General features: G+C 64.5%; 82 protein-coding genes. 28 read left to right on the top strand and 54 right to left on the bottom strand.

The window, feature by feature from the left end:
* On the bottom strand, window positions 1-1,255 hold a 1,255-nt coding region (locus tag P0D89_RS22050), incomplete at its 3' end, for a nitrite/sulfite reductase (protein WP_408365990.1).
* A 321-nt stretch (window positions 1,256-1,576) separates the two neighbouring features.
* On the opposite strand from P0D89_RS22050, the gene P0D89_RS22045 reads away from it, so the two are divergent.
* Window positions 1,577-2,995, top strand: coding sequence for an aminotransferase-like domain-containing protein (locus P0D89_RS22045; RefSeq protein ID WP_408365992.1), 1,419 nt, complete (start codon window positions 1,577-1,579; stop codon window positions 2,993-2,995).
* A 95-nt stretch (window positions 2,996-3,090) separates the two neighbouring features.
* Here P0D89_RS22045 and P0D89_RS22040 read toward each other — a convergent pair whose 3' ends face one another.
* The gene (locus P0D89_RS22040; protein ID WP_171928221.1) at window positions 3,091-3,294 is read right to left on the bottom strand and encodes a DUF2970 domain-containing protein; all 204 of its coding nucleotides are present in this window, start codon (window positions 3,292-3,294) and stop codon (window positions 3,091-3,093) included.
* A 341-nt stretch (window positions 3,295-3,635) separates the two neighbouring features.
* Here P0D89_RS22040 and P0D89_RS22035 point away from each other — a divergent pair, with 341 nt between their 5' ends.
* The gene (locus tag P0D89_RS22035) at window positions 3,636-3,854 is read left to right on the top strand and encodes a hypothetical protein (RefSeq protein ID WP_408365995.1); all 219 of its coding nucleotides are present in this window, start codon (window positions 3,636-3,638) and stop codon (window positions 3,852-3,854) included.
* Between the two features lie 294 nt (window positions 3,855-4,148).
* Here P0D89_RS22035 and P0D89_RS22030 read toward each other — a convergent pair whose 3' ends face one another.
* The 3 genes from P0D89_RS22030 to P0D89_RS22020 all read right to left on the bottom strand — a co-directional run bounded on the left by P0D89_RS22030 (window position 4,149) and on the right by P0D89_RS22020 (window position 5,138).
* Window positions 4,149-4,310: a DUF2934 domain-containing protein gene (locus P0D89_RS22030; protein WP_408377201.1), complete on the bottom strand. Its 162-nt coding sequence runs from the start codon at window positions 4,308-4,310 to the stop codon at window positions 4,149-4,151.
* Between the two features lie 149 nt (window positions 4,311-4,459).
* Window positions 4,460-4,819 (bottom strand): superinfection immunity protein, encoded by a 360-nt coding sequence (locus P0D89_RS22025; protein ID WP_408365999.1) that lies wholly within the window; start codon window positions 4,817-4,819, stop codon window positions 4,460-4,462.
* A 43-nt stretch (window positions 4,820-4,862) separates the two neighbouring features.
* Complete coding sequence (locus P0D89_RS22020) at window positions 4,863-5,138, bottom strand: hypothetical protein (protein ID WP_408366001.1); 276 nt, start codon at window positions 5,136-5,138, stop codon at window positions 4,863-4,865.
* Window positions 5,139-5,397: 259 nt separating this feature from the next.
* Between P0D89_RS22020 and P0D89_RS22015 the strand changes: the two genes are divergently transcribed.
* Entirely contained in the window at window positions 5,398-6,273 is an 876-nt protein-coding gene (locus P0D89_RS22015) for an SDR family oxidoreductase (protein WP_408366003.1), read from the top strand.
* 54 nt (window positions 6,274-6,327) lie between these two features.
* On the opposite strand, the gene P0D89_RS22010 is transcribed toward P0D89_RS22015, so the two are convergent.
* From P0D89_RS22010 to P0D89_RS22000, 3 genes are all read right to left on the bottom strand, one after another.
* Window positions 6,328-6,660: a hypothetical protein gene (locus tag P0D89_RS22010; protein WP_408366047.1), complete on the bottom strand. Its 333-nt coding sequence runs from the start codon at window positions 6,658-6,660 to the stop codon at window positions 6,328-6,330.
* On the bottom strand, window positions 6,632-7,060 hold the full coding sequence (locus tag P0D89_RS22005) for an SWIM zinc finger family protein (RefSeq protein ID WP_408366005.1): 429 nt from the start codon (window positions 7,058-7,060) through the stop codon (window positions 6,632-6,634). The genes P0D89_RS22010 and P0D89_RS22005 overlap by 29 nt, the downstream gene beginning before the upstream one ends.
* A 374-nt stretch (window positions 7,061-7,434) precedes the next feature.
* Window positions 7,435-7,569 carry a hypothetical protein gene (locus tag P0D89_RS22000; protein WP_408366007.1) on the bottom strand — a complete coding sequence of 45 codons (135 nt, stop codon included), beginning with the start codon at window positions 7,567-7,569 and terminating at the stop codon, window positions 7,435-7,437.
* 587 nt (window positions 7,570-8,156) lie between these two features.
* On the opposite strand from P0D89_RS22000, the gene P0D89_RS21995 reads away from it, so the two are divergent.
* The 7 genes from P0D89_RS21995 (at window position 8,157) to P0D89_RS21965 (ending at window position 19,599) form a co-directional block, all read left to right on the top strand.
* On the top strand, window positions 8,157-9,479 hold the full coding sequence (locus P0D89_RS21995; RefSeq protein WP_408366009.1) for a TIGR00366 family protein: 1,323 nt from the start codon (window positions 8,157-8,159) through the stop codon (window positions 9,477-9,479).
* Between the two features lie 48 nt (window positions 9,480-9,527).
* Window positions 9,528-9,872, top strand: coding sequence for a hypothetical protein (locus P0D89_RS21990; RefSeq protein WP_408377195.1), 345 nt, complete (start codon window positions 9,528-9,530; stop codon window positions 9,870-9,872).
* A 45-nt stretch (window positions 9,873-9,917) separates the two neighbouring features.
* Window positions 9,918-10,112: a hypothetical protein gene (locus tag P0D89_RS21985; protein ID WP_408366013.1), complete on the top strand. Its 195-nt coding sequence runs from the start codon at window positions 9,918-9,920 to the stop codon at window positions 10,110-10,112.
* A 395-nt stretch (window positions 10,113-10,507) separates the two neighbouring features.
* A complete protein-coding gene (locus P0D89_RS21980; RefSeq protein ID WP_408366015.1) occupies window positions 10,508-11,344 on the top strand; it encodes an IclR family transcriptional regulator in 837 nt (278 codons plus the stop codon).
* Between the two features lie 365 nt (window positions 11,345-11,709).
* Entirely contained in the window at window positions 11,710-13,128 is a 1,419-nt protein-coding gene (locus P0D89_RS21975; RefSeq protein WP_408366017.1) for an MdtA/MuxA family multidrug efflux RND transporter periplasmic adaptor subunit, read from the top strand.
* Window positions 13,129-13,146: 18 nt separating this feature from the next.
* A complete protein-coding gene (locus P0D89_RS21970) occupies window positions 13,147-16,272 on the top strand; it encodes an MdtB/MuxB family multidrug efflux RND transporter permease subunit (RefSeq protein WP_408366019.1) in 3,126 nt (1,041 codons plus the stop codon).
* Between the two features lie 3 nt (window positions 16,273-16,275).
* The gene (locus P0D89_RS21965) at window positions 16,276-19,599 is read left to right on the top strand and encodes an efflux RND transporter permease subunit (RefSeq protein ID WP_408366021.1); all 3,324 of its coding nucleotides are present in this window, start codon (window positions 16,276-16,278) and stop codon (window positions 19,597-19,599) included.
* 83 nt (window positions 19,600-19,682) lie between these two features.
* Here P0D89_RS21965 and P0D89_RS21960 read toward each other — a convergent pair whose 3' ends face one another.
* The 3 genes from P0D89_RS21960 to P0D89_RS21950 form a co-directional block, all read right to left on the bottom strand.
* Entirely contained in the window at window positions 19,683-20,147 is a 465-nt protein-coding gene (locus tag P0D89_RS21960) for a hypothetical protein (RefSeq protein WP_408366023.1), read from the bottom strand.
* Window positions 20,148-20,259: 112 nt separating this feature from the next.
* On the bottom strand, window positions 20,260-20,817 hold the full coding sequence (locus P0D89_RS21955) for a peroxiredoxin (RefSeq protein ID WP_408366025.1): 558 nt from the start codon (window positions 20,815-20,817) through the stop codon (window positions 20,260-20,262).
* Between the two features lie 167 nt (window positions 20,818-20,984).
* Entirely contained in the window at window positions 20,985-22,322 is a 1,338-nt protein-coding gene (locus P0D89_RS21950) for an EAL and HDOD domain-containing protein (RefSeq protein ID WP_408377193.1), read from the bottom strand.
* Between the two features lie 314 nt (window positions 22,323-22,636).
* Between P0D89_RS21950 and P0D89_RS21945 the strand changes: the two genes are divergently transcribed.
* Together P0D89_RS21945 and P0D89_RS21940 are read left to right on the top strand one after the other, a co-directional pair.
* Window positions 22,637-24,451: a putative bifunctional diguanylate cyclase/phosphodiesterase gene (locus P0D89_RS21945; protein WP_408366029.1), complete on the top strand. Its 1,815-nt coding sequence runs from the start codon at window positions 22,637-22,639 to the stop codon at window positions 24,449-24,451.
* Between the two features lie 91 nt (window positions 24,452-24,542).
* The gene (locus P0D89_RS21940) at window positions 24,543-26,000 is read left to right on the top strand and encodes an HDOD domain-containing protein (RefSeq protein ID WP_408366031.1); all 1,458 of its coding nucleotides are present in this window, start codon (window positions 24,543-24,545) and stop codon (window positions 25,998-26,000) included.
* A 177-nt stretch (window positions 26,001-26,177) separates the two neighbouring features.
* On the opposite strand, the gene P0D89_RS21935 is transcribed toward P0D89_RS21940, so the two are convergent.
* Complete coding sequence (locus P0D89_RS21935) at window positions 26,178-27,536, bottom strand: EAL and HDOD domain-containing protein (RefSeq protein ID WP_408377190.1); 1,359 nt, start codon at window positions 27,534-27,536, stop codon at window positions 26,178-26,180.
* A 289-nt stretch (window positions 27,537-27,825) separates the two neighbouring features.
* Between P0D89_RS21935 and P0D89_RS21930 the strand changes: the two genes are divergently transcribed.
* On the top strand, window positions 27,826-28,584 hold the full coding sequence (locus tag P0D89_RS21930) for an acetoacetate decarboxylase (RefSeq protein ID WP_408366035.1): 759 nt from the start codon (window positions 27,826-27,828) through the stop codon (window positions 28,582-28,584).
* A 162-nt stretch (window positions 28,585-28,746) separates the two neighbouring features.
* On the opposite strand, the gene P0D89_RS21925 is transcribed toward P0D89_RS21930, so the two are convergent.
* From P0D89_RS21925 to P0D89_RS21855, 15 genes are all read right to left on the bottom strand, one after another.
* Window positions 28,747-29,541: an ABC transporter substrate-binding protein gene (locus P0D89_RS21925; RefSeq protein WP_408366037.1), complete on the bottom strand. Its 795-nt coding sequence runs from the start codon at window positions 29,539-29,541 to the stop codon at window positions 28,747-28,749.
* A 162-nt stretch (window positions 29,542-29,703) separates the two neighbouring features.
* Window positions 29,704-30,774: a succinylglutamate desuccinylase gene (gene astE, locus P0D89_RS21920; protein ID WP_408377188.1), complete on the bottom strand. Its 1,071-nt coding sequence runs from the start codon at window positions 30,772-30,774 to the stop codon at window positions 29,704-29,706.
* Entirely contained in the window at window positions 30,758-32,098 is a 1,341-nt protein-coding gene (astB, locus tag P0D89_RS21915) for an N-succinylarginine dihydrolase (RefSeq protein WP_408366039.1), read from the bottom strand. The genes astE and astB overlap by 17 nt, the downstream gene beginning before the upstream one ends.
* A 9-nt stretch (window positions 32,099-32,107) precedes the next feature.
* The gene (astD, locus tag P0D89_RS21910) at window positions 32,108-33,571 is read right to left on the bottom strand and encodes a succinylglutamate-semialdehyde dehydrogenase (protein ID WP_408366041.1); all 1,464 of its coding nucleotides are present in this window, start codon (window positions 33,569-33,571) and stop codon (window positions 32,108-32,110) included.
* A gap of 2 nt (window positions 33,572-33,573) precedes the next feature.
* On the bottom strand, window positions 33,574-34,611 hold the full coding sequence (gene astA, locus P0D89_RS21905; protein ID WP_408366043.1) for an arginine N-succinyltransferase: 1,038 nt from the start codon (window positions 34,609-34,611) through the stop codon (window positions 33,574-33,576).
* On the bottom strand, window positions 34,608-35,663 hold the full coding sequence (aruF, locus tag P0D89_RS21900; RefSeq protein ID WP_408377199.1) for an arginine/ornithine succinyltransferase subunit alpha: 1,056 nt from the start codon (window positions 35,661-35,663) through the stop codon (window positions 34,608-34,610). Before aruF ends, astA begins: the two co-directional genes overlap by 4 nt.
* 67 nt (window positions 35,664-35,730) lie before the next feature.
* The gene (locus P0D89_RS21895; RefSeq protein ID WP_408362918.1) at window positions 35,731-36,966 is read right to left on the bottom strand and encodes an aspartate aminotransferase family protein; all 1,236 of its coding nucleotides are present in this window, start codon (window positions 36,964-36,966) and stop codon (window positions 35,731-35,733) included.
* Between the two features lie 151 nt (window positions 36,967-37,117).
* The gene (locus P0D89_RS21890) at window positions 37,118-38,167 is read right to left on the bottom strand and encodes a GlxA family transcriptional regulator (RefSeq protein WP_408362915.1); all 1,050 of its coding nucleotides are present in this window, start codon (window positions 38,165-38,167) and stop codon (window positions 37,118-37,120) included.
* A 36-nt stretch (window positions 38,168-38,203) separates the two neighbouring features.
* Window positions 38,204-38,995, bottom strand: coding sequence for an ABC transporter ATP-binding protein (locus tag P0D89_RS21885; RefSeq protein ID WP_408362913.1), 792 nt, complete (start codon window positions 38,993-38,995; stop codon window positions 38,204-38,206).
* A 78-nt stretch (window positions 38,996-39,073) separates the two neighbouring features.
* Window positions 39,074-39,787 carry an ABC transporter permease gene (locus P0D89_RS21880; RefSeq protein ID WP_408362911.1) on the bottom strand — a complete coding sequence of 238 codons (714 nt, stop codon included), beginning with the start codon at window positions 39,785-39,787 and terminating at the stop codon, window positions 39,074-39,076.
* A gap of 6 nt (window positions 39,788-39,793) precedes the next feature.
* Window positions 39,794-40,483 (bottom strand): ABC transporter permease, encoded by a 690-nt coding sequence (locus P0D89_RS21875; protein WP_408362909.1) that lies wholly within the window; start codon window positions 40,481-40,483, stop codon window positions 39,794-39,796.
* Between the two features lie 463 nt (window positions 40,484-40,946).
* Window positions 40,947-41,900 (bottom strand): patatin-like phospholipase family protein, encoded by a 954-nt coding sequence (locus tag P0D89_RS21870; protein ID WP_408362907.1) that lies wholly within the window; start codon window positions 41,898-41,900, stop codon window positions 40,947-40,949.
* A gap of 31 nt (window positions 41,901-41,931) precedes the next feature.
* Window positions 41,932-42,483, bottom strand: coding sequence for a hypothetical protein (locus tag P0D89_RS21865; RefSeq protein WP_408362905.1), 552 nt, complete (start codon window positions 42,481-42,483; stop codon window positions 41,932-41,934).
* Window positions 42,484-43,382: 899 nt separating this feature from the next.
* Window positions 43,383-44,369 carry an ABC transporter substrate-binding protein gene (locus P0D89_RS21860; RefSeq protein ID WP_408362903.1) on the bottom strand — a complete coding sequence of 329 codons (987 nt, stop codon included), beginning with the start codon at window positions 44,367-44,369 and terminating at the stop codon, window positions 43,383-43,385.
* Between the two features lie 183 nt (window positions 44,370-44,552).
* The gene (locus tag P0D89_RS21855; RefSeq protein WP_408377186.1) at window positions 44,553-46,154 is read right to left on the bottom strand and encodes a rhodanese homology domain-containing protein; all 1,602 of its coding nucleotides are present in this window, start codon (window positions 46,152-46,154) and stop codon (window positions 44,553-44,555) included.
* Window positions 46,155-46,706: 552 nt separating this feature from the next.
* On the opposite strand from P0D89_RS21855, the gene P0D89_RS21850 reads away from it, so the two are divergent.
* Complete coding sequence (locus tag P0D89_RS21850; RefSeq protein ID WP_408362901.1) at window positions 46,707-47,705, top strand: LLM class flavin-dependent oxidoreductase; 999 nt, start codon at window positions 46,707-46,709, stop codon at window positions 47,703-47,705.
* Between the two features lie 98 nt (window positions 47,706-47,803).
* Here P0D89_RS21850 and P0D89_RS21845 read toward each other — a convergent pair whose 3' ends face one another.
* A complete protein-coding gene (locus tag P0D89_RS21845) occupies window positions 47,804-48,091 on the bottom strand; it encodes a hypothetical protein (protein WP_408362899.1) in 288 nt (95 codons plus the stop codon).
* Window positions 48,092-49,029: 938 nt separating this feature from the next.
* On the opposite strand from P0D89_RS21845, the gene P0D89_RS21840 reads away from it, so the two are divergent.
* Window positions 49,030-50,100 carry a hypothetical protein gene (locus tag P0D89_RS21840; RefSeq protein ID WP_408362897.1) on the top strand — a complete coding sequence of 357 codons (1,071 nt, stop codon included), beginning with the start codon at window positions 49,030-49,032 and terminating at the stop codon, window positions 50,098-50,100.
* 321 nt (window positions 50,101-50,421) lie between these two features.
* Here P0D89_RS21840 and P0D89_RS21835 read toward each other — a convergent pair whose 3' ends face one another.
* On the bottom strand, window positions 50,422-51,552 hold the full coding sequence (locus tag P0D89_RS21835; protein WP_408377184.1) for an alpha/beta fold hydrolase: 1,131 nt from the start codon (window positions 51,550-51,552) through the stop codon (window positions 50,422-50,424).
* A gap of 58 nt (window positions 51,553-51,610) precedes the next feature.
* The gene (locus tag P0D89_RS21830) at window positions 51,611-51,811 is read right to left on the bottom strand and encodes a hypothetical protein (RefSeq protein ID WP_408377182.1); all 201 of its coding nucleotides are present in this window, start codon (window positions 51,809-51,811) and stop codon (window positions 51,611-51,613) included.
* A 252-nt stretch (window positions 51,812-52,063) separates the two neighbouring features.
* Between P0D89_RS21830 and glgC the strand changes: the two genes are divergently transcribed.
* The 3 genes from glgC (at window position 52,064) to pdxY (ending at window position 56,095) form a co-directional block, all read left to right on the top strand.
* The gene (gene glgC, locus P0D89_RS21825) at window positions 52,064-53,335 is read left to right on the top strand and encodes a glucose-1-phosphate adenylyltransferase (RefSeq protein ID WP_408377180.1); all 1,272 of its coding nucleotides are present in this window, start codon (window positions 52,064-52,066) and stop codon (window positions 53,333-53,335) included.
* A 187-nt stretch (window positions 53,336-53,522) separates the two neighbouring features.
* Window positions 53,523-54,983 (top strand): glycogen synthase GlgA, encoded by a 1,461-nt coding sequence (gene glgA / locus P0D89_RS21820; RefSeq protein ID WP_408362891.1) that lies wholly within the window; start codon window positions 53,523-53,525, stop codon window positions 54,981-54,983.
* A gap of 245 nt (window positions 54,984-55,228) precedes the next feature.
* Window positions 55,229-56,095 (top strand): pyridoxal kinase PdxY, encoded by an 867-nt coding sequence (gene pdxY / locus P0D89_RS21815; protein ID WP_408362889.1) that lies wholly within the window; start codon window positions 55,229-55,231, stop codon window positions 56,093-56,095.
* Here the strand turns inward: pdxY and P0D89_RS21810 are convergent.
* Window positions 56,092-56,289, bottom strand: a complete 198-nt coding sequence (locus P0D89_RS21810; protein ID WP_408362887.1) for a DUF4148 domain-containing protein — start codon at window positions 56,287-56,289, stop codon at window positions 56,092-56,094. The two genes, pdxY and P0D89_RS21810, sit on opposite strands and share 4 nt — an antisense overlap.
* Before the next feature lie 243 nt (window positions 56,290-56,532).
* On the opposite strand from P0D89_RS21810, the gene P0D89_RS21805 reads away from it, so the two are divergent.
* Together P0D89_RS21805 and P0D89_RS21800 are read left to right on the top strand one after the other, a co-directional pair.
* On the top strand, window positions 56,533-56,994 hold the full coding sequence (locus P0D89_RS21805) for a hypothetical protein (RefSeq protein ID WP_149672765.1): 462 nt from the start codon (window positions 56,533-56,535) through the stop codon (window positions 56,992-56,994).
* A 493-nt stretch (window positions 56,995-57,487) separates the two neighbouring features.
* The gene (locus P0D89_RS21800; protein ID WP_408362885.1) at window positions 57,488-58,639 is read left to right on the top strand and encodes a branched-chain amino acid ABC transporter substrate-binding protein; all 1,152 of its coding nucleotides are present in this window, start codon (window positions 57,488-57,490) and stop codon (window positions 58,637-58,639) included.
* A gap of 49 nt (window positions 58,640-58,688) precedes the next feature.
* Here the strand turns inward: P0D89_RS21800 and P0D89_RS21795 are convergent, their stop codons facing one another.
* Complete coding sequence (locus P0D89_RS21795; protein ID WP_408362883.1) at window positions 58,689-60,590, bottom strand: DUF3857 domain-containing transglutaminase family protein; 1,902 nt, start codon at window positions 60,588-60,590, stop codon at window positions 58,689-58,691.
* A complete protein-coding gene (locus P0D89_RS21790; protein WP_408362881.1) occupies window positions 60,587-61,507 on the bottom strand; it encodes a helix-turn-helix transcriptional regulator in 921 nt (306 codons plus the stop codon). The genes P0D89_RS21795 and P0D89_RS21790 overlap by 4 nt, the downstream gene beginning before the upstream one ends.
* A 108-nt stretch (window positions 61,508-61,615) precedes the next feature.
* Here P0D89_RS21790 and P0D89_RS21785 point away from each other — a divergent pair, with 108 nt between their 5' ends.
* On the top strand, window positions 61,616-62,173 hold the full coding sequence (locus P0D89_RS21785; protein ID WP_408362879.1) for a hypothetical protein: 558 nt from the start codon (window positions 61,616-61,618) through the stop codon (window positions 62,171-62,173).
* A 168-nt stretch (window positions 62,174-62,341) separates the two neighbouring features.
* Here the strand turns inward: P0D89_RS21785 and P0D89_RS21780 are convergent, their stop codons facing one another.
* The gene (locus tag P0D89_RS21780) at window positions 62,342-63,007 is read right to left on the bottom strand and encodes a hypothetical protein (protein ID WP_408362877.1); all 666 of its coding nucleotides are present in this window, start codon (window positions 63,005-63,007) and stop codon (window positions 62,342-62,344) included.
* Window positions 63,008-63,329: 322 nt separating this feature from the next.
* Between P0D89_RS21780 and P0D89_RS21775 the strand changes: the two genes are divergently transcribed.
* The gene (locus P0D89_RS21775) at window positions 63,330-63,464 is read left to right on the top strand and encodes a hypothetical protein (RefSeq protein ID WP_408230919.1); all 135 of its coding nucleotides are present in this window, start codon (window positions 63,330-63,332) and stop codon (window positions 63,462-63,464) included.
* A 334-nt stretch (window positions 63,465-63,798) separates the two neighbouring features.
* Here the strand turns inward: P0D89_RS21775 and hutG are convergent, their stop codons facing one another.
* The 8 genes from hutG to P0D89_RS21735 all read right to left on the bottom strand — a co-directional run bounded on the left by hutG (window position 63,799) and on the right by P0D89_RS21735 (window position 73,339).
* Window positions 63,799-64,611, bottom strand: a complete 813-nt coding sequence (gene hutG / locus P0D89_RS21770; RefSeq protein WP_408362875.1) for an N-formylglutamate deformylase — start codon at window positions 64,609-64,611, stop codon at window positions 63,799-63,801.
* 52 nt (window positions 64,612-64,663) lie between these two features.
* On the bottom strand, window positions 64,664-66,061 hold the full coding sequence (locus P0D89_RS21765) for a formimidoylglutamate deiminase (protein ID WP_408362873.1): 1,398 nt from the start codon (window positions 66,059-66,061) through the stop codon (window positions 64,664-64,666).
* 22 nt (window positions 66,062-66,083) lie between these two features.
* Window positions 66,084-67,319 (bottom strand): imidazolonepropionase, encoded by a 1,236-nt coding sequence (gene hutI / locus P0D89_RS21760; protein WP_408377178.1) that lies wholly within the window; start codon window positions 67,317-67,319, stop codon window positions 66,084-66,086.
* 89 nt (window positions 67,320-67,408) lie between these two features.
* Entirely contained in the window at window positions 67,409-68,047 is a 639-nt protein-coding gene (locus P0D89_RS21755; RefSeq protein WP_408362869.1) for a HutD/Ves family protein, read from the bottom strand.
* 20 nt (window positions 68,048-68,067) lie between these two features.
* On the bottom strand, window positions 68,068-69,756 hold the full coding sequence (gene hutU, locus P0D89_RS21750; RefSeq protein ID WP_408362867.1) for a urocanate hydratase: 1,689 nt from the start codon (window positions 69,754-69,756) through the stop codon (window positions 68,068-68,070).
* A 65-nt stretch (window positions 69,757-69,821) separates the two neighbouring features.
* Window positions 69,822-70,517 carry a histidine utilization transcriptional repressor HutC gene (hutC, locus tag P0D89_RS21745; RefSeq protein WP_408362865.1) on the bottom strand — a complete coding sequence of 232 codons (696 nt, stop codon included), beginning with the start codon at window positions 70,515-70,517 and terminating at the stop codon, window positions 69,822-69,824.
* A gap of 24 nt (window positions 70,518-70,541) precedes the next feature.
* On the bottom strand, window positions 70,542-72,062 hold the full coding sequence (gene hutH, locus P0D89_RS21740) for a histidine ammonia-lyase (protein ID WP_408362863.1): 1,521 nt from the start codon (window positions 72,060-72,062) through the stop codon (window positions 70,542-70,544).
* 380 nt (window positions 72,063-72,442) lie between these two features.
* Window positions 72,443-73,339 carry a LysR substrate-binding domain-containing protein gene (locus P0D89_RS21735; protein ID WP_408362861.1) on the bottom strand — a complete coding sequence of 299 codons (897 nt, stop codon included), beginning with the start codon at window positions 73,337-73,339 and terminating at the stop codon, window positions 72,443-72,445.
* A gap of 214 nt (window positions 73,340-73,553) precedes the next feature.
* On the opposite strand from P0D89_RS21735, the gene P0D89_RS21730 reads away from it, so the two are divergent.
* A complete protein-coding gene (locus P0D89_RS21730; protein ID WP_408362859.1) occupies window positions 73,554-74,531 on the top strand; it encodes an NAD-dependent epimerase/dehydratase family protein in 978 nt (325 codons plus the stop codon).
* Window positions 74,532-74,639: 108 nt separating this feature from the next.
* Complete coding sequence (locus P0D89_RS21725) at window positions 74,640-74,822, top strand: hypothetical protein (protein WP_149672812.1); 183 nt, start codon at window positions 74,640-74,642, stop codon at window positions 74,820-74,822.
* 89 nt (window positions 74,823-74,911) lie between these two features.
* Here the strand turns inward: P0D89_RS21725 and P0D89_RS21720 are convergent, their stop codons facing one another.
* From P0D89_RS21720 to P0D89_RS21710, 3 genes are all read right to left on the bottom strand, one after another.
* Entirely contained in the window at window positions 74,912-75,649 is a 738-nt protein-coding gene (locus P0D89_RS21720; protein ID WP_408362857.1) for a DUF899 domain-containing protein, read from the bottom strand.
* A 196-nt stretch (window positions 75,650-75,845) separates the two neighbouring features.
* On the bottom strand, window positions 75,846-76,271 hold the full coding sequence (locus P0D89_RS21715; RefSeq protein WP_408362855.1) for an ArsR/SmtB family transcription factor: 426 nt from the start codon (window positions 76,269-76,271) through the stop codon (window positions 75,846-75,848).
* Window positions 76,272-76,414: 143 nt separating this feature from the next.
* Window positions 76,415-77,797 (bottom strand): NCS2 family permease, encoded by a 1,383-nt coding sequence (locus P0D89_RS21710; protein ID WP_408362853.1) that lies wholly within the window; start codon window positions 77,795-77,797, stop codon window positions 76,415-76,417.
* A gap of 483 nt (window positions 77,798-78,280) precedes the next feature.
* Between P0D89_RS21710 and P0D89_RS21705 the strand changes: the two genes are divergently transcribed.
* Window positions 78,281-79,264 carry a PRC-barrel domain containing protein gene (locus P0D89_RS21705; RefSeq protein ID WP_408362851.1) on the top strand — a complete coding sequence of 328 codons (984 nt, stop codon included), beginning with the start codon at window positions 78,281-78,283 and terminating at the stop codon, window positions 79,262-79,264.
* Window positions 79,261-80,517 (top strand): MFS transporter, encoded by a 1,257-nt coding sequence (locus tag P0D89_RS21700; RefSeq protein WP_408362849.1) that lies wholly within the window; start codon window positions 79,261-79,263, stop codon window positions 80,515-80,517. Before P0D89_RS21705 ends, P0D89_RS21700 begins: the two co-directional genes overlap by 4 nt.
* Before the next feature lie 151 nt (window positions 80,518-80,668).
* Here the strand turns inward: P0D89_RS21700 and P0D89_RS21695 are convergent, their stop codons facing one another.
* A complete protein-coding gene (locus tag P0D89_RS21695; RefSeq protein WP_408362847.1) occupies window positions 80,669-82,042 on the bottom strand; it encodes an MFS transporter in 1,374 nt (457 codons plus the stop codon).
* A gap of 84 nt (window positions 82,043-82,126) precedes the next feature.
* Entirely contained in the window at window positions 82,127-83,299 is a 1,173-nt protein-coding gene (locus P0D89_RS21690) for a M20 aminoacylase family protein (protein ID WP_408362845.1), read from the bottom strand.
* Between the two features lie 117 nt (window positions 83,300-83,416).
* Between P0D89_RS21690 and P0D89_RS21685 the strand changes: the two genes are divergently transcribed.
* Entirely contained in the window at window positions 83,417-84,367 is a 951-nt protein-coding gene (locus P0D89_RS21685; RefSeq protein WP_408362843.1) for a LysR substrate-binding domain-containing protein, read from the top strand.
* A 48-nt stretch (window positions 84,368-84,415) separates the two neighbouring features.
* On the opposite strand, the gene P0D89_RS21680 is transcribed toward P0D89_RS21685, so the two are convergent.
* Window positions 84,416-85,309 (bottom strand): LysR family transcriptional regulator ArgP, encoded by an 894-nt coding sequence (locus P0D89_RS21680; RefSeq protein ID WP_408362841.1) that lies wholly within the window; start codon window positions 85,307-85,309, stop codon window positions 84,416-84,418.
* A gap of 97 nt (window positions 85,310-85,406) precedes the next feature.
* Between P0D89_RS21680 and P0D89_RS21675 the strand changes: the two genes are divergently transcribed.
* On the top strand, window positions 85,407-86,024 hold the full coding sequence (locus P0D89_RS21675; protein WP_408362839.1) for a LysE/ArgO family amino acid transporter: 618 nt from the start codon (window positions 85,407-85,409) through the stop codon (window positions 86,022-86,024).
* Between the two features lie 75 nt (window positions 86,025-86,099).
* Here P0D89_RS21675 and P0D89_RS21670 read toward each other — a convergent pair whose 3' ends face one another.
* The 6 genes from P0D89_RS21670 to bcsE form a co-directional block, all read right to left on the bottom strand.
* Window positions 86,100-86,444 (bottom strand): hypothetical protein, encoded by a 345-nt coding sequence (locus tag P0D89_RS21670; protein WP_408362837.1) that lies wholly within the window; start codon window positions 86,442-86,444, stop codon window positions 86,100-86,102.
* The gene (bcsG, locus tag P0D89_RS21665) at window positions 86,441-87,997 is read right to left on the bottom strand and encodes a cellulose biosynthesis protein BcsG (RefSeq protein ID WP_408377176.1); all 1,557 of its coding nucleotides are present in this window, start codon (window positions 87,995-87,997) and stop codon (window positions 86,441-86,443) included. The genes P0D89_RS21670 and bcsG overlap by 4 nt, the downstream gene beginning before the upstream one ends.
* 42 nt (window positions 87,998-88,039) lie before the next feature.
* A complete protein-coding gene (gene bcsA, locus P0D89_RS21660) occupies window positions 88,040-90,535 on the bottom strand; it encodes a UDP-forming cellulose synthase catalytic subunit (RefSeq protein WP_408377197.1) in 2,496 nt (831 codons plus the stop codon).
* A 182-nt stretch (window positions 90,536-90,717) separates the two neighbouring features.
* A complete protein-coding gene (gene bcsQ / locus P0D89_RS21655) occupies window positions 90,718-91,506 on the bottom strand; it encodes a cellulose biosynthesis protein BcsQ (protein WP_408362833.1) in 789 nt (262 codons plus the stop codon).
* Entirely contained in the window at window positions 91,503-91,709 is a 207-nt protein-coding gene (locus tag P0D89_RS21650) for a hypothetical protein (RefSeq protein ID WP_408362831.1), read from the bottom strand. The genes bcsQ and P0D89_RS21650 overlap by 4 nt, the downstream gene beginning before the upstream one ends.
* Window positions 91,709-92,811 (bottom strand): cellulose biosynthesis protein BcsE (bcsE, locus tag P0D89_RS21645; protein ID WP_408377174.1); only part of this gene is annotated, 1,103 nt, incomplete at its 5' end. The genes bcsE and P0D89_RS21650, both read right to left, overlap by 1 nt.

Raw genomic sequence — 92,811 nt, 5'->3', positions numbered from 1 at the left:
CCCACAAGGCAAAGAGGTTGTCTGCAGCCACCCAGGGAAGGACGACATTCTGAGTATGCGTCACGCGTGCCTCGCCCACTGAGAAGCGGTCCGCCAGATCGGCAAGCCTCTCCAACTGCCCGGCTGATGCATCTCCGGGTGCTTGTCCGAGACGCTTGAATGACAGCGTGACGATACGTAGTGCCGGGTCCTTATGGAGCGCCACGTTTCGCTGCATCCACCGCATGAAAACCGGATTGTCAGTTGGCGCATCCTTCCTCGCAGCGTGCTTTGACTCGCAACGGGTCACCGCTGGTGGCACGAACGAGGCGGTCACGCGCTCAAGTTCCGCCGGCGGAATCGTATGCGGACCTCCATCCTGCTCGACGATCTCTCGAAACTCGTCCTCAACATCGTCGATGTAGCGCTGCCCCTCGGCCTTAACCAGAATCTTGATGCGAGCCTTGTACTTGTTGTCGCGCCTACCGTAGCGGTTGTACACGCGCATGACCGCTTCAATGTAGTTCATGATCTGATTCCAGGGCAAAAACTCACGAAGCACGGAGCCGACCATTGGCGTGCGCCCCATGCCTCCGCCGACCGTTACTCGAAAACCCAGTTCACCCAGTTCATTGCGCAAGAGTCGGAGGCCGACATCATGCCAATCAGTTGCGGCACGGTCCTCTGCGGCTCCTGTTACCGCAATCTTGAATTTACGCGGCAGGAATGCGAACTCGGGGTGCAGGGTCGTCCATTGCCGCATGAGTTCGGCGAAAGGCCGTGGGTCGGCAATTTCATCAGGGGCGACACCTGCGCGCTCGTCGCAAGAGATGTTGCGGATGCAGTTACCGCTGGTTTGAATGCCATGCATGTCGACGGACGCCAGAAGGTCCATCACATCAGCGGCCTTGCTCAAGGGAATCCAGTTGAACTGCACGTTGGTTCGTGTCGTGAAGTGCGCTGAATTTGTCGGTAAATGGGTCGTACCCAGCCTGCCCTGGGCGTCAGCAGCCTTTAGATAGACCTCAGGCTCGGGTGCGTCGAACTCTCGCGCAATGCGGGCCAAGACGCGGAGCTGGGCGCTCGACAATTCGCCATATGGCACGGCGACGCGCAACATTGGCGCGTGGCGCTGTACATACCAGCCGTTCTGCAGGCGCAGCGGACGAAAGTCGTCTTCACTCAACCGACCGCTTTCCCAGCGTTCCAGTTGGTCCCGAAACTGCGCCGCGCGGCTCTTGACAAATGCTTTGTCGAATTCGTTGTACTGGTACATGAGTAGGGAGCGTCTCGCGTCGCGGTATTACGCGACGTAATTGAAGGCAAGGGATCCTGGAGGCAACCCTCCGAAAGGCGTCAGAGGCTACGATAGGCGCCTTGCCCTCCGGCGAAAAGAAGCAGAAGCCGCTGATGTTTGCGTAGCAGGCAAGTTCGGTTGGTAGCGCCCGCTCAATCGTTGCTGCCCCCCAAGGTCGTTACTGGCTCATCAACGGAAGCGGTAGTATTGCGGCACCGATTCTCGGTAGACGCGCCGGGAATCACGGGAGAAAACGTGCGCTGCGAGTTCGGTTACTGAAGAACACCGTAAGGGCAATCAATGAATCGCTACGAGACTATTGCGAAGAATCTGGCAACGCAAATCCGGGAAGGCCTTCTTCCAGCCGGAGCCAAGCTTCCGTCGCTTCGCCACCTGATCGTGCAGTACGGCGTGAGCCAGTCGACGGTATTTCGCGCCTACTCGCTCCTTGAGCAGTGGGGTCTCGTGCGTGCCGAGGAGCGTGCCGGGTATTTCGTCACTCAGGGCGCCACGGTGAACGAGACGGTTCGGGCAGAAGGACTCGCAACGGAACCAAGGAAGGTAGACATCAGCGACTTGGTGTTCTCCGTGCTCGAATCCGCCCGGCATGCGGACATTGTGCCGTTGGGTTCAGCGTTCCCCTCGCCACAACTCTTTCCAACTGCGCGGCTTCTGAAGTCACTGGTCTCCGGCACGCGGTCGCTCACCCCATGGAACACGGTGGAAGACCTGCCGCCCGGCAACGACCATCTCCGCCAGCAAATCAGTCTTCGCTACGTTGGAACGGGCATGTCCGTGTCGCCGAACGAGATTCTCATTACAAATGGCGCCCTCGAAGCGTTGAATCTATGTTTGATGGCTGTCACCCGGCCTGGAGACCTCGTAGCAGTGGAGTCCCCGGGTTTCTACGCCGCCCTGCAAGCTATTGAACGGCTCGACCTTCGAGCTGTAGAGATACCGGTCGACCCGGTGACCGGCCTTGACCTCGAAGCGTTACAAAGTGCGCTTGACCAGCATCCCATTCGAGCGTGCTGGTTCATGCCCAACTTCCAGAATCCGACCGGCACCTCCTTGTCGGCCGAGAAGAAGCGCGCTCTGGTCGAATTACTGCGTGGACGCGAAGTACCGCTCATCGAAGACGACGTCTATCAGGAGCTTCATTTCAGCCGTGACCGTCCGCTGCCGGCCAAAGCGTTCGATACGCAGGGGCTTGTCATGCACTGCAGTTCATTTTCAAAAACACTCGCGCCCGGCTACCGAATCGGGTGGACGGCGCCTGGCCGATTCGCTGACAAAGTCCGACGGTTGAAGCTGATGACCACACTTTCTGCGTGCATTCCCGCGCAAGCAGGCATTGCCGACTATCTGCAGCACGGAGGATACGACAAACACTTGCGCTCACTGCGTTCGTCGCTTCAGTCGCAGCTCGAGCAAATGGAGACGGCACTGCATAAGTGGCTGCCAAGTACCGTTAGGTGGGTGCGTCCGACTGGTGGCTACCTGCTGTGGCTACAGCTCCCGCAGTCCGTCAAAGCCATGGAGCTTCATGGGTTGGCCAGCGCGCGCGGTATCAGCATCGCTCCGGGGCCGATTTTTTCAGCTACGCACGGGTTCCAGGACTGTATCCGGCTCAATTTCGGCCATCCTTGGGACAATCGCTTCGAAAACGCGGTTCGCGCACTCGCCCAGATCCTCGACGACCCTTCTATTCACGGCTAGTGCCACCAGTGCAGCTTCAACCGTCGAGTCTGCGTCACGAAGCGCTCTGCGGCACTTTTGCCTTATCCAATCCGCCTGCACGAACGCGCTTGCAATCAGAATCCTTGTGCCGAACTTGTGACGTCGGCAATCAGATGTACGGCTCCAAAGATGAGCAAGCCAATCATCAGGGCGAGCGCGACTGCGACAAACGGCAGCAGCACCATGTTGACATTCGCCAGATCCGCCTCATGAGCAGCGCGTTTGCGCACTCCAAAAAAGCTGGCCAACACCATGCAAACCATGCGGAAAAGTTCCACGATTTCTCTCCCAGAAATCCATCTCATGCTTAATAGTCTCGTATCTCTCCCGGCACTAGAAGAAGCAGTTCTCGCCAATTTGAGGTAAGCAGGAGTTGAGGGTGCAGTGGAAATGTGAACAGAATTGGACTTGCGTTGCTGACGGCGACGCTCGCGCCGGCTGCTATCGCGGCTGGCAGCTATTCCCAGGGTTTGGAATTCGCCTGAGGCGAGTGCGGTCGCCCACATCCCGGAAGCCGTTCCGGCGAATGAGCCAGATATACCGGAAATTCCGCGGGAAATACCGAGGGCAATGTGCTTCGCGTTGACTTGCGCAACGCGACTGTCGAGATGGCCTGCTGATGGAGTCTGAGAGCTACAACGGCTCTAACACGTCGGGACATGCAATCCGTGCGCATGCCGATATTCTGCAACCGGAGCGATATGCTGGCAGCGGAACAATCACAAAAAGCATGAGATTCGCAGAAGCCTCAAGCGTTCTTGGGTACTTTGAGTCTGACAAAGATGCCCACGTCGCTGGCCTTGCTTCGGCACGCGCGTGGATTGACGGCCACGAATAATCAGAACCGAATCGGCTAACGCTCCGGCTACCTGGCGGTTTCCTAACGCCGGCATCTTTGACGCGTATCGCTTCATGCTGACGAGTGCGCACGAAAGACCTCTACCGATGCGGAGACTTCATGCAAAAGAGTCCCTTTGAACTTATGGTTTTATCTGTCTAACAGACTCCTCGATTGAAGAAGAAGTTAGAGACATATCTATCTAATGGCATTAGTCAGGTTGGAATCTAAAATTTCCCAAGAGCCGAATAGCTCTTCGGATTTTTGTGCGGGATCTTCTTTTAGGAACTCTAGTCACACCAAGCTAGATTCCGAATCCGATTCTGCTAGCGAGCCATCCGCGCCTAACCGCTGCCGCGCCCTCTCCCAATATTCCTGGGAACGTCCGTCCGGACTTCCATCTTTCTCCCAAAGATAAAACGCGAGAGTACGAATTTGCTCCTCGGTAGCTGGCATTTCCATTTCAACCTCCAGAAAAACTCTTCAATTGGCTAGAGCTTTGCCGCTACGGCCAATCAGGTAAACAAATCTGAAAGCGGGACTTGGTACGGCGTCCGGCTCTCGAATGTCAAGTCCGTCCATTCACGCTTGGCCCGCAGCACCGACTAACCTCTTTTTTGGTAACGACTGCTTGCTGCAATGCGCGCGACTAACGGCACCAAGCGCGGGTTGAACGCAGGGATTGAGCTAGCACGACTTTCCGCTCGCGCAATGATTCCATCAATCGTGACTCGTGCAACCGCGCGCTGTGCCCGCCTCGCGAAGTGCCTCATACGGCGGTCGCTAACGGGATGCCGCGCCCACACCAGCGCGGCGAACCAACCGATGACCGTCCATCCGAGCAAGATATTTACCATGGTCACCGCAAAGGCGTCTTCGCGTTCTCTGGCGTCCGCGATGATTGAGGGCGCCAGATAGAGCATTAGCGCACCCAGGAACACAGCACCTTCAACAATCTTCAGCATTTCGACACCTCGCGACAACCTCGGTCAGCGAATGACCTTCAGATTAGTGGCCTGCGTACAGACGCCCAGCGGACTCGGCAGGTTGACGGCTACCAGATTCCGAAGACGACGCAACTACGCCACCGTACGATTCCTTAACGGAGCCGACCGCGTCGTTGCGTGCCGCTGCGACTGTTTGCGCGCTCTGGCCGCGTTGCGACGCAGGGGCACCCACCGACGGGCGATAGAAAGGTGCGGGGCCGTAGCCGCTGGCAAACGCAGGTGCAGCGATAGAGGCGGTAGCTGCGATGAGCAGGGCTGCAAGAAGTTTGTTTTTCACGATGACTCTCCAATCCGATTTTAAGAGCCGCGCAAATCGAGCAAGACTCGCGCCGCTGACAAAAGCTAGTTTAGGTGGCGCCTATCTTTTATCTAGGCCGATAGGGTGAAATCACAATTGCAAAAGGCCAAACAATGGCGCTCCCTACCGCGCATCGCGGGTTCGCGGGTATCCCGATGCTGGAGGAGGTTTGCGCACTGTTCCCAGCGCACCAATGACGGCAGAAGCGTATGCTGCTGTACATCATCAGGAGACGACCATGAGCCTTGCTGGCAAGACACTATTCATGTCCGGCGGCAGTCGCGGCATCGGACTCGCGATTGCACTCAGAGCCGCACGCGACGGCGCGAATGTCGTGATTGCCGCAAAGACCGCCGACCCAGACCCGCGTCTCGAGGGTACGATTCATACGGCGGCTGCAGCGGTTGAAGCGGCTGGCGGCAAGGCGCTCCCGCTTGTTGTGGATATCCGCGACGAAGAACGCGTGAAAGCGGCAGTTGCCGAGACCGTTGGTGTGTTCGGTGGCATCGATATCCTCGTGAACAACGCCAGCGCCATTCGACTGACTGGCACGCTTGACACACCCGTCAAACGGTACGACCTGATGCATGGGGTCAACGGCAGAGGCACGTTTGTGTGCGCGCAGGCGTGCCTGCCTCACCTCCTCAATTCGTCGAACCCGCACATCCTCACTCTGTCACCGCCACTGGTGTGCGACCCGAAGTGGTTTAAGGATTTTCCGGCGTACACCATCGCAAAATACACGATGAGCCTATTCACGCTGGCTCTTGCCGGCGAGTTTAAAGACCGTGGTATCGCCGTCAATTCATTATGGCCCCGAACAGCTATCGCGACCGCCGCTGTACGAAATGAGATTGGCGGAAAGGAAATGATTGCAGCGTGTCGCAAGCCTGAGATAGTCGCCGACGCGGCCCACTATATCCTGACGCGGCCAGCCAGGGAGTGTTCGGGAAACTTCTTCCTCGACGACGAGGTTCTGCTGGCAGCCGGTGTCCGCGACTTTGCGCAGTACGACGTGCAGGCTGGGGCTGCATTGCAAGCAGATTTCTTTGTAGAGGCGTTGCCGGGCATGCTGCCGGCGGACAATATGGCGAAGCCTGCCAAGGCGCCGTGAGATTTGCTGACCACAGTGGAACTCCTACGTGCTATCGCCTGTCACGACGTATCGCTAACCCAGCGCTGCCAACAATTTCATAAAGTTGCGCTTGGCGCGATACGTCTGGCGAATGGTCTCGAGCTCATCAACGAACTGTGCGTGCTCCTTCAGCCCTGCCCGCAACGTTCCGATTGTCCGCACTATGCCGAACGCTTCGTCATATCGGGCATTGCGCGTTCCGATTTCGGCCGCAATCGGCAGCAGTCGGTGATACAGCGCAATCGCATCGCGCGGATGCGTCTTGCCTCGAACTGCCGCCACCGTCGCCCACATGCTTGTCGCCACTGGACCTCCGCAGAACGCATCCCATGCGGCCTCACTTTCCCGCTCGGCGAGCCCCTCCATCGCCCGCTCCAGCCGCATCCGCAGCGCGGATTTGCTCTTCGTACGTCTTTCGCTTCTTGCGCGGCATTGCGGGCTCCGCTTCGTCAACATGAAACACTTCCTCACCCGAGTTTTCGAGCCATGAAAGCGCGACCGCAACGACATGCTTGCAGAAGATGCCGTCGTCGCCGACGGGGCAGTTGCATTCGTACGTCAGTTCTCCGCCGTCGCCTACGCCAAGTTCGACGCTGTACCGATGCGTGCCGCGCACACTGGTGCGAAGCACACCGTCATGCTCCTCAAGGCGCGACAGCACGCCGTCGTGGAAATAGGCTTTGCCCCGAGCAAAGGTCTTCGGGTCCGCCAGCGACTGGACCTCGGCGAGAGTAATGACGTCTGAAAGGGAGGTTGAGCGAGGCATCAGTATGTAGAGACGATTCGAGCAATGCCGCAAATCAAGGCTAGCGGAGACAATGCTACGGGACCGATGAATTGCCTGGTCGGACTGCCGGCGAATTTACATGTCACACCACATGTTGATGTGCGGCCAACACTGGCTCGCTTCGCTGAAGTCGTCTCCGGCAATGAACCGGCCACGATTGCATATGGCCACGCTTTCCCCTGTTGGTCCCACATCCTGGTTATTGCCAGGCACAGCGGGGTGACAGTTATCACGACTCTCACCAATGCTACACGCGTGCGTCGCCGTAGGCGCAGTCTAGCGCCTCATCGCGTCGGCAGATGAAAGCGCAGCGAAGTGTCATCGCCGGTTCGCTCGGCTACAAGTCGTTCATGTCAACTTTGACCGCACGAATAACTGATTTCAAGCGCGTCCGGGATGATCTGCTCGTTGTAGTCGCGCGGCAACCCCCTCACGCCGATGTCCTCGTCCGTGCCGCGCAGTACATTTGTATGTCGACAGACCATCACGAATACTCTCCGGTTTTTCAAAGACAGGCTATTGCGGACTATAGGGGAGGCCATCACATCCGCATCGTGCGCGACGACGAAGATGCCGGTATCAGTGGCGTAACCCTGCGGGAGCGGCCAGCGCGCTCATACAGTTGTTTTGGATGTCGATAGTCCAGAGCGGAAGTTCACGACCGTGCTCGTGTACGACGTCATCCCGGTACGCCCGGCCTTCGACGAACCAAACGTCTGCAAATCCGGCAATTCACAGCGCGGTTATCAGAAGTGAGTCAATGAGTTTGCTCTGAGTCGCCGCTGATAGTGACGATCGGGACGACGCCGTCGCGTCTGCGAGGCGTACTCGCCTGCGCGAGCTCGGCTTGTCCTGGTCGTTGCTTCGACGGTTCACGATTACCCCGTCTGCCTGTCCAAAACACGAATTCCGCCGAGGGCAGCCCTATCAATCAATCCTGTCTTTACCCACTGCAAAGTCGTGGCGCTCGTCGCTGCAGGATTTCTCGTTGTGTGCAAGAATCGCCGCCGCGCGGCTTACCGCCCATAACAATGACCGTAGGTCGGTTTCATCTTTGGTGACGAGGAGTAGACAGTTGATTCAGCGCATTTCCGCCTTTTTTACTCAGGTGGTGCACCGGATTTTGCCGGACCCCCTGATTTTTGCCATCCTCCTGACCGTCGTGACCTTCGCGCTCGCGCTTGGCTTGACGCCGAAGCCTCCAGCCGACCTCGTGATGCTATGGGGCTCTGGCTTCTGGAACCTGCTCGCATTCTCGATGCAGATGGCGATGATTCTTGTGACCGGTCACGCGTTGGCGAGTTCGGGCCCGGTCAAGCGAATGCTGGTTGCTTTGGCGAGCTCCGCGCGTACACCTGGCCAAGGCGTGATGCTGGTGGCGTTCGTAGGCGGGGTTGCCTGCGCCATCAACTGGGGATTCGGTCTGGTCCTTGGTGCGATGCTTGCTCGTGAGGTCGCTCGACGCGTTCCGGGAACGGACTACCGCCTCCTCGTCGCAAGCGCCTACATGGGGTTCCTGACGTGGCACGGTGGCTTGTCCGGGTCGGTCCCGCTCGTGGCGGCTACCAAGGGCAATCCCATGGAGAAGACAGTCGGGCTGATTCCGGTTTCCCACACAATTTTCACTGGCTACAACGCGTTTATTACCATCGGCCTCATCATTCTTTTGCCAATTCTGGCGAGACTCATGATGCCGAAACCTGAGGATGTCGTCACAGTTGACCCCGCCCTTTTGCAGGACCCACCGAGCGTCGAACGCAAGCTTTCTCCTAACGCAACGATGGCCGAGCGGATGGAGGAAAGCCGTGTATTAGCGTTCCTCGTGGCCGCACTGTGCGCCGCGTTTCTGGTAATCCGTTTCGTCAAGAAAGGCTTCGTACTTGATATCGATACCGTCAACCTCGTGTTTCTCGCGGCAGGTATCGTGCTTCACAAGACGCCGATGGCATACGCGCGCGCTGTAGCTGGCGCGGCGAAGGGCGCGTCCTCCATCATGATTCAGTTCCCCTTCTACGCGGGTATTCAGGCCCTCATGGACCATTCGGGACTGGCCGGCGTAATCACGAAGTGGTTTGTCGACATCGCGAACGTCCACACATTTCCGCTTCTAGCGTTCCTGAGCTCGGCACTAATCAATTTCGCAGTGCCATCAGGCGGCGGTCATTGGGTAGTGCAGGGACCGTTCGTCATGCCGGCGGCGCAAGCGCTCGGCGCGGACCTCGGCAAGTCCGCGATGGCAATTGCTTATGGCGAAGCGTGGACGAATATGGCGCAGCCGTTCTGGGCGCTGCCTGCGCTTGCTATCGCCGGTTTGGGCGTTCGGGACATCATGGGCTACTGCGTAACGGCGCTTCTGTTTTCAGGCGTGATTTTTGTGGCTGGTATGTACCTGTTCTGAGAAGGTCGCCGGTGCGCCGCAAACGAGGTGGCCATCCAGGAAGGCAGGTTGCAAAGCTTCATGTCCTTCCTCCTTCCGTATGAAGTACATCAGGCCGTTGCTGGTCGCCGACTGGGCACCAGATTCCTTGACCGAATTGATTTCGTAGCGATTGGGTCAAGTTTTTCTACGGACTTCGTCGAACGACCGCTTGGCGACTCAGCAGCGCAAAATCTGAAACGACTTCGGCTTCGGCTTCGGCTTAGCCTGACCCAAGAACAAGCTGCAATCCCGGCCGTTCTCGGGCCCGTCTATGTTTTCAAGATTGAAAGCAAGACGGTCACCGCAACGCTCGACACTCTGGACGCACTGGCGCGCGTGGTCGGCGTTGAAACCTGGCAACTGCTGGTTTGATGCCAGCAAGAAAGTCCGCCAAGGATTAAATCAAGTAAATTCTGAATGGGGAATCCCGCCCGGGTGGGCGGTCTGCGCATCGATCTCGACGGTGACATCGCAGCCCCGGAATCACTGCGGCGCACCAGCAAAAAGACGAAACCTGCAGACTTTGTTGCACGCAAGGGGGCGTTTAATGAATGCCGCAGACTTTTGTTGTGCGCCCATACGGGCGAAAAAAAAGGCGTCACGTTGCCGTGACGCCTTAAAAAGTTCTAGCCATTCCGAGGGCCGTGCTAGAACCTGAGAGACGATATTCGAAAGTTGGGCCGCTGCTGCGATGCCCGATGCGAGCTGACGATGAACGGTGAGAAGACGCTGGGCCGGACACTGCGCGAATCGCGGCGAGTTCAGAACTGGAAATGCGCCGTCTGAAATCGGCTTTCGAAATAGGATTCCATTTTTTATGGTTATGCTGACTAAGTCAAGCAAAATCTAAAGAGGCTTCATTCGGCGCGGCACAATCTCCCGATACAATTGAGTGTTCTATGAAAGTTTCAATGCACAGCCGGTCGGGGGGCCTCCGACGCCTTCCCGCGACTCGGTTGTTTAGCAGGTTGCGAACGCATAAATTGAAATAAAGTTCCAAGAAAAACATGAACCGATTCTCACCCTCCAGAACCGCCGCCGAGCCGGTCAAAGACAAAGACGGCTCGGGCGATGAAGTCACTGCGCTTGCGCGCGGCCTGACCGTGCTGCGCTCGGTTGCGGCCGCCGACTCGCCGCTCAGCAATCGCGAACTCACCGAACTGACCGGCATTCCCAAGCCGACCGTCTCGCGCATCACCGCCACGCTGGTCGGCGCCGGCTTCCTGCTCCGCCTGCCTGACAGCGAGCGCTTCGTGCTGACCTCATCGGTGCTGGAGTTGAGCAACGGCTTTCTGCGCAATTTCGACATCCGCGCGCGCGCCCGGCCGTTTCTGATCGAACTCGCCGAGCGCACCGCGCTGTCCGTGCATCTGGCCGTGCGCGACCGTCTCGACATGGTGGTGATCGACGCGATCCGGCCGCGCTCGGCAGTGCTGGTGTCGCGCCTCGAAATCGGCTCGCGGATGAATCTGAGCCGCACCGCGGTGGGCCGCGCGTACCTCGCGGCGCTCACGCAGCCGGAGCGCGACAAGCTGCTGGTCGGCTTGCAGGTGGCCGAAGGCGACGACTGGGGCCACATCGGCAGCCGCCTCGATAGCGCACTGCAGGAGACTGTCGAGCGCGGTTTCGCGATCGCCACCGGCGAGTGGCACGACGGCCTGAACGCGATCGCGCTGGGTTTCGTCGGCCCGTCGGGCGAGCGCTATGCAGTCAACTGCGGCGGCTCGGCAGACCAGTGCCCGCGCGACTGGCTGATCTCGCGCGCAGCGCCCGCGCTGCTCGAGTGCATCGGCAAGATCGTCGTCGAGATCGGCGGCACGCCGGGGCGCCGCCTCGACACCTGAGGCGGCAGCGGCACGCCGCGAGCCGGACAGCGCCATTTCCCGGAACGCCTGTAACCTTCGTAATCAAAAGAAAAATACGCGGGTGGACTGTTACAGACCCCGCAACGTAGGATCATGCATTCCCGCCGCGGGGCGCTCGCCCGGCGAGTCGTATTCGGCATCGAAAGCGGCTCGGCAAAACAATGATGATGCCGGATTGCGTTAACATCTCTGCCCTGCGCCCTGGGTAGCATCGCGCTGAACAAGCACGGCGCACCCGCTGTCGAAACCGCCTGTCATGCCGCGCGCGCGCAGGTCCGCCGAATTTTCGTAACGGCGCGACCGCGCGAGCAGCTCACATCCAAGCCAGCCACCTGACCGAACCGATGGACGAACAACAAAATCATCCGGAATCCCAACGCCCTGCCGCTCCGGCTTCACAACCGTCCTCCGGCGGCGCCCCGACGGGCGCGCCAGACCATGCCCCCGGCGTGGTCAAGCGGCACCGCGGCCGCAATATCGCACTGATCGTCGCGGCGCTGGTGATTCTCGGGGTCGTGCTGTGGCGCTGGCATCCGTGGGGCGGGCCCGGCGGCGGCGCCAGTGGCGCGAGCGGAGCCAGCGGCGCGTCGGGCGCCCGCAGCGGCGGCCGGGGCGGGCGCGGCGGCATGGCCAACATGCCGCAACCGGTCCATGTGGCAACTGCCACGCAAGGTGAGATGCCGGTGGTGCTGACCGCGCTAGGCACGGTCACCCCCCTCGCCACGGTCACTGTGCTGCCGCAGTTGAGCGGCGTGTTGCAAGACGTGTATTTCAAGGAAGGCCAGATGGTCAAGAAGGGCGACGTGCTGGCCCAGATCGACCCGCGCCCATACCAGATCTCGCTGGAGAACGCGCAAGGCACGCTGGTGCGCGACGAGGCGCTGCTGCAAACCGCCCGCCTCGACCTGAAGCGCTATCAGACGCTGCTCGCGCAGGACTCGATCGCGAGCCAGCAGGTCGATACGCAGGCGTCGCTCGTGCGCCAATACGAAGGCACCGTGAAGTCCGACAAGGCGAACGTCGACAGCTTCAAGCTCGACCTCGTCTACGCGCGCATCACCGCGCCGGTGTCGGGCCGCGTCGGGCTGCGCCAGGTCGACCCCGGCAACTACGTGACGTCGAGCCTCTCCACGGGCATCGTCGTGATCACGCAGTTGCAGCCGATCAGCGTGATCTTCACCACCTCGGAAGACAACCTGCAGCAGATCATCCAGCACACGCAGAACGGCGAGCAACTGTCGGCCACCGCGTACGACCGCAGCAACACCCGGTCGCTCGAAGCCGGCACGCTGAAGACGATGGACAACCAGATCGACACGACCACCGGCACGGTCCGGCTGCGCGCGCTCTTCCAGAACAACGACAACAAGCTGTTCCCGAATCAGTTCGTGAATACGCGCCTCCTCGTCGACACCATCAAGGACGCGGTGATCGTACCGACCACGGCCGTGCTCAACGGCTCGATGGGCCAGTTCGTGTACGTCGTGAAGGCGGACAACACGGTGACGGTGCGCCCGGTCAAGACCGGCCCGGTGGACGGCGAGCGTACCAGCATCAAATCGGGCCTGCAGGTCGGAGAGCGCGTCGTGACCGACGGTTCGGACCGGCTGCGCGAAGGCGCGAAAATCACGATTCCGGCCGACCGCCCGCGCGCCGCCTCCGGCGCGCATGGCGCGAGCGGCGCGGCCGCCGCGTCGGGAGCATCAGGCGCAGCGGGCGCCCGCGCGCATCACGGCAGACACGCGTCGCAAGCTTCGCAATAAAGGCACGGCACTTATCGCATGAATCCATCCCGCGCTTTTATCCTGCGTCCTGTCGGCACCGCGCTGCTGATGGCGGCGATCATGCTGGTCGGCCTCGTCGCGCTGCGCTTCCTGCCGCTGTCCGCGCTGCCCCAGGTCGACTATCCGACGATCCAGGTGCAGACCTTTTATCCGGGCGCGAGCCCGGAAGTGATGACCTCGTCCGTGACCGCGCCGCTCGAGCGGCAGTTCGGACAGATGCCGTCGTTGAATCAGATGTCGTCGCAAAGCTCGGCCGGCTCCTCGATCATCACGCTGCAATTCAGCCTCGATCTGCCGCTCGACATCGCCGAGCAGGAAGTCCAGGCCGCGATCAACGCGGCGGGCAATCTGCTGCCGTCCGACCTGCCCGCGCCGCCGATCTACGCGAAGGTCAACCCGGCCGACGCGCCGATCATCACGCTCGCGATCACCTCGAAGACGCTGCCGATGACCCAGGTGCAGGACATGGCCGACACGCGTCTCGCGCAGAAAATCTCGCAGGTCGCGGGCGTGGGTCTGGTGAGCGTGTCGGGCGGCCAGCGCCCGGCGGTGCGGATTCAGGCGAACCCGCGCGCGCTCGCCGCGTACGGGCTGAATCTGGACGACCTGCGCACCACCATCTCGAACCTGAACGTCAATACGCCGAAGGGCAACTTCGACGGTCCGACGCGCAACTACACGATCAACTCGAACGACCAGCTGACCGACGCCGACCAGTACAAGAGCGCGGTGATCGCATACAAGAACGGCCGTCCGGTGATGTTGACCGACGTCGCGAACATCGTGCAGGGGGCGGAGAACACCAAGCTCGGCGCGTGGGTCGACAACACGCCGGCGATCATCCTGAACGTGCAGCGCCAGCCGGGCGCCAACGTGATCCAGGTGGTGGACAGCATCAAGGCGCTGCTGCCGCAATTGCAGCAGGCGCTGCCCGCCGCGCTCGACGTGCAGATCGTCACCGACCGCACCACCACGATCCGCGCGTCGGTTCGCGACGTGCAGTTCGAACTGGCGATGTCGGTGGTGCTGGTCGTGCTGGTGATGTACCTGTTCCTCGCCAACGTCTACGCGACCATCATTCCGAGCTTGTCGGTGCCGCTGTCGCTGATCGGCACGCTCGCCGTGATGTACCTGTGCGGCTTCTCGCTCGACAACCTGTCGCTGATGGCGCTGACCATCGCGACCGGCTTCGTGGTCGACGACGCGATCGTGATGATCGAGAACATCGCGCGCTACGTCGAGGACGGCGACCCGCCGCTCGAAGCGGCGCTGAAGGGTTCGAAACAGATCGGCTTCACGATCATTTCGCTGACGGTGTCGCTGATTGCCGTGCTGATCCCGCTGCTCTTCATGGGTGACGTGGTCGGCCGGCTGTTCCACGAATTCGCGATCACGCTCGCGGTGACCATCGTGATTTCGGCGGTCGTGTCGCTCACGCTGGTGCCGATGATGTGCGCGAAACTGCTGCGCCACACGCCGCCGCATGAGAGCCACCGCTTCGAGGCGAAGGCGCACCGTTTCATCGACTGGGTGATCGCCCGCTATGCGGTCGCGCTCACATGGGTGCTGAACCGGCAGCGTTCCACGCTGGTGGTCGCCGTGCTCACGCTGGTGCTGACGGGCCTGCTGTACGTCTACATTCCGAAGGGCTTCTTCCCGGTCCAGGATACCGGCGTGATCCAGGCGATCACGCAGGCGCCGCAGTCGGTATCGTATGCGTCGATGGCCGAGCGCCAGCAGGAACTCGCCGCGCAGATCCTGAAGAATCCGGATGTTGAAAGCCTTACCTCGTTCATCGGCGTTGACGGCAGCAACATCACGCTGAACAGCGGCCGCATGCTGATCAACCTGAAGCCGCGCGACGACCGCAGCAACACCGCGAGCGAGGTGATCCGCCAGTTGCAGAAGGATGTCGCGCATATCGCGGGCGCGTCGCTGTTCATGCAGCCGGTGCAGGATCTGACGATCGACTCGACCGTGAGCCCGACGCAGTACCAGTTCATGCTGACCGATGCGAACATCAACGAATTCACGACGTGGGTGCCGAAGCTCGTCGACCGCCTGAAGCAGGCGCCGGAACTCGCGGACGTGGCGACCGACCTGCAGGATAACGGCCGCTCGGTGTTCATCCAGATCGACCGGGCCACCGCGTCGCGCTTCGGCATCACGCCGGCCACCATCGACAGCGCACTGTACGACGCGTACGGCCAGCGCATCATCTCGACCATCTTCACGCAGTCGAACCAGTACCGCGTGATTCTGGAAGCCTTGCCCGAGATGCAGCACTACACCGACTCGCTGAACTCGATCTACCTGCCCTCTTCCACGTCGACGGGCGGCCAGGTGCCGCTGTCGGCGATCGCGAAGTTCATCGAGCAGCCCGCGCCGCTGCTCGTCACGCATCTGAGCCAGTTCCCGGCCACCACGGTGTCGTTCAACCTCGCACCGGGCTCGTCGCTCGGCGCGGCGGTCAAGGCGATCAGCCAGGCCGAGAAGGACATCGGCTTGCCGCCGTCGTTCCAGACGCGCTACCAGGGCGCGGCGCTCGCGTTCCAGGCGTCGCTTTCCAACGAGCTGTTCCTGATTCTCGCCGCCATCGTCACGATGTACATCGTGCTCGGCGTGCTGTACGAGAGCTTCATCCATCCGATCACGATTCTCTCCACGCTGCCTTCGGCCGGGGTCGGCGCGCTGCTCGCGCTGCTAATCACCGGGCATGATCTGGACATCATCGGCATTATCGGCATCGTGCTGCTGATCGGTATCGTGAAGAAGAACGCGATCATGATGATCGACTTCGCGCTGTACGCCGAGCGCGAGGAAGGCAAGCCGCCGCGCGAAGCGATCTACCAGGCGTGTCTGCTGCGCTTCCGGCCGATCCTGATGACCACCCTCGCCGCGCTGCTCGGCGCACTGCCGCTGATGCTCGGCACCGGCGCCGGTTCGGAGCTGCGCCGGCCGCTCGGTATCGCGATCGCGGGCGGCCTGATCGTCAGCCAGCTGCTGACGCTGTTCACCACGCCGGTGATCTACCTCGCGTTCGATTCGCTCGGCCGCCGCGCGCGCGAGCGCTTCAACCGCGGCAAACCGACGACGCCGCCCGCCACCGATGCGGGGACTTGAGCGATGAACCTGTCGCGTCCGTTTATCTCGCGCCCGGTCGCCACCACGCTGCTGGCGATCGGCATCGCACTGGCCGGTATTTTCGCGTTCACCAAGCTGCCGGTCGCGCCGCTGCCGCAGGTCGATTTCCCGACCATTTCGATTCAGGCCACGTTGCCGGGCGCGAGCCCGGAGACCGTGGCCACCAGTGTCGCAAGTCCGCTCGAGAGGCATCTCGGCTCGATCGCCGACGTCACCGAAATGACCTCGCAGAGCTCGGTCGGCTCGACGCGGATCACGATGCAGTTCGGCCTGAACCGCGACATCGACGGCGCCGCGCGCGACGTGCAGGCCGCGATCAACGCCGCGCGCGCCGACCTGCCGACCAGCCTGCGCAGCAACCCGACGTACCACAAGGTCAACCCCGCCGACGCGCCGATCATGATTCTGGCGCTCACGTCGAACACGCTGACCGCCGGCCAGCTGTATGACTCGGCGGCCACCGTGCTGCAGCAGTCGCTCTCGCAGGTGGATGGCGTCGGCGAAGTGGATGTGAGCGGCTCGGCCAATCCGGCCGTGCGCGTCGAACTGGAGCCGCATGCGCTCGCGCACTACGGCATCGGCCTCGAAGACGTGCGCGCGGCACTCGCGGCAGCGAATGCAAACAGCCCGAAGGGCTCGATCGAGTTCGGCGCGAACCGCGTGCAGATCTACACCAACGACCAGGCAACCAAAGCAGCGCAATACAAGGATCTGGTCATCGCGTACCGCAACGGCGCGGCGGTGAAGCTCTCAGATGTAGCCGAGGTGGTCGATTCGGTCGAGGATCTGCGCAACCTGGGACTCTTTAACGGCAAGCGTTCGGTGCTGGTGATTCTGTACCGTCAGCCGGGCGCGAACATCATCGACACCATCGACCGCGTGACGGCGATGCTGCCGCAACTGCACGCGTCGCTGCCCGCCGACGTCGACATCTCGCCCACCGCCGACCGCTCCACCACGATCCGCGCGTCGCTGCGCGACACCGAGCGCACGCTGATGGTCGCGGTGGTGCTGGTGGTGATGGTGGTGTTCCTGTTCCTGCGCAACTGGCGCGCCACGCTGATTCCGAGCGTGGCCGTGCCGATCTCGATCATCGGCACGTTCGGCGCGATGTACCTGCTGGGCTTTTCGATCGACAACCTGTCGCTGATGGCGTTGACCATCGCGACCGGCTTCGTGGTCGACGACGCGATCGTGGTGCTGGAGAACATCTCCCGGCATATCGAGAACGGCGTGCCGCGCATGAAGGCCGCGTTTCTCGGCGCGCGCGAAGTCGGCTTCACCGTGATGTCGATCAGCATCTCGCTGGTCGCGGTGTTCCTGCCGATCCTTTTGATGGGCGGCATTGTCGGCCGGCTGTTCCGCGAGTTCGCGCTGACGCTGTCGCTCGCGATCGCCGTGTCGCTGGTCGTCTCGCTCACGCTCACGCCGATGATGTGCTCGCGCCTGTTGCGCGAGTCGCACCAGAAGAAGGAAGAAGGCCGTTTCGGGCGCTGGCTCGAAAGCGGCTTCACGTCGATGCAGCGCGGCTACGAGCGCACGCTCGGCTGGGCGCTGCTGCATCCGCGCCTGATCGTCACGGTCCTGCTGCTGACGATCGGCCTGAACATCTGGCTCTACATCGTCGTGCCGAAGGGCTTCTTTCCGCAGCAGGACACCGGGCGGCTGATCGGCGGCATTCAGGCCGACCAGAGCACGTCATTCCAGGCGATGAAGGGCAAGTTCGCGCAGATGATGGACATCGTCGGCAAGAACCCGGCGGTGGAAAGCGTGGTCGGCTTCACCGGCGGGCGGCAGACCAACTCGGGCTTCATGTTCGTGTCGCTGAAATCGAAGAGCGAACGCACGCTCTCCGCCGATCAGGTGATCCAGCAATTGCGCGCGCCGCTCGGCGACGTGGCGGGCGCCCGCACCTTCCTGCAGGCGGTGCAGGACATCCGCGTCGGCGGACGGCAATCGAACGCGCAATACCAGTTCACGCTGCTGGCCGATTCGACGCCCGACCTGTACCTGTGGGGGCCCAAGCTCACCGAGGCGCTGCAGGCTCGCAAGGAACTCGCGGACGTGAACTCCGACCAGCAGCAAGGCGGCCTCGAAGCGATGGTGACGATCGACCGCGCCACCGCGTCACGCTTCGGCATCAAGCCGGCGCAGATCGACAACACCTTGTACGACGCGTTCGGCCAGCGCCAGGTGTCGACCATCTACAACCCGCTGAACCAGTATCACGTCGTGATGGAAGTCGCGCCGCAGTACTGGCAGAGCCCGGAGATGCTCAAGCTGCTCTTCATCAGCACGTCGGGCGGCAGCGCGAGCGGCGCGCAGACCACCAATGCGCCGGCGGGCACGGTCACGTCGAAGGAAACCGAGAAGACCACCGCCACCACCAGCGCGGCCACCGGCGGTGCTGCGGGCACCACCGCGTCGAGCGCGGCGAGCATCGCCGCCGACTCCGCGCGCAACCAGGCGATCAACTCAATTGCGGCGAGCGGCAAATCAAGCGCGTCGTCGGGCGCGGCGGTGTCAACCTCGAAGGAGACCATGGTGCCGTTGTCGGCGATCGCGAGCTTCGCGCCGGGGACCACGCCGCTATCGGTGAATCACCAGAGCCAGTTCGTGGCCTCGACGATTTCGTTCAATCTGCCGCCGGGCGTGTCCCTGTCGACCGCGACCCAGGTGATCTACGACACGATGGCGCAGATCGGCATGCCGGGCACGATCCACGGCAGCTTCCAGGGCACGGCGCAGGCGTTCCAGCAGTCGATGTCCGACCAGCCGATCCTGATTCTGGCCGCGCTCGCAGCGGTGTATATCGTGCTGGGGATGCTGTACGAGAGCTATATCCACCCGCTGACGATTCTGTCGACGCTGCCTTCGGCGGGCGTGGGGGCATTGCTCGCGCTGCTGCTGTTCAAGACGGAGTTCAGCATCATCGCGCTGATCGGCGTGATCCTGCTGATCGGCATCGTGAAGAAGAACGCGATCATGATGGTGGACTTCGCGATCGAAGCGTCGCGGCAGGGCATGTCGTCGCGCGACGCGATTTTCCAGGCCTGTCTGCTGCGCTTCCGGCCGATCATGATGACCACCTTCGCGGCGCTGCTCGGCGCGTTGCCGCTCGCGTTCGGACGCGGCGAAGGCGCGGAGCTGCGCGCGCCGCTGGGGATCGCGATCGTCGGCGGCCTGATCGTCAGTCAGATGCTCACGCTGTACACCACGCCGGTGGTGTATCTGTATATGGATCGGATCCGGGTGCGGTGGGAGTCAAGGAAGGCGCGTAGCAGCGGTGTAGCGCCGTCTGCGTAGTAGATAGCGTCGCGCCGTTGCGCCGTGGGTTGTGCGTTTGTTTGATGCGCACCACCCACGGCGTGCTCAGCGGCAAAGAGCGCTCAAAGCTTCTGCTCCCTCGCCAGCAAAAAAATCCGCTGCCATTGCTTCGCCTGCCGCTCGCCCGACATCGGCACGAGCCAATCGCCATGCCTGGGATCTTTGACCTTCAAAGCCACCTGCGATAGAGCATCGTGCCCCTGGACCTCAGCGCCCAGCAAATCGGCAAAGATATAAGCGCCCCGCTCTTCGCCGACGTGAATCTCGCACAGCCGCTTGCCGGCCGCGAGCCGCACCGAACCCCAACTGCCTTTGAGCTCATGCGTCCAGTCGCCATCGCGAACGTTCGATGCGACTTCCCGGCGGCGTCGCCACCAATACGCCGCGGCGGCAATCAGCAGCGCCACCACCAGCACGGCCACGCCGACCGCAACGGTCAGCCCGAACGCCGCCTGCAACGCATGGAACGCCCGCACCGCACCGTACACCAGCGCGATCAGCGCAATCAACGCAACGACAATCGGCATCGCCAGCTCACCCCAAAAAAAGAGAACCTAGCCTAGCATGAGCGATGCCGCATTCTCGGCGCAAAGAACCATTGCGAAAAACGCGCCGCCGCAATCGAGCCCGGCGTTACGGCTACTTGTGCGTTGCAGCCCAATCCTTCACTGCTTTCAACGTGTTCTCGACGTGCTTTTCCGGCGACAGGCTCGTGTATTCGTAGATGATCTTGCCGTCCGGCGCGATCACATACGACACGCGATTGGCCATCGAGCTACGCATCGGCATGCCCGCGTCATAAGCGCCGATCACTTTCGAATCGGCGTCCGCTGCAACCGGGAATTTGCTGCGGCATTCGCTGACCGAAAACTTCGTCAAGGTGTCGATGTTGTCGTGCGATACACCGATCACCGTCGCGCCGTATTTCTTGTATTCGTCGACGGCATCGGCAAACTCGTGCGCTTCGATCGTGCAGCCCTTGGTGAAGGCGGCCGGATAGAAGTACAGCACCACCGGCCCTTTCTTCAACTCGTCGGCGAGCGAATAGGTGTAGGTCTTGCCGCCGAGCGACGCCTGCGCGGTAAACGGCGGCGCGTCGTCGCCCGGCTTGAGCGTCGCGGACGCGCTCAGCGAATAGACTGCGAAGCCGGCCGACATGACGGCGGCCAGCGCCATCGATAGAAATCGTCTCTGCATGTACTCCTCCTCGCGCGAGTGCGCGCTTTGTCGAATACGCGTGGTCAAATGACTGGGGCGTGGCGGCGTTCGACGCAACCCCGCTCCTTGCTGCACTCTCTATTGAATCACGGACGCACGCACTGCGCACGAGGCTGCCCGAAGACCCACGGCGCGGGGCGCCCGGCTCAGACGGCCGTTTCCTCGACATGCGCGCCGAACCACGCCGCGGCGGACAGATTCAGCTCCGACAACACATTCGGCGTGAGCGCCGCAAAGCCGGCCGGCGCATCGGGCGCGGCGGCAATCGACGCGGCGTCGCCGCCCTCGCCCGCCGCTTCGGCCAGACGCAACAATGCGCCGAGTTCGCCCGTGCGCGCGACGATCGCTTCGCGAATGTGCGGCGCGAGGCCGAGTTTCTCCAGCACCGCCCCCGGCGTGCTGTCGAGCACTACGTGGACCAGAGAAAAAATACCCGTCATGAACGCGGCATCGGCAAATTCGTCATCGGACGGGCGCAGCCAGTTCGCGGCCAGCTCCATGAAACGCGAGCGCGTGCCGGCCAGTTGCACGAGCGGATCGGCGCGCCACGGCAGATCACCGCTGTCCGCGTACAGCAACAGTTGCGCCCAGCGAGCGATCTGCCGCGTGCCAGTGGCGATGATCGCCTCGCGCAGCGACGCAATATTGCGACCCAGCCCGAACGCGCTCGAATTGACGAGCCGCAGCAGCTGCACCACCACGCTCGGGTTCAGCTTCAGCTCGGCTTCGAGTTCGCCGATGCCGGCATCGCGCGAGAGCAACGCGAGCAGCCGCAGCAGCCCCGGCCGCAGCGAGCGGCTGCGCGGCGCGGCCAGCACCTGAGGCCGCGCGAAGAAGTAGCCCTGGAACAGATCGAAGCCGAGTTCGCGCGCGAGCATGAAGTCCGCGTGCGTCTCGACTTTCTCGGCAAGCAAGGTCTTGCCGTGGCTGCGCACGATAGCGGCCAGGTCGGCGAGCGCGCCGCGCCTGGCCTGCAAAAAGTCGACCTTGACGATGTCGGTGTACGGCAGCACGTGAATCAGCTCGTCCGACAGTTCGCTGACATCGTCGAGCGCGACCTGGAAGCAGGCGCGGCGCAACTCGCTGAGGCGGCGCGTCAGTGGCGCGTCGAACGTGACGGTTTCGAGGATCTCGAGCACGAAGCGCTCGGGCGGCATCAGATGGACGATGTCGTTGAACAGCAGCGCGCGGTCGATGTTGACGAAGCCGCGGTGATGCCCCAGCACCGCCGCCACACCGATCCCGCCGATCGTATGCGCGACGACCTGCGCGGTGGCCTGGGTGTCGCAGTTGATCTCGGCGTAGTTATGCGCACCGGCTCTGAACAGCAGCTCATAGGCATTGAGCGCGCCGTCGCGATCGAGAATCGGCTGGCGGCCCAGATAGACGAACTGCGCGGCGGACGCTGCGTCGGCGGCCCCGGCGGATGAGTCAAGCACCTCGACGCGCCGGGCATGGGTCCTGGCAAAATGACGTTCGGACATGGATCATCGGTGCAAGTGTTCGGAAAGGCTAGGCAGCAGCGACGTCACGGCCGGCGCTGCACAACAAGGGTTGCCCTATTAACGACATGAAGCGCCGCCACTTTAACCGAATTGCGCCCGCGCCGTCGCTGGCGCGCATCCAGGTTCTTCGCGCGCGCATCCTTACAGTTGTTTTTTGCTGCAGCCGCTAAAGATTTCCTGACGCAGGTCGTTATCTCGTTCTGATGGGGCGGCCTGATACCTCTTGACCGCCCGAACGGCGGAGTCAGAGACCGCCCCGCCAGCCAGACGAACACAGGTTGCCAGCGACAAACATGGAAGCGAACAGGATCACCGCGCCCCGCCGGGGCTCCTTGCGCACGGTCATGGACCGGCTTCGTGCGTTCGGCCGGCGCGTGGACGGCACTCGGCAGACCGGCGCGAGCCGCGCTGCGCAACTGGAACAGGTGGTCGGCGCCGTCGACCTGCTGGCGCACGTCGATGCCGCGCTGCGCTTCCTCTATGTGTCCGACGCGAGCCTGCGCTTCATCGGCTACCACCGCGAGTATCTGGAGACGATCGCGCTGCACGACCTCGTCGCGCCCGCCGACGTGCCACGCCTCGACGCGCTGCTGGCGCGCGCGTCCAGCACGGGCAACGTCGAGAAGGCGACGCTCGGCCTGATCAAGTCGCTGACCTATCCCATCACCGTCGAACTGCGCGTGGTGCGCAGCAGCCACGACGGCATCGACGGCTATGCGATCGCCGGCTTCGACGTGTCGGCATGGCGCGCCACTGAGGAGCGCCTGACCCAGGCGCTGCATCTGGATCGCCTGACCAATCTCGCCAACCAGTCGGCGCTGCTGCCCGCGCTGATCGACGCCCAGCAGCAGGCCGACGCCCACGGCACGCCGGCTGCACTGTTGCTGCTCGACCTCGACGACTATCAGCGCGTGAACCGCGCGCTCGGTTACGACGCCGGCGACGAGATGCTGCGCGACACGTCGCGGCGTCTCTTGAACATGACGAGTCCGAGCGAAACCGTGGCGCGCGTGGCGAGCGACGAGTTCGCGATCCTCGTGAAGCCCGCCGCCAGCCGCACCGACGCGGCCGCCACCGCCGAAGCGCTGGCGCGGCGCCTGTTGACCGCGATCCAGCAGCCGTATGTGTTCAAGGGCCAGCAGGTGCATCTGTCGGCGAGCATCGGCATCGCGCTCTATCCCGACGTGCGCCATGCCAACGACACCGCCGCGCACGACACCCACCTGCTGCGCTGGGCCGACCATGCATTGCTGCAAGCCAAGGCGGCCGGCGGCAACACGCTGGCGTTCTACGTGCCGGACGACAACCCCGCCGACGCCGAACGCCTGAAGCTCGAAGCCGATCTGTACGACGGCGTGCGCAACGGCGAGTTCTCGCTGCACTTCCAGCCGATCACCAGCAGCCGCACGCACGGCGTGGTCGGCGTCGAGGCGCTGATCCGCTGGGCGCATCCGGTGCATGGGCTCGTGCCGCCGTCGATGTTCATTCCGCTCGCGGAGTCGATCGGGCTGATCAACTTCCTCGGCAACTGGGTGTTGAAGGTCGCATGCATGCAGTTGATCCAGTGGGACGCCAAGGGCATCTCGCTGCAATACGTGGCCGTGAACGTGTCGCCGCAGCAGTTCCGCGACCCGCGCTTCAAGGACTCGGTGCACGAGGCGATCGAACTGACCGGCATCGATCCGCGCCGCCTCGTGTTCGAGATCACCGAAAGCCTGCTGATGCACGACCCCGCCCACGCAAAGGGTCTGCTCGAAGAGTTGACCGCGATGGGCATCCGCTTTGCCGTCGACGATTTCGGCACCGGTTATTCGAGCCTGGCTTACCTGCAACGATTTCCGCTCGCCAAGCTCAAGATCGACCGGAGTTTTGTCGAGAATCTGCTAACCTCGCGAAACGATCAGGCAATCGTTAGCGCGGTCGTCGGACTCGCGCAGACACTCGATCTCGAGCTGGTAGCCGAGGGCGTCGAAACGGAAGCGCAGCGCACGCTGCTCACCGAGATGGGATGCGATCATATTCAGGGATGGCTCGTCTGCAAGGCGCTGCCTTCCGAAGAACTCGCGCAGCGTTTCGAAGCGCGCACGCTTCACTTGCACTGCGCCTAGCCATGCGGGCGCAGCGCTTACGCAGCGGAACAAGCCGGTGGCGAGCCGGCGTGGCAATCATTGGAACGTGTATGGTTTTTGCGGGACTCACATGGTAAAGGCGGCAGTGCTCGACCGGCTCTGGACGCGAATGAGCGAGCGCGGCGATTTCCCTATGCTGTCGCAGTCGCTGCGCACCACCATGGCGGCGATGAACAATGACGACCTCGACTTCACGGGCCTCGTGCAAGTGGTGCTGTCGGACTTCGCATTGACGCAAAAAGTGCTGCGGCTCGCAAACTCGGCCATGTACATGGCGTTCGGCGGCAATATCACGACCGTGTCGCGCGCATTGATGGTGCTTGGCATGGACGCGGTCGGCCATCTCGTCGTCGGCCTGAAGATCGTCGATCACTTTCATCACAGCGCGCCGCGCCGCATCGACGCCAAACTCGAATTGAACCGCACGCTGCTGTCGGGCTGCGTCGCGCGCAAGCTGACCGAGCGCGGCGATCTGCGCGCCGGCGAGGAAGCGGTGGTCTGCACGCTGATGCGGCAGATCGGCAAGCTGCTGGTGGTGTTCTATCTGGACGCCGAGTGGGATCAGATTCGCCGGCATATCGACGACGGCACGCTCGAAGGCGATGCGTGCGTGCTGGTGCTCGGCGTGACTTTCGACGAGATCGGCGCCGAAGCCGCCGTGCGTTGGCGTCTGCCCGACATGATCCGCTCGGGCATGGGCGAGTTCGATCCGCAGGACGTGGAACAGCCGCGCCAGGTGCAGTGGCTGCGCGCGATCACCAATTACTCGACGGCGGTCGCCGACGTGCTGACCCAGCAGAACATGCCTGACTGGGAACGCGAGGCGCGCATCGCCGAACTCGCGCAGGAATATAGCAGCGCGTTGAATACGGACCCCGAGGTGCTGCTCGAGATGAGCGTCGCGCTGGCCCGCGAGGAAGGCGGCGACGGCGTGATGGCCGAGATCGTCGAGCTGCGCGCGAATGCGGATGCGATCGCGCGCGAGGCGCTCGACCCCGAGGCGCGCATCGCGGTGGGCGTCAAGGATCTGCGCGGCCTGCCCGACGGCAGCCCGCTCGCGCCGGCCCTCGCGATGGCCGCGGAAACCGTGCTGGCCGGCCTCGGCTTTGCACGCACGGTGGTGTTCGTCAAGCACAGCAACGGCACCTTCAAGGCGCGGCTCGGCCTTGGTCCGAAGATCGACGCGGCGCTGCCGAAGCTCACCTTCAACAGCGCGTTCGAGCCCGATGTATTCCATCTGGCCATCGCCAATTCGGTGGGCATCTTCATCGAGAACGCGCGCGACCCGAAAATGGTCGCGCGATTACCGGAATGGTTCCGCCGCTCATTCGACGACACCCGCGCCTTCGTGCTGCTGCCGGTCGTCGATGAGAGCGACCAGACGGTGGCGCTGTTATACGGCGACTGGTCCCATAGTCAGGAGCCGCGCCGCATCTCGCAGAAGGAGATGAGCGTGTTGAACGAGTTGGCGAAGGAGCTAGGCCGTTTTTTCGGCTTGGGGCAGATGCGGGAAATGGAGACGATGTGAGGACATGGCGTGATCGTTGATCACAGTGCTTCGGCTTCACTCTCACCGATTTAGTATCTGCCCTGCTTCAACGCTGTTCGAGACTGGCTCAGCCTCGCGGGCGCCGCGCATGCGAGCCATGCGGTCCATGACGGGGCGCCGGCTGCGAGCTGCACCGTCGCAACCGGCGCTCGCCTCTCAATCCTCGATCCTTTCCAACCCTTCCGCGCTGCGGTCCGCGACGCCCGCCCACGCGCCCGCGGCCAACCCCAATTGCGCGACCTCTTCCAGCGTCAACGGCTGCAGGCGTTCGCACAACGCGGCGACCTTCTCCCACTCCGCGCGCTCCAGCGCCTCGACCACGCTCAGCAGTCCGCCCAGCACGCCGTCGCGACGCAGGATCGCGGCCTGGATCGGACGCGACAGCGTCAGCACGTTCAACGTGTTTTCGAGCGAGCCGCCGAACACCGCGTCGACGAACGAGAACACGCCGGTCAGAAACGCCGCGTCGGCTTCGTCGCGGGCCGCCTCGGGTAGACGCTCGATCGCCAGTTCCATGAAGCGCGCGCGGGTCGCCGCGAGTTGCAGCAACGGGTCGTCCTCGAGCGCGACTTTGCGGCCATCGGCATAGAGCAGCAACTGCGTCCAGCGCGCGATGCGGTCGGTGCCGGTCGCGTTGATCGCGTCGCGCAGCGTCGTCACCTTATGGCCGACTGCGAGACCGCTCGAATTCGCGAGCTTCATCAGGTGCATCACCAGCACCGGATTCAGCTTCAGTTCGGCTTCGAGTTGCGCGACAGTGGGATCCCCAGCCAGCAATTGCAGCAGATTGAGCAGCGCGTGACGCGGCGCGCTGACGCGGCGCGACGCCGAGCTTTGCGCCCGAGCGAAGAAGTAGCCCTGAAAGCGGTCGAAGCCGAGTGCATGCGTCGCTTCGAAATCGGCCTGGGCGTCGATACCGGATGCGACCAGCAGCTTGCCGGCCGACTTCAGCACGCTCGCGAGCTTGGGCAGCAGCGCACGCGGTGCACGCGCGACGTCGATCTTGACGACCTCGGCGTAAGGCAGCAGTTTGGCGAAGGTCTCGTTGGGCTGCGTCACCTCGTCGAGCACGAAACGATAGCGCCGGCCATGGAGTTGCACGATACGCCCAATCAGTTCGTCGTCGACCTCGAGCGCGGGTGACAACTCGAACATGAAGCGATCGGCGGGCAGCCGCAGAATGAAGTCGTCGAGCAGCATCTCGCGGCTGACATCGACGTATGCGACATGCCCGGTGAGCGCGCCGCGCACATCGTCTTGAACCAGGGCGCGGAAGATGGCTCGCGCCACCTTTTGCGCCGGATCGCACGGGCGGCCCGGCAATGCATCGGGGTCTGCCGCCAGGCCTGTTTCGGCTGCTTCGGCCGAAGGCAATACCGGCGCCCGCACCTTGATCTCGTAGCCGCACAGCATGCCGTCCCGATTCAGAATCGGCTGCCGGGCGAAGCTGGCAAGCAATTGCGCGTCGTCCGCCGCGCCGGCCTGGCTCAGAGTCTCGATTGCGATGGTGGTCATTCCGTTCCCCCGCGCGGCGCCCTCGGCGCTTCCCGCTGTATTTTGGTTTTAGCCGCTCCGTGGCGCGCGTTCGTTGAGCCGGGTGAGCCCGTGGCGCCGACGGTATGCCCGCCGATTTTAGCGCAGGCCGTCCGGCCCGGACATGTCAACGACGCAATATCTCGAAATAATTGGTGAGGGTTCCGGCGGCGATCGGCGAGCGAATCGACGATACTGCGTTGCAATGCCTGGCGTTTCCAACCGAGGTTCCGACTGGGTTCCAACCGCGTTCCAACCACAAGGGAAAAACATGGACGTCAAAAGCGTGCTGTCGAATGCGTTCGCGATGCCGATCACGAGCCCGGCATTTCCGATGGGCCCGTATCGTTTCATCGACCGCGAATTCCTGATCATCACTTACCGCACCGACCCGGACAAACTGCGCGCGGTGGTACCCGAGCCGTTGCAGATCGGCGAGCCGCTCGTGCATTACGAGTTCATCCGCATGCCGGATTCGACCGGCTTCGGCGACTACACGGAGAGCGGCCAGGTGATCCCCGTGTCGTTCAACGGCGTCGCGGGCGGCTACACGCTGGCGATGTACCTCGACGACCACCCCCCGATCGCCGGTGGCCGCGAGCTGTGGGGCTTCCCGAAGAAGCTCGCGAACCCGGTCCTCGCGGTCCACACCGACACGCTGGTCGGCACGCTCGACTACGGCCCGGTGCGCATCGCCACCGGCACAATGGGCTACAAGCATCGCCAGCTCGATCTCGCGCAGCAGAAGAAGCGCCTCGAAACGCCGAACTTCCTGCTCAAGGTGATTCCGCATGTGGACGGCACGCCGCGCATCTGCGAACTGGTGCGCTACTACCTGCGGGACATCGACCTGAAAGGCGCATGGACCGGGCCGGCCGCGCTCGAACTGGCGCCACACGCGCTTGCCCCGGTCGCGGAGCTACCGGTGCTCGAGATCGTCGAGGCGCGCCATCTTGTCGCCGACCTGACGCTGGGCCTGGGTGAGGTGGTGTTCGACTATCTCGACCGGCCCGAAGCGAACGCACGCTGACCGGCGGGCTGTCCTGGCGCTCAACGCGTGCGTCGTCGTTTGCTGAAGGCCAGATGCCGCAGTCCCGACGCCAAATGCAAACGGCCGCAAATTGCGACCGTTTGCATCAGAACCCAACTTCGTCGCGCGAAACGTTCCACACGACATGCCGCGCGTCGCGTTTTACTTCAACACGACCTTCACGTCGAAGTACTTTGCGGCCAAGTGGTCGATCGTGCCATCCGCCTTCAGTTCCTTCAGCGCCTGGTTCAGCGCATCCTTGAGCGCCTTGTCGCTCTTGCGGATGCCGTAGCCGACGCCCGCGCCGAGCAGCTTCTCGTCGGTCACAGCCGGGCCCGCGAATTCGAAGCCCGCGCCCTGCGGCTTCTTCAGAAAGCCTTTCGATGCCGCTTCCGCGTCCTGGAACGATGCGTCCAGACGCCCCGACGCAAGGTCGGCGTAGATCTGGTCCTGGGTCTGATACGGCACGACGTCGACGCCGGCCGGCGCCCAGCGCGCTTTCGCGTAGGTTTCCTGAATCGTGCCCTGCAGTACGCCGACGTGCTTGCCCTTCAGCGAGGCCGGCGTCGGCAGCAGACCGCTGCCCTTCTTCGCGATCATCTGATTCGGGATCGTGTAGATCGGATCGGTGAAGTCAACCGCCTGGCGGCGCTGATCCGTGATCGTCATGTCCGAATTGATCGCGTTGAACTTGCGCGCCTCCAGCGCCGGAATCAGGCCGTCGAACGAGTTCTCGACCCACACGCATTTGGCTTTCAGCTTCGCGCACACGGCGTTGCCGACATCGATGTCGAAACCTTGCAGCTCGCCTGACGGCGACTTCGATTCGAACGGCGCATACGACGCCTCGACGCCGAAGCGCACTTCCTTGATCTCCGCCGCCGACGCGGCGCCTGCCGCAACCGCCGCCGCCGCGAACAGCGCAAGCGTGGCCATGTTTCGCCAATTCATCTTCATTATGGGTGTTCCTCTACGGTATTGAATAAAACAGAGCCGGATCTGGGCGGACAGGCCTGCCGCGCCGGAATGCGATCCAGACTCGCGCGGCTTGGGTGGTGCAGTGCAACAGCCGCGACGCCCGGGATTGTACAGTGTTCAGGGGGCACCGGCCCCGCCTGTCTAGACAAGTTGCGACAGGGTATCCGCAGTGGTCTCGATCACCAGCAGACCGGCGCGCAAGCCCGGCTTGACCGTCGCGTTCGGAAACACGATGCGCTCTTCGTCGTGACACACCGTGTAGCGATACTCGCCGTCGCGCGCGAGCAAGGTGTCTTTTGCGAACGGCGTGAAGTTGGGCACGTCCGCCGCGAACAGCAATTCGAACGCCTCGCTCTGCTTGGTGAGCTGGCCGATCACCGTGAACACGCGCGGCATCGCAGCGCTCGCGTTCGCGGGCTCACCGGCCAGCAGACGACGCAACGCCTCGTCCGCGCCGGCAAAGCGCGTCAGATCGTTCTCGCCGAACGGGCGCACCTTGCCCAGTTCGAGCGTGCACGCATCGGCCCCGCAGGCCTGCGCGGTGAAGTGCGAATACGTGTTGCCTTTGGTGGTGTGCAACAACACCGCGCTGATGCGCGCGTCGCCGAGCCATTCGAAGATCGCGCGAGAAAAGGGCTTGCCGGTATGCGGTAGCAACGCGAACTGCTCGAACGCGGACGCGCGGATCGCGGTATGCATGTCGATATGCCAGCGCGCGCCGGGCGCATCCGGCGCCGCGGCGAAGAAGCGCGTCGCGGCTTGCTCCAGCGCCGCGGCGCGCGGCGCTTCGTGGCTGTGCGGCACCTGCAGATGACGGCCGCTGAAGAGCCGGTTCAGATCGTCGTCGCGATAACGAGTCGCGTCGCGCATCGCGTCGACGTTGCCGAGCATCACCAGCAGGCGGCATGTCAGCGCAGCGCCGCCTCGTGCGATATCGCGAACCAGATACGACAGCAGTTCGATCGGCGCAGTCTCGTCGCCGTGAATGCCGGCCGACACCAGCACGCTGCGCACCTCGGCCGTCGTCGCGGCGGGTTCCATCATGAGCACGCCGTCGTCGAGCCACGACCAGCGCACACCGTTCTCACACACCCCCTGCACGCCTTGCGGGTCATGCGTAGCGGGCCGCGTCCCCGCCAGCGTATAGGCGAGGAAATCGTCGAGCATCATCGGGACCGGCATCGGCATTGCGTGCTCAGCGCTGGAAGTCATACAGCGAACCCAGGCCGAGTATCTGCGTGAGCTCGTCGAGCGCGGTGCGCGACTCGACCAGCAATTTCGGATCGCTCAGGTCGGCCGGCGCGAGGCGGTCGCGATAATGCTTTTCGATCCACGCATCCAGCCGGCCGAACAGCGCGTCGTCGATCCACACGCCCGGCGTGACCGCCGCGCGCTCCGTGTCGTCGAGCACCACGCGCAGCCGCAGACACGCCGGGCCGCCGCCGTTCTTCATGCTCTCGCGCAGATCGAACACCAGCACGTCATCGATTGGGCCCGCGTGCGAAGCCAGTTCGTCGAGGTAGGCCGCGACGCGCGGATTCTCGCGGCATTCCTGCGGCACCACCAGCACCTGCTTGCCGTCCGGGCGCGTCAGCAACTGGCTGTTGAACAGATACGACGTGACGGCATCGGCCACGCTCACCTGCGCGTCAGGCACTTCGATCACGTTGAAGTCCGCGCTCATGCCCGCGAGCTTCGTGCGCAATTCGTCGTACACGGCGTTCTGTTCGACGAACGCGAGTTGATGGCAGAACAGCGTGTTGCGATTGCCGACCGCGATCACGTCGTTATGGAACACGCCCGCGTCGATCACGTCGGGGTTCTGCTGCGCGAACACCGTGGCCGCGTCAGCCAGCCCATGACGGTGCGCGACCGCGCGGCTCGCCTCGAAGGTCTGACGCGCGGGAAAGCGCTTCGGCTCCGGACCGCGGCGATATTCGCTGCGGCCGTACACGAAGAACTCGACGCCGCGCGCCGCATAGTCCGCGCAAAAGCGCGTGTGATTCGCCGCGCCTTCGTCGCCGAGCGCCGGCGTGCCGGGCAGCGCCTCGTGCACCACGAAGCGATCGGCATCGTTGAATATCGCGCGCAGCGTGCGGCGCGTCGATTCATGCTCGATCGCGCGATGCAGCTTGCTGCACAGATTGGCCGGCGTGAAATGCACGCGGCCGTCGTGCGTATCGGCCGAGGGGCTCACGGTCGCCGCGTTCGCGGTCCACATCGCCGAGGCTGAACTCGCGGCGGCGAGCAACTCGGGCGCGTTCTTCGCGACGCGCGCGATCACCGTCGCTTCGTCGCCGGAGAAACCGAGTTCGCGCAACAGGCGCATCGACGGACGCTCCTGCGGCGGCAGCACGCCCTGATGAAAACCCAGGTCGGCCAGCTGCTTCATCTTGCGCAGACCCTGGCGCGCCGCCGCCTTCGGATTCGCAACCGACTTCTCGTTGTTCTGCGACGCGACGTTGCCGAACGACAGTCCCGCGTAGTTGTGAGTCGGGCCGACCAGGCCGTCCAAATTGGCTTCAGTGGCTTGCATCGTCGATCCTTAGAATTGAAGGCCCGGCGAGACGCTCGCGGGCATTTGCAGTTGCGCGCTTTCGACGGAAGCCATCGGGTACGCGCAGTAGTCGGCGGCGTAGTACGCGCTCGGCCGGTGATTGCCCGAGCGGCCCGGACCGCCGAACGGCGCGCCCGACGACGCGCCATTGGTCGGCCGGTTCCAGTTGACGATGCCCGCGCGGATGGTGCGCTGGAAATGCGTCCACAGCGCTTCGTCGTCGGCGAGGAGGCCCGCAGAGAGGCCGAACTCGGTGTCGTTGGCTTTTTCCAGCGCTTCGTCGAAGCTGCCATAGCGGATGATCTGCGCGAGCGGGCCGAAGTGTTCCTGGTCGGGCAAATCCTGCACGCCGGTCACGTCGAGAATCGCTGGCGTGACGAAGCCGAGTTGCGAATCGCGCTGCTCCATCTTCAGCAGCGCCTGCGCGCCGTCGGCGAGCAGTCGTTCCTGCGCGGCGACGAGGCGTGACGCCGCGCGCGCCGAAATCACCGCGCCCATGAAGGGCTGCGGATCGGCGTTATATTCGCCGACGCTAATGCGCGACGTGACATCCACAAGCCGTTCGACAAAGCGGTCGCCGAACGCGTCGTTCGGCACGAAGAGACGGCGAGCACACGTGCAGCGCTGCCCCGCCGACAGGAACGCCGACTGGATCGTGTGATGCACGGCGGCATCCACGTCCGCGACCGGGCCGATCACGAGCGGATTATTGCCGCCCATCTCCAGCGCCAGCACGATCTCCGGCCGGCCGCCGAACTGTTTGTGCAGCAATGTTCCGGTGTCCGAACTACCGGTGAAGAACAGGCCATCGATCTGCCGGTGATTTGCCAGCGCAATACCGGTTTCCTTTTCGCCCTGCACCAGATTCAGCACGCCGGCGGGCAAGCCCGCGTCGCGCCAGATCTGCACGGTGACGGCAGCCACGCCGGGCGCGAGTTCGGACGGCTTGAACACGACCGCGTTGCCCGCGATCAGCGCCGGCACGATATGCCCGTTCGGCAAGTGGCCAGGAAAGTTGTACGGCCCGAACACGGCCACCACGCCATGCGGGCGATGCCGCAATACCGCGGTGCCGTCAGCCATCGCCGAACGCTTTTCGCCGGTGCGTTCGTTATAGGCCTGAATCGAGATCTCGACCTTCGCGGCCATCGACGCCGCTTCGGTGCGCGCTTCCCACAGCGGCTTGCCGGTCTCGCGGCCGATCGCTTCGGCGAGCGCTTCCTTGCGCTCGGTCACGAGCGCGGCGAAGCGGCGCACCACGCCGCAACGCTCGTCGAGGCTCAATGCCGACCATGCCGCGAACGCGCGGCGCGCACTCCGCACGGCGCGATCGACATCGTCCGCCGACGCGCTGTTGCCTTCCCACACCGTCGCGCCCGTACCGGGGTTGCGCGATGCGAATGCGGGTCCGGTGGCGGCGGCCCATTCGCCGTCGATGAAAAGCTCGCTCATGATCATCCTTGTTTGTGTTTCTGCGGCAGCACCCGCACCGGGTCGCCTGCGTTGACGCCGAGTGCGGCGGCTTCGATCGCGCTCAGACGGAACACGCCGTCTTGCGGCACGCCCGCCACCACGCCGACGCGAAAATCGCCCAGCGACGTATTCGACACCATCGACTTAGGCCCGTCCTGCGGCGCGACTGCTGTCGTACCAACGATCTCGACCGGCACCAGCACGCTCTCGCGCACGGTGCGCAAGTCGGCGATATGGCATTCGAGCACTGGACCCGCGTCGAAGATATCGACGTGGTTCTCATAACGCAGCCCTTCCGTTTCGAGCATGCGGCGCGCCGGAATCGTGTCGTTGTGCGTGAGGCCGACGCATTGCTGCGCCTCTTGCGGCAACAGTTCGACGTACACCGGATAGCGCGGCATCAGCTCGGCGAGAAACGCCTTGCGGCCATGCGAACTCAGATAGTCCGCCGCGTTGAAATCGATCTGGTAGAAGTGCGAGCCGACTGCGCGCCAGAACGGCGAGGTGCCGTCCGCGTCGAAATGGCCGCGCAATTCCGCGCACAGACGCTGCGGGAAACGCTCGCGAAACTGCGCGAGAAACATGAAGCGCGAACGCGACAGCAGCCCGCCCACGCCGCTCGTGCGATAACGCGGGCTAAGAAACAGCGAGCACACTTCGGCATAACCCGTCAGATCGTGCGAGATGTTCAGCGCGCTCATGCGCGTCCAGATGCCGAGGTCCTGGCTCGCGTGCACCACCGTGCTCACGCGATAGTTGTAGAACGGCTGCTGCAGGCCGACCGCCGTTTCGATCCCGCACACACCGGCCACGTCGCCGGTGTCGGTGTCTTCCATCACGAAGAAATAGCCCGCCTCATGCGGCTCGGCCTTGTCTTCCATCGTGCGGCGCGCACGTTCGACACGCGCGACCAGCGCCTCGCGGTCCGGCTTGAACGTCGTGAGGCCCGGGCCGGTTTCCTGCGCGAGCCGCATCAGCGCGTCCACATCGCCTCGTTGTACAACGCGAACGACGATCATTGCGCGTCTCCCGATTGTTCATCCTGATGCGGCGCATGCAGCGGCACGCAACGCACCGCATCGCCCTCTTCCACGCCGAGCGCGGCGCGCGCCGCGCGCGACAAGGACGCGCCCGCGTCCTTGTCTACGGGCAATTCACCGAGCACGCAGCGGAATTCGCCGGCCGCATCGTTATACGCGATCAGATATGTCGAGCCATGCGCCGCAGCCGACTCACGGACCAGCCGCGTTTCGTTGCGCGTGACGCAGGCGCTGCGATCCACCTGCGCGGTCAGCACCGGGCCCGCGTCGAAAATATCGACGAAGCGATCCGTCTCGAAGCCTTCCTCGAGGTGAATCTCGTACGCGAGCAGGGCCTTCGAATCCGGCTCGCCGAGCACGCGCTGCGCGGCTTCCGGCAGCAGCGGCACGTATACCGGATAGGTCGGCATCACTTCGGCGATGAAGGTGCGGCTGCGGCCCCCCGATTCGATTTCGATGTCGGCGAAATTGCGGCCGAAGAACTTGCGGCCCACCGCTTCCCAGAACGGCGACACGCCGTTCTCGTCGGTGACGCCGAGCAGCAGCGAGAACACCTCGGGCGTGAAGCGCTTGCGATTGGCGGCGATGTACATCATCCGCGCGCGCGACATCAGCTGCGCGGCGGCGTCGCCGCGCAGCGACGGGTCGATATAAAAGCCCGCGAGCCGGCTCTTGCCGGTCAGTTCGTGCGACATGGTCAGCGCGTGAATCTTGCGGTTCACGTGCAGTTCGCGCGACGCATGTATCAGCGCGTCGTTGCGAAACGCGTAGAACGGGTCCGAATAACCAGCCGCGGCGACGATGCTCGCGGTGCCCATCAGCTTGCCGCTCTCGCTGTCTTCGAGCACGAACAGATAGAACTCTTCGCCCGGAAAATCGACATCCGCGCGAAACGAGTCTTCCGACAACGCGACGCGCGCTTCGAGCGCGCGCCGGTCGTGCGGCAACGAATGCAGCACCGGTTGCGCGGTGCGCGCCATATGTTCGAGTGCATCGAGATCGGCGAGGCGGCCGGGACGTACGAAGAGCATCATCGATCCTGTTGAATGTGACGCATGAGCCGGCGTATAACCCGGCTCACAAGAACGGTCTCGTGAATCAACGCGACGCCGCCGGCGCAGTCGCGCCGGCGATTTCCGCGAAGGCCTTCGTCAGACGCTCGAAGCCTTCGCTCATATCGTCCAGCGGCATGATCAGCGACGGCACGAAACGCAGCACGTCCGGACCCGCCATCAGCATGATCACGCCGTGCTGGCCCGCCGCGGTGACGAAGTCTTTCGCGCGGCCCTTGAACGCGTCGGTCAGTTCCGCGCCGATCAGCAAGCCCTTGCCGCGCACTTCCGTGAAGAGGCCAAAGCGCTCGTGAAGCTTCGCGAGATGAGCCTTCAGCGCCTCGCCGCGTGCGCGCACGCCTTCGAGCAGCTTCGGGTCGCTGACCAGTTCGACCACCTTCTCCGCGATCGCCGAGCCGAGCGGATTGCCGCCGTAAGTCGTGCCGTGCACGCCGACCTTGAAATGCGCGGACAGCTCCGTGGTGGTCAGCATCGCGCCGATCGGGAAGCCGTTGCCGAGCGCCTTCGCGGTGGTCAGGATGTCGGGCGTGACGCCGGTGTCCTGGTACGCGTAGAAATGGCCGCTGCGGCCCACGCCCGTTTGCACTTCGTCGAAAATCAGCAGCGCGCCGTGCTGATCGCAGGCTTCGCGCAGCGCTTTCAGGAACGCCGGATCGGCGGGGATCACGCCGCCCTCGCCCTGGATCGGCTCGACGATCACCGCGCAGGTTTGCTCGCCGATCGCTTTCTTCGCCGCTTCGATGTCGTTGTACGGCAAGTGCGTGATGCCGGCCGGCACCGGGCCGAAGCCTTCCGAATACTTCGGCTGGCCCCCGACGCTCACCGTGAAGAACGTGCGGCCATGAAACGACTGCGTGAACGAGATGATCTCGGACTTGTGAGCGCCATGACGGTCGAACGCGACGCGGCGCGCCAGCTTCAACGCCGCTTCGTTCGCTTCCGCGCCCGAGTTGGCGAAGAACGCGCGATCGGCGAAGGTCAGGTCTTCGAGACGTTTCGCCAGACGCAGCACCGGCTCGTTGGTGTAGCCATTGCCGATGTGCCACAGCTTGCCGCCCTGCTCGTGCAACACTTTGAGCAACTCGGGATGCGCATGGCCGAGCGCGGTGACGGCGATGCCGCCGGCGAAGTCGATATAGTCGCGGCCTTGCGTATCCCAGACGCGTGAGCCGAGACCGCGATCCGGTACGAAGGCGGCGGGCGAAAACACCGGCACCATGACTTCGTCGAAGGTCTTGCGTGTCACAGTCAGGTCGTTCATGGCAAATCCTCGTTACGGGTGAGAGGTAATACAGCTAGTGTAGGAAACCGCGCGCGATACGTCTTGCGCATACGCGACGCTTTCTATGAGGTTCCGCGCGCGCGGCGGGCCGGGAGCGTCGAGACGCGCGGCCTCAATCGCTTCAATCGCTTCAATCCGCCAGATCCGGTCGCTCGATCAGCGCGGCCGGCCGCGGTTCGCTCGCCGCGACGCCGCTCGCACCGGTCTGCTTGTCGATCCAGTTGCGACGATCCTCTCGCGGTGTGACACCGAAACGTTCGCGATAAGCATTCGAAAAGTGCGCCGCCGACGAAAACCCGCACGCGAGGCTGATCTGCACCACCGACTTGCTGGTGCGCTGCAATTGCGTGCGCGCTTTGGAGAGCCGCAGCCCCAGATAGTATTTGGACGGCATCGAGCCGAGATACTGGCGGAACAGGCGCTCCAGTTGCCGCCGCGACACGCCCACGAGACCGGCGATCTCATCGGTGGTGAGCGGGTCTTCGATATTCGCTTCCATCAGCAGCAGCGCATCGTTCAGACGCGGATGGCGCTCGCCCGGCGCGGTCACGAACGGAATGCGCTGGCGCTCTTCGCCCGCGCGCAATACGCCGACGCCGAGCGCGTCGGCGATCCGGTCGGCCAGTTCGGGACCGTGCTCGCGACCGATCATCGCCAGCATGAAGTCGACGGTCGCCTGACCGCCCGCGCAAGTGGCGCGATCGCGGTCGATTTCGAAGATCTGCTGGGTGACGATGGAGCGCTCGAACTGCTCGGAGAACTGCTGATAGGTTTCCCAGTTGACGCTCACGCGGTAGCCGGACAACTGCCCCGCCATCGCGAGCCACCAGACGCCGTGATGAATGCCGGTGACGAGCGGCGTGCGCTGCCCGACGCGCGACAGACTGGCGAGAAACAGCCGATAGTCGGCGAATTGCTGAAACCGTTCGCTGACGATGATCAGCCAGTCGCACGCGATCGCATCTCCGAACGCGGCGTCGGCGGGCCACTGCGCGCCGCCCGCGAGTGGCACCGCGCGGCCGTCCCACGAACACACCTGGATGCGGTAGAGAGCGCGGCCGTCGATTTCATTGGCGAGATTGAGCGCGTCGACAATCGGCCCGACGCCCGACATCGACACCGGCGGCAACGCGACGATTGCGACCTGGGTGGTGCGAGCCGGGCTGGAGGTGCGGGCCATCGCTTGGCGGTATGACGCGACTGCGCGGGCCGCGCGTTACTTCAGGCTGCCGGACAGGAACTGCTTGAGCCGTTCACTGCGCGGCGTGGTCAGCACGTCGGCGGGCAAGCCCTCCTCTTCGGTGCGGCCCTGATGCAGGAACATCACGTGGTTCGACACGTTGCGCGCGAAACCCATTTCGTGCGTGACGACGATCATCGTGCGGCCTTCCTCGGCCAGCTTCTGCATGACCTTCAGCACTTCGCCGACCAGTTCGGGATCGAGCGCGGACGTGGGCTCGTCGAAGAGCATCACGTCCGGGTTCATCGCCAGTGCGCGCGCAATCGCCACGCGCTGCTGCTGACCGCCCGACAGATGCGACGGATACTGCTTTTCCAGACGCGGCGCGAGACCGACTTTCTCCAGATATTCACGCGCGCGGTCTTCGGCTTCCTTGCGCTTCAGACCCAGCACGTGAATCGGCGCTTCGACGATGTTCTCGATCACGTTCATGTGCGCCCACAGGTTGAAGTGCTGGAACACCATTGCGAGCTTCGTGCGGATGCGCTGCAACTGCTTGTGATCGGCGACTTCGAGATTGCCGGCGCGATCGGTTTTCGTCTTGACCGCTTCGCCGTCGACGACGATCTGCCCGGCGTTCGGCCGTTCGAGAAAATTGATGCAGCGCAGGAAGGTGCTCTTGCCCGACCCGCTCGCGCCGATGATGCTGATCACGTCGCCCTTGTTCGCGTTGAGCGATACGCCCTTGAGCACTTCGTTGTCGCCGTAGCGCTTGTGGATGTCCTGTACGGCGAGCTTGCAGGCTTCGGTCTGGGTGGTGTGGAGCAAGATGCTCTCCCTTTGAAAATACGGATCAATCTGCGGCGGCGCGCATGCGCGCCGCCGCCCGGGGCCAACAGCGCGCGCTCAATGCGTGCGCACCGCCAGATATGCCAACCAGTGACGCTCGGCGCGCCGGAACAACGCGACCAGCGCGAACGACACCACCAGGTAAAGCAGCGCCGCAAGACCGAACGCATTGAACGATTGGTACGTGGCCGAGTTCGCGTCGCGCGCCACCTTCAGGATGTCCGGCACCGTGGCCGTGAAGGCGACCGTGGTGGCGTGCAGCATCAGGATCACTTCGTTACTGTACAACGGCAACGCCCGGCGCAGCGCGGACGGTATCACAATGCGCCGGTACAGCGTGAACCAGCTCATCCCGTACGCACGCGCGGCCTCCACTTCGCCGTGCGAGGTCGAACGGATCGCCCCGGCGAAAATCTCCGTGGTGTACGCGCAGGTGTTCAGCGCAAACGCCAGAATCGCGCAGTGAAAGCCGCTGCGGAAGAACGCGTCGAGCAGGTCGTGCGAGCGCACGAACGCGAGGCTGTAGATGCCGGTGTAGATCAGTAGCAACTGCACGTACAGCGGCGTGCCGCGGAACACGTAGGTGTAGATGCGCACCGGCGTCGACAGCCAGCGCTTCTTCGACACGCGTGCGACCGCCAGCGGAATCGACACGACGAAGCCGATCCCGATCGACGCCACCAGCAGCCACAGCGTGACCGCGAGACCCGAGATGCGCTGGCCGTCCCAGAACAGGAACGCGCGCCAGAATTGATTGAGGATGTCGATCATGGTCGCTCAAAGCTCCGCGTGGCGCACGCCGATCGAATAGCGCCGGCCCAGCCAGATCAGCACGAGATTCGATACCGTGGTGATCGCCAGATAGATCAGCGCGGCGATCAGAATGAAGAAGAACATGTTGAAGGTGCTCTTGCCCGCGTCCTGCGCGGCCTTGACCACGTCGGCGAGGCCGATGATCGACACCAGCGCGGTTGCCTTCACCAGCACCTGCCAGTTGTTGCCGATGCCGGGCAGCGCGAAGCGCATCATCTGCGGGAACAGGATGCGCGTGAACACGCGCGCGCCGCTCATGCCGTACGCACTGCCCGCTTCGAGCTGGCCGCGCGGCACCGCCAGAAACGCGCCGCGAAAAGTCTCGGTGAAGTACGCGCCGTAGATGAAGCCGAGCGTCAGCACGCCGGCCACGAACGGGTCGATGTCGAACTGCGGCAGATCCAGCGCGTCGGTGAGATTGTTGACCGCGATCTGGATGCTGTAGAACAGCAGCAGCATCAGCACGAGATCGGGCACCGAGCGGATCAGCGTCGTATAGCCGGTCGCCATGGCCCGCAGCGGGCGGTTGAACGAGAGTTTCGCCGCCGCGCCCGCGAGGCCGAGCAGCACGGCGGCGGCCAGCGACAGGACGGACAGCTCGATCGTCTGGATCGTGCCGGCCAGCAACACCGGACCAAAGCCGTAAAGGAACACGCGCGTCTCCATCCAGGTTTATTGAAAGTGTCACGGACGGCGGCGGCTTGCGCCCGCTCGACTCGTCCGGCATGGCGCGGAGTCTCGCAAGCGAAAATCAATTTCTCAAATGGCGGGAGCGAAGTCTGTTGCAATGCAACATTGCACGGTTTCGAGCGGCGCAAGCCGTTAGCGCTTGGTTTTGCGGGAGATATGTTTTTGTAAGGCCCAGCGCGGGCGGCGCGCGCCGCCGCGAATTCGCAAGTTTCGGGTCGCTTTTGCGATAGGCCAGGCGGGCTCAGGGATGCGTAAAAGTCAGTGCCAGGCGCACGGCACATCCGTTTTGTGCCCATGGATCATGGGCGAATCACGAAGGCGCCTCGTTCGTCGTGACTGATCGCGCGAAGGCACAGGCTGTCTTTTTGCACGACGCCGGTCGTTTTGCCGCGTCGTTTTGCATCGTCGCGTCGCCTTGTCGTTTTGCCTACTCCATCCCCAGCCGCGCGCGAATCGCCGGCAGCATCTGTTCGACCGCTGCGCGCCCTTCCTCGATCGCCGGCGCCGCACGGTGAAAATCGAAAATCCCCATCCCGCCCAGGCGCGGCTGAATCAGGATATCCGCCGGCTCGCCGGCAAGCCGGCTGCGCGAGATCCGCACCTGCATGATGTCGATGCTTTGCGCGATCGAACTCAACATCGATGGCACGCGCGCGCTCGGCGCGGGCGGCACGCGCACGTCGTCGGTGACCGCCCCGTCGGCCGGCGCGAGCCAGCGCGGCCAGGGCTTGCCGTTGCGGCGCAATGAAACCGGCGGCGGCGCGTCCGGATCGAGCGAGGGCGTTTCGACCACCGCGCCGCCGAAATCGCGGCCGTTCAGAATGTCGTTGTTCAGGTCGATCGCGATCACGCAGTCCGCGCGCATGCCGCGCGCGACCGACACCGGCACCGGGTTGCACAGGCCGCCGTCCACCAGCCACACGCCGTTGTGCCACACCGGCGTGAAAATGCCGGGGATCGCAATCGACGCGCGCACCGAGTCGACCGTGCTGCCGTCCTGCAGCCAGATTTCGCGGCCTGTATCGAGTTCGGTGGCGACCGCCGCGAACGGCATGTTCAATTGCGCAATCGAACGGCCGTCGAACTTTTCCGCGAAAAGCTGGATCACCTTGCGCCCGCCGAGCAGGCCGCCCGAGATGCGCAGATCGAGCAGGCGCACCACCGTCTGCCACGTGAGCCGCGAGACCCACTCCTCCAGCCAGTCCAGATCGCCGTTCGCATACACGGCGCCCACCAGCGCACCGATCGAAGTGCCGCACACCACATCGGGCTTGATGCCCGCGTCCTGCAACGCGCGAATCGCGCCGATATGCGCCCAGCCGCGCGCGGCGCCGCCTCCCAACACCAGCCCGATACGGCTGGATCGACGTCGACGTATCATGCTTACCCCGCTCCCTGTCTTCGCTTGTGTTCTATCGGCCGCGTATCACGTCCGAACGCGATGTCGTGTACACCTTCAGATTCCGGTCGAAGTGCACGTTGAAAAAACCTTCCTCGGTGACGCCGCCTTCGCGCCACTTCCAGCTCCACACGGTCTCCGGCTTCAGCGGAAACACCGCGACCTCGCCCGGCTTGCCGAGCAGCCGCCGCACTTCATCCTCGCTCATGCCCATGCGGATCTTCGCGAAGTTGGCGGCCGTCAGCACTTGCGTGATGGCTTGCAGTTTACCGTCACGGTCGACGTCGACCATGTACGTGTTCAGCCCTTGCGGGCCGCGCGGATATTCGAAGCGCTTCGAACCGTCGGTGAAGGTTCGCTCGGTTTCCGGCTTGCCCATCTGCTCGCGGATCTGCGCTTCGGTCGTAACGCCCGGCGTCATGTTCCTGAGCAACAACGCATCCGGTTTGACGGCGTTGAAGAAGTCCTTGAGTTTTTGCACAGCGCGGTCACTCTGTTGATCGTCGCAGCCGGTCAGTGCAACGCACGCGGCCAGCATCGCGACGGTAAGCAGTTTCAGGCTCACAGCGAGTTTCCTGTTCAGATGCGACGCATGCGCGCGCCTTCTGGTGTGTAGTGTCTGCTCCAAGGATAACCGCGCACGCGGAAAACCGCGAGCGGGCCAGGCAAGCCGGTGCCTGGCCGGCGTGTTCGCAAGCCGATTGCAATCCTGCGGTTCGAAGAAGTCTGCGCGGCGCATCGCAAAGGCGCGATGAAAACGCGGCACAGGTGGCGGGATTGACGCAGCGGCGGACTGCAAGCTGGCGCGCGACTCTTTGCAGCGAGGCGGCCCGAGCCGCGAAAGAAGTGTCGCCAGAAGCAAAAAGGCGACGCTGTTCAAAGCGTCGCCAGGTCGGTCGATACGGTCAACCGGAAGTGAAAGCGGCCAACGGCCGCCAGATACGAAGCACCTTGGACGACACGCAGCGGTCTGGTTCCGGACGTAGCGGTGAGCAACCTTGGCTACGCACCTTGCGCCATTGCCGGAATGGCAAACCGCTGCTTGTTTGGCCGCCCTGGTCCCTCGATAAGCCTTCCAAGTGCATTCAATTTAATCGCATTGGGCGGTTTAGACGAGAGCGCGTTTACACCGAATTTGCAGATGATTTGCGGGGTGTGAGACGCTTTCGGCGATGCCGGTTCGGCGCGAATTTCGTGCGTGGGCGTTAGCTCGGCATGGCGCTCGCGCTGGCTGCGGCGCTCATGTCGCGCAGCGCTGCGACGCTTCGATTATCTGGCCCGCTACCGGGACATCTAACGAGAGGCGCTTCACCGGGCGTGCCGCGTTCGGCGTGTGCATCAAGCAAGCTGCGACTGCCTGATTGCCGCGTCCCGAACACATCGTCAAACACTTCGCCATCGAGCCGCACATCACAGCGTGTCACCGCACGCCCCGCACTCATGGGGCCGCTGCCACTGCCCGCATCAAGGCAACGGAAAGCTGCGATCGAAACTCGTGCGCACGTCCAGATGCGCGCGAATCACATTGGCGGCTTCGTAGGTATCGGCGGTCCGCTGCTGCGCGCTGACCACGCTGTCGTCGATCGTCACGGGATGGACCTGGCCGCGTTGATAGACGGTCTTGAGCACGTCGACCGGCAGGCCGGTCACGCGCGACTGCATCGCCGCGACTTCGTCGGGATGCGACAGCGCCCAGCGCTGACCGATCGCCACGCGCCGCAGGAAGTCGGCGAGTTGCGCGTGTTTGTCGGCGATCGCGCGTTCAGTCGCCACCTGATAGCTGAGCCCTTCCGACAGGCCGACCCCATTCGCGATGATGCGGTCGTGATCGCGCGCTTCGCCGAGCGCCGTGTAAGGGTCCCACACCGACCACGCGTCGACGCTGCCCGACGCGAGCGCCGCCTTCGCATCGGCCGGCGCGAGGAACACGAACGAGACGCCGGTCGCGGGCACGTTGGCCCTCTTCAACGCGGCAAGCGCGAGATAGTGGCCGATCGAGCCGCGCGTCGTCGCAATGCGCTTGCCCTTCAGGCTCGCCACGTCGTTCAGCGGCGACTGCGCGCCGACGACGATCGCCAGATCCAGCGGATTCGAGCGGGTCGCCGCGACTGCGCGCACCCGTGCGCCGGCCGCGAGCGCAAACACGAGCGGCGCGTCGCCGAGCCCGCCGACATCGACCGCGCCCGCGTTCAACGCTTCGCCGAGCGGTTGCGCCGCCGGGAAGTTGAACCATTCGATCCGGTACGGCAGGTCTTTCAGCTGGCCGGACGCTTCGAGAATGCCGCGCGTCTGCAAAGACTGATCGCCGACCTTCAGTACCGGCAGATCGGCCGCGCGCGAAGGCGCGACCCACGCGACACCCAGGATCGCCAGCGCGACAGCGCCAAGCGGCCTCGACCACGCGCGGCGGGAAATAGAGAGGATGTCGAAGGAAAAACGGAAAGTCGGCATGGCGGCGCTTGCCCGATGGCATGAAGTGATTTGCCATCGACGATAAGGCACGCTTCGGTATAAGACAAACGCATTATTCTGCTAAGCAAATATGCGGATTTTCTTGGGCGGCAACGCATGCGGGCGTAACCGCGCCCGCTCAACGGCGCGGTTACGCACACGCGCTGCGCCCGTGCAACCCGCTCAGATCACGCGAAACCCATGCGTGCCATCGCGCTCGAGTTGCGCGACGAGCCCATACTCCCACTCCAGGTACGCGCTCATCGCATCGCGCGAGTTGTCGGTGCCTTCATACGGACGACGGTATCGGTCGATGCGTGGCGAAGCAAGTCGCGTTTCGCCACTTTCGACGGGCAAGCCCGCTTCGATCCACGCCTGCGTGCCGCCACCAAGCACCTGCACCGGACGGCCGGTCGCCGCCGCCAGCTCGGGCGCGGCAAAGCGCGCAAGCTGGCCGTTGCCGCAGGTCGCCACATACCGTTGCGCATCCGGCAACTTGCGCAATGCGGCATCGAGGTCGCTGCGAATCACGAACCACGCGCCCGGAATGTGCCGCTTCACATAATTCGCGCTGCTCGTGAAATCGAGCACGACCGTGCCCGGCGATTGCAGCAGCGCGGCCAGCTCGGCCGGCGCGATCTCGTCGACGGCGGGCGGCGCGCTCGCGTAACGCGCGGGCGGCGCCGCGCCCTTATCAGCGAAGTCCGCGGCCGTCAGACCATCGACCACGTACACCTCGACGTTCATCTGCGCGAGCCACGACGCACTCATGTTGGCCCGAACCCCGTCGTTGTCCGCGAGAATCACGCGCGCGCCGCGCACCGGCGCGAAGCGGTCGGTTTCCTGCACCAGCTGGCCTCCCGGCGCGTGGCGAAAACCGGGCACGTGATCCGATTCGTATTCCTCCGGCGAGCGCACGTCGAAGCGATACACGGTGCGCACCGCTTCGTCGGCCCAGCGGCGCGCTTCGTCGCGCGACGTGCGGCCCACCCGCGCGCGATCGGCCACCGCGCGCGCGGCGTCGGCGGCGGCCAGACGGAGCGTGTCGTCGACCACCGGCTCGTAGCGGCGCGAGCCGCCGTGCGCGAGCGGCTGACCCGCGAGCGTCCAGCCGATCGTGCCGTTGCGCAGCGCCGCGACCGGATTCGGCACGCCCGCATTGATCAGCGACTGCGCGCCGATGATGCTGCGCGTGCGCCCCGCGCAATTGACGATGATCCGCGTGGCCGGATTCGGCGCGAGTTGCCACGCGCGCAACACCAGTTCGCCGCCCGGCACGTTGATGCTGCCGGGTATGTTCATGGTCTGGTATTCGTCGAAGCTGCGCGCGTCGAGCACCACCACGTCGGCTTCGTGATCGAGCAGCGCCTGCACCTGCGGCGCGGCGAGCGACGGCGTATGGCGCACGCTTTCCACCAGTTCCCCCAATGCCTTGCTCGGCACGTTGACATCCTGAAACAGCTCGCCGCCTGCCTCATGCCAGCCTTGAAGGCCGCCTTCGAGCAACGCGACATCGGTATAGCCCAGTTCGGTCAGACGTTGCGCGGCGCGTTGCGCCAGGCCTTCGCCGGCGTCGAGCACGACGATCGGCACCGCCGGTCGCGGCAAGCGTTCCGGCGCCTCCAGTTCGAGCCGCGACAGCGGCAGACTGGCGGCAAACAGCGGATGACTGCGCGCGTGCGGATCTTCCTCGCGCACGTCGACGAGCGCGATTTCCTCGCCTTCTATCAGCGTGCGGCGCACGTCTTCGAAGGCTCGGGTACGGAATTCGTTTGCGACACTCATGAGATGTGAGACTCCTTCGAAACATTGCAGATGTTCGGCAACGCGTCCTTCGAATAGCCTGAGATAAACGGCTTGCGAACCGCGTCGCCGGAACAGACCGGGCGCGTCATCGCGCCGCTATTTCCACGGTACACGCGAATGCCGATCGACGTACGGTCACCAAAAGCATGGCCCGTGCGATGGATGCGGCGTGGGCGTCGGCGCGATTACACAGTCGCAATTTCCGCGCCACGCGGCACGCTAATCGAGCTCTACACGGCGAGGCGTGGCCCAGGGTTGATCAGGCCGCCACGCGCTCGAATTCGACCTGTTCGAGTGCTCCCGGGCTAGCAGCGCCGCATGCGTCTGTTAAACATTGATCGTCCATATCCATATCGACGTTGCATGTAATGCCGGCGCGTTTCGCGCAGCGTCTCGCCCCGCAAATCTGCGTGAACGCAAACAAACCCCCTTCGAAGAACGTGGACATCGCCGCGGCGTCAGCAGAAAAACTCAAGCTTTGCCACAATGCCCCATCGCGCGAAAGCGCCGCAAACAGCAAACGAACAGACAATGATCCCCTTCTCGGTCCTCGACCTCTCGCCGGTCGCCGCGGGCGCCACACCGGCGGACGCATTCAGAAACACGCTCGACCTCGCGCAACATGCGGAACGCTGGAACTACCGCCGCTTCTGGCTGGCGGAACATCACAACATGACAGGCATCGCCAGCGCGGCCACTTCGGTGGTGATCGGCCATGTCGCCGGCGGCACCAAGACGATCCGCGTCGGCTCCGGCGGCATCATGCTGCCGAACCACGCGCCGCTCGTGATCGCGGAACAGTTCGGCACGCTCGCGTCGCTCTATCCCGGCCGGATCGATCTTGGTCTCGGCCGCGCGCCGGGCACCGATCAAAGCACCGCCCGCGCGCTGCGCCGCGATCTGCAAAACAGCGCGGATTCGTTCCCTGACGACGTCGTCGAGTTGCAGCGCTATTTCGCCGATCCGGTGCCGGGCCAGCGCATTCGCGCGGTGCCCGGCGCGGGGCTGCACGTGCCGCTGTGGCTGCTCGGGTCGTCGCTTTACAGCGCCCAGCTTGCGGCGGCGCTCGGGTTGCCGTTCGCGTTCGCGTCGCACTTCGCGCCCGACTACATGCTCACCGCATTGCAGGTGTATCGCGCGCAGTTCCGGCCGTCGGCGACGCTCGACAAGCCGTATGCGATGGTCGGCGTCAATCTGTTCGCTGCCGGGACCAACGAGGAAGCGCGGCTTCTATTCACGTCGCTGCAGCAGCAGTTCATCAATCTGCGACGCGGCACGCCGGGCCAGTTACAGCCGCCGGTCGAGCGGCTGGAGGCATCGGAGATGGAGCTGAACAACGTCGCGCACTCGCTCGCGTGCACCGCGATCGGCGATCGCGACGCGGTACGCGAAGGACTGCGGTCGATCATCGCCCAGACTGGCGCGGACGAGTTGATGCTGACCGCGCAGATCTATGATCACAACGCGCGGCTGCGCTCGTTCGAGATCGGCGCGCAAGTGCGTGAAGAGTTGATGGCCGCCAACGCCTAGCGTCGGCGGATAGAAAAGGGCGGCTCGTGGCCGCCCTTCTTTCTTCGTTCGACCCGGTCGCAAGGGGCGTCGGAAATTCACCGTTTCAATTAGCCGGTTCACCCAGTCGCCGAATCAATAGCGGGTTCAACCACGCTGAAGCCGCTGAAGCGGCCCAGATAGCGCATGACCAGCCCGCAATTGGCTCGCTTGAGTTGATCAGAGTGAAGCCGGATGAGGTCCAGCGCAATCCACTCGCAGCAGGCTTGCGCGTCTGGTGCAGCAGCAATTTCTGGCGTCTCGGTACCATCCATTACGATACGCACGTGCTCCAAGGTGCGGATCTGCATTTCGTTCAAGTTGATGACCGTCCTGTGGATGATCATCCATCCGGTCTCACCAGCCACGTATTGGCCAGCTCCGCTGCTCCAATCGCCGCGCTCAGGCTAGCGGAACCGCTGGAAACGCGGGTTGGCCGGGCTCCTTGCCCACTGGACAGCGCTGTCGCCAATCTCTCAGCAGATTAGGAGTTATCCGATTCTTCTTCGAATCCCCACCACGTTAAGGTACTACGTAGTCCAAACCTTGTAACTACGTAATCCAGCATACGGGGCATAGGAAGGAGAATGATTAACCGACGACTCTTTATCCAGGCGGGCGCGCTTTCATCTTTAGCCGCGACCTCATCGCGGTCACGCGGCCGGCGCCTGCGACTCCTCCACCGAGCAACACCCAGCGACACGGCTATGCATTAACGAATGCCGCGACTGCAAGAAAGCGCAAAAACGGGAGGTGGGTATTCTGGGTCCGCATTGTGAATTTCGATCAACCCGGAGTTGATATATCGGCGAATCTTCAGATCGCTACCGACAGGGGATTCCAGCAGATCGTTGACGTCTTGCCCGTAATGCTGTCTGCGCCAAAGTCGTTCATCGCGCAGATTCCATACGCTCCGCGCACCGGCAGCACACAACTTTATTACCGGTATGTCATCGGACAGGATGCGTCAACAGCGCCTGCGGTCAGTACGGTGGTGAACAGTATCTCGCCTTGGGACAACGAATCGAGAGCACAATAAATATGGCTCACTCAGAATTTGCGGTTCAGGTGCTGGAAGCGGGATCAAATAACATGAACACCTATCGACTCTGATGGATGCAGTTCATAGTGGTTCAGATTCACTATCAATCGTACAGAATACTGTGGGTGTCGTCGCAGTCGTTACTAACAGTGTTCCGATGCTGCAGCCCATAAGAGTCATGGCGAACGGATTGGTAGCCACGACCGCCATGTCAAAGATTGTCGCGGACTGGTCAGATCCCGCGAAACGGGTCCAACCCGTGACGTGCTAACGCTGGTGTCAGCTTCAGGCGCGGCGGCAATTCAGTTGCTGGTGTGGGCGGAACTTGGCGAAGGAGTCGCGCTAACGGTGGCAGCGCTGGCGCTCGCTGCGGACGTGCAGTCAGCGGCCCAACCGTACCTGCCTTCGCTGAAAATCGGGCTTGGGAATGCTATTCAAAACACTTTGCCCATCGCGGACCCAATATCCACCGACAGTTCGTCGCTTTATTGGGCAAGTATGCCAACGTACAACGGTTACTCGCTGGCTACCTACGACGAGATTCTCACGCAGAAAGGCTTGTTCGTCTGCCTGAGTGATCAAGGCACGAGTGGGTTTCTTTCTATCAATAGCACGCCGGTCCCGGGTAGTCTGACATCTATCAACGAAGACGCGTATAAGGACAACTACTGCCGATATCTGAGCGTTGAGCAGGGATGGAGCGATATAGTCAGCGGGATGGATTATTGCAAAAACGTCAAATCAGATAGAAGAATGCGGTCAATGCTTACCCGGATCAAACTTGCGCTTTCGGCATGGCTCATAGCCTCCACGTGCGAAATTGGGATTGCCGTTGTCCTGATTCGTTCGCAGTTGCTGCCCTTACTCGGCGTAGCGGCCGTATTGGTCGCGGTCTGCATCCATCCGCTGGTTCTTCTGTATTGTCTGAGACGGCGCAGATGGGCTTACGGCACCTTGGTCCTGCTTGCGCCACTGAGCCTGCTCTGGTGGCCCTTGGGCAAGCCTTTTCTCACTCAACTTGGTGGCTGGTCCTTTCTGGTCGCCGGGGGATTTATCGCCCTACGCTTCGGCGCACTGGCGCTAATCCGTGACAGGACATCAGAAGCCTGGATCGAGTCGCATACATGCGGCGCTACGTTCTGGTTTGCCCGCAAACCAGTTTTCGTGCTAGGTATCCGGCAAAAACTAATCCAACTTGTCGCGGCGATTCTGCTTGGACCCGCGCTAATTGGGTACGTGAGCGGCTGGAATCGGCCCGTCGTCCTTCTGTGTAGCGGAATGGCAATGTTCCTCGTCGTCTTGTCGATCGTTCTGGCGCGAAAACGGGAATCGTAGAATCCGTCCCACTCCAGCCAGTGAATCGGCACGCTCCAGCGACGCAATCATTACCGCACCGGGTCGGCCTGAGGTTCTCAACACCATGCAACTCAGCGCGGTATTTGATTGCAGACTGGCCGCTGCGGAGCGTGGAACGGCCACCTGAAGGGCATCGCGACCCCACGGACGACTGTCTGGTCATGGCCCGACTACAACAACCTGTCCGCAAGCGGCCTCCCCGGAAATCCACGAAGAACCGTAAAATAGCCCCGAGGCAGTTTTCGCCTAGCGGTGAACGACGTAGGAGTACGGTGGCGGGACAGAGAGCCGTTTGAACACTCAGCGGTTCGCCGGCACCGCCGCCATCCCATCCAGCAGCGCCTGATGAAACACCTGCGGGTCCTGCATCTGCGGCGCATGCCCCAACTCCGCGAATTCGACTAACGTCGCGTGCGGAATCGCCTTCGCTGCCGCCTTGCCCAGTTCCGGGTAATGACCTATCTTCGCGCGAACATCAGGAGACGCGGCATCCTTGCCAATCGCCGTGGTGTCCTTCTGCCCGATCAAAAGCAGCGTCGGCATGGTCAACTGCCCGAGTTCATAAAAAACAGGCTGCGTGTAAATCATGTCGTCCAGCAGCGCGGAATTCCACGCGACGATCTGCTTGCCCGGCCCCCGGTACATCCCCGCCAGCATCTGCACCCACGGTTCATAGTCGGCGCGCCACTGGCCGGCGTAATAGGTGGATTGCTCGTAGCGGCGGATGCCGTCGGCGCTCGTCTTCAACTCGCGCTCATACCACTCGTCCACCGATAGCGACGGCACGCCCTTCGCCTTCCAGTCCTCGAGACCGATCGGGTTCACCAGCACCAGTTGCTGCGTCTCGTGCGGATACATCAGCGCGTAGCGGATCGCCAGCATGCCGCCAGTCGAATGGCCGATCATCGTCGCCTGGTTGACGCCCAGCGATGCAAGCAGCGCATGGGTATTGCGCGCGAGCTGCTGAAAGCTGTACTGATAGTGCTCGGGCTTACTCGATTTGCAAAAGCCGATCTGGTCCGGCGCGATCACGCGATAACCTGCGTCGCTCAGCCGATGAATGGTGGCGCCCCACGTCGCCGCGCAGAAGTTCTTGCCGTGCAGCAGCACCGCCGTGCGGCCGTTCGGATGCGCCGGCTTCACGTCCATGTAGGCCATCTGCAACGGCACGCCTTGCGACGTGAATTCGAAGCGCCCGACCGGCGCGGGATAGTTGAAGCCTTGCAGCTCGGGGCCATACGCAGGGGCGCCGGCGGCGTCGCCACCGAACACCGCGGCGGGGCTGGCCGCGGCCGGGCTGGCGTCGCTCACTGCCGCCGTGGCAGCGGCGGCGTTCGCCAGCGTGGCGGCAGAAGCAGAAGAAAGGGCGGGTGCAAGGGCCCAAACGGAGGCAGTCATTAACGCAGACAGGCAATAGCGGCGAAGACTCATCGAGATATTTTGCAAAAAAGACCTGGCAGGGAGCATGCGAGATTCAGGCAGCCGCTGGCTAGCGCGCCTGAACCCGCGGCCACGAGCGCACGATTCTACGACGCGACGCGCCACCGCGCTGCCGCTCGCGCAGGCCGGGCGCCGCGGCGGCCAGCGTGGCATGCATATTGCGGCCGCTCAGATCACGCTCTATGTGACGTGCCGCACGGATGTCCGCCCCGCAACAGTCGATCGTGCGCAGGATGAGCGTGGACAGCATCCCCGCAATTCACCCTCTCGCTCGCGGCCAATCGGTGCTAGAACTAGCTGACGGGCCCGCGAAGACGAAGCGCCTGGCAGCACGAATCATCAGCGCAAAGCAAGTGATCAGACCATCCGGGGCATAGACAAATCAGCAACTATCTTGCATGGGACTGGAGTAAGTGCTGAAGCATGGGACTGGAGCAGGCGCTAAAGCGCCTACTCCGGTCGACACGCTAAAGCGCCAACTCCGGTCGACAAGGAGACAGACATGGACACTTCGGCACGGCTGAACGACATGCAGCGCACCACCCTCGCCATCGTCCTCGCGGGCGGACGGGGCACGCGGCTCGGGCCGCTCACCCACAAGCGGGTCAAGCCGGCGGTGCACTTCGGCGGCAAATACCGGATCATCGACTTCGCGCTGTCCAACTGTCTGAACTCGGGCATCCGCCGCATCGCCGTGGTCACGCAGTACAAGGCGCATTCGCTGCTGCGCCACTTGCAGCGCGGCTGGGGCTTCCTGCGCGGCGAGTTCGGCGAATTCATCGACCTGTGGCCGGCGCAACAGCGGGTGGAAGGCGCGCACTGGTATCGCGGCACCGCGGACGCGGTGTTCCAGAACCTCGACATCATCCGCTCGATCCGGCCGAAATACGTGGTGGTGCTGGCGGGCGACCACATCTACAAGATGGACTACACGCGCATGATCGCCGACCACGCGGACAGCGGCGCGGACTGCACGGTCGGCTGCATCGAGGTGCCGCGCATGGACGCGGTCGCGTTCGGCGTGATGGCGGTGGACGAAAACCGCCGCGTGACGGGCTTCGTCGAAAAGCCCGCCGACCCGCCGGCGATCCCCGGCCGCCCGGATACGGCGCTCGCCAGCATGGGCATCTACGTGTTCAGTGCCGACTATCTGTACGCGTTGCTCGAAGAAAACATCTCCAGCGTCGACACCGATCACGACTTCGGCAAGGACATCCTGCCGCGCGTGGTCACGCAAGGCACGGCGATCGCGCATCCGTTCAGCATGTCGTGCGTGTCGTCGAGCCCGGACGTGGAGCCGTACTGGCGCGATGTCGGCACGATCGACGCGTACTGGGCCGCCAACCTCGACCTCGCGTCGACCATCCCTACCCTCGATCTGTACGACCGCAACTGGCCGATCTGGACGTATCAGGAACAGTTGCCGCCCGCCAAGTTCGTGCGCGACCTGAAGGGGCTGCAGGGCTCGGGCAACAATCTGATCGTGTGCGGCGGCTGCGTGATCTCGGGCTCGCAGATTTCGCGCTCGGTGCTGTCGTCGAATGTGAAGGTGAGTTCTTTCTGTAATATCAATGAGGCAGTCTTGTTGCCACAGGTCACGGTCGGCGCGAGTTGCCGGCTGCAGAAGGTGGTGATCGACCGTGGCTGCGCGATACCGGACGGCACGGTGATCGGCGAAGATCCGGCCGCCGATGCCGAGCGCTTTTACCGCACCGCCGATGGCGTCGTGCTGGTCACGCCCGAGGCGTTGCAGCAGAAGCAGACGATGAAGTAAGGCAGGTGGCGGATCTGGCCCGCGCGCGTCTCACGGGTCGGGCTCGCCGCGATCGGCGTGCACCTGCCGGGTTTTTGACCATCAGGCATGGCCGCCCACGCATGCCCGACCGGATCGACCTTGCGGTAGCCAGACCGAACACACGGACCAATCAGCGGGACCCACCCACAGGAACGAGACCCGGCCTATGACGATTCGCGCTCTGCATGTCGCAAGCGAGCTGTATCCCCTCCTCAAAACGGGCGGTCTCGCCGACGTCGCGGGCGCGTTGCCGCCCGCGCTGATCGAACGCGGGGCCGACGTGCGGGTGCTGCTGCCGGGCTTTCCGGCAGTGCTCGCCGGTCTCACCGACCTGCGGCCGGTCGCGCAACTCGGACGCCGTTTCGACACGCCGGCAGTGACGCTCGAACAGGGCACGCTGCCGTCGAACGGTCTGGTGGTCTACGTGATCCGCGCCGCCACGCTGTACGACCGGCCCGGCAATCCGTATCTGAACGACGAGCACGTGCCCTACGGCGACAACGCGCAGCGTTTCGCGCTGCTCGGCTGGGTCGCCGCGCAACTCGCGCAGCGACTGGACTCCGCGTGGTCGCCGCAAATCGTCCACGCGCACGACTGGCACGCGGGGCTCGCGCCCGCCTACCTGAAAGCGGCCGAACGCCAGCATGGCCGGGTGTTCGCGCGCTCCGTGTTCACGGTGCACAACCTCGCCTATCAAGGCGTGTTTCCGGCGCATCAGTTCGGCCAGCTCGCGCTGCCGGACGATTTTTTCAACGTGTACGGCATCGAGTTTTATGGACAGCTGTCGTTTCTCAAGGCGGGGCTCTACTACAGCGACCGCATCACGACCGTCAGCCCCACCTACTCCCGCGAAATCCAGACGCTCGCCCAAGGCGGCGGACTCGACGGGCTGCTGCGCCAGCGATCGCATGATCTGAGCGGCATCCTGAACGGCGTCGACTACGCGGTCTGGAATCCGGCCGACGACCCGCTGCTCGACACCCACTACAGCGCCACGCGCCTCGCCGGCAAAGTGGCGTGCAAGGAAGCGCTGCAAAAGCGCTTCGGACTCGCGCAGAAAAGCGATGCGCTGCTGTTCGGCGTGGTAAGCCGCCTGACCGAACAGAAAGGCCTCGATCTGCTGCTCGGTGCGGTGCCCGAGATCGTCAAACACGGCGGCCAGCTGGTCGTGTTCGGCACCGGCGATCCGGCGCTGGAGAACGGCCTGAAGCGCGTCGCGCACGCGCATCCGGAGTCGGTCGCGGTGGAACTGGGCTTCGACGAAACGCTCGCGCACACGATCGTCGCGGGCAGCGACGTGATCGCGGTGCCGTCGCGTTTCGAGCCCTGCGGACTCACGCAACTGTATGCGCTCGCTTATGGATCGCTGCCGCTCGTGCATTGCGTGGGCGGCCTCGCGGATACGGTCATGGACGCGTCGCTCGAAAATCTCGCCGACGATCTCGCCACCGGCTTCGTCTTCGAACGGTTCGAACCGAAGGGGCTGGCTGCCGCGATCCGCCGCGCGTTCGCCCTCTATGACCGGCGCACCGAATGGAAAGCGACGCAACGGCGCGCGATGCGCCAGGATTTCGGCTGGGGTGCGTCGGCGGAGCGCTATCTGGCGTTGTACCGCGAACTGATCTGAATCGACTCTCTTCAGCGCCCTGCCTTACGCCTTGCGTCTGATGGTTCGGCGCAACAAACACGGGGACGGATCGACTCGCGCGCGGCAAACTCATGTATTGTTTTCCTGAGCATGCAAAGCGCGCATTTTTCTTGCACCATCTGAAAGCAGTCCTGCCGCGCGGCGACGAGCCGACCTCTGATCCCTGGCGCGGCGCACCTTCCCGCTTCTTTTGATCGCGCATCACCGGTTGCGCGGGCCATACCATGACGAAAAACGTTCTGAGCATCCAGTCACATGTCGTCTTCGGACACGCCGGCAACAGCGCGGCCGTGTTTCCGATGCGCCGGCTCGGCGTCAATGTCTGGCCGCTCAATACCGTGCAGTTCTCGAATCACACGCAATACGGTCATTGGACCGGCAGCGCGATCGACGCGTCGCAGATGGAAGAACTGGTGGAAGGCATCGGCGCGATCGGCATGCTGCCGCGCTGCGACGCCGTGCTCTCCGGCTATCTGGGCACACCCGAGCAGGCGCAGTCGGTAGTGGAGATCGTGACGGCCGTGAAGGCCGCCAATCCGCGCGCCTGGTACTTCTGCGATCCGGTGATGGGCGCCGCGAGCGGCTGCAAGGTCGAGCCGGGCATCCAGGAGTTTCTCGTGCGCACCATGCCGCAAGTGGCCGACGCGATGGCGCCGAACCACATCGAATTGCAGCGGCTGGTGGGCCGCGAGATCGAGACGCTCGAAGAAGCCGTGACGGCGTGCCGCGAAGTGATCGCGCGCGGGCCGAAGCTGCTGCTGGTCAAACATCTGCTCGACCGCAACAGTCCCGCCGACCGCTTCAACATGCTGGTCGTCACCGAACGCGAGGCGTGGATGGGGCAACGTCCGCTCTATCCGTTCGCACGGCAACCGGTCGGGGTCGGCGATCTGACGAGCGCGGTGTTCGTCGCGCGCACGCTGCTCGGGGATTCGATTCGCGCGGCTTTCGAGCACACGCTGGCTGCGGTGAACGCGGTGGTCAAGACGACGTGGCAGGCCGGACGTTATGAGTTGGAGCTGGTGGCCGCGCAGAATGAAATCGCGCAGCCGCGCGAGTGGTTCGATGCGTGGGTGGCGGAGACGGCTTAGGGGTATGGCGTCGTGCCGGCATTGACCGGCATTCGTATTTCTAGCTGGCATTCGCTCACCCGGTAGCCGACGCTCTGATAGTCGGCCAGTTCGGCGAGCACTTCCACCCGCGTCAAGCCCGCGGCCCGCGCCGAATCCGCCGGCCCCGCTCCAGACATCGCCGCGCCCAGCATGCCGACACACAACGGTATCAAACTGCCCTCATCATGATTCTCCGATTGACTCGACCCGAAAGGTCAAGCGCAGTCTAACGACCAGCGCACGACGGAAAATCCCCCGCAACAGGAAGGCACTGTTACGCGCCGGGCGCGCAATCCGTCACGCGCCCGGCGGCCGCGTCGTCAGCCAGCCGTCCTATAATGCGTGCCGCGTGGACGAGGCAGCCGCCCGTCCATCTGGCAATTTCTGGCATCCGGCATTCAGCAGACGAGGCATCGATGGACGGTTATATCCGCAGCGAGCGGGAAGAATTTTTCGAGCAGTTGTGCATCAGCGTCGACGCTGACGAAGCACACGAACAGGAAGCGATCGAGTACTTCGAGAACCAGTTCGACCAGGCCGATTTCGATCCGGCGCAATGGCTCGACATCGCGTTGTATTACTCGCCAGCGGTCGCGCGCGGCATCGTCGAGATGGTGACGCCCGACGACCGGGCACGCAGCAACATTGCCGAGGTGATCGCTGACAACCTCGACATCTCGTACGGCGAGGACGAGTGCCAGCAGTTCGCCGAGACCATCGAATTCGCGCTGAACAACGGCGTGCCGGTGGATCTCGATCTGGTGCTCGACGGCTGCCAGCGCGCGATCGACGATCTCGATACCTGGGCCGACGAGGACACCAAAGCGCCGCTGCTGCGTCTGCGAGAAGAGTTGTTGCGCCAGCAAGGCGAGCGTTGACGACCGTGGCTTGACGCGTCGCTGACAGAGGCTTCGCCATCACGAAGCCCCTCGGCGCGAAGGCATTTCATGAAGCTCACGGCCACCGCAATTCCCGTGGTCAATAGTCGAAAACCAAACGAACAATCCGCCCGGCGTACCCGCGCCGGCTGCTCTTAAGCATGTGCCGCAATCCGCACCCCACGCGGCGGCACGTCCGCCCCGCCAGCTAGCACGCCGCCAGCCTGCCGCCGGGCCGCCGCGCGGCCTGTGCCGAAATGCTCATCCAAAACGCCTCGAATTGCCAAGACGGCGGCAAATTGGCTTTCTATATTCGCGCCAGATTGACCGCACATCAATGCAGCCAGGCGTTACTGAGCGTATTCCAGCATTGTTTATGGCGACCAATCATTCGTAGTCTCTCGATACGCGCGAGGCGAACCCTCGGCTCGCGTGTCGATCAGCGTTACTGTCTTGCCGCTTTCTCACTGAACTGTCGATGGAAGGAGAGACCATGAGTGTTCACAACACGCTGAAACCGCTTGCCATGTTCGTTGGCGCCATCTTCGCAATTACGCCGCTCGCCAGTTTCGCCGACGACCTGCCGGTGAAGATCGGCTTTGCCGCGCCCTTGACCGGCGCCAATGCTGGCTATGGCAAGGACCTGGAGAACGGCGTCCGGCTCGCGATCGATGAGGCCAACGCGCAGAAGATCAAGATCGGCGACAAGGTGGCGCAATTCGCGCTCGTCTCGCAGGACGACCAGGCCGACCCGCGCATCGGCGTGCAGGCCGCGCAGAAGCTGGTCGACTCGGGCGTCGCGGTGGTGGTGGGCCACTTCAATTCGGGCACGACGATTCCCGCGTCGCAGGTGTATGAACAGGCCGGCATTCCGGTGATCGACCCGGCCGCCACCAATCCGATCATCACCGGCCGCGGCTTTGCGAACACCTTCATGGTGATCTCCACCGACGGCCAGAACGCCGGCAACGCGGGCGCCTATGCGGTCGACGTGACCAAGGCCAGGCGCATCGCGATCATCGACGACCGGACCGCATTCGGCCAGGGCGAAGCCGACGAGTTCGAGAAGGCGGTGAAGGCGCACGGCGGCACCATCGTCGCGCGCGAATACACCGACAATCACGCCGTGGACTTCAGCACGCAGATCACCAAGATCAAGGGGACCAACGCGGACCTCGTGTTCTTCGGCGGACTGGACAACCAGGCGGCCGGCTTCGCGCGGCGCATGAAGCAGTTGGGCCTGAACGCGCAACTCGTGGGCGGCGGCGGCGTGATGGACCCGGACTTCATCAAGCTCGCCGGCGACGCGGCCGACGGCGTGATGGCCTGGGAGTACGGCCGTCCGCTAGCGCAGTTGCCGGGCGGCAAGGACTTCTCCGCGAAGTACAAGAAGCGCTACGGCGAGGACATCCTGTCTTATGCGCCGTTCGGCTATGACGGCGCGTGGGCTGCGATCAAGGCGATGCAGCAGGCCAGGTCGAGTTCGCCGGCGACGTATCGGCCCGTGCTGAAAGCGATTGATTTCGACGGCGTGACCGGCAAGATCTCGTTCGACAACACGGGCGCGTTGAAGAGCGGCGCGTCCACGCTGTATCAGGTGAAGAACGGCGCCTGGGTGCCGGTCGTGACGAAGAGCGGCACCTAAGCTTAAGCCGCGTGCGGCCCTGGTCTCTGCGCGGCCAGGGCCGCTGATATTACTTCGCGCTGGCGACCTTGACCACCAGCTGCGCGTCGAGATCACGCTCGATCCGCACGAGGTCGTCCTTCATATCGGCGAATTCTTCGGCGGCACACATCTGATGCCCGAACGCGGCGCGCAGGTGCCGGCTGACCTGCAACGTCCGCGTCGCGGGATCGAACACGTAGCGCGAAGAGAACGTCAGAAAACGGTCCTGCACCGCCGTATCAGTGGGCAAATCGGTCACGCGGACAAAGCGCGGCAGCGTCATTTCCAGCGTCTCGTCGAACTCGCCGCCGATGCACGCCCACGGTTGCGTCCGCGCCGGCTCGGCGAGCCACGTCTGCACCTGCGAACCCATGCCGCCGGACAGGCTCGTCAGCACCGGCACCGCGGTCGTGCCGTCGCGCCACACGAAGTGCGCGACGCTTCCCTGCGTCGACGTGGCGAAGGGTCCGCTCGTCGCGGCCACGTCGTCGGTGCTCAACTGCGCGGTGCCGTGCAAGCCGGTCTGCAATAGACGGTTGGCCGCGATCTGCTGCGCGCGCTGCCGCGTCGAGCGTCGAAACGTATTGCGCTCGAGCTCCGCGGTGTAGCCGGCGTCCTCGACGCGGTAAGCGTAGTTCGCCGCGCCGCTTTCATCGATCTCGATCTGCAGGCGCGCGGTGCGCTCGCGCACTTGCGTGGCGGGCGTACGCGCCAACACGCCTTGGCCGACCAGCAGCACGGGTCGGTCCATCACGCCCGGCGACAGATAGCCGAAGGCCATGCCGCCCGCCGTCGTATCCGCGAACAGCGACAACTCAGGAATCCAGATAATCGCGTGATTGATCGCGCTCGCGCCGTAACCGGGCACGTCCGGCAAGCTGTAGTACGGCCCGAGATTGAGCAGCACCGCCTCGCTGCGAATCCCGACCGCGGCCAGCAGCGCGCTGTACAGCGCGACGTGATCCTTGCAGTCGCCATAGCGGTTGCGCAGGATGTCGATCGCCTTGTGCGGGATCGCCGCCGTCTCGCCGAGAAACAGCGCGACGTAGCGGATGTTCAGACGCATCCAGTCATACAGCGCCTGCGCTTTCGCGCGCGGATCGGCGGCGCCGGTGGTCAGGCTCTGCGCGAGCTGGACGATCGCGGGATCGTCCATCGTCGCGTCGACGGCGGGTCCGCGATAACGCGCGGCGAAGCTCGCGAAATCCGGCACCGTCGACACCATCAGTCGATCGCCCCAGTTCGCGTAGCCGACCGCGCCCACTTCGAGCGGCGCATAGGGACCGTGCCGGTAGTCGAACTCGTAGCGCGTCCGCCCGTTGGCCGTCACCGGCGGCACGGCGACGTAGCCGCGCGCGTCGGCATAGAGCGGCACATCGGCGGGCAGGTCGAAGATCAGCCGTTGCTGCCCGACGGGTTCGCGCGTCGGCTCGACCAGATACGCGAAGGTGCCCGCCTGCAACGGCTTCGCGCGGGTCTTGCGAAACGCCAGATGCACGCGCGAGCCGGGTGCCACGCCGGGGAAGATCACCGTGCGCAACACGCCGTCCTCGAAACTCGGCGCGCCGGCCGAGCGCGGCTCCTGCACGTCGCGGATCGCCTCGGGGCCGACCGGATGCACGGCACCGTTCGGGTCGATCGTTTCGGCGGCGAGCAACTGCACCTGTTCGATGTCCTTGTTGAACCACACATAGCGTTGCGCGATGTCATCGACGCCGCTCGCGGTATTGGCCCGCAACACCGTGTCGTCGTGCTCCTCGATCGAGCCGTCTTTCTGGATCGTGAACAGGTGGACGTCGCGCTCCATCGTCGATGGCGCGCTGTCGTCGCTGGTGGTGGCCGACGCGTCGTCGTCGGCGAAGCTGAAGGCGGCATGTGCGCCTAGCGTCAAAGCAGCGGCCAGTGCGACGAACGCAACCCTGCCCGTCATGAGCGGTGCGCCCTGCCCCGCGCACGCCACGCACGCGGGCTCGCGGCAAACTCCGCGCGAAACGCGTGATTGAAATTCGACAGATCGTTAAAGCCGCAGTCGAGCGCGAGATCGACGATCTTCGCGCCGCCGTCCTGAAGGCGCAGCGCCGCGGCCCGCAAGCGCGCGCGCAACAGATATTGATGCGGCGTCACGCCGGTCACGCGCTGGAACGTGCGCAGGAAGTAGAACTCGCTCAAGCCCGCTGCGGCGGCGAGACTCGTCAGCGTATGCGGCGCGCCGGGCGTGTCGTCGATCAGGCGCACGACCTGCGCGACGCGCGAGGTTGCGAGAGCGCCGGCCGGGCCGCTCGCGGCCGCGTCAGCGCGCGTCGACGCTCCGGCCGCTCGCAGCGTCACGGCAGCCAGTTCGACGGCCAGCTCATCCCACCCGGCTGCGCTGGCGTCATCCGCTTGCGCGCCCGCGCAGGCCCGCGCGATCAGCGGCGACAACACGCGCTGCGGCGGGATGCGCGCGCGTCTGAAATTCAACTGACCGGCGCTCGCCAGGCCCGCATCCGCGGCAAGCCGCTCGAAGTAAGCCGGCGTGTAGTGAAACGCAATGCAGCGGTCGCCCGCCCCGTGCCGATGCCCGCACTCGAAGCACTCGCCCGTGTTGCCGAGCAGCAGCGCGCCGGCCGTGAGCAATTCGCGGCCCGGCGCAGCGCGATAGTCGAACGAGCCGGCCACCACCATCGCGATGCATACGCCCGCGTGCCGTTCCTCGAACGGCTGGTCGCCCGGGCCGAACGTGCAAAGCAGATCCGCGGCGTCCCAGCCCGCGCCTTGCGCGAGCGCACGCGCGCTTGTGGCGCCGCGCGCGCCGTCCCGGTCGCGCCGCGCGAGCGCCTGCTGCAACGTGACGGCAATTTTCCCCAAGATGCACCTCGGCTGAGTCCGTATCGTGGTTTTAGCACATCGGCGGCGGGTGCGGTTCGGCCAGTGCCGTCGATGTCGATCCGACTTTGAGCCCACGGAGCATCTACGATGAACAGACTTGAAACCGACCTCGCCGGCGGCTTCCTCACCGCATTGAGCGCGCCCGCGCGCGCCGCCGACATCGCCGCCGCCGACGATCTGTACGGCTGGCTGATCGGCAGTTGGGACATGGACGTGGTGCATTACCGCGTCGATCTGCGGCACGCGCCGCGGCGCGGCGAGATTCATTTCGGCTGGGTGCTGGAAGGCCGCGCCGTGCAGGACGTGTGGATCATGCCGCCGCGCAGCGGTCCCGCCGGCGACGGCAATGCAGGCGACGCGGACCTCGCGATGTACGGCACCACGTTGCGCGTCTGGGACGCGGCGCTGCGCGTGTGGCGCGTCACCTATATCAATCCGCTGACAGGTCAGCGCGATGAGCTGAGAGGCCGGCGCATCGGCAACGATCTGGTGCAGATCGGCACGCATGCCGACGGCACGCCGATCCGCTGGAATTTCACCGACATCACGCGCGACTCGTTCCGCTGGACCGGTGTCGCGCTCGCGCCGGACGGCGTGACGTGGACGCTGGAGGCCGAGTTTCATGCGCGGCGCCGGGGCGCGTGAGCGGCGCGATGAGGGTGATCGGGCGGGCGGTTGAAGCGGTTGAAACGGTTGAAACGGCTGGAGTGGCTGGCGCGGTTCGATCGGCTGGCGCAGTTCGATCGGTTGGCGCGGCTTAAGCCGGCGAAGCGGCTGAACCGCCCGGCGGCAGCCCGTCCCTCGCCGTCCTCGTCAATCCTGTTCCCCGATCTGTCCCAGCAGCGCCTGCAGCCGCTCCACATGCCTGAGCAGCAAATGGCGATGTTTCTCGATCTGCTCCAGCCGGCCCGCGAGATCCGCCTGGATCGGGTCGTCGAGATCGGCCGCGGCGATCACCTCCTCCACCTTCGCGCGCATCGACGACAACTCCACCGGCGCGTGACTCAGATGCCGCTCGAAGCGCCGCACTTCCTGAATCGCCAGCTCGCGGACCTTGCGAAAGTGCACCTGGCGCCGATGCGCTTCGACGTCGAGCGTCTCTTCCTCGACGCGTCTGGGCCCCGACTGACCGAAGATCGGCTCGGGCGGACGCAGCACCGTCTTCTTGCGCACCGGATGCGCGGTGCCGCGAAAGCGCGCGAGCGGCTGTTCGTTGTCGATCGCCTCGCGCGCGTTGGGTGGAATGTCGTGCTCGGTGTGCGACACGTTCATCCAGCCCCCGGGCAAGCCCGTGACCGCTTCGATCCCGCGCACGAATTCCTCGCTGAATTCCCGCTGACCGGACAGCATCAGTTTCAGGTAGCTCGCGGAGAAGGTCATCATGCGCGCGAGACGGGTCGCAGCGCCGACCTCGCGGGTCAGCAGCACCAGGTTTGCTCGCCAGACCGGGAGCAGCAGCAATTCGTCGGAATCTTCCATCGCTGGGTCTTCCATCTTTTTGCCCGATGTCGTGATGGCACGCTTGCGCACGTCATCGTTTTGAAAGGGTAGCCGCTTCGCCGCATGGCGCGCAATCCCGGCGTGCCCGTTGGCGTATCCGCTCGCTGATGTGTCGAAAATACACGCTAGCGCGCGCTCGCGCCCATCTACCAGCGCTCGCGACATGCCGTGTGTTGCATTGACACACGCATCCCCGCAGTGTTCCTACGCACGACGCGCGCAATGTGGCATCCTTCTATGCCGATGCGGCACGCCCCGTGCTGGATCGGTAGCTCCACAACATTGACTTAAGGGTTTTGTAATGAAGAAAATCGTTCTCGCCGTTGCCGCAGCCGTCGTTACCCTGAGCGCGATCGCTCCCGCACAAGCTTATGAGCATCATCAGGAATGCCACAAGGTGCGTGTGCATCATCACTGGGAAAAGCGCTGCCATTAATGGTGGTGATGCCGTGCCCCACGGGCATGGCACGCATCGCAAAGCCCCGCCAATGCGGGGCTTTTTTTTGGCACTCGGAGTTGGATGCAACACGGCGCGCACAGACTCGTTCGACGCTCACTACGTTCCGCGCGAAATAGGCGGCACGCAATCACGGACACATGCTGTTACACCTTTGCGGTGTGAGCCGACGCGGAGATGTGCTTGCGCACAAGCCCATGAGTGAACCGCGCGGTAAAGAGATGAGTTCAACGGCAGCGGCGGTGCTGCCTCTTGCGCCTGTCATAGGGCTTTCAGGTTGCGCCTTCAGGCGCCTCCTGAAGGGCAGGCCCTGTCAGGCCGCCTTCACGCGCTCCAACGCCGTCGTCACGAGCGCTTCAAGCAAAGGCTCGACCTTCGCGGCCAGCGTTTCGTCATACGCATACGGCAGTTGCTCTTCCATATACGTGATCTGCGACAACTCGAGTTGCACCGCATGCACGCCTTGCGCGGGCTGCCCGTATTGCCGCGTGATGTAGCCGCCCTTGAAGCGTCCATTGGCGACCGCCGTATAGCCGCCATGCCGCTCGACCAGCGCGGCCAGTTCCTCGGCCACACCGGCCACCGCGCTCGCGCCATTCGACGTGCCGAAGTTGAAATCCGGCAGACGCCCGTCGAAGAAACGCGGCACATGCGAGCGGATCGAATGCGCTTCCCACAGCAGCACCTTGCCGTGCTTCGCCTTGAGCGCCGCGAGTTCACCGGTCAGCGCGTCGTGATACGGCCTCCAGTACGCATCGCGCCGGCGCGCGATTTCGGCGTCGTCCGGCAGATGGCCGTCGAGATACAAGGGCTCCTTGTCGAACGTGTCGACCGGCAACAGACCGGTCGTGTCCTGCCCCGGGTAGAGGTTCGCACCATCGGGCGGACGGTTCAGATCGATCACGTAGCGCGCGTAGGCCGGCGCGAGAATCGATGCGCCCATCCGTCTGGCGAACCCGTAGAGACGGTCCAGATGCCAGTCGCAATCGTCGGTGCGTTGCGCGACCGGGGTCATCGTCGCGGCGATGTCGGCGGGGATCTGCGTGCCCAGATGCGGGATCGAGATCAGCAACGGCAGGCTTCCCTGATGCAGCGAGAAAACCGGCGGAGTGTTCAATGCAGTCATGTCAGTCCGGAATCAAAGGGATCGAAGGATCAGTTCAGCAGGTCATGTGCGCTCATTTGAGCAGCTCGACGAGCGCCGCGCGATAGCGCGCGTAAGCGCCCTCTTCATCGCGATGCCGGCGGTTGTCGACGACCTTGTCGCCGCCCGCATAGACATCGCGAATCGGCGTGTCGCCGTGCTCGCAGAATACAACGCCCGACAGCCACGCCTCGCTCGCGTGCCCGGCGATGCTCGGATGATCGGCGTCGAGCACGAGCCAGTCCGCCCGGCGCCCGGCCTGCAATGCGCCGACCGCGCGGCCGGTGGCGTGCGCGCCGCCGTCGAGCGCGGCGTCGAACAGACGGTCCGCGACATGCGTGGCGTGCGCCGACGCCAGCACATTGCGCTGCCGGCGGGTCAGACGCTGGCCGTATTCGAGCAGCCGCAATTCGGCGCGCCAGTCGACGCCGATATGGCTATCCGAGCCCACGCCGATGCGCCCTTGCGCGTCCAGGTATTCTTGTGCCGGGAAGATGCCGTCGCCGAGATTGGCTTCGGTGGTCAGGCACAAGCCGGCCACCGCGCCGCTCTTCGCGAGCGCCAGCGTTTCGTTCGCATCGACGTGCGTCGCGTGCACGAGGCACCAGCGGCTGTCGACATCGAAACGATCCAGCAGCCATTGCACCGGCCGCGCGCCTTCGGTTTCGACGCACGCGTCGACCTCGGCGGTCTGTTCGGCGATATGGATATGCACGGGCGCGTCGGCGCCGATGCCGCCGAGCAGCACGCGCAACGACTCCGCCGAGACCGCGCGCAGCGAATGCGGGGCCACGCCGTAGCGCAGCGCGGCGCTCTCGGGACGCGCCGCGCGCAGCGTGCCGAGCAGATCGAGCAGGCTTTCCGGTGTGTTGATGAAGCGCCGCTGATCGTCGCGCGGCGCGCGCGAGCCGAAGCCGCTGTACTGATACAACACCGGCAGCATCGTCATGCCGATGCCGCTCGCCGACGCCGCATCCACCACACGTTGCGCGAGCTCCGCCGAATTCGCGTAACGGCCGCCGTCCTGCGCGTGGTGCACGTAGTGGAACTCGCACACCGACGTATAGCCCGCCTTCAGCATTTCGATGTACAGCCATTGCGCGACGCTAGCGAGGCCTTCCGGCGTGATGCGCGCGGCGAAGCGATACATCAGGTCGCGCCAGCTCCAGAAGTTGTCGGTGGCGCCTGCGCCGCTAGCGGCGCGATACTCGGTGAGGCCGGCCATCGCGCGCTGGAAGGCGTGCGAATGAAGATTCGGCATGCCAGGCAATACCGGACCGGCCGCTTTACGCACGCCCACAGGCGCGGCCGGCGTATCCGGCGTGACCGCCGTCAGCGTGCCGTGCGCGTCCCACTCCAGCAGCACGTTGCGGCGCCAGCCATCCGGCAGGTACGCATGCTCGGCGAACAGCGATTGATTTGATTGTGTCATCGCTTAAGTCGTCTCTCAGGTCTTAGCTCGGGTCTTGGTTCAGTTCACGCCGCGTATAAACAGTCTCGCCCGCACGCACGACTCGCGCGCACAGCGGACGCCCAATCCAGTAAGCCAGCTCGGCCAGCGAATCGACCGACCATACCGCAAAATCGGCCGCACGACCGGCTTGCAGCGAGCCGTGCGTGTCCGCTTTGCCTAGTGCGCGCGCCGCGTGGGTCGTTACGCCTTGCAGCACCTCGGGCACGGTCATGCGGAACAGCGTGGTCGCCATGTTCATCATCAGCAGCAACGACGTCGCGGGCGACGTGCCGGGGTTGCTATCGGTCGAAATCGCGATCGGCACTTCGTAGCGCCGCAGCAAGTCGAGCGGCGGCAATTGCGTCTCGCGGATGAAGTAGTACGCGCCCGGCAGCAACACGGCCACCGTGCCCGCCTCTTTCATCGCGGCTACGCCGGCTTCGTCGAGAAATTCGAGGTGGTCTGCGGACAGCGCGCGATGGCGCGCGGCAAGCGCCGTGCCGCCGCCGTTCGACAACTGCTCGGCGTGCATCTTCACCGGCAGCTTGTAGCGTTGCGCGGCGTTGAAAACACGCTCGCTTTGCTCCAGCGAAAAGCCGATGCGCTCGCAGAAGACGTCGACCGCGTCGACCAGACCTTCGCTAGCGAGCGCGGGCAGCATCGTGTTGCAGACTTCATCGATGTACGCATCCGCGCGGCCCGCGAATTCCGGCGGCAACGCGTGTGCGCCGAGAAACGTCGTATAGACCGTCACCGGATAGCGCTCGCCCAACTGCCGCGCGACGCGCAGCATCTTGCGCTCGCTGGCGAGATCGAGGCCGTAGCCGGATTTGATTTCGATCGCCGTCACGCCTTCGGCCAGCAGCGGTTCGAGCCGCGCGGACGCTTGCCGGAACAGCGAGGCTTCGTCCGCGGCGCGCGTGGCGCGCACAGTCGAGACGATCCCGCCGCCCTGCCGCGCGATTTCTTCATAGCTGACGCCGGCGAGGCGCTGCGCGAATTCGTCCGCGCGCTGCCCGCCGTACACCAGATGCGTATGGCAATCGACGAGGCCCGGCGTCACCCACGCGCCGTGCAGATCTTCGCGTGGCCATGCGGCGTAGTGGGCAGGTAATTCGGAAGCTGCGCCGAGCCATGCGATGCGGCCGTCTTCGACAGCGATCGCGGCATCGGCGAGGGTGTGTTGAGGGTCGCCCTGCGGGCAAAGTTTCAGGTGATGCCAGACGGTTTGCTTCATCGCGTGCTCGTTGCAGCTCGTTGCGTTGTCTGTGGTGGTTCGCGTGCGCGCGCCTTGCAGCGGCTGGGCGCTCACGCGAAGCGTCGTCGTCATCGTGGCGTGTAGCGGATGCTGATCGCGAGCACCGCGCCCGCGCCTTCGAGCGCGCATCGCAGCGCGGTCGGCGCGTCGATGCGCAGCGTGTCGCCGGCTTCGAGTTGCAGTGCCTGCGTGTCGCCTGGTTTGAGCGTGACCGAACCGCTTGCGCAGAACAGCAGCACCACGTCCGCCGACAATGTGTGCTGCGTGCTTTGCTGCGATTGCCCGCGCCACACGTCGACCTCACCCTGGGCCGCGTCACGCCGCACCATCAGGTTGAAGTCGCGCGTCGCGCCGTGGATCAGCCGCGCGTCGATCCGCGCCTCGCCGTCAAAGCGCGCGATGTCGAGCGCCTGTGTCAGCGTATGCGATCTCACCGTGTGCGCGCCGCCCCCCAAGGGGACTTCCTTCGGGGCGTCCGTTTCGTCGAGCACCATCCCCGCGCCGGACAACAGCACCAGCGTGCGATCGACGCCTTCGAAACGCGAGAACGGTCCGGCTTGCGCGACATCGGCGATGCTCACGCGCCACACGAAATCGTTAAGCCCTGCGTTTGAGGGGAACGCCGCCACTTCCCGCGTGACGCCGCCGCCGTTCTTCCACGGCGCCGCCACGAGGTCGGCGCCGCGAATCAGCGTGAGCGTTGCCATCCTGCCGGCAACCGACACGATCAACGGCCCAGCATCGGCAGATTGAGGCCCGCCTCGCGCGCGGTTTGCTGCGCGAGTTCATAGCCGGCGTCCGCATGACGCATCACGCCGGTGGCCGGATCATTGAACAGCACGCGACCCAGGCGCTGCTGCGCCGCGTCGCTGCCGTCCGCGACGATCACGACGCCCGAGTGCTGGCTGAAGCCCATGCCGACCCCGCCGCCATGATGCAGCGACACCCACGACGCGCCGCCCGCGGTGTTCAGCAGCGCATTCAGCAGCGGCCAGTCGCTGACCGCGTCCGAGCCGTCCTTCATCGATTCGGTTTCGCGATTCGGGCTCGCCACCGAACCGGTGTCGAGGTGATCGCGGCCGATCACGATCGGCGCCTTCAGCTCGCCGTTCTTCACCATCTCGTTGAACGCCTGGCCCAGACGGTAGCGATCCTTCACGCCGACCCAGCAGATCCGCGCCGGCAGGCCCTGGAACGCGATGCGTTCGCGCGCCATGTCGAGCCAGTTGTGCAGATGCGGATCGTCGGGGATCAGTTCCTTGACCTTCGCATCGGTCTTGTAGATGTCCTCGGGGTCTCCCGACAGCGCGACCCAGCGGAACGGGCCCTTGCCTTCGCAGAAGAGCGGCCGGATATACGCCGGCACGAAGCCCGGGAAATCGAACGCGTTTTCGACGCCCATTTCCAGTGCCATCTGACGGATGTTGTTGCCGTAGTCGAGCGTGGCCGTGCCGCGTTCCTGCAGCGTCAGCATCGCTTGCACCTGTTTGGCCATCGACTGCTTGGCGGGCGTGACGATCGAATCCGGCGCGGTCTTCATGCGCTCGCGCCAGTCTTCGACGCTCCAGCCTTGCGGCAGGTAGCCGTGAATCGGATCGTGCGCGCTGGTCTGGTCGGTCACGCAATCCGGCGTGATGCCGCGCGCCACGCATTCCGCGAACACATCCGCTGCATTGCCGAGCAGGCCGATCGACACCGGCTTGCCTGCTTTCTTCGCTTCTTCAAGCATGGCAAGCGCTTCGTCGAGCGTCTTCGCTTTCTTGTCGACGTAACGCGTCTTCAGACGGAAGTCAATGCGCGTCTCGTCGCATTCGACCGCGATCATCGAGAAGCCGGCCATCGTCGCCGCGAGCGGCTGTGCGCCGCCCATCCCGCCGAGACCGCCGGTCAGAATCCAGCGGCCCTTCGGATCGCCGTTGAAATGCTGGTTCGCCACCGAGAAGAACGTCTCGTAGGTGCCCTGCACGATGCCCTGGCTGCCGATGTAGATCCAGCTGCCCGCGGTCATCTGCCCGTACATCATCAGACCCTTGCGATCGAGTTCGTGGAAGTGTTCCCACGTCGCCCAATGCGGCACCAGGTTCGAATTGGCAAGCAGCACGCGCGGTGCGTCCGCATGCGTGCGAAACACGCCGACCGGCTTGCCCGATTGAATCAGCAGCGTCTCGTCTTCGTTCAGATCCTTCAGCGACTGGAGAATCTGATCGAAGCAATCCCAGTTGCGCGCCGCGCGACCAATGCCGCCGTACACGACGAGCGCGTGCGGATGCTCGGCCACTTCGGGGTCCAGATTATTCTGGATCATCCGGTACGCGGCTTCCGCGATCCACGTCTTGCAGGTCTTTTCCGCACCGCGCGGTGCGCGGATCGTGCGGGTGGGGTCGAGTCGCGGGTCGATGTGTTTCGGGTTGTTCATGGTGGCCCTCGGAAGGCTTGGAGATGTTCAGGAAAGATTCAGCAAATGATTCGGGACAAGCGTAATCAGAAATGGCCGGTGAAGCGGTAGCGGCTGCCGGGATGCCACAGATTGGCGATCGACGCGACCTGGCTTTGCGACCACGTGCGCCGATGCAGCACGAGGCAAGGCTCCAGTTCGTCCATCGTCAACAGTTCGCGCGTGTCGGCGTCCGCCGCCAGCGCTTCGATCCGGTACTCGACGCGCTGCAACGGCGCGACGCGCACGAGATAATGGTTCGGCGTGGTGTTCGTGAAGTCCTGCAACGCGTATTCGGGCGCGACCGCAGGATTGACCCAGCGCTCTTCGAGTTGCACCGGCTCATCGTTTTCGAAGTGCAGCACGCGCGAATGAAACACCGGACTGCCCGCGCTCACCTGCATCTCTTCGGCGAGCGCCTCGTCGGCGATGCTCGCACCGATGTGCAGCACCTTCGCCTGATAGCGATGACCGCGCGCGACGATTTCATCCGAGATGCTGCGGATCGCCACCAGCGTCGACTCGTACTTGGGACGCGCGACGAACGTGCCCGAACCCTGCACGCGCGTGAGCACCTGCTCCGAGGTCAACTCGCGCAGCGCGCGGTTGACCGTCATGCGCGCCACGTTGAATTCACGTGCAAGCTCATTTTCGGAGGGCACCTGATCGCCTTCAGCCCATTCGCCCGCGTGAATGCGCGCGAGGATGAAGTCCTTGATGCCCTGATAAGCCGGTGCGTTCATTGGCGTGATCCGCGTACTCGACACTTACTGTTCGGACACGAACGAGAACGGGCTCAGCTTCGCGATCGTGCCGTCCTGCACGAGCTTCGTGACCGCCGCGATGTCCGGCGCGAAGTAGTGATCGAGTTCGTAATGCGCGACGTCCTTGCGCACCGCGTCCATCGCCTTCTGCAGGCTGGGGCTGGTCTTGTGCGGCGCGCGCAGATCGACGCCTTGCGCGGCGGCGAGCAGTTCGATCGACAGGATGTTCGCGGTGTTTTCCGCGATGTCGCCGAGCTTGCGCGCGGCGAACGTCGCCATCGACACGTGGTCTTCCTGGTTCGCGGAGGTCGGCAGCGAATCGACCGAGGCCGGATGCGCGAGCGTCTTGTTTTCCGACGCGAGCGCGGCAGCCGTCACGTGAGCGATCATGAAGCCGGAATTCACGCCGCCGTCGCGCACGAGGAACGGCGGCAGGCCCGACAGCGTCGCGTCGATCAGGAGCGCGATGCGGCGCTCGGCCAGCGCACCGATTTCGGCGGCGGCCAGCGCGAGGTTGTCGGCGGCGAACGCGACCGGCTCGGCGTGGAAGTTGCCGCCCGACAGCACTTCGCCGGTGTCCGGGAAAATCAGCGGATTATCGGAGACCGCGTTGGCTTCGAGCAGCAGCACGTCAGCCGCGTGGCGCATCTGGTCGAGACACGCGCCCATCACTTGCGGCTGGCAGCGCAGGCTGTACGGGTCCTGCACCTTGTCGCAATCGGCGTGCGACACGTTGATGCCCGAGCCTTGCAACAGCGAGCGATAAGACGCCGCCGCGTCGATCTGGCCTTGATGGCCGCGCAGTTCGTGAATGCGTGCGTCGAACGGCTTGACCGAACCCATCGCCGCATCCACCGACAACGCGCCGGCTACCAGCGCGGTGCGGTACAGGTCTTCGATCGCGAACATGTTGTAGAGAGCGAGCGCGGTCGATGCCTGGGTACCGTTGAGCAGCGCGAGGCCTTCCTTCGCTTGCAGCGTGAGCGGCTTGAGGCCGACCAACGCAAGACCTTCGGTGGCGGGCATGCGCTCGCCCTTCGCGAACACTTCGCCGACACCGAGCAGCGCCGCCGACATATGCGCGAGCGGCGCGAGGTCGCCCGATGCGCCGACCGAACCCTTGACCGGGATCACCGGCAGCACGTCGGCGTTGTACAGCGTGATCAGCGCTTCCATCACTTCGCGGCGGATGCCCGAGTGGCCGCGGCCGAGGCTCGACAGCTTCAGCGCGATCAAGAGACGCACGACCGGACGCGACATCGGCTCGCCCACGCCGACCGCGTGCGACAGCACCAGATTGCGTTGCAGCAGTTCGAGCTGGTCGCGCGGGATGTGCGTGCTGGCGAGCCGCCCGAAGCCAGTGTTGATGCCGTAGGCCGGCTCGCCCTTCGCGGCGATGTCGGCAACGGCTTGCGCGCAGGCGTCGATGGCGGCGTGGCTGGCGGGATCGAGTTGCAGTGTGACGTGGTTGCGTGCGATCTGGCGCAGTTGCGGGAGAGTCAGGTAGCCGGGTGTCAGAATCATGGTGTCGTTGTCCTGTCTATACAATTTCAATGAAGTCTAGCGGCGCCGGCTTGTATATACAACTTGTTTTTAGAGCTTCCGGGCTAGGGATTTTCCATTACATGAAGGCGTAGCACGCTTGTTCATCCCGTGAATTCCGGTTTTGAACAGCAGTTCGAAGCGAAGGGGCTTGCTGTGTTCGGCTCGTGAAGTTGTATATACACGTTAACAACACGCGGCGCTATGTGGACAAAAACATCTCGCATGCGAGCGAGGCCGGTGACCCACGGGTTCAAGCGAGCCATGAGAGCCGCTTGCGGACAAAAAAAACCCGCCTGCCTGTGCGGGCAGCGGGCCTATGTCGGCAGCGCAAAAAGGGAAGCGCGAGGAGACACGCGCCGCTAAAGCTCCACGCGCGCCGCGATGAAATCCAGAAAGCACTGCACGCGCCCCGCCAGCGACGCGCTCTGGTAATACACCGCGCTCACCGGCTGTCGCTCGTCGATCAACACGTTGCCGAGAATCGGCACGAGGCGCTCGTCGCGCACGTCGGCGGCGGTCATGAAATCCGCGAGACAGGCGATGCCCCAGCCCGACAGCGCCAGCTGCCGCAGCGTCTCGCCGCTCGACGCGGTGATTGCCGGTTCGATCTTCATTGGCGCGGCCTTGCCCTTGCGGCCCTCGCGCAGCGGCCAGCGGTTCAGATGCTCCGGCGCCGTGAAGCCGATCAGGCGATGAGCGCGCAACGCGTCCACCGTTCTGGGCTCGCCATATTCAGCCAGATACGCCGGGCTCGCGAGCACCCGCAGCCTGCTGCTGCCCAGCGCGCGCGCATGCAAGGTCGAATCCTGCAACGCGCCGATCCGGATCGCGATGTCCACCTTCTGTTCGAGCAGATCGACGATCCGTTCGTTGCTGGTCAGCTCCAGGCGAATCTCCGGATACAGCGCCGAAAACGCGGTCATGTGCGGCGCCACGCAATGGAGCATGAACGGCGACGCCGCATCGACCCGCAAGCGCCCCGACGGCCGCTCGCGTCCGCGGGCGACGGATTCCTCGGCCTCTTCCATCGCGTCGAGAATCGCCCTCGCGCGCTGCAGGAACGCCTCGCCCTCTTCGGTCAGTTGCAGGCGGCGGGTCGTGCGCCGCACCAGCGTGGTGTCGAGTTTCTCTTCGAGGCGCGTGAGCGCGCGGCTCACGCCGGACACGGTCTGCCCCAGCTTTTCGGCCGCCGCTGTAATCGAGCCGCTGTCGATCACGGTGACGAACACCAGCAGCTCATCGGTGGACGTTCTCATTGTTGACTTCAAATCAAGACTGATTTGAGACTAACACGCTTTTTGCGAGAATCAAGACGGCGGATACTGCATGCCTGTCTCCTATCGCGGTCGACCAGAGTTAGCTCGTTAGCTGTCGGCCGGAGTTAGTGCTTCAGCACTTACTCCGGGCCCATGCAAAGCACTTACTCCGGTCCCATGAAGGATGGTTGCTATTTCCCTTAAGGAGTATGTCTTGAAGATTTTCATCACAGGCGCGAGCGGTTTCATCGGCGGTTCGATCGCGGCGCATCTCGTGCGCGCCGGCCATCAGGTGCGCGGCCTGATCCGCAAACCCGAACAAAGCGCCGAGTTACAACAGCTCGGCATCGAGCCGGTAATCGGCACCCTGGACGACCGGGCATTGCTGATCACCGAAGCACACGCCGCCGACGCGGTCATCAACGCCGCGAGCAGCGACCATGAAGGCGCCGTGAAGGCGCTGATCGAAGGACTCGCCGGCTCCGGCAAGCCGTTCCTGCATACGAGCGGTTCGAGCATCGTCGGCGATGCGTCGGGCGGCGAGGCGGGCGACGCCCGCATCTACCACGAGGACGCGCTGCCGACGCCGACTGCCGACAAGGCGGCGCGCGTCGCGATCGACCAGCTCGTGCTCGAATCGGCGCAGCAGAACATTCGTGCGGCAGTGCTGTGCAACACGCTGATCTACGGTCACGGCGCGGTGGCGGGCAGCGCCAGCGTGCAGTTGCCGCGGCTCGTGCGCCAGGCGCAAAAGAGCGGCGTGGTGCGCCATGTCGGCAGCGGCGGCAACATCTGGTCGAACGTGCACATCGACGACGTCGCCGAACTGTATCGCCTCGCATTGGAAAAGACGCCGGCAGCAACGTTCTACTTCGTCGAAAGCGGCGAGGCGTCGTTCCGCGACATGAGCACCGCCATCGCGCACGTGATGAAACTCGGCGAGCCGCAAGACTGGCCGCTCGATGAAGCGCAGAAGGAATGGGGCTATGAAATGGCGTCGTATGGTCTCGGGTCGAATAGCCGTGTGCGGGGCGAACGAGCGCGCAAGCTGCTCGGGTGGCAGCCGCGGCGCACGTCTGTGATCGAGTGGATCGAGCGGGAAATGATGACGCCGGAGACGGCTTCCTTCGGGGCGCCCCCCAAGGGGACTTCCTTCGGGGCGTCCCCCAAGGGGACTTCCTTCGGGGCGTAATCGCTGTAAGCCCCGCCGTTGCGGATCCGTAAGCTCATCTCGATAAAATCCCGCTCAACTGACCGTGCGATCCGACCTTCCGGATCGCACATGAGCCCGGATTTATCGATGGATTTCGCGCTGAACTTCGATTGGCTGACCAACCTGCTGGCGATTCTGTTCGTTGTGGCGTGCCTGTACGACTCACGCTACGACGAGTACGGCGTGTTGACGCTAGCCGCGGCCGCGATGGGCCTCGCCGTGATGGCGATGGAATTTTTCCTCAAGCCCGCTTTCGACATGGCGCTCTGACGCGAAGCGCACGACGCGCGGCGCAACGAGGCGCCAGCACCTGCCAGAACCTCTGCGCTTGCGCCTTACGTCAGGCCGCCCCGCATCGCTCAGGAACCGCACGCGGCGCAAGCGCCGCCCTTCTGCTCCTCGTACCGGTCGTGATGCTTGACCCAGTCGGTCAGATTGCTGGTCTCGTTGCGGCCTTTCGGCGTGACGTCCAGATGCGCGTACGTGTTGATGAACCGTTCGTCGCCGCGTCCATAGCACGAATACGTGTGGAACACGTCGCCGTTGCCGTCCTTGTAGAACACGCTGTGGCCGTGTTGCTCGTCGATGCCGACATCCTGCTCGGTGAAGTTGTAGAAGCCTTTCTTGCTGGCCAGCTGCTCCGGCGTGAACGACACGTGGTAGTCGAAATTGAAATCGCTGCCGCTCGACGACACCCATGGAAAGCCCCACCCCATGCGCTTTCGGAACGCCTCGATTTTCGCGAGCGGCGCGTGCGATACCGTCACGTACGACACGTCGTGATGCTCCAGATGCGTGACGATCCCGCTCATGTGATCCGACAGGAACGAGCAGCCGACACAGCCCTCTTCCCAATCCGGGCCCATCATGAAGTGATAGATGATCAGCTGGCTGCGGCCGTCGAACAGATCGGCAAGCGTCTTGCGGCCCTGCGGCGTATCAAACCAGTAGGTCTTGTCGACCTTGACCCACGGCAGCGCACGGCGTTTGCGGGCGAGTTCGTCGCCTGCGCGCATGTGCGCTTTCTCTTCGACCAATAGCGCACGGCTCGCGCCCAGCCATTCCTGTCTCGTACCAACGCGGTGTTGCGGGTCCATATCCGTCTCCTTTTCTGCGACGTAAGATCAATCGTGCAGCCTCGATCAGGCGCACTCGAAAGAATCCGAAGCAGTTCGAACGATCTCGGACTACCTCACGCTTCCAGCGGATCGAACTTGTCGGTTAAGCCGAGGCGATCGCCACCGCACATCCGTTGCCTGCGGACCGGTTCGACGCCGCGCGGATGCATCCGCGTCATCCATTGCGGCGTCGCCGTCCGCGCGCCGGAGACTCCGGCGGAGGTGGCGCGTGGATGTCACCGGCGGGTGCGGTTGGGCTCGGCAGACCTGGCTCGGGCTCCTGTTCGACGAACGCAGCAAGACGGTCGAACGATTCGGACCAGAAGCGCTGATAGCGGCCGAGCCACTCCATGGCTTCCTCCATCGGTCCGGCGCACAGCCGGCACGCGACCGTGCGGCCGGTTTTGTTGCGCGTGATGAGACCGGCCCCGCACAGCACGTCGAGATGCTTCATCACGGCGGGCAACGACATTGCAAACGGCTCGGCGAGTTCGCTGACCGACAGCTCGCGCTCCGACAGCCGCGCGAGCAACGCGCGCCGCGTCGGGTCCGACAGTGCGGCGAAGGTGCGATCGAGTACCGCATCGTTATACTTAACCATAAGGTTAAGTATAGAACCGTCCGGGTGGATGTCAAGGACATCTCGTCGGCCACGCGAAGCGGCCAACATCGCGCCGCCCCGCTCCGCATTCCAGCAAGGTTTCAGCAATACCCGGACACAAACCGGGCAGCCTCAGCGGCAAATCAGATCGCCCAGCCGCCGAGATAGAAACCCACCAGCACGACAGCGATCACGACCGTGCCCACGTTCAGCTTGCGATATTCGCCGCTCACCACACGGCCGATCACGAGCGTCGCGAAGCCGAGCATGATGCCCGTCACGATGTTCGCGGTCAGCACGATGAACACCGCGCACATCAGCCCGGACATCGCGTCGACCATGTCGTCCATATGGAGCTTGCTGACGTTCGACAACATCAGCAGCCCCACGTACATCAGCGCCGGCGCCGTCGCGTACGAAGGCACGAGACCGGCCAGCGGCGAGAAGAACATCACCACGAGAAACAGCAGCCCGACCACCGCCGCCGCCAGCCCGGTCTTCGCGCCGGCCGCGACGCCGACCGTCGACTCGATATACGCCGCCGCCGGCGCGCCGCCGAGCAGTCCCGAGAAGATCGAGCTGAGCGAATCGGCCGTCAGCGCCCGGCCGCCGTTGATGATGCGGCCGTTTTCATCGAGCTGGCCCGCTTGACCGGCCACCGCGCGAATCGTGCCGGTGGCGTCGAACACGGCGGTCATCACGAGCGCGAGCACGCTGGGCAGCACCGCCATCGACAGCGCGCCCTTGATGTCCATCGCGCCGATCAGCGACGCATGGCCCGGCGCGCTGAGCGACGGCACCGCGAACACGCCGTGGAACGACACAGCCGGATCGATCGCCAGCGCGATCGCCGAAATCGCGACGATCACGATCAGAATCGAGCCCGGCACGCGGCGGCGCACCAGCCCGAAAATCGCCCCGAGTCCCGCTACCGACATCAGCGCCGGCAACGCCGTGATATGACCGAGCGACACCGGCAGTCCGGCGCCCGGATTCTTCACGACCAGCCCCACGTCGTTGGCGGCGATCAACAGCAGAAACAGCCCGATGCCGATCCCCGTGCCGTGCGCGATGCCGGTCGGCAGATTGCGCAGGATCCAGGAACGCACGCCTGTCACCGAGATCGCGGTGAACACCACGCCCATCAGGAACACCGCGCCGAGCGCGACGTTCGGATGCAGCCCCTTGCCGAGCACGAGGCCGAACGCGGTGAACGCGGTCAGCGAAATCGCGCAGCCGATCGCGATCGGCAGGCGCGCCCACACGCCCATCAGCAGCGAGCCAAACGCGGTGGTCAGGCACACGGCAACGAATACCGCGCTGGTGTCGAAGCCCGCTTTGCCGAACATGCCCGGCACCACGAACACGGAGTAGACCATCGCAAGGAAGGTCGTGATGCCCGCGACGATCTCCTGACGCTGCGTGCTGCCGCGCGACGAGATGTCGAAATAGCGGTCGAGTAAGCCCTTTGCGTCGAACGATTCGTTCGCGACTTCGGAAATCGCCTGGGCGTGGGGTTCCATCATGATGAGTGCCTCCTTTATCAGCATGCTGAAACGGCCGTCGATTCGGCCGTCGTCAGGGTTCGTCTCGTTGGGTTGGTTTAATGTGTGGTGCATCTCTTCTTGTTGCCTCGAAATGTAGGGCAACACAGATATGGCTCCAATCGCATGGATGGCATGCCGGACATGTCGCGACGCTTATATCGTTCAGGGGCGGCAAACCGCGTCGGCGCGCCGCGTGTTTACACCTACGGTTTGTCATGCAGACGTGAAAGGCTTCTGACGGTTTCGCGGGCGGCATACTGTCTGCGAAGGCAAAGGGGCCCCAAAGCGCGGCGAACGCGTGGCGCATACCCCGCGCGGGGCATGAAGCGTGCTTGCAGAGCGCAGCCGGATCGCCCGCGAAAACCGGGGCCGCCCGACGTCGCGGGTTAAACTCTGGCCCGTACCTCGATAACCGCGGCGGCACTCTGCGCCCGTCCGCACCGGCCCATGGAGTTTTTCCCGATGACTGGCGGCTTTTCGCGTCCTGCCTGGCGCGTGCTGATTCTCGCTGTGTTCGCGCTCTTCGCGCTGTCCGGCTGCAGCCTGTTATGGGGCCCGCAGCAGGCGCCGATCGTCGACGCGACGGTCATGCCCGTCGAACCCGCCAGCGCGCCGGTGGCGGCTTCCGCGCCCGAGCCGGTCGAGGCCGAAGCGAATGAACCCGAGCAGCCGAAGAAACCGAAGAAGCCAGTCGAGAAGCCGCACAAGGTCGAGCCTCCGCCGCCCGTCGCCACGCCCGCGCCGCCGCCGCCCCCACCCCCGCCGCCGCCGCTGATCGTGCTGCGCACGATCGAGCGCAACGAGGCGCGCGCGCTGCTCGATAGCGAAGTGCAGAAGCCCGACGGCAAAGTGGTCGGACGCGCGGTCGACGTGATCGCCGACGCGCTCGGCAAGCCGCGCGAGATGGTCGTCAATCTGCAGGGCTTCCTCGGCGTCGGCGACCGCAAGGTGAATTTCCCGTGGAGCGCGTTCCGCTTCACGCCGACCGCGAAGACCGCGCCGATCATGCTCAACGCCGGGGCCGTGCCGGCCAGCGCGGTCAAGTCCAATGCCGTGCAGTTGCCGCTGATCGACGCCACCGTCGAGCGTTCGAACGGCGCCAAGGTCGGCCGCGTGATCGACGTGCTGATCGACGCCAATGCGCAGCCGCAGGCGGTCGTGCTCGACGTCAACGGCATGGTCAGCACCGAACGGCGCACGATCGCCGCGAACTGGTCGGCGCTGCACTTCGTCACGCGCGACAAGGAGCTGCATCCGCTGCTCGAACTGAGCGACGCGCAGATCAACGCCACGCCGCTCTACGCCAGCGACAAACCGATCCGCGCGGTGTCGCCGGCGCCGCCGCCCGCTCCCGCGGCGGCTCCCGCGTCCGCGCCAGCCGCCGCTTCGGCGCCTGGCGGCCCGTCGACGGCCATCGCGGTCTCCAACGCACGGGCGGCCCGATGATCGGCCGCACTCTGGTCACGGCACGCAGTCTGCGCGCGCTCGATTGGCTGAATTTCTTCGTTGCCAACGTGCAGACTGGCTTCGGGCCGTTCATCGCGTCGTATCTCGCGTCGCATAAGTGGACCCAGGGCGAGATCGGCATGGCGCTGTCGGTCGGCACCATCAGCGCGATGGTGAGCCAGGTGCCCGGCGGCGCCGCCGTCGACGCGTTGCGCAACAAGAAGGCCGCGGCCGCGTGGGCGATCATCGCGATCATCCTGAGCGCGGTGCTGCTGGCCGCCAGTCCGACCGTGCTGCCGGTGATCGCCGCCGAGGTGTTCCACGGCTTCGCCAGTTGCATGCTGACGCCGGCGCTCGCCGCGATCTCGTTCGCGCTGGTGGGACGCGCGAATCTCGGCGACCGGCTAGGTCGCAACGCGCGCTGGGCGTCGATCGGCAGCGCGGTGGCGGCCGGCCTGATGGGTCTGTTCGGCGAATACTATTCGCCGCGCGCCGTGTTCTGGCTGACCGCCGGACTCGCGGTGCCCGCACTGATCGCGCTGACGATGATCCAGCGCACCGACACCGTGGAGTTGCCGAAAACCGCGCCGACGCCGCAGCAGCTCGAACGGCGCGAGAGCCTGCGCGAGCTGCTGCGCGACAAGCGGATGCTGCTGTTCGCGGCGTGCATCGTGCTGTTCCACCTGTCGAACGCGGCGATGCTGAACCTGGCGGCGGGCGAAGTGACAGCCGGCATGGGCGACAACGTTCAGCTCGTAATCGCGGCGTGCATCATCGTGCCGCAAGCGATCGTCGCGATGATGTCGCCGTGGGTCGGACGCTCGGCGGAACGCTGGGGCCGACGGCCGATCCTGCTGCTCGGATTTTCGGCGTTGCCGATCCGCGCGTTGCTGTTCGCCGGAATCAGCAGCCCTTACTTGCTGGTGCCGGTGCAGATGCTGGACGGTTTGAGCGCCGCCGTGTTCGGCGTGATGCTGCCGCTGATCGCCGCCGACGTCGCCGGCGACAAGGGCCGCTACAACCTGTGTATCGGACTGTTCGGCCTGGCGGCGGGGATCGGGGCCACGTTGAGCACAACCGCCGCGGGCTTCGTCGCGGATCATTTCGGCAATGCAATCAGCTTCTTCGGCCTGGCTGCCGCGGGTGCGCTGGCTGTGCTGCTGGTGTGGGCGGCAATGCCCGAGACGCGCGATGCGGCGGCGGCGGGCGGTGATGCGCCGGTGGCCGATGGCGGGAAATCGGCGGCGAGGTGAGCGCGGGCAAGTAACCGCAACGGCTCGTCGCCGCACATGCAAAGAGGCGCGATAAAAACTTATCGCGCCTCTTTTCCATTGTGGCCGGTCCGTCAGTACGAACAGCGCGAGCAGCAGCGCGAACCTTGCGCCGCCCTCGCCTGCCTGCACCTCAATCAATCGGCCGCCCCGCCGTCTCGCGCATCCACGGCAACGGCAGCAACGACACCAGCCCGCAGCCGATCAGATACCAGGCCGGCGCGAGATTGCTGCCCGAAATCTGGATCAACCACGTCGCGAAGAACTGCGCGAATCCACCGAAAATCGACACCCCGAGGCAATAGACAATCGACATGCCGGTCGCGCGAATCGCGCGCGGAAACATCTCCGGCAGCATGACGATATTAGGCACGGCGGTAAACGCGACCAGCACCCCGAGCGCCGCCACCACCGACAACAAAACCGGCACGGTCGGCACGGCATTGATGATCATGAAAGCGGGATACACCGCGACGATCAGCAACACCCGCGACACCCACAACACGCGTTTGCGTCCGACGCGATCGGACAGAGTCCCCGCGAACGGCGAGCAGATCACCGTCACCACCGCCGCGGTCCACGCCGCCCACAACGCCGACGACATCGGCAGATGCAGGATACGGATCGCGTAGGTGGACAGATAAAACAGCACGATGTAGTTCGCCGCGGTGCCGCCGATCGTCGTCAGCACACCCATCGTGATGACGCGGGCATGGTCGCGAAACAGTCGGCGCACCGGCTGCGAAACGGGCACATCGGCCGCCGCTTGAGACGTCCCGCCGTCCTCGATGCCCGGCAGCGTTTCGTCCAGATGACGCCGGATATAAATCCCGATCGGCCCCATCGCCATGCCGATCACAAACGGCACGCGCCAGCCCCAGCTTTCCAGCGCGGCGCTCGACAGCGACGCCGCCAGCACGACCCCGAGCAGCGACCCGCACACCGTGTTCAAGCCCTGGCTCACGAACTGCCAGCTGCCATAGAACCCGCGCGTTCTGTCGCTGCCGTACTCCAGCAACAGCGAGGTCGACGCGCCGACTTCGCCGCCCAGCGCGAAACCCTGAACCAGCCGCGCGAGAATCACCAGCAGCGGCGCGGCGAGGCCGATCGTCGCATAGGTCGGCGCGAACGCGATCAGCGCCGAGCCGAGCGTCATCAGCCACAGCGTCAGACTCATCGCGGCCTTGCGGCCCGCGCGATCGGCATACGCGCCGAGCACCACGCCGCCCACCGGACGCATGATGAAACCGACGCCGAACGTGCCGACCGCCAGCATCAATTGCGCGAGCTGGCCTTCCACCGGGAAATACAGCTTGCCGATGATCGTCGCGAAGAAGCTGTAGATCGTGAAGTCGAAAAACTCCAGACCGTTGCCGAGCGTGATCGCGGCAATCGCTTTCGCGTGGTGCATGCGCGCGGCCGGCTGGGCGGTCTGCGGTGCGTTCGCTACGCTCTGCCTGCCGAGCGCGTCGGCGCCCGCGGGTTGCGGTGTGGCGGAATAGTCCATTTGTCTCTCTCCGTGATGTGCTGGCTGCTGACGCGGCGCGGCGCGGCGCGCGGTGCCGCTCGCTATCGCATGCTCTGCTGCGCGTCAGACCAGAAACGTCTGCGCGAGTCTCACCCAATAGGCCGCGCCGGTCGCGAGGCAATCGTCGTTGAAGTCGTAGCCCGGGTTGTGGACCATGCAGCCGCCCTCGCCGTCGCCATTGCCGATGATCAGATAACTGCCGGGACAACGTTCGAGCAGGAACGCGAAGTCCTCGCTGCCGGTGAGCGGCTGCATGTCCGCGATCAGCCCGTCTTCACCGAGCCAGTCGAGCGCGACCTCGCGCGCGAGGCCGGTCATCTGCGCATCGTTGACGAGCACTGGATAGCGGCGCTGATAATCCACCTCGGCCCGCGCGCCGTACACCGCCGCCTGGCCGGTGGCCACGGCCGTGATGCGCTCCTGCAGGTAGTCGCGCACCTCGGGTTTCAGCGCGCGCACCGACAGGCGCATCTCGGCGGTCTCCGGAATCACGTTGGGCGCTTCGCCCGCGTGGATCGCGCCGACGGTGATGATCGCCATGTCGAGCGGCGCGATGTTGCGCGACACGATCGACTGCAAGGCCAGCACGATCTGCGCGCACACCACCACCGGATCGATGGCCTTGTGCGGCACCGCGCCGTGGCCGCCGCGTCCGGTCACCTTGATGATCACCGTATCCGACGAAGCCATGAACGAGCCCGGCAGGAAGCCGAACTTGCCAGTCGGGAAGCCCGGCATGTTGTGCATCGCGAATACGGCGTCGCACGGAAACTGTTCGAACAGGCCGTCTTCGAGCATTTGTTTCGCGCCGGCCTCGCCTTCTTCGGCGGGCTGAAAAATCAGATTCAGCGTGCCGTCAAAGCCCTTTTCCTGCGCGAGATGTTTGGCGGCGGCCAGCAGCATCGCGGTATGGCCGTCGTGGCCGCATGCGTGCATCTTGCCGGGCACCTTGCTCGCGTACGGCAAGCCGGTGGTTTCGTGAATCGGCAGCGCGTCCATGTCGGCGCGCAAGCCCAGCTTGCGCGTGCCGTTGCCCACCTTCAACTGACCGACCACGCCCGTTTGCCCGAGACCGCGATGCACCGTGTAGCCCCACTTTTGCAGGCATTCGGCGACCAGGTCGCCGGTGGCGAACTCCTCGTAAGCCAGCTCCGGCTGCGCATGGATGCGGCGGCGCAGCGCGATCATTTCGTCTTCGAGTTCGGCGATGCCCGCCGGAATGGCCATGGTGTTCACGTATCGTCTCCGTCTATGAAAGCGTGAACCCAGCATAACGACGCCGATTTTCCAGCGGCAGGCGTAGAATCGTTGCGGCAGCAACTCCTGGTTGCCACCCCACTCCCGCCTCATCCGATGAAACTGCATCAACTCAGCACCTTGGCGGCCATCGCGGATACCGGAAGTATCCGGGCTGCGGCCCGCACCCTGGGACTCTCGCCGGCCGCCGTGACCAAGGCGATGCGCGAACTGGAAGCCGATCTGCACGCGCCGCTGGTGGTGCGCAGCGCGAGCGGTGTCGCGTTCACCGAGTTCGGCCGCGCGCTGGTCGTGCATGCGCGGCTGGTGCTGGGGCAATTGCAGCGCGCGCAAGCCGAGATCGAAGCGCTGCGCGGCGCGGCCGCCGGCAAGCTGTCGATCGGCGTCACGCCGTGGGTCGCGCTGACCTTTTTGCCGCCCACCGTGCAGCGGTTCCGGCAGCACATGCCGGAAGTGCAACTGGAATTCTTCGAAGGCCTGCTCGGCGTCGTGCAGCCGCGCCTGCGCGACGGCAGCCTCGATTTTTCGATTGGCCGGCCGCCGCCCGCGTCGCCGCAATCGGAGTTTCACAACGTGCCGCTCTTTTCAACGCATTCGGCGGTGGTCGCGCGGCGCGATCATCCGAAGGCCGGTTGCCGCACGCTGCTCGAACTGGAAGACGCGGAATGGGTGCTGAACTGGGACCCGGCGAGCCGCGAGTCGATCTCCGACAACCTGTTCCGCAAGCGCGGCATGCGCGTGCCGCACACGATTCATCTCGCGCATTCGCTGGCGGTCGTGCTGGGGCTGCTCGCGCATACGGACATGTTGAGCATCTTTCCGTGGCCGCTCGTCGAAGTGACGCTCGCGAAGGAGAACCTGTGGGCGCTGCCGCTGCGCGAGACGGTCGATGAAACCATCGTCAGCATCACGTCACGGCGTGGCGCGCCGACCAGTCCGGCGGCCGCGTGCTTTCTCGACTGTCTGCGGGAAGCGATCGACGAAGGGGCGCGCTCGCAAGATCCGGAGCAGCGCCGGCTGTTTCATTCGATCGAGTTGCTGCTTTAATAACGGCGCGCGCGGACCGGAAAACCGATCGCCAGCGCCCGCGCGGCTTCAGTCGAGAAAGTCCGCCGCCCGCTTGCGCAGCACCGCGCCGAAGTCGTCGAGCCAGCCGATCGACAAACGCCAGCTCTGCCAATACAGATCGACATCGATAGGCTTGCCCGGCGCCATCTCCACCAGTTCGCCGCTCGCCAGATGCGCGGCGACCATCCGTTCGGGACACATGCCCCAGCCGAGCCCCGTCACGCAGGCCCGCAAGAAACCGGCGACATGCGGAATCCAGTGCAGCGGCGGATCGACCTCGGCTCGCGTGATGCGGCGCATGAAGCGCTTTTGCAACTGATCCTTCGGATTGAAGTCGACGCACGGCGTGTGCCGCAAATTCTCGCGCGTGACCCCGTCGGCGAAGTAACGCTCACGAAACGCCGGCGAGCAAACCGCCAGATAGCGCATCCTGCCGAGCCGCGTGGAGCGGCAACCCTGCACCGGTTCGGCCTGCGTGGTGACCGCGCCTTGCACGCTGCCGTCGCGGATCCGCTCCGCGGTGTAGTCCTGATCGTCGATCACCAGATCGAGCAGCATCTCGCGCTCGACGCAAAATGGCGCCACCGCGTCGATGAACCAGGTGCCGACGCTGTCGTCGTTGATCGCCACGCGCAGCGCCGGCCACGGCTCGACGAGTGCGCCCGGCAGCGCCGGCAGGCGGCCGTTCAGCTCGGCTTCGAGCAGTTGCACGCGTTCGGTATGGCGGCACAGCAGCGCGCCCGAGGTGGTCGCGACGCACGGCTGGCCGCGTTTCACGAGCACGCTGCCGACCCGCTCCTCCAGCAGTTTGACCCGTTGCGACACCGCCGACGGCGTAACATTCAGTTCGCTGGCCGCGCGGTCGAACGAGCCGTGGCGCACCACGGCGGCCAGCGCGTCGAGCAAGGCGTAGTCGAGCATTAGCGTTCCTTAATCGGCATTAAGTAAATTAGCTTCTCTTATGAGCCGCAAAACCGCAGACTAGACCCGTTCGCTTCTTCCGTCTACTGGACCGTTTATGAACTGGCTGTCTTTTTCCCACGGCGCAGCCCTGTGCGCATCGCTGATCGTGACCATCGGCGCGCAAAACGCCTTCGTGCTGCGCCAGGGCATCATGCGCTCGCATGTCGGCAAGATCGTCGCGCTATGCGCGCTGTCGGACTTCATTCTGATCGGCGCGGGCGTCGGCGGCGCGTCGGTGCTGGTGGAACGCTACCCGGTGTTCGTCCATGCAATGCTGTATGTCGGGCTCGCGTATCTCGCATGGTTCGGCATCAATGCGCTGCGCCGCGCGGTGCGTCCGGGGCACGCGGTGCTGGACGCTACCGCGAGCGGCGTGGCGCCCACCCAGCGCGCGCTGCCGATCATCCTGATGACGCTTGCCTTCACATGGCTCAATCCGCACGTGTATCTCGACACCTTCCTGCTGATCGGCACGGCGGGCGCACGCGAGCCGCAAGGCGCACGGGTCGCGTTCGCGCTCGGCGCGATGGCGGTCAGCGGGATCTGGTTTGTCGGTTTGGGTTACGGGGCGCGCATGCTGGCGCCGCTGTTTCGCCGTGCGAGCGCGTGGCGTGTGCTCGATGGCGCGATCGGCAGCATGGTGCTGCTGCTCGCGGTCACGCAGTTGCGCTGATGGCGACGCGTTGCGGCGAAGGCGCGGATGAAGCCGTTGCCTTCCGCTGCGTTCGCTTTGTTGGTCAAACAGCCCTTATTCGACTTCCTGCTTCTGCGCCGGATTGCGCTCGACGGGCACGCTAGCTTCATCCGCCGGCAGGAGATTCATCAGCCGTGCTAGCACCGGCCACTTGATCAGCGACTGCTGAAACGACTCCTTCGCCTGACCGTCGAAATAGTTCGCGGGATCGACCTCGGGCAAACGGCGCGCGAGGCCGGTGATGTCGTCCACCGGCCAGCCGCCCGCGCTCGGAGCGATATTCGCGGCAGTTTTTCCCACCGCTTTCGCAGTCGCTTTCGATGCCGCTATCGAAGCCACGTCTGCTGCGGTCCCTGCGTCGGCCTTCACGGCTGCCTGGGTCAATTCAGTCTGCGTCATCTGCCGTCCACCCACACGCCATCCGGCGTCTTCACCACATAGCCGGACGCGGTCTTCATCGTCACCGTCCCTTCGTTTTCGCCGACCATCTGCGTTTGCGGCAAATTCGTTGCGTACTGCGACAAGGTCACGCCCGGCTTGAACGGACTGTTCGACACGAGGTTCGACAGCAATTGCGCGATCGCGAGGAAGCTGGTCGGATTGTCGATCACCGTGGTCGGCCCATGATTGCCCTGGAAGCCGACCAGCCGCACACCCACCGGTCCGTGCACGATGCGCGGCGTCGGAATTTCGCGCAAGCCCGCCACCTGGTTCGCGTCACCTCGCAAGGCCGCGCCGTGTTCCGGCACGAACACGATCACCGCGCGCCGGCCCGATGCCGCGATCAGATCCGCAAAGCGGTCGAAGTCGCTCATCAGCTTGTTCACGCGCTGCGGGTACGAATCGATGCTCGACAGATTGCTGTTCGGCAGCCGATTGCCGTCGTGCAGGCTGATCGTGTTGTAGTACAGCGCGACCGGCCCCGGCGTGCCGGCGCGCTGCGCATACCAGTTGGCGAGGGTCGCGTAGTCATCGCGAATCGCCGAGCCGTCGAACGCATGCATCGCGACCGGCACGCTGGTATTGGAAATCATCGGCACGTTCGGCACACCGGCGTTGTCGTGCACCAGTTGCAGGAAGTTGTCGAAGTGGCCGTCGTGGTTCAGCATCGTCTGCGGCGTGTAGCCGGCCTGCGCGAGATCGGCCAGCAAATGGCACTGCTGCGGCGCGTCCTTGTAGAGGTCCGCGTGCGCCTCCTGCCCGCAGCTCGCGCGCAGCACGCGAATCGCAGCCGGTCCGCTATAGCTCGCCGCCGTGCTGAAGTTCGTGAACAGATAGTCGAAATGGCTCAGCATCGGATGATTGCGCGCTTTCACCGCGTCGAGGTCGTCCCACGACAGCGAGCAGATATGCAGCACGATCACGGCGAACTGCGTGTTCGGATCGGTGCCGAGGTGACCGAACGTCACCTGACGCTGCGACTCCTGGGTGCGAAATGCGGCGAGCGCCGCGTTATGGTCGAGCGGCTGCGCGGCCAGCGCATTGCCCGATCCGGCCGCGGCCGCGTCAGGCGCGCTGCGCAGTTGCGCGAGCACCGTGCTGCCCTCATGCCACAGCGGAATCGCGATCAGCGCGAGCAGCACGAACGTCGCGACGCGCAACCAGCGGTTCACGATCAGATAAGCGACCAGTCCGCCGAGCGCGCCGAGCAGCAGCATCGGCGGCAAGAAACGCTGCGCGAGTTCGAGCCAGTAGCCGAAGCTGAACGTCGTGAGATTGCCGAACTCCTCGGTCAGACGCGAGAACGGCGGGACGTTCGCTTCGTGGTACATCAACGGGACGCCGATCGCGAGTCCGAGCAGGTTGCGCAACACGCGCAGCACGCGATGACGCAGCGTCGCGCTCGCCGCCAACATCAGCGCAAAGCCGAGATTGGCCAGCCACAGCGGCTGCAGATGCCCGCCCGCGTACAGGTACAGCTTGATGATGAAGTACAGGTTCCACACAGTCATGAACGAAGTTCTCTCATTGGCCGGGCGCGCGCGCCACCGGCGTTAATAGCGGGTACGGTCCAGCGCGAACAGCGACTGGCACGCGCGCAGCACACCGCTCAGCAGCCTCGAATAACCTTCGATGCCCATCGTCACCACGCCCTTCAGGCCGCGCAGCGGCGTGTCCTCGACGGTTTGCTCGCCCCAGTCGAGCCACGCGTCGGCGCGGCCGAACGTGCATTGCACCATCTGCCGTTCCTGTTCGAGCGTCAGCCCGTCGAAACGCACGCCCAGGTGCTTGCCGACAAAACGGCTCACGTGCACCGGGAAATGGAATTGCCGATCGCCACGGCTTAAGCACACGCCAAGGCTGTCGCCTGGCGCGAGCTTTAGTTCCGGGTCGACTTCGAGACCGAGACCGCCGGTCGAATAGTCGCTGGTGGTGCACGCGACCGTGGTGCCGTCCGCGAGCAGCAAGGTGGCCGCCGCGCGCATTGCGATGCGGTGCGTGACGCGCACCTGCTTCGCCTCGCGCGCCACGCTCGCCGCCGCGCCGAGCATCACGAGGTTATAGAGCGTCCAGAACACGTTCATCAGGATCGTCGGGGTTTCGCCACCCTGCCCGAACGTCAGCCGGTACACGCCGGCCATCAGCGCGCACGCGTTCAGGCCGAGCAGCACCAGATACGGTTTCGACACCGCCCAGTCGAAGTAGCCTTCGTCGATGCGCCCGCCTTTGTCGGTCACGTTGAATTTGCCGTGCTTCGGGCTGAAAAAGGCGATGGTGGTCGGCAGCGCGATGTACCACGCGAGCACCGATTCATACACTTCGGCCCAGAACGAGTGGCGGAATCTGCCCTGCATCCGCGAGTTCGCGATGTTGGCGAGCACGATGTACGGCAGCACGAAGCCGGCTATGGTGGTCGCCGATGCGTTGATGAAATACATCTGGAAGAACAGGTACGCCATCGGCATGGTCAGGAAGATGAGCCGCGGCACGCCGTAGAAGAAATGCAGCATTGCGTTGCCGTAGCACAGCCGCTGGAAGAAGCTGAGGCCGCGGCCGAGAAACGGATTATCGATGCGGAAAATCTGCGCCATGCCGCGCGCCCAGCGCGTGCGCTGTTTGATGTGGCTGGCGAGGCTTTCGGTGGCGAGGCCGGCGGCCTGCACGGTCGGCAGATAGGCGGTCTTATAGCCGCGCCGGTGCAGCTTGAGCGCGGTGTGCGCGTCTTCGGTGACGGTCTCCACCGCGACGCCGCCCACTTCCTCGAGCGCCGTGCGCTTGATCACCGCGCACGAGCCGCAGAAGAACGACGCGTTCCACAGATCGTTGCCGGACTGCACGAGCCCGTAGAACAGGTTGCCTTCGTTGGGCACGCGGCGGAACGTGCCGAGGTTGCGCTCGAACGGATCGGGCGAGAAGAAATGATGCGGGGTCTGCACCATCGCGCACCGGGCGTCGCGCAGGAAAGTGCCCATCGTGGTTTGCAGGAACGAGCGCGTCGGCACGTGATCGCAGTCGAAGATCGCGATGTACTCGCCATGCGTCTTTTCCAGCGCGCGGTTGATGTTGCCCGCCTTCGCATGACGATTGTCGTCGCGCGTGATGTAGCCGATGCCGGCCTCGCGCGCGAACTGTCTGAACTCCTCGCGATGGCCGTCGTCGAGCAGATACACGCGCAGCCTGTCGGCCGGCCAGTCGATGCCTTGCGCGGCGAACACGGTCGGGCGCACCACCGACAGCGGCTCGTTGTAGGTCGGAATATAGATGTCGACGCTCGGCCAGCTCGCGGTGTCGGCGGGCAGTTCGGCGACCGCGCGATCGAGCGGCCATGCGGTCTGCACGAAGCCGAGCAGCAGAATGATCCACGTATAGGCTTCGGCGCCGAACAGCAGATAACCGAGGATCGCCTCGCCGGGCGTCTCGAACGACAGCGTCTGCGTCACGCGCCACCATACATAGCGCGCCATCGCGAGCAGCGCGATCGTCGTGAGGATCAGCACCGGCATGCGGCCGGGAAAGCGCCGTATGAAAAGCGCGACGGCCACCAGCACCGCGAAGAATTCGAACTGACCTTCCGGGGCCAGCGGCGACGTGCCGATCAGCGTCCACAAGCCCGCGCCCGCCGCCACGAGAATGGGCAGCAGCCAGCGAATGTGGCCGAGGTGCTGCGCGCCCGCTTCGAGTCGCATGCCCCAGCGTTGCCACGGCAGGGTCGGCAGCAGCGCCTCTACGCGGCGGCGCAGGCGTCGCCAGCGCAATAGCAGCGGCACCAGCCAGCGGTCGATCCAGCCCAGCACCGCGCGCACTTGCGCCGCGCCGCTCTGCTCGGGCAAGCGCGGCGCACGAACGAACGCGCGCCACAGCCACGCGCGCAAACGATGCGGTTCGAGCACGCCCCATTGCAGCGCCAGATGCAGCACGGCGGCCCGGATCCAGCGACGCGCGTAGTCGGGCTTGCCGGGACGCGGAGGCTTGAAGAACAGGCGCACGAACCAGTCGAGCGGCGTGCGGCTCGCGGGTACGCCGAGGCCGTGAGCGAGCCAGTCGAGCATGCGCTGGCGCGGCGTGCGGGAGGCGTGCGCGGGGGTTCCCGGTTCGCGCGCGGGCTCAGTGGTGAGTTCGCCTGCAGGCTCGCTTCTGGGGCCGCTCGTGGGCACCCTCGTAGGCTCGCGACGTTGCCCACTATCACGCCCACTCATCGGCTCGCTACCAGGCGCTTCGCGCATCGGCTCGCTCATGTCGGTTCACCATGACGGCGCGCGGCCGTCAACGGCGCGCCGGCGACCCACGCGTCGACCCAGTTCGCCAGACCATGCAGATCGTGCGAGGCCTGCGAATGCGGCGCATCGTCGAAGAGCCACGTGCCGCGCGCGAACGACTCCGGCAGCGCCACGTCCAGATGCACGCGCTGCGCGAGCGGCACACCGTCGCCGAGCGCCGCCGCGAGCATCGCGAGCACGTCGCGCTGCATATCGCGCGCTGGGTTCAGCCGGTTCACGATGATCCGCAGATTCGCGCCGTCGCGCCGCAAGCCATCGAGCCGCGCGACCAGCGTCGCACACGCGGCCGGTTCGGGCGGCGTCACGCACAACACCAGGTCGGCGCAGCGCACCGCCTGCGCGGCTTGCTGCGACGGATAGCGCGCCGTGTCGATCAGCACGACGCCGTCGGACGGCAGATCGAGCTGCGCGAGCGCATTCGCGAGCCATTGCGGCTCGGCGGCAAGGCGCGCATCGCAGCGCGCGTCCTGCGCGAGCGACACCGCGCCGTAAGGCACGAACAGCACGCCCTCGGCATTGCGCCACGTATGCGTGTGCCACGCGACGGTGTCGTCGAGCAGCGCTTGCGCGATGCCCGCCGGCGCGAGCCCGTCGATGCCGAGATGCGCGCCGAGCATGTTTTGGGGATCGAGATCGAGCGCGACCACCTGGCGGCCGCGCCGCGCGAGCAACACCGCGAGCGCGGCACTCAGCGTGGTGCGGCCCGTGCCGCCCGCGGTGGAGACGACGGCGACCGTTTTCATCGCGTGGCCACGTCGATAGACTGCGTGTCGGGCAACAGGCGGGCGCGCAACGCGACTGGTTCGATGTCGCAGCGCACGGCGTCGCGCGGATCGAAGCCCCGCATCGCCGTGAACCCGCGGCGCGAACCGGCGCGCTGCCAGACGATCCACACCGGGACCGCGAGGATCAGGCCGATCGCAAAGTACGTCAGCAGGAATTCCATCAGTCGCTCTCCTTGTTGCGCACCGGCATCGCGTGAGGTTCGGCGCGGCGGTGTCGCGGCGGCGCGCGTAGGGTGGCGGTGTGTGGCGTGGCTTGGGGTTGCTGTTGCGTCGAGCCTTGCTGCGGCGTCAGGCCACCAGGCGGGTCGTCGCGCGTGGATGCTTTAACGGCTTTGGTTGCTTCGTCGTTCGTGGCGTTCGTGCCGCTTGTGCCGTTTTCGGCTTGCGCAGCGTCATTAACCGCGACCGCTTCGTCAGCCTCGGCACGCGCGCGACTCAACTCCTCGTCCAGCGTCGCTAGTTGCACCGCAGCGGACAGCACCCCATCTCGCGACGCTTCGCCTTCAACGCCCCCAGCTTGCGCACGCCCCTCCCCCAGTTTCCCCCGCTCCGGCAGCGCGAACAGATCGCTGTAGTCGGCAATGCGCGCGCGCCGGTTCGCCGCTTGCAGCGCATCGAGCTCAGCGCCGATGCGCTCTTCCGCCAGATGCACGAGCGTTTGCGCAATCCCCTCGACCGGCACGTCGAAGATGCGCGCGAGCGCCGCATCCGCGTCGGCCAGCCGGCACGCGAACAGGAACACGTACAGGTGCGCCGCATCGGCCGTGTACACGTCGCCCGCCCGGCGTGGCACGCAGTGCCTCAGCGCGTCCACGTGCGCGCACTGCGGCAGCAGGGTCAGCTTGACGAGCACGTGCGGCAATTGCAGCATCGCGCTGCGTTCGAGCACGGTGCGCACCCGCTCGCAGAACGCGGCGGGCGGCAGGTAGCCGAGCACGGCGTCGCTCAGCGCGGCGCTGAGCGCGGCGCGATAGTCGGCGGCGACCGGCCGCGTGTGGAGTTGCCCTTGCAGCGATTGCAGCAGCGACTGCATCCGCGAGAACGGCAGATCGCGGCCGAGCACGAGGTTGGCGCCGAGCGTCAGCACCAGCAGCTCGTATTGATGGCGCAGCACCTCGCCGCGTTCGACCACCACGATCTTCAGCGCGCGTCCCGCCTGACGGCGCAGCGCATGGATCGCCGCGCACAGCGCGTCGAGCTGCGCGCCGCCCGCATAGTCGAGCACCACGGTCGCGGGGGGGGGGGCGGCGCCGGCCGCGGCGC

The organism is Paraburkholderia sp. RL18-085-BIA-A, from assembly GCF_046027075.1.
GTDB lineage: Bacteria > Pseudomonadota > Gammaproteobacteria > Burkholderiales > Burkholderiaceae > Paraburkholderia.
The sequence above is the reverse complement of the archived record's forward strand: the minus strand, read 5'-3'. Positions and strand labels throughout refer to the sequence as shown.

Bases quoted from the DNA above. Each gene is read 5' to 3' on its own strand.
- P0D89_RS21705 (WP_408362851.1), top strand. From the start codon at position 78,281: ATGACTGGCGGCTTTTCGCGTCCTGCCTGGCGCGTGCTGATTCTCGCT.
- P0D89_RS21805 (WP_149672765.1), top strand. From the start codon at position 56,533: ATGGACGGTTATATCCGCAGCGAGCGGGAAGAATTTTTCGAGCAGTTG.
- P0D89_RS22025 (WP_408365999.1), bottom strand. From the start codon at position 4,819: ATGCTGAAGATTGTTGAAGGTGCTGTGTTCCTGGGTGCGCTAATGCTC.
- P0D89_RS21800 (WP_408362885.1), top strand. From the start codon at position 57,488: ATGAGTGTTCACAACACGCTGAAACCGCTTGCCATGTTCGTTGGCGCC.
- astB (WP_408366039.1), bottom strand. From the start codon at position 32,098: ATGCAAGCCACTGAAGCCAATTTGGACGGCCTGGTCGGCCCGACTCAC.
- bcsQ (WP_408362833.1), bottom strand. From the start codon at position 91,506: ATGAAAACGGTCGCCGTCGTCTCCACCGCGGGCGGCACGGGCCGCACC.
- hutU (WP_408362867.1), bottom strand. From the start codon at position 69,756: ATGAACAACCCGAAACACATCGACCCGCGACTCGACCCCACCCGCACG.
- astE (WP_408377188.1), bottom strand. From the start codon at position 30,774: ATGACTTCCAGCGCTGAGCACGCAATGCCGATGCCGGTCCCGATGATG.
- P0D89_RS21960 (WP_408366023.1), bottom strand. From the start codon at position 20,147: ATGCCGATTGTCGTTGCGTTGATTGCGCTGATCGCGCTGGTGTACGGT.
- P0D89_RS21650 (WP_408362831.1), bottom strand. From the start codon at position 91,709: ATGGAATTCCTGCTGACGTACTTTGCGATCGGCCTGATCCTCGCGGTC.
- P0D89_RS21675 (WP_408362839.1), top strand. From the start codon at position 85,407: ATGAACTGGCTGTCTTTTTCCCACGGCGCAGCCCTGTGCGCATCGCTG.
- P0D89_RS21925 (WP_408366037.1), bottom strand. From the start codon at position 29,541: ATGAAGATGAATTGGCGAAACATGGCCACGCTTGCGCTGTTCGCGGCG.
- P0D89_RS22030 (WP_408377201.1), bottom strand. From the start codon at position 4,310: ATGCCAGCTACCGAGGAGCAAATTCGTACTCTCGCGTTTTATCTTTGG.
- P0D89_RS21670 (WP_408362837.1), bottom strand. From the start codon at position 86,444: ATGACGCAGACTGAATTGACCCAGGCAGCCGTGAAGGCCGACGCAGGG.
- P0D89_RS21710 (WP_408362853.1), bottom strand. From the start codon at position 77,797: ATGATGGAACCCCACGCCCAGGCGATTTCCGAAGTCGCGAACGAATCG.
- P0D89_RS21850 (WP_408362901.1), top strand. From the start codon at position 46,707: ATGATCCCCTTCTCGGTCCTCGACCTCTCGCCGGTCGCCGCGGGCGCC.
- P0D89_RS22010 (WP_408366047.1), bottom strand. From the start codon at position 6,660: ATGGAGGGGCTCGCCGAGCGGGAAAGTGAGGCCGCATGGGATGCGTTC.
- P0D89_RS21880 (WP_408362911.1), bottom strand. From the start codon at position 39,787: ATGATCGACATCCTCAATCAATTCTGGCGCGCGTTCCTGTTCTGGGAC.
- P0D89_RS21720 (WP_408362857.1), bottom strand. From the start codon at position 75,649: ATGGACCCGCAACACCGCGTTGGTACGAGACAGGAATGGCTGGGCGCG.
- P0D89_RS21980 (WP_408366015.1), top strand. From the start codon at position 10,508: ATGAACCGATTCTCACCCTCCAGAACCGCCGCCGAGCCGGTCAAAGAC.
- P0D89_RS21945 (WP_408366029.1), top strand. From the start codon at position 22,637: ATGGAAGCGAACAGGATCACCGCGCCCCGCCGGGGCTCCTTGCGCACG.
- P0D89_RS21680 (WP_408362841.1), bottom strand. From the start codon at position 85,309: ATGCTCGACTACGCCTTGCTCGACGCGCTGGCCGCCGTGGTGCGCCAC.
- bcsA (WP_408377197.1), bottom strand. From the start codon at position 90,535: ATGCTCGACTGGCTCGCTCACGGCCTCGGCGTACCCGCGAGCCGCACG.
- pdxY (WP_408362889.1), top strand. From the start codon at position 55,229: ATGACGAAAAACGTTCTGAGCATCCAGTCACATGTCGTCTTCGGACAC.
- P0D89_RS22005 (WP_408366005.1), bottom strand. From the start codon at position 7,060: ATGCCTCGCTCAACCTCCCTTTCAGACGTCATTACTCTCGCCGAGGTC.
- P0D89_RS21930 (WP_408366035.1), top strand. From the start codon at position 27,826: ATGGACGTCAAAAGCGTGCTGTCGAATGCGTTCGCGATGCCGATCACG.
- astD (WP_408366041.1), bottom strand. From the start codon at position 33,571: ATGAGCGAGCTTTTCATCGACGGCGAATGGGCCGCCGCCACCGGACCC.
- hutI (WP_408377178.1), bottom strand. From the start codon at position 67,319: ATGAAGCAAACCGTCTGGCATCACCTGAAACTTTGCCCGCAGGGCGAC.
- P0D89_RS21955 (WP_408366025.1), bottom strand. From the start codon at position 20,817: ATGCAGAGACGATTTCTATCGATGGCGCTGGCCGCCGTCATGTCGGCC.
- P0D89_RS21970 (WP_408366019.1), top strand. From the start codon at position 13,147: ATGAATCCATCCCGCGCTTTTATCCTGCGTCCTGTCGGCACCGCGCTG.
- P0D89_RS21795 (WP_408362883.1), bottom strand. From the start codon at position 60,590: ATGACGGGCAGGGTTGCGTTCGTCGCACTGGCCGCTGCTTTGACGCTA.
- P0D89_RS21780 (WP_408362877.1), bottom strand. From the start codon at position 63,007: ATGGAAGATTCCGACGAATTGCTGCTGCTCCCGGTCTGGCGAGCAAAC.
- P0D89_RS21695 (WP_408362847.1), bottom strand. From the start codon at position 82,042: ATGGACTATTCCGCCACACCGCAACCCGCGGGCGCCGACGCGCTCGGC.
- P0D89_RS21765 (WP_408362873.1), bottom strand. From the start codon at position 66,061: ATGACACAATCAAATCAATCGCTGTTCGCCGAGCATGCGTACCTGCCG.
- P0D89_RS21890 (WP_408362915.1), bottom strand. From the start codon at position 38,167: ATGGCCCGCACCTCCAGCCCGGCTCGCACCACCCAGGTCGCAATCGTC.
- P0D89_RS21935 (WP_408377190.1), bottom strand. From the start codon at position 27,536: ATGACCACCATCGCAATCGAGACTCTGAGCCAGGCCGGCGCGGCGGAC.
- bcsG (WP_408377176.1), bottom strand. From the start codon at position 87,997: ATGACTGTGTGGAACCTGTACTTCATCATCAAGCTGTACCTGTACGCG.
- P0D89_RS21835 (WP_408377184.1), bottom strand. From the start codon at position 51,552: ATGAGTCTTCGCCGCTATTGCCTGTCTGCGTTAATGACTGCCTCCGTT.
- P0D89_RS21785 (WP_408362879.1), top strand. From the start codon at position 61,616: ATGAACAGACTTGAAACCGACCTCGCCGGCGGCTTCCTCACCGCATTG.
- P0D89_RS21985 (WP_408366013.1), top strand. From the start codon at position 9,918: ATGGGGAATCCCGCCCGGGTGGGCGGTCTGCGCATCGATCTCGACGGT.
- P0D89_RS21735 (WP_408362861.1), bottom strand. From the start codon at position 73,339: ATGAGAACGTCCACCGATGAGCTGCTGGTGTTCGTCACCGTGATCGAC.
- P0D89_RS21965 (WP_408366021.1), top strand. From the start codon at position 16,276: ATGAACCTGTCGCGTCCGTTTATCTCGCGCCCGGTCGCCACCACGCTG.
- P0D89_RS21940 (WP_408366031.1), top strand. From the start codon at position 24,543: ATGGTAAAGGCGGCAGTGCTCGACCGGCTCTGGACGCGAATGAGCGAG.
- glgC (WP_408377180.1), top strand. From the start codon at position 52,064: ATGGACACTTCGGCACGGCTGAACGACATGCAGCGCACCACCCTCGCC.
- P0D89_RS21860 (WP_408362903.1), bottom strand. From the start codon at position 44,369: ATGCCGACTTTCCGTTTTTCCTTCGACATCCTCTCTATTTCCCGCCGC.
- P0D89_RS22035 (WP_408365995.1), top strand. From the start codon at position 3,636: ATGGAGTCTGAGAGCTACAACGGCTCTAACACGTCGGGACATGCAATC.
- P0D89_RS22045 (WP_408365992.1), top strand. From the start codon at position 1,577: ATGAATCGCTACGAGACTATTGCGAAGAATCTGGCAACGCAAATCCGG.
- P0D89_RS21830 (WP_408377182.1), bottom strand. From the start codon at position 51,811: ATGCTGTCCACGCTCATCCTGCGCACGATCGACTGTTGCGGGGCGGAC.
- hutC (WP_408362865.1), bottom strand. From the start codon at position 70,517: ATGAACGCACCGGCTTATCAGGGCATCAAGGACTTCATCCTCGCGCGC.
- P0D89_RS21975 (WP_408366017.1), top strand. From the start codon at position 11,710: ATGGACGAACAACAAAATCATCCGGAATCCCAACGCCCTGCCGCTCCG.
- P0D89_RS21755 (WP_408362869.1), bottom strand. From the start codon at position 68,047: ATGGCAACGCTCACGCTGATTCGCGGCGCCGACCTCGTGGCGGCGCCG.
- hutG (WP_408362875.1), bottom strand. From the start codon at position 64,611: ATGACTGCATTGAACACTCCGCCGGTTTTCTCGCTGCATCAGGGAAGC.
- P0D89_RS21725 (WP_149672812.1), top strand. From the start codon at position 74,640: ATGGATTTCGCGCTGAACTTCGATTGGCTGACCAACCTGCTGGCGATT.
- P0D89_RS21700 (WP_408362849.1), top strand. From the start codon at position 79,261: ATGATCGGCCGCACTCTGGTCACGGCACGCAGTCTGCGCGCGCTCGAT.
- P0D89_RS21775 (WP_408230919.1), top strand. From the start codon at position 63,330: ATGAAGAAAATCGTTCTCGCCGTTGCCGCAGCCGTCGTTACCCTGAGC.
- P0D89_RS21950 (WP_408377193.1), bottom strand. From the start codon at position 22,322: ATGTCCGAACGTCATTTTGCCAGGACCCATGCCCGGCGCGTCGAGGTG.
- P0D89_RS21715 (WP_408362855.1), bottom strand. From the start codon at position 76,271: ATGGTTAAGTATAACGATGCGGTACTCGATCGCACCTTCGCCGCACTG.
- P0D89_RS21685 (WP_408362843.1), top strand. From the start codon at position 83,417: ATGAAACTGCATCAACTCAGCACCTTGGCGGCCATCGCGGATACCGGA.
- P0D89_RS21870 (WP_408362907.1), bottom strand. From the start codon at position 41,900: ATGATACGTCGACGTCGATCCAGCCGTATCGGGCTGGTGTTGGGAGGC.
- P0D89_RS22015 (WP_408366003.1), top strand. From the start codon at position 5,398: ATGAGCCTTGCTGGCAAGACACTATTCATGTCCGGCGGCAGTCGCGGC.
- P0D89_RS21855 (WP_408377186.1), bottom strand. From the start codon at position 46,154: ATGAGTGTCGCAAACGAATTCCGTACCCGAGCCTTCGAAGACGTGCGC.
- P0D89_RS21895 (WP_408362918.1), bottom strand. From the start codon at position 36,966: ATGAACGACCTGACTGTGACACGCAAGACCTTCGACGAAGTCATGGTG.
- astA (WP_408366043.1), bottom strand. From the start codon at position 34,611: ATGATCGTCGTTCGCGTTGTACAACGAGGCGATGTGGACGCGCTGATG.
- glgA (WP_408362891.1), top strand. From the start codon at position 53,523: ATGACGATTCGCGCTCTGCATGTCGCAAGCGAGCTGTATCCCCTCCTC.
- hutH (WP_408362863.1), bottom strand. From the start codon at position 72,062: ATGATTCTGACACCCGGCTACCTGACTCTCCCGCAACTGCGCCAGATC.
- aruF (WP_408377199.1), bottom strand. From the start codon at position 35,663: ATGCTCTTCGTACGTCCCGGCCGCCTCGCCGATCTCGATGCACTCGAA.